The following is a 114,626-nucleotide window of genomic DNA, read 5'->3' as shown; positions in this document are numbered from 1 at the left end:
GTCGCGGGCGCGGTCGGCCAGGGGGCCCACCACGGCAATATTTACCGTGTTTTTGAGCGGCAGCGTCTGGCGCTCATTCTTGAGCAGTACCAGCGTGCGGCGCGTAATATCGCGGGCATCGGCCAGGAAGGCGGGCTTCATCAGGGTGGCTTTGGCGCGGGCCTCGGTCACGCCCCGGTAGGGGTCTTGGAAGAGGCCTAGCCGGTACTTGGCTTCGAGCACGCGGCGGCAGGCCTGGTCGATATCGGCCTGGCTCACGGTGCCTTCCTTGAGGTTGGTAGCGAGTTGCTTCAGGAAAACTTCGCCCACCATATCCATGTCCACGCCGGCCTTAAGGGCTAGCTCCGACACCTTTTTCTCGTCGCCCATGCCGTGGGCTTCCATCTCATTGATGGCCGTGTAGTCGGTAGCTACAAAACCTGTAAAGCCCCACTGGTTGCGCAGCAGGTCCGTCAGCAGCCACTTATTGGCCGTGGCCGGGATGCCGTTTATCTCATTGAACGACGACATAACCGAGCCCACGCCGGCTGCCACCGCCGCCTTGTAGGGCGGCAGGTATTCGTTGTACATGCGCTGGCGGCTCATGTCGGTGGTGTTGTAGTCGCGCCCGGCCTCGGCGGCGCCGTAGAGGGCGAAGTGCTTGAGGCAGGCCATCACGTTTTCGGGCCGGGTCATGTCGTTGGTGGGGCCCTGGTAGCCGCGCACCATGGCCTCGGCAATGCGTGAGCCCAAGTAGGGGTCTTCGCCGGCGCCCTCGGCCACGCGGCCCCAGCGCGGGTCGCGGGCAATGTCCACCATCGGCGAATACACCCAGTTGATGCCATCGGCCGACGACTCCTCGGCCGCGATGCGGGCGCTACGCTCCATCGCGTCGAGGTCCCAGCTGGCGGCTAGCCCCAGCGGAATGGGGAAAATGGTGCGGTGCCCGTGAATAACGTCGTAGCCCAAAATAAGCGGAATGTGCAGCCGCGATTCTTTAATAGCCAAGGCTTGCAGCTTGCGGGCCGCCACTGGCGTGTAGGTGTTCAGCACACCGCCCACCAGGCCCTTCTTGATGTTCGCGTCCACGTCCTTGCTCACCACCGGCCCGGTCACGTCGAAGCCGACCGACACTAGGTTAAGCTGCCCGATTTTTTCTTCGAGCGTCATCTTTTGCATCAGGCTGGCCACAAACTGCTGCATAGCATCGGTAGTGGCTGGCGCGGCGGCCGGCGTAGCGGCTTTAGGCTTATTCTTAGCTTTAACCTGAGCCTGTGCGCGCGGGGCAGCTAGCCCCAAGGCCAGCAATAAGGCGGCCTGAAAGAGCGATTTCGGGTGTTTCATGGAAGGATGGGGAGAAATAGTAAGCGGAAAGGTAAAGCGCGCCCGGGCTTGGTGAAAACCCGGTGCACGTAGTCAGGCAGGGTACCAGGGCGTGCGTAAGGGCCAGGGGGTAGCGCCCCGGTGTGTAGTAACTGCTAAACTAAATCGTTTGCTTACGCCGGCCTGTCGCCCCGTGCGGCCTCGCGTGTGCCCTAGCTGTACATGCTGCCCGGGCTACACAAGTTGGCGAGCCTCCGAAAAAAAATAATGCCCTAGCACAGGCCTGCTACCTGGTTAAACCTCAATCGGACGGATATGCTCAATCGGCCCGGCTCACCGGCGTACGCACCGACACGCCGTTTTCATTAATGGCTTCGATGGTGAAATAGTAGGGCAGGTCCTTATCCATGCCTTTGAAATAATACTCATTGGCCTCGTGCACCATAAGGCAGCTATACAGCTTGTCGGGGGCTAGCCCGGTGTAGATGTTGTAGGCGTAGGCGCCATCTACCGGGGCCCAGCGCAGCCAGGCGCTGCGCTTGTCGGCGGCCGTGCGCAGCACCACAAAGTCCTTCACGGCCGCCGGCCGGGCGCCGCTGCCCAGCCCGAACACCCGCAGCCCGCTAAGGGCAAACTTGCCGGTGGGCATGTGCACGTTTTCGAGCTTGAGGTAGCGCGTGCGCAGCGGGGTTTTCAGGGCCAGGTAGTCGTGCGGCACGTCGGTTTTGTTGCGGCTTTTATCCACGAGCAGCAGCCAGGTTTTGCCATCCAGCGAGTGGTAGAGCCTGTACTGATGATATAGCCCCGGCTGCCGGCCCAGAAACTGCGGGTTGACATCCTGGTCGGCGTAGTTGATTTGCACCGCGCGCACGGTGCTCACGCTGCCCAGGTCGGTTTGGAAATATTCGCCGGGGCTAGCCGTGGCAGCGCTCCAATAGGTCTTGATGCTTTCATCCACGGCCAGGTTGGGCACGTGGCCGCCGAGCGTGCTCGATGCCTGCACCGGCCGGCCGTAGTTGAGCAGCATCCAACCCGTAAACTGACTCTGCTGGTGGTCGGCCGGGCCGGTGGGCAGGTAGTGCGGGTAGTCGCCCCAGGCCGTGGTGGTGTAGAGGGTGCCCTGGGCGTCGAAGCCGGCCGGCCATAGCCCTAGCCGCCGCTCAAAATTATTTTTTACGTTGATGACCATCGTGGACGTGTGCCACCAGTTGCCCCACTTGTCCTGAAACGTATTGCCGTGGCCCGCCCCCCGCACGAAGCCGCCCGGCTTGTACGAAAACGGATTGTGCGGCTGCGGCATCCAGGGCCCTAGCGGCCCGGTGCTTACCTGCACGCCATCGGCATAGCCGCTAAATTCGGTGCCCGGCGCGCCGTATTGCAAGTAGTATTTTCCCTGGTACTTGGTCATCCAGGCGCCTTCCATAAACGGGCCCAGAAAGGTATTGTCGAGGTACTCGCCAAAGCGCTGCCAGCCAAAGCGCGTGTCGTCGAGCTTGAACATGGCCTGCGGCTGGCCGATGGGCTGAAACGTCTTGCGGCTCAGCTGCTGGCCGTAGAGCGGGTACTCGTTCGAGCTGCCCCAGTAGAGGTAAAGCTTGCCATCGGTGTCGAGGAACAAATCAGGGTCCCAGGCGGCAACAGGGAAGTTTTCAACGGCTTTCGTCCACTGATTAGCCTGCGGACTGGTGCTCATCCAGAGCGCAAAATTGGGCGCGTGGCTGGAGCCTAGCACGAGCAATGTATCGTGCAGCGCCACCACAGCGGGCGCGCACAAGTCGTCGAGCACTTTGTTCTCGGGTTTCAAAAACGTGCGCTCCAGAAAGTGCCAGCCAGCCAGGTCGCTGCTCCACCAATAGCCCCGCTGGTTGGTCGAAAACAAATAGTACTTGCCCTGGAAAAGCGTAATTACCGGGTCGGCTGTAGCGCGGTGCCGCCCGGCCGTCGAAAACTCCGGAAAAGGGGTGTAGCCATAGTCCAGGTTAAGCGGGTTGCAGTAGGTGGGCCGGGGCAGCAGCGACGCTTGCTGCGCGAGCGCCAGCACCGGCAAAAAAAGAAAGAAAAGAAAACGGCGCATGGATGGGAAAGTGATAAAATAGTGCGGGCAAGCGATACGCATATTGCTGAGCTACAGCATGAAATACGAGCCAGAAGATGTATTTTAGTGACGGAGCCGGCGGGCTGTCTGGGCCGCCAGGTGCCTTTGCCAGGAAAACCTTCTTACCTAACTGCCCTGCTTATGCAACCAGCTCGCCGCCGGAAAATAGCCTACTATACAATCAACGACCCGCTGGATAAAAGGTCCTGGTCGGGCATCACCTACTACCTGGGCAAAACGCTGCAGCAACACGTAGGCGACGTTGATTTCCTGGGGCCGGTGCCCATTCCGTGGCTGCTCGATAAAACCTGTCGGGCTCTGCAAAAAACGTCGCGGGTATTATTTAAATCGGAGTGGATACCCAAATACAGCCTGCTCAAAAATATGTACGCCGCCTGGTATTTGGGCCGCAAAATGAAAGGCAAGCAGTATGATTTCATAATGGCTCCTTCGGCCGCGCCCGAGTTGGCTTATTTACGCACGCGCGTACCCATTATTTATTTTGGCGACGCTACGTATAAAATATACAGTGAAACGTACGCCAAGGAATTTGCAAACCTGGGAGTCATCTCGCGTTGGGAAGGTAATCATTTGGAGGGCAAGTCATTGAATAAAAGTTTGCTGGCTATTCTAACGTCTCAATGGGCAGCCAGCTCAGCGCTTCGGGATTATCATCTGCCCGCTGATAAAGTAGAAATAATGCTACTAGGGGCCAATATTGAGCAGGTGCCCGAGCGAGCGGTTATTTTTAAAAAACAGGAAAATAAAACCCTGACGCTGCTTTTTCTGGCCGTCGACTGGGACCGAAAGGGCGGTAGCCTGGCCTACGATGCGCTGCTGAGTTTACACAAGCAAGGCCTTGACGCCAAGCTGATTGTGTGCGGTTGCACGCCGCCGCCTCAGTATGAGCACCCTAGCGTGCAAGTGATTTCATTTATTAATAAAAACCTGCCCAATGATTACGAATTATTCGTGCAAATATTATCGTCCTCGCATTTCCTGATTTTGCCCACCCGGGCCGACTGTTCCCTACTCGTGGCCATGGAAGCTAACTCATACGGCATGCCCGCCATTACCACCAAAGTGGGCGGTGTGCCCGACGTGGTTATTGATGGCATAAATGGTTATTGCCTGCCGTTAGCTGCTGAAGGTAAGGCATATGCTGATGTTATTGCCAGTATTTACACCGACCCCGCGCGCTACGAGCAATTAGTAGAATCAAGCCGCACACGATTCGAGGAAGAACTTAGCTGGACTAAATGGACGGAGCTATTTGAGGCAGCGTTGCAAAAGCGAAAATTGTAGCGGCGTGCGCAAATAAGTAAGTGAGTTATTTTAAATAAGGGCTTTCAAAGCCGAGCTTTTTCAGGCCGCGCTGCGCCTCGGGGCTGCTCATAAATAATTTCCAGAGTAGCCCCGAGCGCTGGTTTTCCATCATCACTACTATCGGCCCCTGGTCGATGGCCAGGTGCGACTTGGCCACCCAGTCGTGCTGCTCGCTAAAGCCGTCCACGAAGCCGTACTCACTCCATATTTTGTCGCCCAGGTCGTCGTAGAAGTGGCGCATGGCCAGCATCGACTCGGCCGGCGCGTAGGGCAGGGCCGCCAGGGCCGCCGTGGGCGAAATTACGCCCAGGTCTTCGGTAGGGGAGTGGGCCGCGTAGCCCTGCCAGCTGTCGGAGGCGGTAAGGCCCCAGCAATTGGGGCCGTAGCCCTTCTGCTTCTTGGGGTTGGCCACGCAATAGTCGTGGTTGATGCGCGTGTGAGCCTGGTTTTGCTGCCAGTAGTCGGCGTGCGCGTCTTTGAGGCCGTGCGGGTCGAGGCCCATAAACGAGTAGTGCGTAAAAAACAGCGGCCCGCCCAGCTCGGGGCCTAGCGGCAGGGTGGTGCCGTAGTAAGTTTTGCCGTTCACGTACTCGGGGCCGGTGGCCCAGCCCTGGTCATATGCTTGCTTATCAATGGCATAGCGCGGCGAGGCGGCGGCCAGCACGTAGGTAATAAGGCACTCGTTCCAGCCGTGAATCTGGTGGTTCATGCTCCAGCCGTTGTTGGGGCTCCAGTGCCAGTACAGCACGTTCTGGCCCTGCGTAAACCAGCTCCACTCCACGCCTTCCCACATCCAGAGAATTTTATTGCGCAGATTCTGCTCGTCGGGCGTGTTTTGGGTAAAGTATTGCCGGGCGCAAATCAGGCCTTCGTAGAGAAAAGAAGTCTCGACAATATCGGCCCCGTCATCCTTGATGCCGAAGCGGATGGTGTGGCCCGTATCGCCATTTAGCCAGTGCGGAAAGGCGCCGTGGTACATGTCGGCTTTCCACAGAAAATTGACGATTTTATTGATGCGCGCCGCCGCCTGGGGCCGGGTTATCCAGCCGCGCTCGGCGGCCACAATAATGGCCATGATGCCGAAACCCGTGCCGCCAGTGGTCACCACCTCATTGCCGTAGTCGAAGGCCACGTTGCTACGCTCGCGCGCCATGCCACTCACCGGGTGGCCAAAGCTCCAGAAATATTGAAATGTCTGGCGCTGCACCTGGTCCATAAGCTGTTCGTCGGTGAGGTGGCGCGGGCGCTGGCGCGGGTCGAACTTGACCACCGCGGCCGGGCGCGGCGCGGGCTTGCGGGCCACCTGGGCCTGGCTTAAAGTAGGCAAGAGCAACAAGCTGCTGACAAGCAAACAGGATAGCTTCATAAGGGGAGGGTGGGGAAGGAAGGCCGGGGAGGTAGCTTTACAGCTGCAAGCTTAGTTACTTTTGTAGCTGAATTGTGCCAATTTATCCGCGAATAAAATAAAAAAGCGGCCGCGCTGCCAGCAAGCCTGTTGCAAAGTAGGTAGTAGCCTGCGCTCATTGGCTTGCTGCCTCGGGTGGGGCTAAACTTGTATAATGCAAATAAGTTTCTGTTTTTTTTGCCCTTTATTTAACTAACTTACTGAACTTTAGCGGCTGCCCTACCAGCCTGGGCACCGCAAGCGGCGGCCCGGCAGCGCCGGGCCGCCGCCTACTCAACTCAGCCGATGCCAGTTTTTGCTGGCTAGGGCATCGGCGGTGGTTGTGCTTTCACATTCTGTTTACCTTATTTCCCACCCTTCCTAACGTATGAAAATCAAAGATTTACTCTTTGTGAGGCGCCACTTCCAGCCCGCTGGCAAAGTGGCCGCCCTCGGCCTGACTGCCACCCTGGGCCTGGGCTTGCTGCCGGCGGCGCACGTGCAGGCAGCCAGCTTGCAGCAGGCGCCCGCCCAAACCGGCACCCCCATCACCGGCCGGGTAGTTGATGAGAAGGGCGACCCGCTGCCCGGGGCCAACGTAGTGGTAAAAGGCTCCAGCGTGGGCACGGCCACCAATGCCGATGGGCAATACACCATCAACGCGCCGGCCGGTGCTACGCTGGTGTTTTCGTTTGTGGGCTACTCGGCCCAAGAAGTGCCGCTGAGCGGCCGCACGACGATAGACATCAAGTTTTCGGCCCCCGCTAGCCAGGCGCTCAACGATGTAGTAGTGGTAGGCTACGGCACCCAGGCCAAGCGCGAAGTAACCGGCGCCATTGCCTCGGTAAAGGGCGATGACCTGGTGAACCAGGCTTCGCAAAACCCCATCAGCTCCATCCAGGGCAAGGTAGCCGGGGTGCAGATTACCAACTCCGGCACGCCGGGCGGCGCGCCGCAGATTACGATTCGGGGCACGGGCTCCATCAGCGGGGCCTCGCCGCTCTACGTGGTCGATGGCACCATGCTGCCCGCCGGGGCCGACCTGAGCTTCCTCAACCAGGCCGACATTGCCTCGCTCGAAGTGCTGAAAGATGCCGCTAGCGCCTCCATCTACGGGGTGCAGGCCGCCAACGGCGTAGTGATAGTAACCACCAAGCGCGGGCTGGCGGGCACGCCGCGCATCACCTACAACGGCTTTGTGGGGGTGCAAACCACTACCAACAAGGTGAAGATGGCCAACGGCGCCGAATACACGACGCTCTACAACGAAAAGAACATCTTGCAGGGCAATACGGCGGCCACCAACCTGCCCACCACCGGCTTGGCCTCGACCGACTGGTACGACCAGATTTCGCGCAACGCGCTGACCCAGAACCACCAGCTGAGCGTGTCGGGCGGCAGCGAGAAGATTTCCTACTCGTTCAGCGGCTCGTACCTCAAGCAGCAGGGCCTCATCAAGACCAACGACTACGAGCGCATCACGGCCCGGCTCCAGACGGATTTCAGCCTGACCGACCACATCAAGGTGGGCTACAACGCGCTGCTGGCCAACACGAAGTCGAACGACATTCCGGGCAATATCTTCCAGCAGGCCTACGTGGCCCCGCCCGTGCTGCCCGTGTACCAGGCCAATGGCAACTACGGCGACCCTAGCCGCATTGGTCCGGGTGGCCTGGGCAGCTTTGCCAACCCGCAGGCTACGCTCGATTATTACCACCAGCAAAGCCGGGGGCAGTCGCTGATTGCCAATGCCTTTGCGTCGGTCAATTTCCTGAAGTACTTCACCGTGCGCAGCAGCGTGGGCGTCAACTACCTCAGCAGCAAGTACTACAACTACCAGCCTAAGGATTCACTCACGGCGGTGCAGTACACGCGCACCAGCCTGCTTACCCGGGGCAACCAACTCACCAGCCAGCTGACCTGGGAAAACACCCTGACCTACGACCGCACGTTTGACGACCACCACCTCACGCTGCTAGCCGGTACTACGGCGCTGAACTATCAGGTAGATAACGTAGTAGGCTCCATCAATGGGGTGACGGCGGCCAACAGCGACAACTATTATTTCAGCCTGGGCACGCCGGGCACGGCTACCCTCACCAACCCCGGGCTGGATACTTACCGGGTATTCTCGCTCTTCGGCCGCGTCAACTACGCGTATAAGGGCCGCTACCTGCTCACGGCCAGCATCCGGCGCGACGGGGCTAGCCAGTTCTCGGAGCGCTACGGCAACTTCCCCTCGGTAGGGGCGGGCTGGGTTATCTCCGACGAGCCCTTCATGCAGGGCAACACCGTGTTTTCCTTCCTGAAGCTGCGTGGCAGCTACGGGGTGCTGGGCAACAACCGGGTGGCTAACAACCGCACCATCTCGACCGTCACGATTGCGCCGGGCTATGGCGCGCCCATCGGGGGCACCTTCCAAACGGGCGGCAACCTAGTGACCCAAACCGCGCCCACGCTGCGCTGGGAAACCGCGCACGAGGCCGACGCCGGCCTGGAAATGCGTTTCCTCAACAACCGCCTGACGGCCGAGCTGGACTACTACAACCGCCGCACCATCGATGCCGTGTTCCCGGTGCCGGTGCTGGCCGGCCCAGGCTATGCCAACAACACGGGCTACTTTGCCAACAACGCCAACTTCCAGAACCAGGGTGTGGAAGCCGCGCTGCGCTGGAACTCGCAGGGTACCGGCGATTTCTCCTACAACATCGGGGTAACCGGGGCTTACAACCAGAATAAGGTGCTGGCCACGGCTGGCGGGGCGCCGCTGTCGGCGGGCGCGCTGCCGGTAGCCGGCTACCTGTCTACCATTACGCAAGTGGGCTCGCCGCTGGGAGCCTTCTATGGCTATCAAGTGGCCGGGGTGTTTCAGAGCGATAACGAAGCGGCCTCGTCGGCCCAGCCGGGCGCCCACGCCGGCGACCTGCGCTACCAGGACGTGAACGGCGACGGCGTAATCGACAACCGCGACTACGTGATGCTGGGCAATCCCAACCCCCGCCTAACCTACGGCCTGAATACGTATTTCCGCTACAAGGGCTTCGACTTGCAGGTTGATTTTCAGGGCGTAGCGGGCGTAGAAATCCTCAACGCGCTGCGCGAAGTGCGCTACGGCAACGAAAACTACACCCAGGACTTCTACAACAGCCGCTGGCACGGCGCGGGCACGTCGAACACCACGCCCTCGGCCAACCTGACGGGCCGCAACCTGGACGTAAGCTCGTACTACGTGGAGAGCGGCGACTACCTGCGGCTACGCAACGTGCAGCTAGGGTATAATTTGTCTAAGTCGCTGGCCAGCAATCTGCGCGTGCAGGGCGTGCGTATCTACGTGAACGCCCAGAACCCCGTAACCTGGACCAAGTACAAGGGCTTTACGCCCGAAGTGGGCGGCACGCCCACCAACGCCGGCATCGACCTGAACGTGTACCCGATTGCCGCGACCTACAACTTCGGCATCAACGTTAACTTCTAAGCGCTTAGCTATTCCCACCCATGAAAAATTACGCATTTTTGAACCCGCTCCGGGGCCGGGCGGTGCCGGTGCTGGCGGCGGCCGTGCTGGCGCTAGCCTCCTCGTGCACCAAGTACCTGGACGTGGCCCCGCTGGCCCAGCCAGTGGCAACCGGCTTCTTCCAGAACGCCAACGACGCGGCCGTGGCCAGCATTTCGACCTACGGCAAGCTGCGCGAATGGAACCTGGTGGCTTTTAACTGGCTATCGGTCACGACGCTTACCTCGGACGATGCCGAAAAGGGCAGCGTATCGGGTGATGCCGAGTTTTTGAACAACTTCACCTTCTTCCGGATGACGCCCACCGATGGGCCGCTGGATGGTTTCTGGACCGGGCAGTACCAGGAGATTCTGCTCTGCAACCAGGTAATTCAGAATGTGCCGGGCATCAACATGGATGCCACGCTGAAAGCCCGCTACGTGGCCGAAGCCCAGTTTTTGCGTTCGCTGATGTACTTCAACCTGGTGCGCACTTTTGGCGATGTGCCGCTCTACACCAAGCCGCCGGTAACGCCCGATGAGCTTAACCTGGCGCGCACGCCCAAGGACCAAGTGTATGCGCAGATAGTAACCGACCTGACGGCCGCCGCCGCCGTGCTGCCGGCCACCTACACCAGCGCCGACGTGGGCCGGGCTACCAAGGGCGCTGCCCTTGCCCTGCTGGCCAAGGTGCAGATGTACCAGAAAAACTGGGCGGCTTCGCTCAGCGCCTCCGACCAGGTAATTGGGCTAGGCTACTCGCTGGCGCCCGACTATTACAAGATGTTCCGCATCGCCGGCGAAAACGGGCCGGAGTCCATCTTTGAGATTCAGTGCTCGGCCGTGCCCGGCAACTGCGATGCCTCCAACTCGCAGTGGGCGCAGGTGCAGGGCGTGCGCAATCAGTTTGGCTGGGGCTTCTTTATCCCGTCGCCCAGCCTGGATGCCGCCTTTGAAACCGGCGACAAGCGCAAGATGGCCACCATCCTGTACCCCGGCACCACCACGCCCGAGGGCGACCTGATTACGACCAGCGCGCCCAATCCCCGCTACAACGACAAGGCCTACGTGCCCAACGCAGTGCCCTACACCTGCAACTATGGCGACTCGCAAAACCTGCGGGTGCTACGCCTGGGTGAGGTGCTGCTCATCAACGCCGAAGCCGCTAACGAGCTGGGCCAGACGAGCAAAGCCCTCACAGATGTGAACCTGGTGCGCGTGCGCGCCGGCCTGGCGCCACTAGCCAGCGGGCTGTCGCAGGATGCTCTGCGGCAGGCCATCTGGAAGGAGCGCCGCGTGGAGTTGGCCCTCGAATACGGCGACCGGTACTTTGACCTGGTGCGCCAGGGCCGGGCCGCCCAGGTGCTGGCCTTCAAAGGCTTTGTAGCCAATAAAAATGAAGTGATGCCCATTCCGCTCAACCAGATTACCCTGAGCGGGGGCAAGCTGACCCAAAACCCCGGTTACTAACCTGCTAGCCACGTAAAAGCCTGGGACTCGGCCCGAGTCCCAGGCTTTTCTATTCCCACCCATGCTGATGCCCAATTTCCGTTTTCTGCGCCTGGCCTGGCTCGGGGCTAGCCTGCTGCTAGCCACCACGGCCTGCCAAAAGTCGGTGGAGCCCCCTGCGGCTACTACCACTCCGACCACCCCAACCCCCGCTGCCCCGACCGTGGCCGACCCCACCGCCGACCGGGCCTTGCTCGACAAAGTGCAGCAGGCTACGCTGCGCTACTTCTATGATTTTGGGCACCCAGCCAGCGGCATGGCCCGCGAGCGCAGCACCTCGGGCGATGTGGTGACGACCGGCGGCACGGGCTTTGGGGTGCAGGCCCTGGTAGTGGGCGCCAGCCGGGGCTGGCTCACGCGCGACCAGGCGGTGGCCCGCACCCAGAAAATCTGCGATTTCCTCAAGCAAGCCAACCGTTTCCACGGCGCCTGGCCCCATTGGTTGAACGGCAGCAGCGGCGCGGTAATCCCCTTCAGCGCGCAGGATAACGGTGGCGACCTGGTCGAAACCTCCTACCTCGTGAATGGCCTGCTGGTGGCGCGCGCCTACTACGACGGCAGCAGCGCGGCCGAAACGACCCTGCGGCAGTCCATTACTCAGCTTTGGGAGGGGGTGGAGTGGGACTGGTACGCCAGCCGCGGCGATGGCCTGCTGTACTGGCACTGGAGCCCGCAGTACCAATGGGCCATGAATATGCCCATCCGGGGCTGGAACGAGGCCCTGGTTACCTACGTGCTGGCGCTGGGCTCGCCCACCCACCCCATTGCGCCGGCCGTGTATAAGAGCACCTGGGTGGGCAATGGCTTCGGCACACCGCTCGCTTATGAAGGCTACCTGCTGCCGCTGGGCCCCGCCTACGGCGGACCGCTGTTTTTTGCGCACTACTCGTTTCTCAGCCTCGACCCGCGCCGGATGCAGGACCAGTACGCCAACTACTGGCAGCAGAACGTAGACCACACGCTCATCAACCGCAGCTACTGCCTCTACACCGCCCCCAAGGCCTACGGCTACTACACCAGCTTGTGGGGCCTCACTGCCTCCGACGACCCCGACGGCTACAAGGCCCACCAGCCCACGGCCGACAATGGCACGGTGTCGCCCACGGCGGCGCTGTCGTCGTTTCCCTATGCGCCGTTCTATTCCATGCAGGCCCTGCGTAATTATTACGGGGCGCTGGGCGCGCAGCTGATTGGTGACTACGGCCCGCGCGATGCCTACAACCCCTCGCGCAACTGGGTGGGGCAGGATTTTCTGGCCATCGACCAGGGGCCGATTATCGACATGATTGAGAACTACCGCAGCGGCCTGCTGTGGCAGCTAGGGGCCAAGGTGCCCGAGCTACAGGCAGGCCTGCGCCAGGCAGGCATTAGCGCCCCGACCTATGCCACCGGCTTTGCCCTAGCCGTGCCCGAGGCCAAAACCAATCGCTATGACATGCTGAAACACCCCGACCGCAACAGCTACCAGCTCGACGTAGCGCTGGCCACGGCCGGCAGCTATACCCTGACGCTGGAAACCACCACGGGCACCGTCGTAGACACTCCCTGGAACAACCAGGCGCAGGCGGCAGGAGTAACTACCGTGAGCCTGGGCGCCACCACCCCAACCGGCGACTACACTGTGCGCCTGACCGGCCCCGCGGGGCTGGCGCCCATCACGCTGGCAGTCACCTTGCGCTGAGTATTTGCATTGAGCGGCGAGCTTAATTAATAGCCAGGCGCCGCACCGCCGTGGCCGCCCCAACCTGCACCCGCAGCAGATAAAGCCCCGGCGCTATACCGCCTAGCGGTAGCTCGCAGGCCAGCCCCGCCGGCGAAAGCGCCACGGTGTGCGTGCGCACTACCCGGCCCAGGGCATCGGTGAGGGTGAGGCTGGCTTGCGCGGCGCCGGGGGCGCTGGCCCACAGCACGCGCGTGCTGGCGTGGGCCGGGTTAGGCGCTACAAGTAGGCTAGCCAAGGGGCTGGCCGCCGGGCTAGCCAGCGCGCTGGCATCGGGCAGCACCGCCAGAAAGGCCGTAATGCTGCCGCCGGGGGTACGAATCGTCTGGCTGCTGAAAGCGGCCACGGTGCTCAGAAAATCACCGCCTACATATACGCTGGCGCCGCCCACGGCCAGGGCCCCGGCACGGTCGAGGCTGAGGCCGCCCGCCCGCTGGGCCCAGGCAAAGCCGCCCGCACTGGTAAGCTTGGCCACGTATATATCGAGGCTATTGGCGCTGGTGAGCTGGGTATTGCCAAAGCTGGCCGTGGTGGTGCCGGGCACGTTGCCGCCAAACGCCCCCGCCACGTACACGCCCGCACTGCTCACGGCCAGGGCCGTGCCGTAGTCGTCGCCCGGGCCGCCCGCCCGCCGCGCCCAGCTAAAGCTGCCCGCGCCGCCCGCATCAGTAAGCTGGGTCACAAACACGTCGTAGTACAAGCCACTGGTGCCAGCATTGGCGAGCGTAGCCGGGCCGAAGCCGGCCGTAGTGCTCTGAAACTCGCCGGCTACGTACACGCTAGCCCCGTCGGTGGCTACCACATTGGCCCGGTCGTCGCCGGCGCCGCCTGCCCGCTGCGCCCAGGCAAAAATTCCGCTTGCCGCGGCCAGCTTAGCCACAAACACATCGAAGCTGCCGTCGGGGTTGGCGTTGGCCAGGCGCGCCGGCCCAAAGCTGGCGGTGGCGCTGGCAAAATTACCTGTGGCATATACTGCCTGGCCGCTGCTAGCCAGGCCGTTGGCGTAGTCTTCGGCGGGCCCGCCGGCGCGCTGCGCCCAGGCAAAGTCCAGGGAGCCGCCGCCAGGGGCTAGCGCGGCCACAAAGGCATCGGTACTGCCTGCGCTGGCTAGGCTAATGTTGCCAAAGCTTGCCGTTTCGGCAAAGCCCCCCGCCAGGTAAAGGCTGGGGCCACTCGCGGCCAGGCCCGTGGCGTAGTCGTCGGCCGGGCCGCCCGCCCGCTGGGCGCCGGTAAACGTACTGGTAGCGCCCGCATCCGTCAGGCTGGCTACAAAAATGTCGCGGCTGCCGGCCAGGCTGGTGCTGTCGGCGTTGCGCAGTACGCTAGCCCCAAAGCTGGCCTTACGGCTTGTAAACCAGCCGGCTACGTACACGTTCGGGCCGCTCAGCGCGATGGCCGTAGCTACGTCGGCGCCGGTGCCGCCGGCTTGCTGCACCCAAACAAAAGCCTGCGCGCTGCTGCTCCATTTGGCAATAAACACATCGCGCAGGCCGTCGGCGGTGGTATTAAGCAGAGTGGTGCCGCCCAGGCTGACCGTGCCGGCGAAGCTGCCCGCCACGTAGACATTCCCTTGATTATCAGCAATGCAGGCTGTAATCGATGAATAAGACCCGCTAGTTGCGCCCGCCGCCACGGCCTGCTGCCAAGCCGGGGCCTGCGCCCTGCCAGCTAGCGAGTTAAAAGAGAAAAGCAGAAGAATAAGCAATGCAAAGCGCATAGTTTTTAACGCAATAGCTCCTCAAGATATAAAGGACGATTTCTGGGGAGAAAGCCACCGGCCAGATAGCTTTGAATAAGTTGGTTAGGCTTGAAAAGCAAGCAATTACGGCGTAATAGCAGGCTTTTTATTACCGTCAGCCATAATTCTGCGTAAAGGAGGCTACTACGAGGCTAACAACCCACCTTTTTAACCATTCTTTTTAATATGAGCGAAATCTCTTGTACTCTTCGGAGGTTGCTGCCGGGCGCGCTGCTAGTAGCAGCAGGCCTGAGCGCCACATCGGCGCAGGCCCAAACGCCCGACCGCAAAACGGCCATCGGGGCCAATGTCAGCTACCTGCAATACCAGGGCAACCTGGGCGGCGATTTTGGCGTGATGCACTTTCCCTTGCAAGTAGGGGTCGGCGCTCACATCACCCGCTACCTGTCGCCCACGTTTGACATCAGCCTGCTGGGCAACTACCAGAAATACCGCTTCACGGCCGACGCAGCCCCGCGCAACGAGTTCAACGCCAAAATTGCCATGTTTGACCTCGGCTTGAAGCTGAAGTTCAACAATGGCAAGTTCATCAAGGAAGATGCTTTCATTCAGCCTTACCTGATGGGCGGTGGCGGCTTTTTTGTGGCTAACAGCACCGGCAACTATCTCACCTTCAACCCGAACCTGACGGCTACGCCCGGCCGTTTCTTCAACCAGGTGCGTCGGCCCGAGGTGTTTGGCCAGGCTGGCCTGCGCTTTCGCCTAGCCCCGGCCGTAGCGCTGGATATTACGGCTAGCCAGCACTACGCCTTCACCGGCGACGGCATCGACATCGACAACTCGAGCAGCGGCAAATACTACGACCGCTTCTTGGTGTACGGCGCTGGGCTCACGGTAGCCTTCGGCAAAGCCAAGGACACCGACGGCGACGGCGTGCCCGACCGCAAGGATAAGTGCCCCGACACGCCGGCTGGCGTGAAGGTTGACATGAATGGCTGCCCGCTTGACACCGACGGCGATGGCGTGCCCGACTACCAGGATAAGTGCCCCGACGTGAAAGGCCTGGCCGCGCTGCAAGGCTGCCCCGACGCCGACGGTGATGGCGTGGCCGATGCCGACGACAAGTGCCCCAACACCCCGGCCGGCGTGCGCGTCGATGCCTCGGGCTGCCCGCTTGATGCCGACGGCGACGGCGTGCCCGACTACCTCGACAAGTGCCCCAACACGCCCAGCGGCGTGAAAGTGGACGCCAACGGCTGCCCGCTCGACCGCGACGGCGACGGCGTGCCCGACTACCAGGACCGCTGCCCCGACCGCGCCGGCCCGGCCAGCAACAAAGGCTGCCCCGAGATTCCGGCCGAGAAGAAGAAAATCCTCAACGAGGCCACCAAGTACATCAACTTCGACTTCAACAAGGCCACGCTCAAAGCCAGCTCGTATCCGCGCCTCGAGCAGATGGTGCAGATTATGAACGACTACCCGGACTACTCGCTCAGCATTGCCGGCCACACCGACAGCAAGGGCGACGACGACTACAACCTGCGCCTGAGCTACGAGCGCGCCGCCTCGGCCCGCAAGTACATGGTCGACCACGGTGTGCCGGCCGAGCGCATCGAGAGCCGCGGCTACGGCGAAACCAAGCCCATTGCCGACAACAAGACGGCCGCCGGCCAGGCCCTGAACCGGCGCGTGGACTTCGACCCCTACCTGACGGGCGAAACCAACGCCGCCGAAGCCAAGTACGGCCCCGCCCCGAGCATCAAGGAACTGCGTGCTACGGGCCAGAAGCTGCCCGGCAAAAAGACCACCGGCACCGGCGCCCGCTCCAGCCGCAAGGCCCCGGCAAAAAAGGCGCCCGCTCGCAAGTAGCGCACGCTGAGCGAGATTACTAGCCCGGCTGGTAGTCAGGAATCAAAAAAGGCAGGCTCCGGATGGAGCCTGCCTTTTTTGATTCCTGCGCTTTAGCGCTTAATCGGCATCGGTGCAGCCCGCATCATCATATCGGCTGGCTTGCTCTTCTGCACCATTTTGCGGCCTAGCGCTTTGGTATCTTTAAGTACTTTGGGCCCTTGGTAGGTAGCGGCCCGCTGGTCGGCCGTTTTGGTGGGCTTGGCGAGGGCGGGGCTGTTGTGGGGCATTGCGGGCGCTTGGGCCTGGGCTAGGGGCAGCGAAGCGGCTAGGGCGCAGAAACTGGCAACAGAACGAAGCGTTTTCATGGAGTTAAACAGGTGTAGGTGAAGAAGTGACAGTTTTTTCGGTGCCTGAAATGCAAAGGTTACAGCAGCTTGGCAGGCGACGTGGCCATGCGGCTGGGTTTGGTCCGTGGGGCTGTCCTCCAGCCGCACAAATAGAGTGCTCAGGTTGCAAAGCCTGCGGGTGCCCTGAGTCTGTGTGATGTTTCGTGTGGCGTTAAATACCCTCCTAAAATAGTAAATACCTTCGGAAAAGCCGGGGCGCAGTGGCTGGGGGGATGGTGCCGGCACGGCTTCGCCGATGGCGGCCGCACGCCGGCTAGCTCCGGCGCCACGCTGCGGGTGGCCGCGGCCTCGACCGATGGTGAGAAAGCTTACACCGTGCTCACCCGGGTGCTCGCTGCCAATCTGGCGCTGGCGCAGAAGCTAGCGGAGGTAGGGCAGCGGCAGCGTGAGCTGCAGGTGCGCTTTGACCTGCGGGCTACTCAAACTGGCATCGATGAGTATAAGCAGGCGCAGCACAAAGCGGCTAGTCAGAGCAAGCGTTGATGCGGCGGATGAGATTTCTGAGTTAAGTATTTTAAGAAGGTTAATCAGCTGATAATTTGAGGATTAGATTGTGTAGCTGCGATGAACTTATTTCTTTTCAAGAAGTCAGTCGAACCCTAGAAACTTTCTGAAGTTGACTTGAGTAATGCAGACTTCAAATACAATTTCTTGAACTCCAGACGTGCATTCTTTTCCTATTTTATTATTGGTTACGGCCATCGGTTCTCCCGTGCTTTTGGGACATTTTTTACTGAAATTTTACCTTCAAAAAGAACGCCGAATCATGGCTGCCAACAGTGACCCTTGTGTTTCTGAGGAGGTCTTTCGCACCCTTCCACCGGAAATTCAACTATGCGTTATCCGGGATGAAGGCACTTTCCTGGCCCAGCATCAGCAGCAAGGAGGCAATGTAATGCTTTACCACATGCAAGGCCGCTTTTTCTGCGAGTTGCAGCAACAGGCAGAAACCCAGGAATTGCTGTTTGGTCAAACCTTTACCGATTCAGCCCCGCTAGAGAGTTATCTTACTGACATCCTGATTAGTGAGCCATTAGAAAAATAGGCATTTCCCTATCCTGTTTGCAGTCATTTATCCAAGTAAAACCCCAGTATATTAGCCTGCCAAAAAACGGCCGTATTCGGGATGAATTTCTAAGACGTGCAAACGACCCGAAAACGCAGGTTTTCGGGCCGTTTATTTGATGTCGTTTTTTGGCGGTCAAAAACCGTCTGTCAAAAGGAAGTAGCGTAGCTATCTCCTTAATGAGCGGTTGAGCTTACTGGCTCATGCGTCATACAAGGCATAGTGGATAAGGCGATTGGCTTTGTCAAGCTTGGTCACAACACCTGCCTCTTGAGTTGTAACCAAGTCGCTGGCGAGTTCCACTTCCAGCACATAGGTGTACGCAATACCATCCAGCTGAACCTCGGTGCGCCCGTGAGTTTCTCTAAAACTTAGTAAGCGAATGTTGGCGTTTATTTCAATGGTAGAACCCACCATATAGATAGCGATGCCATACTCGTCTACGAGTTCGGGAGATAAACCTAAGTCGTGGTAAAAGCCAGTTAGCTTTGTACGCTTCCCCGTTCGATAAGCCAGTGATAGGCAGAGGTTAAGCCGCTTGTTTAAATTCGATAGGAGTCATAAAATTCAAGGCCTGGTGAGGCCGTTGCGTGTTATAGTCGTGCCGCCACTCCTCCACGAGTTGGCGCACATGGGCCAGCGAGCGAAACAGGTGGGCGTCGAGCAGTTCACGGCGAAACGAGCCGTTGAAGCGTTCGATGTACGCATTCTGCGTCGGCTTGCCGGGTTGAATCCAGTGTAGGATAATGCCTTGCTGCTCACACCACTCGCTCAATTTGGCGCTGATAAATTCAGGACCGTTGTCGGTGCGCAGCTGCGCGGGGCGGCCATAGCACTCGACTAAGCGCGTCAGCACCTGCACGACACGACTGGCAGGCAAGGAGAAGTCAATTTCCACGCCCAGTAGTTCGCGATTGTAATCGTCGAGCACGTTGAGGGTGCGGAACCGGCGGCCATCGGTCAACACGTCGCTCGTAAAGTCGAGCGACCAGCACTTGTTGACGGCCTCGGGCACGGCTAAGGGCTGCTTCACGCGGGCTGGCACGCGCTTTTTCAGGCGCCGAGGCAGATGGAGTGCCACTGCCCGATAGATGCGTAACGTGCGCTTATGGTTGATTACCAGTCCGTTTTTGCGTAAGCGGTGGTGCAGCTTCCAGAAGCCCCAGCCCGGATACCGTCCACTTAACGCCCGCAGTGCCTGCTGCACCGGCTCGTCCTGGCGCCCGTGCGCTACCGGGTGATAGCTGCCACGCGCCAGCCCCACTAGGGCACACGCCCGGCGCTGGCTCCAGCCCTTACTTACCAAGCCCTGCGCTGCTTGGCGCCGCGCCGCAGGGCTACTTACTTTTTTCGCAGTATCTCCTTGATGGCCTGGTTCTCTAGACTCAGGTCGGCGAACAGCTGCTTAAGCTTACGATTCTCCTCTTCCAGGTGCTTGAGCCGAGTGAGTTCCGCGACGCTGGCCCCGGCGTATTTGCTTTTCCAAGCATAAAACGTGGCCTCGCTCAAGCCGTGCTCGCGCACAATCTGGGCCACCGTCTGCCCGCTGGCTTGCTGTTGAAGAATGGCCACAATCTGGGCCTCGCTGAATCGTCCCTTTTTCATTTCTCAGTCGTCAGGTAGTGAAAGTTACGCCTTTCTCTGCTCACTACTGGCGCTCGATTCGGGGAAGCGTACAACGGGTCCTTTTCATCGGGTCGCCAAACTACGGCGGCTTGGCTACCAGGCTTCTCTCACGCGTGGGCGGCCGCCTCGGCGTTGACCCCGATGGCTGCCAGGACCTGCCGGAACTGGGCCACGGCCTGGGCCAGCAGCGTTTCCTCGGCCAGGGGGCGGGGCAGCTGGGTGTGGCCGCCCGCGTAGGCGGGGTTGGTTTGCTGAAGCCAGATGGTGGCCTCCTCCATGTCGGCAAAGAGGCCAACGTGCAGGTGGGGCAGCTGCTGGAGCACCTGCGTGGCGTGGCCGAGCCCGCGCACGTGCGGGGCGTGCACCCAGGCCAGCTGCTCGATGCCAGCGAGCCTAAGGTTCGGAAAGAAGTGCTGGGCCAGCCAGGGGGCCACTTCCCAGGGCAGACTCGTAATCTGGACGTCGTTGTTGAGTACGCGCGGGTAGGCGTGCTTGACGAAGCACTCGGCCACTTCCAGGCAGGCGTACTGCACGGCCGTCAGCGTCAGGGCGCCCTCCCACTCAATGTAGAGCCAGTTATTCCAGGAATCGAAATAAACGGTGACGTGGGGAGCAGAGCATAAATGTATCAGATTCATAGGCAGCAGGCGCTAGAAAACACAAAAGTCCCCGGGCCAGCGCAGTAATAAAAAAGCGGATAAATGCAAAAAGCCCCTGCGGAGACGGCAGGGGCTTTTTGGAGAGTAAATAAAGTGAAAACTCAGCAAAAATTCATTGTTTGCGAGGTTGTTAGCCTACTTGGCGAGCGGTTGCCCTTGCAGGTAAGGGTAAGGTGGTTACGGGCGGTGCTGTCCGCAGCCAAGGCTCCCAGGTGCAGCTAGCAGGTTATTTTCATAACTAAATAATTCCTTCAAAAAGATTGATTTTTACAGGTCCGTCTTTCATTTCAGCCGGAAGATGATAATCAATTGCACTCAGAATCTTCTCAGCGTTGCCTGTTTTGAGCAAATGTTCATAAAAAGTAGGAGATAGGCACCAAGTTTCAAGTTTAGTAAGTATAATATCACTTAGTAACTTAAATTTTGCCTCTTGTGAAAGCATCTCTATGGCATTGATTGGAGTTCCCATGATATGAGTGGAACCCCTGCCGTAGCCGAATACAACTGTTAAGTCATTGTCACCTGGTATCAAATGCAAGAAGCAAATATTTTCTTCAAGCTGACTGACATCTGCTGGGTTAACTTGTCTGTAATCAGGCCGAAATGCTAATAATTTGTTGATATCTACCGTAGCTCCGGAGAGCTTGTTTGAAAATACTGATGAGGTAGCAATACCTACTTTAGGCAGGGTAAAATGAACGAAGCTAATCGGAGAGTTAATTCCATGGCGTTTGAGCGCTTGTTCTATAGAGGACTTTATTTTATAGCCCTCTAAGGCCAAGCTTGCCTGATGTACTTGCCTTGGCATGTATGCATTATCCTTTATGTGCTGAGGAAAGCCTGCTTCAGCTCTTATTGCTGCGTGAAATAAGACATTATATTCTTGTTTGTACAACTCGTTTAAATGCGCTCTGTATGAAAGGAGCAACTGATTCTTGCTGTCAGTGTAATCACGCGAACCTATCTCCAAATTGTGAAATAGCTTTGCGTCACACTCTTTGCAAAATCCCCAGAATGTTAATTCGCTGTCGCTTCCAATACCATTAAGATAGAATCCATAGCGATGGCCTGTTTTGCTCTCTTGAAAATTATTGTTAAGTTTCAACTCAACAATCTTGAGTCCTCCGGGTCTGCTTTCCGCAATCTTGTTCAATATTCCATTTTCTTGTAAAACATGCGATTTTATAGCATGTTTACCTGATTTACAATCGGGGTTATAGCATAGGTGACTATCTATCCTGACTTTATTGCGAATCCTAAAATTGACGCGATAAATTTCTTCTTGAGTCATAGCATTAACAGATGAATCAACCCAATCGGCGAGTTCTCCAAATCCTTCTTGTGGATTCTCAATTGCAGCAGTTAAGTCTTTTTTCAAGCCGTTGCCACAGTTCATATATTCTATTTTCCACCCGCTGCCTTTTTCAGTGTAGATAACCGACAGTATTAAAATGGATAAATTTGAGTTTTTGCCCTCTTTTAAATAAGAGTCTAAGAGATGGGCTAAGTCATTGCTAACTTGTTGTAAAGTATCAAGTTTAAAGACCAGTAAATGAGACTCACTATTCTTGTAGTCACCTTCTGTTGTGATAGACTTCAGACGGTCGAATAGTCTGTAGTTATTTTTGTTGTTAGAAAATTCAGCTAACCCCAGCGAAGTGATGATTACATCTATACTCCCTTTGCCTGTATAAATTGTATCGATTCCATTATTGCCTGCTATTGATTGAGTAGTGTAAAAATTGAAAAATGCTGTCAAAAAGTGCTTAATTATTATCTCGTCAGCTACTTCAGCTGCTGCCGTAGAGGTGCTGGTTAGTAATCGGTTTATTTCAGCTTGATTTACAGTGCTGTTTTCCCTGTTTTTTATATGTTTGATGGCTTCAAAAATAGATATCAGTTTTGTTATTGCATACTTTGTGGTCATAGCTGTTGGTTTACCGTTAGCTATGAAAGGGGTTTTATCTTTTTTGAAAATATCGTTCACTATCCTTGCTATTTCACGCGCAGAGATACTGCCCTTGCGGACAAGGTCTTGAATGCGCTTTTTATCGTCAGGCGTACCAACAGCTAAAATCTCTGGGAAAGTCATAATAATATTACTTACACATTTTGCAAAGTTTTATATGTCCGTATGCCTGACTCCAGTCCATCGGCTTTGCGGTGGTTGAGCAGGGCTCTACGCCTAGGCCCCAGGGCGCGTAATGTAGTACTTCACACGCCAGCCACTGGCGCAATAATATGCCGGCTTTTGCGGCGGTGGGGCCGTGCCGGCGAGCAGGAGCAGGCTGGGAAGAAGCAGTTGGTGCAGTAGAAATCGCTAGGGTCTTTCGCACTTTTCAATAGCAGCGAGGCTGGCAAATCAGCCACTAAATCTCGGGCATCCTGGTCGGCTTGCGCCTTCGCATCGGTCCAGGATTGCCCCAAACGATACTTACGGGCTTCGTAACGTGTAGGCGCTGCCGGGCAAAAGAAGTGAACCGCCCCCTGGATGGGCGCTTCCTGCTGCTCAGCAACACCTTTTACCGCGAGGCCTGCCCGCAGGCTATTACGGCCGACACGCTGCTGCCTGCTCACGCTCACCCCACTACCCGGCCCTGGCCTTCGACCTTGCCAGTAGCCAGGAAATCGCCGCCCTGGAAGCTGGCGCTGCGCTACGACGAATTGACGACGCTCAGGCTCATTCGGCCCACTGCCCCGCTGGCTGGCCAAGCCTGGGACGAAAGCTTTCGGGCTAGTCTAAACTTAATGCCCTACATTGATTTTCGTCCGCTTGCTTAGGCTGCCTGCCCCGCACTAGTATTATTCCACCGTCAGGGGGCGCGTCGTCAGCATTTGGCCCCACGCCACCTCCACTTGGTAGACCCCAGCCGACAGCGAGCCGAGCGGCAATTCCACGCGCAGGCCAGCCGCTGGCAAGCTCAGGGGCCGCTCGACCACGACCCGGCCCAGCGCGTCGCGCACCCGCAGCTGCGCGGCCCCCGTGCCCCCGGTTGGGGCTAGTTCCACGGTTACTGCGTGCTGGGCCGGGTTGGGGTAGAGTTGGAGCAGGGGTGCCGCCTGGCCCGAGGCGCGGGTAGCCAGCAGGGTACGGTCGTAGGTAGCCAGCTTGGCCAAGGGTTTGCTGTTGTCGCCGGTAGCCGTGAAGAAGCCACCTGCGTAGAGGCGGCCGGTAGTGGCCAGGGCCAGGCCGTAGGCCGCAGCGTTGAGGCCGGTGCCCAGGCTAACCCAGCTCGTGCCGTTCCAGCGGGCCACATTATTGATGGCGTTGCCGCCGGCCCTGTTTACATCCCCGCTCGCATATACTTCTCCCGTGGGGGACACGGCTATTGCGTAGACGTAGGTGCCCACGCCCGCCCCGAGGGCGTTCCACTTCGTGCCATCCCAGCGGGCTACGCCAACGGCCGGCGTGGGGCCAGTGGTAGTGATGTCGCCGCCCACGTAGAGGTCGCCGTTGCTGGCTACTGCCACCGACGAGAGGTGCTCGTAAATATAAAAGTCACTGTTGCCCACGCCGCTCCAGCTCGTGCCATTCCACTGGGCCAGGCTCACGATACGCACATTGTTGACATAGTTGAACGAGCCGGCCATGTAGAGCCGGCCCGCCGGCGTGACGGCCAGGCCGTAGACAAGCGGATAGGTGCCCGTCGTGAACTTGCTGATGCCCGTTCCCAGGTTGCTCCAGGCTGTGCCGTTCCAGCGGGCAATGCCACCGGCTGCCTGCGAGCCGGCCGTGGCGAAGCCCCCGCCCACGTACACCTCGCCCGTGGGGGCGACGGCTAGGGCAAATACGCCACCCCGCGGGACTTTCGAGGTCGATAGGGTGCCCGCTACCCCGTTTTCGGTTCCCGCACCCAGGCTGCTCCAGGCCGTGCCGTCCCACTTGGCCACTTGGTTGGCGGGCTGCCCACCGGCCTGCGTGAAGTAGCCGCCCGCGTATACCACCCCGTTGGGGGCCAGGGCCAGGGCAAAAACCACGTCGTTGAGACCAGTGCCGAGACTCGTCCAGGTGCTGCCGTTCCAGCGGGCAATATTGCTAACGCTCACGCCGCCGATTTGCGCGAAGTTGCCCGCCACGTACACGTCGCCGTTGGCGGCAATGGCCACGGCCCACACGCCATTGTTTGCGTAGCCTTGCACGTTACCGTCCTGCCAGGCCTGGTCGCCCGCGCCGAGCGGCCGGGCGGCCGGCCGAAAGCTGGGGCGGCCGCCCGCAAGCAGTTGCAGTTGGCAGGCGGCCGTGGTAAAAGTGCCGCGGGCGTCTGGGCGCAGCGTGCCGTCGCCACGCAGGGCGGTGGCCAGCAGGCGCGGCTCCCCGTTGCCGGCCGGCCGGGCCTGCGTGTTCAGGGCCCACAAGCTAAGCAGCCAGCAGCCCAGCACGGGCAGCCAATTGATGAGGCGGGTGGCGGGGTAATTGTTCAAAAGCATAGGCGTCGGATAGGGCTGCGAAATGGCAGCAGTTGTCTCAAAAAAAGTATTGCTCAAAATTAATCTCACAATAGCCTACTTAAGCTGTTTTTGTCTACCTATTTATGTCTTCCAAAAACCACCTGCTTATTATGACATAACGCCGTGCCTTGGTGATGCCGATGCCGCGGCTGGCACTCCAGACGCCGGAGCGGCTGCCGTGCCCGCACTGCGATGACCCAGCCCCGCTCTGGGCGAACTTTGGCGGGGTTGTGCCCTTACATGCACAACCCCGCCGGATATTTTGATGGGCTAGCTAACCGAAAAGCTAAAGCAGACAAGCCCCCGTACCCGTCGTGCGCTTTGCCCGCGTCAGTACTGAGGCCCAGGACTTCAGCCGGCAGCTGCGCGACCTGAAGCGTCATACCGAGCGCGCCGGCGGCCAGGTGGTAGCCGAGATTGCCGAGAGGCTATCGGCTACTTCGAGGACGGGGGCACGTTTGCCACTAGCCCGGCCCCGACTACCGTAGCCAGGCCGCTACCAGCAACCCGGAGCTGGTGCAGGCGGTGCGGTGGGTCGAGAGCGCCACGGGCCCTGCCCAGCCGGGTAAAGGCCGTTATCGACTGGAACCAGGGCGATACGCTGGCGCTCGAGCAGGAGCTATACGCGATGCAGCCAGCCTGCAAGCAAGGGGCTATTTTCTAATAACCGCCACTAATAAATTAAAAAAAAGCCTCCCTGATGTCAGGAAGGCCTTTTTTGTGGTCTCGTTAGGAATCGAACCTAAATCTAGAGCTTCGGAGGCTCCTATACTATCCGTTGTACTACGAGACCTGGTGCGGGGTGCAAAAGTAGCGATAAAAGCCGGCGCGGCCAAACTCAGCGCAGGCATTTTGGTGGAAACAGCCCGCCCAGGCACAACCCTGAAGCGAAAAAATCGGTTAGCTAACCCTGAACCTGACAATTTTCATTTCCACATGGAATCTACCAAAAAAACTCTCTATACCGCCGACGCCACGGCTGTAGGCGGCCGCAGCGGCCACGTGCGCTCTGCCACTGGTATTATCGACCTCGATATGTCGGTGCCCGAGGGGCTAGGCGGTAAAAAAGGCGCTACCAACCCCGAAGAGCTGTTTGCGGCGGGCTACTCGTCGTGCTTTCAGCAGGCGCTGCTCGTTATTGCGCAGCGCGCCGGCGATAAGCTCGACCCCGGTACCGAGGTAAAATGCTCAGTAACCCTGTTTCAGGAAGGCGAAGGCTACGGCCTGAGTGCCGTGCTCGACATCGACCTGAAGTCGTTTGACCGTACTAAAACAATTGAGATGGTGCGCCAGGCTCACAAAATATGCCCCTACTCGGTAGGTACCCGGGGCAATATGGAGGTCGAGCTGAAAGTGCAAGGCGAGCCAGTGCCCGTGCAAGCCGAAGAAAATGCCGGCGTAGCCGAAGGCAAATAACAGGCCCCCGGCGGCACCCCGCGCACCCCTGAAAGCCTACCTGCTGCGCAGGTAGGCCTTTTTGGCAAGAGCCGTGCCGGCTGCCTGGCCAGCCAGCCCTGATTGCACCTTTTAGGGAGGCCATGCGTAAGAGGTCCGCTACCTTTGGGAAGCCGGCTACCGAAAGCCGCTTAGTGCTAGTGCGTATGATTATGAAAAAAATACTCTTCACCCTGGGCGCTGCGGCTGCCCTCGCCTCTTGCCGCGAGGCCAGTACTGCGGTGCAAAGCAACCCTTCTGCTACGGCAGAGGCTAAAGTGCTGCGTTTCGACACTACTTTCCTGAAGGTGAGCGGTGCGCGCGCCTACTCCCACACCTACACCGGCAATATGCTGGTGGGCCAGACCAAAAAAGTAGTGGTGCCCGTGCAAATAAACTGGACGACGGTGGAGCAGGCCGGCTGCCCGCAAGTAGCCGCCGTGCAGGTATACCAGCTCAACGGCAACGACCGGCGTACCAGCCTCACGGCCAAGGCCATGCGCGATGCCGTGTGCAAGCCTGGCACCCAGCCCGCCGACAGCCCGCGCCCCGCTAGCGGGGCTACCGCCTACACCGGCGCGGCCTACCTGAAGCTGACCGGCGAGGCCCGCGAGATTCACCGCACCACCTCTGTTACGTTTACGCTCAATGGCCTGGGCTATCACGATACCCTCGATGGCGACTCGGTAGCTACCAGCAGCGTGCAGTAGCGCCCGGCGCCAGGGTACTGTAAAAAGCATAAGCCCCGGCTGAAACCAGCCGGGGCTTATGCTTTTTACGCAAAATCAAGAACGCGGACTAGTTCAGGTAAATGCGGTGCGTAAGCTCGAAGCGGTGCGGCGCAAAGGCGTTGTAATAGGGCGCCGGGCCATCAAAGGTGAGCACGTGCACCAGCGGAATGCCTTCGAGGCGGCTTTCTACCACGCGCACAGGGTACACCTCGCCTACGGTGGGCCAGTCGCCGCCGTGGTTGGCGGGCCGGTTGTCGGCATCCACGCAGCGGGCATAATCGAGGTAAGGGGCCGCCGTAGTGGCTTCGGCCAGGGTGTAGCTAGCAACTTCCATAGGGCAAAGATATGAGGAGCAAATAAATACGAAGTAACGCCGCAAATGTTGGCCCGCGGCGAATAGCAGCCTTAACACCCGCGCCCGGCCAGAAGTTTAGGCTAGCCGCGCTTTTGCCGGCCGCGGGGCCAGCGGCGGTGCTACTGGGCGGGCTGGGGCAGGGCATACTGCTTGCGGTCGAGCAGCACGTAGCCGCTTTGCCAGTACTTGCCCAGGTGGCGCGGCGTGAGGCTGCCCGAGCCCGGCACCTGGCTAAGAATGACTAGCCGCAGCGTGTGGCCGTTGAGCCGATGCTCATCCATAATCAGCTTGCTGCTTGTCTTAACGAGAAAGTGTTCCTGCACCCGGCCATTGCGGCGGTAGCGCGTTACCTGCCGCCACCGCAGCTGGGTGGTAGTGGCGGTGCCAGCCCCGGCGGTCAACTTCACGATGCCACGCACTACCTGCCGGCGCAGGTGCGGCGTGTGCCCGTTGGCCGTGAAAAAAGCGCTCTGGGCCTGCACCTGCTGGCGCAGCTGCGTGGCTTGCTGCAAGAGGGTGTCGCGCGCGGCGAGTGCCCGGGCAGGGTTGGCAATAAGCTGGGCTTTGGCAGCGGTGGTGGTCAGGAAGGCGGCTAGCAGCGCCAGTCGGTAATGCATTCGAGCGAGGCAGGGGTGAGGCGCGAAGATATCGGCCCGGCTGCCCTAGCCAGCAGAAGAAATAAAAAGATAATCGGTTCTTTCTCTGCTAGCCTAAGAGAAAGAACCGACTACGTAGTGGCCTGCCTTAGCTAAAGCCCAGTACCGGGTGCGGCTGGTAGGGCTCCTCCAAACGCTTTACCTCATCGGCCGAGAGCTTGACGGCCACGGCCGCCACGGCGTCTTCGAGGTGGCCGGGCTTGCTGGCCCCCACAATGGGCGCCGTGATAACGGGCTTGCTCAGCATCCAGGCCAGGGCAATCTGGGCGTTGGGCAGGCCGCGCTCCCGGGCAATTTCCGTTACGCGGTCGGCCACCGCAAAGTCGTCGTCGCGGCCGTAGAGGCTTTTGCCGAAAGCGTCGGTTTTGGCGCGCTCAGTCTCATTTCGTTCCTTCGAGCGGCCACCCGTAAGCAGGCCCCTGGCCAGCGGCGACCACGGAATGACGCCAATGCCCTGGTCCTGGCACAGCGGCAGCATCTCGCGCTCCTCCTCGCGGTACACGAGGTTGTAGTGCGGCTGCATACTCACGAAGCGCGTCCAGTTGTGCTTGTCGGCCAGGTACAGCGCCTGCGCAAACTGCCAGCTAAACATGCTGCTAGCCCCGATGTAGCGGGCCTTGCCGGCCTTCACCACGTCGTGCAGCGCCTCCAGCGTTTCCTCGATGGGCGTGTGGTAGTCCCAGCGGTGAATCTGATACAAGTCCACGTAATCAGTGCCCAGCCGCTTGAGGCTGGCGTCGATGGCGCTCATAATGTGCTTGCGCGACAGGCCCTTGTCATTCGGCCCCGGCCCCATGGGGTTGAATACTTTGGTAGCCAGCACGACTTCGTCGCGCTGGGCAAAGTCGCGCAGGGCGCGGCCCACCACTTCCTCGCTAGCCCCGTTGGAGTACACGTCGGCGGTATCGAAGAAGTTGATGCCCAGCTCCAAAGCCTTCTGAATGAAAGGCCGGCTAGCCTCCTCATTCAAGGCCCAGGGCCAGCGCTCGGTAGGCGTGCCATAGGTCATGGTGCCGAGGCAAATTTTTGAAACCTGTAAGCCAGTGTTTCCTAAGCGGGTGAATTCCATTGTGGAAAAGGGATAGGGAGAAAGGGAAAGGGATTGAAACGTTCAGCAACGCTGGTCATGCAGAGCGCAGCGAAGCATCTCGCGTGGCGCAGTAATTTCTCACGCCAACAACGAAGCGAGCGAGATGCTTCGCTGCGCTCTGCATGACCAACGACAAAGGATAGTAATAACCAAAAAAGCCCGCCTGGGTTACCAGGCGGGCTTTTAAAGCTACTCGTGGCCAGGGTGCCTTACGACATCGCCAGCACTTCTTTCACGCGGGCGGCGGCGTCCTTCAGCAGGGTAGCCGAGTACACTTTCAGGCCGCTTTCATCGATGATGCGGGCGCCTTCCTCGGCGTTGGTGCCTTGCAGGCGCACGATGATGGGCACGCGGATATCACCGATTTTCTTGTAGGCTTCTACCACACCATTGGCTACGCGGTCGCAACGCACGATGCCGCCGAAGATGTTGATGAGGATGGCCTTCACGTTCGGGTCCTTCAGGATGATGCGGAAGCCCGCCTCCACCGTCTGGGCGTTGGCTCCGCCGCCTACGTCGAGGAAGTTGGCGGGCTCGCCGCCGCTCAGCTTGATGATGTCCATGGTGGCCATGGCCAGGCCGGCGCCGTTTACCATGCAGCCCACGTTGCCGTCGAGCTTCACGTAGTTGAGGTTGCTTTCGCTAGCCTCTACTTCCAGCGGGTCTTCCTCGTTGAGGTCGCGCAGAGCCACGAAATCCTTGTGGCGATACAGGGCGTTGTCGTCGAGGGTCACCTTGGCGTCAACGGCCAGGATTTTATTGTCCGACGTTTTCAGCACCGGGTTAATCTCGAACATGGCCGAGTCGGTTTCGTCGTAGGCCTTGTACAGGGCCGTTACGAACTTCACCATTTCCTTGAAGGCATCGCCCGAAAGGCCGAGGCCGAAGGCGATTTTGCGGGCCTGGAAGCCTTGCAGGCCCACGGCGGGGTCCACAAACTCCTTGTGAATTTTCTCGGGGTGCGACTCGGCTACCTCCTCGATGTCCATGCCACCCTCGGTGGTGTAGATAATCACGTTTTTGCCGCTCGTGCGGTCGAGCAGCACGCTCATGTAGTACTCCTTGGTGGGGCTTTCGCCGGGGTAGTACACGTCCTGGGCAATGAGCACTTTGTGCACCTTGCGGCCTTCGGCGCCGGTTTGCTTGGTCACGAGCTGCATGCCGATAATCTGGCCGGCAATATCTTTTACCTGCTCCAGGTTCTTGGCGAGCTTCACCCCGCCGCCCTTGCCCCGGCCGCCGGCATGAATTTGGGCCTTGATAACGTACCAGCTGGTGCCGGTTTGCTCGGTGAGCTTTTTGGCGGCTTCTACGGCTTCTTCGGCGGTGTCGGCGGTGAGGCCTTCCTGCACGCGCACGCCGTATTTTTTCAGGATTTCCTTGCCTTGATACTCGTGAATATTCATCGGAGGGGGTAGGGGTGGAGTTTTTTGCTGGCGCGAAGGTAGGGCCAACGACTGTCATTGCGCGCGTAGCGCGGCAATCGCACCAGCACACTACCCGAAGGACTCGCTCTGATACGATTGCCGCGCCGCGCGCGCAATGACGGAACCAGCCAACGCCCGGGCGCCTTTGCGCGTAGCTTTGCCCTAGTACTGTCTGTTTTCCTACGTTCGCTTTGCTACAAGCCATTAACCTCCGTAAAAGCTACAACTCGCTGGAAGTGCTCAAGGGCATCGACCTCACCATTCAGCGGGCCGAAATCGTGAGCATCGTGGGGTCGTCGGGGGCGGGCAAAAGCACGCTGCTGCACATTCTGGGCACCCTCGACAATCCCGACTCGGGCGAGGTGCTCTTCGATGGGCAGTCCGTTACGAGCCTGGGGCGCACCTCGCTGGCTAAGTTTCGCAACCGCCACATCGGCTTCGTGTTTCAGTTTCACAACCTGCTGCCCGAGTTCACGGCCATCGAAAACGTGTGCCTGCCCGCCTACCTGGCCGACCGCTCGGAAAAGGAAGTGCGGGTGCGCGCCCGCGAACTGCTCGGCCTGCTCAACCTCGACCACCGCGTCGACCACAAGCCCAGCGAGATGAGCGGCGGCGAGCAGCAGCGCGTGTCGGTGGCGCGCGCCCTCATCAACTCGCCCGAAATCATCTTCGCCGACGAGCCCAGCGGCAACCTCGACTCGAAGAACGCGCAAGAGCTGCACGAGCTGTTTTTCTGGCTGCGCAAGGAGTTCGGCCAAACCTTCGTCATCGTAACCCACAACGATACCCTGGCCCAGATGGCCGACCGCACCATCGTGATGCGCGACGGGCACATTCTGGAAGAGTAGGCGAAAGCAAACAACTGCACAAGACCATAAGGTCGTCATACTGAACGCAGTGAAGCATCTCGTCCGAATCGTTGGATTACTAATCAAACGATTCGGACGAGATGCTTCACTGCGTTCAGCATGATGACCTCTTTTTGGCGTTTGCCACCTGGTTTTCTGTTTCGCATCCTGGCTAAGCCCTTTGGAAAATCGCCTTGCTGAAAACTAATTTTTCACGCTTCCTAAACTACTTGATAATCAGAACTAAATTTTGCTAAAAAAATTGGCTTTCGGGGCACTAACTTTGGCCTGAGTTAGTTTGATATTCGTACTACAGAACGATAACCGGCCGCTGGCCACCTCACACCATGACCGAAGTCACCAAAGCCCCGAAAGAAGCTGCCGCCAAAAAAGCCGCTCCCCGCGCGGAGAGCTATGACATTGCGAAGTCGGACGAGACGTTCGACCTGGCAAAGGACCTGGCTAAGTTTATTAAAGAAAACAAGCTCAGCACCCAGGTGCAGGGCAAGGAGTTTGTGAACGTGGAGGGCTGGCAGTACGCCGGCTCGCGCCTGGGCATCGTGCCCATCGTGGAGCACGTCATCAACCTCAGCACCGACCAGGAGTTGAAGTACCAGGCCAAGGTCACGCTCTTCGACCTGCGCCACCAGACTACCGTGGGCGCCGGCTTCGCCGTGTGCTCGAACAAGGAGGGTGGCAAGAAATTCTACCAGGAGTTTGCCATCGCCAGCATGGCCCAGACCCGGGCCATTGGCAAGGCCTACCGCAACATCCTGGCCTGGATTATCCGCGCTGCTGGCTACGAGCCCACCCCGGCCGAAGAAATGGAGTATAGCGGCAACGTGCCCGCGCCCGCCGTGGCCCCGGCCGTAGTGGCCGAGCCTGCCCCCGTGATGCGCGCCGTAACCACGGCTCCCGCCGCGCCGGCCGAAGCCCCCGCTGCCGAGGCGCCCGCCGCTCCGGTGCAGTACGCCACGGCTAGCCAGAAGGAGGAGATTATCCGCCTGCTGAACCACCCGCTCATCACGCGCCAGGAGAAGACCAAGATGCTGCTCAACATCAACCGCCTCGATGAGGAGCGCGCCACCCAGGCCATTGCCAAGCTCCGCAAGGCCATTGAGGACCGCGAGGGCACGACGGCCGTAGCCGCGTAAGTGCGCTAGCCTACAGTTTTTGAGAAAAGCCCGGTGCCGCAAGGTGCCGGGTTTTTTTGTGGGCGCCCGTTATCTTGAGGCGCGTTATGGCCCCTCAGTATTATGCAACACTACTTCTTGCTCAATATCAACATTTCGCTGGTCACCAACAATAAGATAAATTATGGCGACGTAGCGATAGGGGAGGGCCTGCTTACGCTGATTGGTATCGGGCTGTGGGTGCTGGGCACTGACGTGTGGCGCGGCCAGAGCCGGGCCCGCAAAATCGGCGGCGCGTTTCTGTTGCTGGTGGCTGCCGGTTATAGCGTGGCCTGGGCAGGAATTAACTATTGGGGGTACAATTACTTGAAGGAATACTTTTAGGTCCTTCGCTGCTGCGGGGGCTAGTCAGCTGCTGGCGGCGCGTAATTTTGGGCTATGCCGCCCGCCTTGCCCGCTAACACTTCTGCCGAACCGCTAGCCCTGCTGCGCCAGTACTGGGGCCACCAGCAGTTTCGGCCGGGCCAGCAGGAGATTATCGAAGCGGTGCTAGCTGGGCGCGATGCGCTGGCGCTGCTGCCCACCGGCGGCGGCAAAAGCGTGTGTTTCCAGGTGCCCGCGCTGGCTAGGCCGGGTTTGTGCGTGGTGGTCACGCCGCTCATCGCCCTGATGCGCGACCAGGTGGAGAACCTGCGCAAGCGCGGCCTCAAGGCCGAGGCCGTGTACGCGGGCATGAGCCACCAGGAAATAGACCAGGCGCTGGACAACTGCGTGTACGGCCGCGAGGTCAAGTTCTTGTACGTCAGCCCCGAGCGGCTGCTCACCGACCTTTTTCGGGCTAGGGTAGCCCGCATGAATGTGGGGCTGCTGGCCATTGACGAGGCGCACTGCCTCTCGCAGTGGGGCTACGATTTTCGGCCGCCCTACCTGCGCATTGCCGAGCTGCGGGCGCTGCTGCCGCCCGAGGTACCGTGCATCGCCCTCACGGCCACCGCCACCGGCCAGGTGCGGCAGGATATTGTGGAGAAGCTCCAGTTTCGGCCCGGCTACGGTGTTTTTACCCAGAGCTTTGCGCGGCCCAAGCTCTCGTATTCCGTCCTGCCAACCGAGGACAAGCAGCGCCGCCTGCTGGAAGTGTTGCGTGGCGTAGGCCCCGGCAAAACGGGTATCGTGTACGCCCGCACCCGCCGCCAGGCCGAGGATACCGCCACCTGGCTCAGCCAGCAAAAGCTGCCCGCTGCCGCCTACCACGCCGGCCTGCCCGCCGAGCAGCGTACCCGTATTCAGCAAGACTGGCTAGCCGACAAAACGCGCATCATCGTGGCTACCAATGCCTTTGGCATGGGTATCGACAAGCCCGACGTGCGCGTGGTGGCCCACCTCGACGCGCCCGCCACCCTCGAAGCCTACTACCAGGAGGCCGGCCGCGCCGGGCGCGACGGCCTCTACGCCTTCGCCGTGCTGCTGAGCGGCCCCGCCGATGCCGACAGTTTGCGCCGCCAGGCCACCCTAGCCCACCCGCCGCCCGATGTGGTGCGCCGCGTGTACCAGGCGCTGGCCAACTACTCGCGCACGGCCGTGGGCGGCGGCGAGTTGGTGGCCTTCGACTTCGACCTCGGCGCGTTTGCCGAAACCTACCGCCTCAAGGCCGTCGATGCCCACCACGCGCTCAAAATGCTGGAGCAGCAGGGCTTTGTGCAGCTCACCGAGGCCGTGAACCAGCCGGCCAGGGTGCAGCTCATTAGCAATCAGCAGGATTTGTACCATTTCCAAGTGGCCAATGCTCAGCACGACCAGCTTATTAAGGCGCTGCTGCGGCTGTATGGCGGCGAGCTGTTCGTGGCCTTCCAGGCCATTGCCGAGAGCGCGCTAGCCCGGCACCTGCGCCAAAGCACCACCGATGTAACGCGCCAGCTGCGCTACCTGCACAGCACCGGCGTGCTGCACTACCAGCCCCGGCGCGAGCTGCCGCAGGCGCTCTTCCTCACGCCGCGCTACGACGCCGCCCAGCTGCCCCTGGATGAGCGCCGCCTGCGCGCCGCCAGGCAGCTCACCGAGCACCAGACCACAGCCGTAATCGACTACGCGGCCAGCACCACGCACTGCCGCCAGCAGCTGCTGCTCGAGTACTTTGCCGAGCCCGACGCACCGGCATGCGGCGTGTGCGACGTGTGCCTGGCCCGCAAAAAGGCCGCGCAGGCGCCCGCCAGCACGGCCGGGCTACAAGCCAGCCTGCTAGAGCTACTGGGCGCTGCGCCGCTGCTACCGCGCCAGGTGGTAGCCCGCTACCCTGCCGCTGAAGCGGCGGCCATTACAGCGGCTCTGCGCCAGCTGGTGGAGCTGGGTCGGCTGGCCTACGCGGCCGATGGCCGGCTAGGCACTGCCAGTTGATTGGGAGCTTGTCAAGAAGCTGCTTGAATTAATAAACCGCCTGTCATTGCTTCGTCGTGCCTCCTCGCAATGACAGGCGGTTTTGGTCTTCAGCCAGTCAATGTAGATATCTTCTTAACTGAAACAAGAAACTCAAAAGTCGAATCGCGTATGCAGCTAGGTGTTGATTTTTAGTGAGATAAGATGCTGACTGTAGTAAAATGAAAGTCTGAGGCCTGGGAAAAATACGTTGCGGCCGCGTAGGCTAGCCGCCCACATTTGCTGGCGTTAACGCGCTGCTTTGGCGCGGCCCCAACGTTCAGCTCCATGCTTACCCAACCCCGAACCACTACCCAGCGCCTGCATCTTGGCGAAGGCTTTATCAGCGGCTACACCTCCATTTTTCTGGCGCTGCTGGCCGTGGGCGCCGTGTGCTGCTTTCGCTTTCCCGAGTACCTCACCACCCCCGAGTTTCGGGAAGTGTACAGCGGCGAGCTGATGAAGACGCTGTTGCTCGGCGGCATCGTTGCGTCCTTCTTTTTTGCTACCGTCAGCTTCATGCTCAGCCAGCGCAAGCGGCTAGCCCTGCTGGGCATCGGCTTGTCGCTGGCCGCCGTGGCGGTGGGGGGCTTGCAGGTGCGGGCGCGCGCCGTGGCGCCCACCACCTGGCACCTGGGCCTCGACTGGCTGGTAATTGACCTGCTGCTGATGAGCGTCATTTTCGTGCCCATCGAAATGCTGTTTCCCAAGCGCCTGCGGCAGTCGCGCTTCCACGAAGAGTGGCGCACCGACCTGGTGTATTTCGCAGTGAGCCACTTGTTTGTGCAGTTTTTTGGGGTCATTACCCAGGCTCCGGCCAGGCTGCTGTTTGGCGGGCTGGGCCTGGCGCCGCTGCAACACTGGGTGCACGGCCTGCCGCTAGTGGCCGCGCTGCCGCTAGCCCTCTTTCTCACCGATTTATTTCAGTACGCCACGCACCGGCTGTTTCATGCGCACGTGTACCTGTGGCGGTTTCACTCGGTGCACCACTCTACGCAGGCTATGGACTGGCTGGCCGGCTCGCGCACGCACTTTGTCGATGTGTTTGCCACGCGCGCCATCTCGTTTATTCCGCTCTACATCTGCGGGTTTTCGGGGCTGGCCTTCAACAGCTACATCCTGTTCGTGTCCATCCATGCGGTGCTGATTCATGCCAACACCCGGCTCAATTTCGGCTTCCTGAAATACGTGTTCGTGACGCCCCAGTACCACCACTGGCACCACGGCGACGACCCCGCGCACTACGGCATCAACTTCGCCATCCACTTCCCGCTCATCGATAAAGTGTTCGGTACCTACTACCTGCCTGGCCACGAGTGGCCCGCCGCCACCGGCGTGCACGAGGCCGCCTACCCCAAAGGCTACCTGCCGCAGCTGGTGTACCCGTTCACCAAAAGCCCATTCGACCACGACCTGCACCTGGAGGAGCAAAGCAGCCGCTAGCCTATATAAACAAGGCCCTGGCAAGCAATTGCCAGGGCCTTGTTCGCCGGAGCCGCTTTTCAGGGCCTAGCTGCCCTGGAAGGCCGTGATGCCGCCCTCCAGGTTGCGCACGTTGGTGAAGCCCTGCTGAATGAGGAAGGCCTTAGCCGTGGCTGAGCGCCCTCCGCTTTTGCAGTGCACGATAACCTCTTGGTCTTTAAGGTCTTCCAGGTCGTCAAGCTTGGTGGGCAGGGTACCGAGCGGAATGTTTTGGCTGCCGCTGATGCGGCTTTCCTCAAACTCCCAAGGCTCGCGCACATCGAGGATGGTGGGGGTTTCGCCGGCTTGCTGGCGCTGTTTCAACTCGGCAGAAGTGATGTCGGGCATGGGGATAAGGGCTAAAAGATAAGGCAGCTTACTCCACTGCCAGGCGGCGGGTGGCCACGCTGCCATCGGGCAAAGTTAGCTGCACCAGGTACACGCCGGCGGCCAGGCTGGCCGGCAGTTGCAGGGTGGGCCGGCCGGCCTCGGCGGCGGGCTGCTGCCACACCGGGCGCCCTAGCACATCGAGCACAGCCGCCCGGCGGAAGGCCGGCCCGCTTACCACCACCGCCGTGCCGCGCGGGCTGGGGTTGGGGTAGAGGCTGAACTGCGTGCTGATGCTTTGCTGGGCCTGGGTGGCCAGCACGAGGTTGTTGGTCATCACGGCGCGCATCATGATGGTGCCGGGCGTTGAGAGCGTAGGTTTCGACCAAGTGCCCTGGTTGTTATAAAACAGGACGGGGGCCGTCGAGCCGTTGTTCAGGTCGAAGCCATAGGGCAGAAACTGCCCGCCCGATGCCTGCCCGTAGCCGATGTAAAAGCGGCCCGATACCGACACCGGGTTGGCGAAGCTGACCTCAAAAAATACCTGGCCGGTGGTGGGCAAGGGGTTCGGAATAACCACGGCCTGGGTGGCAAGTGGCGTGTTGGCCGGCTGGCCATTGTTGTCGGCCCACACGGCCACGGTCACCGAGCGGTTCTGAAAGTTTTCGCCCCCCTGCGCCAGCGGAATGTTATTGAAAATAGGGGCTAGCCGAATGGATTTCACCTGGTCGGCCTTGGCCGCCGTGATGGGGTAGGCGTAGTACGTGAACGGCCCCGTGCTCACGGCGGGCAGGGTCAGAAACGATTCGGCCGTGCCATCGTCAAAGGCGTAATAGTCAGTTAGCTCCAGGTCGCGGTAGGTGGTGTCGTTGGGTAGCGTAAGCGGGTTGGTTTCGTTGGTTTGCAGGGCCAGCGCGTAGCGGTAGCGACCCGGGATGCCGGTGGCCGGCAGCGCTGCCGTGCGCGCATCGCCGCTGATAGCCACCTGGCGCGCCCCAGCCAGCAGCGGCTGGTTGCCGCTTACCCAGGTTGCCGGCCCAAAGCCGCCGCTCGTAAGCTCGCGCACCGTGCCCTGCCAGCTGATGGGTGTAGGGTTGCCGCTGGGCAGCAGGTTGTTGACGGTGGTCGTCATGGTCGGGTTGAGGGGGCTGGCGCTGCTGGCCGCGTATTGCCAGGTCGGCATGGCGGTGTAGCTCTGGAGCGGGCTGCTCAGGCCCCGGCTGGTGGCAATATCCTGGAAGATAGTGTCATTGGCCGCCCGGTTATTGTTGAGGTAAACGTAGTCGACCCCGAAGGCATCGCGGCTGGAAGCCTGGTTGCCCGAGGCCCGAAACCGGAACCGGAAGTTGGCGTGGAAGTAGCTGGCCTGGCTAATCGGAAAAATCTGCTGCCGGAAGCGGGTGGTTTTGCCCTCCGCATTGTAGGTCCAGATGGTGTTCCAGCGCCCCACGTTATCCAGAAACTCCAGCGTCAAAAACACGGGGGCACCGCTGCTGGTGGCCACCGGCGCGCCCACCAGCGAGCCCGCCTGCCAGGCGTAGCTGAGGTACAGGTTGGCCGCGGCCGAGTAGCTACTCAGGTCGATGGGCTGCGAGGTGAGCGTATCGGTGGCGCTGTAGAGCGAGGCCGAGCCCGGCGTGTAGGGGCGGCCGTTGGCGCGCAGGCCATCAAGGGTGGCCGTGCCGCGCGTGAGCGGCTCGCTAGCCAGCCGGTTGCTCACGTAGGCTCCGCCGCCGGCGTAGTGCAGCTCGTTCAGGCCCCCGTTGGGGTAGGTGGTAGTGGCCGGTTGCCAGCGCAGCGGGCTGGGCTGCCCATCGCGCGGCAGCGTAAAATCCTCGAAAAAAGGCAGCGCCAGGGCCGCCGTGCGCTGGGTGGCGCCCCCGCTAAGGGCAGGCACGTAGGCCCGGCTGGGGTCGCTGGTCAGCGGCTGGGGCGTGAGCACGGGGGGCGCGGTCTGGGCCCGGGCCAGCAGGCTCAGCAGCACTGCCGGCAGCCCTAGTAAGCGGAGAAGTAAACGCATAGAAGCTAAGACTAAGTAGTCAGTTGTATGTAGAAAGGTAACGTTATAAAAACGTCTGTCATTGCGAGGAGGCACGACGAAGCAATCGCACCCGAACGGTGGCGCTCAACAGGTGAGATTGCTTCGTCGTGCCTCCTCGCAATGACAGACGAAAAATAACAGTTCAGTAGGCTACTCGGCTATCCACAAGTCTACCAGCTGGCCCATGCGAATGGTGGCGCCCGGCGTGGCGGCCGGCCGCTGGCGCACTACCGTGCCGGGCGCCTGCCCGGTTTCAGCGGCTTGCTTGAAGACTTCGCCCACCTCCAGGTGCTGGCCGGCGAGCAGGGTACGGGCCTCATCCTCGGGCATGTTCACGAGGTTGGGTACTTCAAACTCGGTGTTGCCCAGGCCGTCGCCCACTTCCAAATCCACCTTGGTGCCCTTGGCAATGGGCGCGCCGGCCGCAATTTCGCGGCCGCCCACCAGCTGTTTCAGCACGGCATCCTTGGCCACGTTGGGTACCAGCTTTATCTGGCCGATTATCAGGTCGTAGCTGGCCAGGATGAGCTGGGCGTTCTTCACCGAGCCATCGGTCAGCTTGGGCATCTTGATGACCGGCGGGTGGCGCATGGCCACCGAAATGTAGATTTTGCGGTCCTGCTTCACCTTTTCGCCGGGCGCGGGCTCCTGCGTCAGCACCGTCATGGGCCGGGTGCCAGGCGCGTAGCTGCTGTCATCCACGAAGTAGGCGAGGTTGTGCTCGTCGAGGTAGTTTTCCAGGTCGGCCAGGTTCATGCCCGTTATTTTGGGCACCACAATGGTTTCGCCGTGGTGCGTGGTAATGGGCAGGTACACGTAAAAAAAGCCTAGCACCAGCGCCGCGCCCAGCGCCACAATCAGCGCCAGGTGCTTGAAGACGTCGAACCAAGTATCGGATTTAAAAAAAGACATAAGAGGGTAAACGTTGCAGTGAACGTCCGTCCTGCTGAGCTTGCCGAAGCATCTCTACCGCACCGCTAGGGAGCCACTCGGTAAAGATGCTTCGGCAAGCTCAGCAGGACATTCAATTAATTAATTGCTGGTAGCTGTTGCCCGCTCGGCCCGCGCCTTGCCAAAATCCAGAATCCGGTCGATAAACTGGTAGGGCGTGTAGCCCGCCAGCGCCGTTTGGTGGAAAATGCAGGTCGCGGGCGTCATGCCGGGCAAGGAATTAACTTCAATAATAAGCACCTCAATGGCGCCCGCCGGCCGCACGCGTACAAAGGCGTCGATGCGGGCGTAGCCCTCAATGTGCAAAATCTCGGCCACCTGGCGCAGTACCCGCTTTACCTCCTCCGAGATGCGCTGGCGCTCGGCCGGGTCCTGGGCGTAGCGAGCCGGGGTAATGTTCTGCCCTTCGCCGGCCAGAAATTTCTCCTCTAAACTCAGCACCTCGCCCGTGGCCAGGGCCTCGCTAGCCTCGAAAACCTCGATTTGCAGCTGGCCTTGCGCATCATATGAAGTCAGCAGCCCGCCCGTGATTTCCAAGAACTTCGCCGCGCCATTGGGGCCGATGAGCGTTTCCACCAGAAAGGCATCTTTCTGCGGAAACTCCTCCTTGAAGCCCAGGTGCAGCACCTCGGCCGGGCCCACGAGCAGCGGCTCCTCGCGCCGGAAAATCTGCTCGCTGAAGGCAGCCAGCTCGGCGCGGTTCTTAATCTTTTTCACCGCCGACGAACAGCCGTCATCGGCCGGCTTGGCAATGAATGGGTAGCCAAACTGGCTTTCGAGGCTGCGGTAAAAGGCCTCCGGGTCGGCGGCCCACTCCAGGCGCTGGGCCAGGCGGTGGTCGGCCACGCGCAGGCCGGCCTCGCGCAGGCGGCGGTTGGTTTCAAACTTATTGATGGTCACGGCCGAGCTGGCCGCGCCCGAGCCGTTGTAGGGCAGGCCAAATTTCTCCAGCTCCTGCTGCAAGGCGCCATCCTCGCCGGGCCGGCCGTGCAGGGCAATAAACACCTCATCGACCTTTTCGGCCAGCTCCGCAAACGAAATACGGCGCGGCGCGGCCACCGGCTGCCCGGCGTAGGTACCCGTGATGCCGCTCGCCTCCTGCCGGATGCGCGCCAGCACCGGGTGGCTAGCCTCGCCCGCCTCGGCGTGCTCGATTTTCTCGCGAATATCGTCGGCGTTGTCTTTGAGCATCACGTTGATGGGCAGCTCGTAGAGGCGAAACTCTTCGCTGTTGCCGGCCAGGAAAACCGGCACCGGCCGGTACTTCACGCTCGACGACAGCTTCTCATAAATATTGCGCCCGCTCTCCACCGAAATGTGCCGCTCCGAGGAGTAGCCACCCATAATCACGGCCACCCGGATGCGGTCGTCGGCCACCTGCTGGCGCGACTGAATGTCAGCGTCCAACTTCGCTAGGGCCGCTCCGAGCTGTACCGGCTTCATCCCACCGCGCCGCCGCGCATTCAGCGACGTGCGAATGATGTATGTCAGGAACTGGCTGGGATTCAGCCCAATCTCGGCCGCCTGGTGGAAGAAGAACGACGCTGGCAGCATGCCGCTCGTAGTGTTTGGGTCGTTGAGGAAGATAGTGCCATCTTCCTGAATGAAGCCATCCAGCCGGGCGTACACCTCGAAGCCGAAGGTGGCGAACATCTTCTGCGCCTCCTGCCGGATGCGCTCAATATCGGCCTCAGGCAGGTCGATGGGCGTCACCTTGCGGGCCAGCCCCGGCAGGTACTTGGCGCGGTAGTCGAAGACTTCGGTGCCTTTGACAATCTCGGTGGGCGGGAGGGCTAGCGGCTGGCCGTTGGCGTCTTCCACCACGATACAACTGAACTCGCGGCCGGCCACAAATTGCTCGACTAGAACCTGCGATTCGCCGGTCAGGCTTTGTAGCTCTATGGCGTTATCTCCAATAAAGCTATTTGGTTGGGCGAAATGGCGGTTGATAAAATCGTAAAGCGCCTCTGGATGCTCAAGCAACTCCGGCATCGCATTGCCGCTGTTCTGGTTCCACATCAGCGCGTTGGCCTTCACTGGTAGCCCGATGCCCTCTCGAATATCAGCTAGTTGACGTACCCAAGTTAGTCGGGCAGCCTCATCCAGTTCATTCCAATCAGCTTGCAATAGCGTGCGGCGGAACAAGGCCCGGTCAACCGCTTTATGAAACTCGGCTTTGTCGTCGTTCCGCACAATACTAACCCCGATACTGCTACCCTGGCGCGGTGCCTTTACTACTAATGGCAAGCCAAGTGAGTGTCTGAGCGTCATCAGCGTATGGGATTCACTAGCCTCCTTCTCTGACAACACCCGAAACTTCGGCGTCGGCAGCCCCGCTGCCTGCATTAACTTCTTCTGCGCGATTTTATCAATGCCGATGGCCGAAGGCAATATCCCCGAGCCCGAGTACGGAATGCCTACCCACTCCAGCAGGCCCTGAATGGCGCCGTCCTCGCCGCCCGGGCCGTGCAGGGCCAGGAAGGCAAAATCCATGAACTGGGGCAGCTCGCTAGCCTCCACCTGGCGGCCGACGTGGCTGATAAGCTCCGTGAGGGCCGCGGGGCTCAGCTCGCCCAGGCTTTCGATGTAGACCTGCCAGGGGTGGCGCGTGTCGGACAGGGCGGCCACGGGCGGGTAAAAATCGCGGATGGTGCCCTTGTAGAGGTACTGCCAGTCGAGCAGAATGAAGTGCCCCTGGCTGTCCACAAAAATGGGGACGGGCTGAAACAGGCCCTTATCCAGATTATCAAAAACGGTGCGCCCGCCGGCGAAGGAAATCTCGCGCTCGCGCGAGGTGCCACCAAAGAAAATGCCGATTCTCATCATACTAGGTGCAAAGGTACGGTGAGTGCCAACGAGGTGCTAAGCGCGTTTGTCATTGCGAGCGCAACGAAGTGGAGCGCGGCAATCTTTCCTTTGCATTTGCGACCCAGCTACCTTGTGGGCCGCAAAGCGCGTAGTAGCTGGTACTGGCCGTTTGTCCGCAAAGGAAAGATTGCCGCGCTCCACTTCGTTGCGCTCGCAATGACAAACGTTTTTCTCACCATTCACTCATTTCACCACTCGTGAACACCCTCGCCAACTACAACTTCGCCGGCCGCCGCGCCGTGACGCGCGTCGATTTCAACGTGCCGCTCGACAAGGACCTGCACATCACCGACGACACCCGCATCCGGGCGGCCACGCCCACTATTCAGAAGATTCTCAGCGATGGCGGCTCGGTGGTACTGCTTTCGCACCTGGGCCGGCCCAAGGGCGGCTACGAAAAGAAATACTCGCTTGAAAGCCTGCGCCAGCGCTTGCAGCAGGAGTACGGCCGCGACGTACTCTGGGGCGGCGATGTGCTGAGCAACGAGGCCCTGGCCGCCGCGCAGGCCCTTCAGCCCGGCCAGGTGCTGCTGCTCGATAACGTGCGCTTTCACCCTGAGGAAGAAGCTGGCGATGAAGAATTTGCCAAGCGCCTGGCTAGCCTCGGCGATGTGTACGTGAACGACGCTTTTGGCGCCGCGCACCGCCGCCACGCCTCCACGGCCGTGATGGCCCACTACTTTGCGCCCCAGGACCGCGTGGGCGGCCTGCTGCTGCAAGGCGAATTGGACAACGCCCAAAAGGTGCTCGACAACCCCATCCGGCCGTTCACGGCCATCATGGGCGGGGCCAAGATTTCTGATAAAATCCTCATCATCGAGCAGTTGCTGGATAAGGTAGACAACCTGCTCATCGGGGGCGGCATGGCCTACACTTTTGCCGTGGCCGAGGGCGGCACGGTGGGCAGCTCGCTGCTTGAGGCCGACAAGGTGGACCTAGCCAAGAGCCTCATCGCCAAGGCCAAGGAAAAAGGCGTGAACCTGATTTTGCCCGGCGACAGCCTCATTGCTGATAAGTTTGCCAACGACGCCAATGTGGACGTGGCGCCCAACCACAGCATTCCGGTGGGCTGGATGGGCCTCGACCTGGGCCCCGATGCCCGCGAGCAGTTTGCCGGCATCATCCAGGATTCGAAAACCATTCTCTGGAACGGCCCGATGGGCGTGTTTGAGATGAGCAACTTCTCGCTCGGCACCGAGTACGTGGCCCGCGCCATTGCCGAGGCTACCGAGGCGGGCGCCTACTCGCTCATCGGGGGCGGCGACTCGGCGGCGGCCGTGCAGCAGCTCGGCTACGGCGACCGCGTGAGCTACATCAGCACCGGCGGCGGCGCGCTGCTGGAATTTATGGAAGGCAAGGAGCTGCCCGGCGTGGCGGCGCTGGGCTAGGGCCCGGCCCACCTACTGGCCCCCAAGCCTAAAGACAAAAAACCTGACCGCTAGCCGGTCAGGTTTTTTTGTGCTAGGGCAACGGCCGGGTGCTTTCGGCAGTATAGCCAGTACTTATCCGCCAGTTTCTTTTCCTTTTCCCAATGACCAGCCACGAAGTAGAATACGCCAAAATGGCCCGCCTCGCCTACCGCGAGCTTACCGACCAGCGCCCCCAGTGGGAGCAGCGCAGCCCCGCTATGGTGGCCGATTTTGAGCAGCTCAATAATTTTTTGCAAGCCGTAGATGAGGTGGCCAGCCGCACCGGCGGCCAGGCCGGCCAGGGCGAGCCCAACGCCCGCGACGAGGCCGAGCACGCCGCCGAGGCAGCCGCCGGCCGCATTGTGCGCGGCCTGCGCGTGCTGCAGCTCAGCGTGCCTAACCCGGCCCTGGCCACGGCGGCCGGCTACACCCCTAGCAGCCTCAATCCGCTGCACGGCGAAGAGCTGCTGAATGCCCTCAATACCATTGCCGGGGCGGGCGCCAGCGCCGCCGCGCTGCTCGCCAACGAAGGCGTCAGCGCCGACCACCTGCAAGCCCTCGACGATGCCATTGCCCGCTACACGCCCCTGGCCAGCCTCAACAATAGCAACGTGAAGCACGGCGCCGCCCTCGGCGACACGGCTCGCCAGGTAATCAAAGGCTTACGGGCGGTGCTGCACCGCCTCGATGCCCGCGTTGACAACCTGCGCGACGAAATTCCGGGCCTGGCCCAGCGCTACGATGAGGCCCGCCGCACCGATAGCACCTACGTAGCCCAAAGCAGCGGGCCCGGCCCCCTCGAAGGCGGCGACGGCTCGGAGGGCGGCATTGGCCGCGCAGCGGCCGGCAATGCTTTCGGCCCCGAAGCGCAGCCATTCCAGTAAGACGGTGAGCTTGCCGGTAGCCCGATAGGAGGTCATAACGTAGGCTCTATGCAACTGCCGCAGACTAATTAATCATTCATAGTCAGTAAGATATCGAAAAAAGACTGCCCCAATGGGCAGTCTTTTTTTTGTTGATAATCACCTCTGCGTTTGGAATGGTGACCCCGCCCGGCGGCGGGTAGCGGGAGTATAAATTACTGATTTTTAAGTATTGCGTCCTGGTAGAGCAGCTGCTGAATTTTACGCAGTCGCTAGGCCGCCTCACTCTGGCAATTCACCAGGAGGGTGGGGCGGGCTAGCAAGGCAGCGCTGCTTAAGAAATCAGCTGCGTAGTCTATTCCCTATCCGCGCTTGCTATGCACAAACTTACCTACAACCCTGGGCCCATCGGGCCGCTAGCATTGCTGCCTGCGCTATGCCAGGGGGGGGCTTTGCCCGCAGCATCTAGTAGTGCCGGTCGGCGTGCCGTGCCTTCAGCAAAACCCGCTTTGGGCGACTACAAGCCAGTGGTTGCCGGCCCGCTAGCCTTGCCAGCGCTGGCACTAGCCCCAATCCGGAATACCGGCCTGCATACTCCGGCCACACTGCTAGGCTACCCGCTAGTGGCGGCCGAAGGCTAAGGGACTTGCTGATAACCACTACGATTCACCCGTTGATTTTTTCACTGCCAAACCCTGCCCACTTATGAGCAAACTTTCTACGCTGCTTGCTTTAGCGCTGCTAAGCACTGGGCCGGTGGCAATGGCCCAGGCGCCCGTCATTACGTCGCAGGTGCCGGCTGCTAACGCGGTAGCTGCCGCCCGCAGCAGCAACGTTGCGGTTACCTTCGACCGGGCGCTAAATGCCGGCTCGGCCTCAGCCCTTAAGGTCTTCAGTGCCCAGCGCGGTGGCCTGCGCTCGGTGAGCAGTGGCACTACCACGGCCAGCGGCAGCACGGTCAGCTTCGCGTCGACCTATGCGTTTCGGCCGGGCGAAACGGTGCAGGCCACCGTGACCACGGCGGCTACGGCAGCAGCAGGCGGTAGCCTGGCCACGCCGCGGGTGTGGCAGTTTACGACGGCGGCCGGGGCCGGGCCGGGCACGTTTAGCAGTGGGTCGGACCCGGCCGTGGGCACTACGCCCTTCAGCGTGGCTGCGGCCGACGTGAACAACGACGGCTATCCCGACCTCCTGGCGGCCAATGCCTACAGCAGTACCGTGAGCGTGCGCCTCAACAGCGGCAGCGGCACCTTTGGGGGCAGCCTCAACGTGCCGGTGGGTAGCTTTCCCTTCGGCGTGGTGGCGGCCGATGTGAACGGCGACGGTAACCTGGACCTGCTCACGGCCAACAACGTCAGCGGTACGGCCAGCGTGTGCTTGGGCACCGGCAACGGGACGTTTGGAGCGGCTAGTAGCGTGGGGGCGGGGGCGGGGGCCTGGACCGTGGCCACCGCCGACCTCGACGGCGATGGCGACTTGGATATGCTGGTGGCTAACCACAGCACCAATACCGTGAGTGTACGGCTCAACAGCGGCAGCGGCGGCTTTGCGGGCACCGCGAACGTAGTGGTGGGTAATAATCCGTTCTGGGTAACGCCGGCCGACGTGGACGGCGACGGCGACCTGGATTTTGTAACCGCCAACGAGGGCAGCAGTACCGTGAGTGTGCGCCTGAACGACGGGCACGGCAATTTTTCGGGTACTACCGAATTGCCGGTAGGCGCGGCTCCGCAGTGCGTAGCGGCTGCCGACCTGAATGGCGACGGGGCCGTAGACCTGGTCAGCGCCAATCACAATGGGAACAATCTAAGTGTATTGCTCAACGCTGGTAATGGCACGTTTGGCGCGGCTACCTCGGTCGCGGCCAGCGCTGGGGGCTACACCTGCGGGGTAACCGCAGCCGATATTGATGGCGACGGCGACCTGGATTTGTTGGGCGTCAATAATAGCACGAGTACCGTGAGCGTGCGGCTTAATAACGGCAGCGGCAGCTTTTCAGGCACTACCAATGTGAGCGTGGGCGTCAACCCCATTGTGGTGGTGGCGGCCGACGTAGACCAGGATGGTGACCTGGATTTTCTCACGGCCAATCAAACGGGCAACAGCGTGAGCGTGCGCCTCAATCAAAGTGCAGCCCCGATACTCACCAGCCTGAGCCCGGCTAGCGGCGCGGTTGGCAGCGCCTTGACCATTAACGGCAGCAACCTGACAGGCGCCACGGCTATCACTTTTGCCGGCAGCAGTGGCAATATTGTCACGACGGGCTTCACCGTGAACGCGGCCGGCACGCAGATAACCGGCGTGGTAGTGCCTGGTGGAGCCACAACGGGCAACGTAACCGTAACCACTCCCGGCGGCCCTAGCAACGGTATGTTGTTCAGTGTATCGGGCTCATTGGTCATCACGAGCGTCAGCCCGGCGAATGGTGCCCGCGCGGCTTCGGCGGCCGGCCCCGTGTCGGCCACCTTCAGCCAGGCTGTCACCAGCGGCAGCACGGCGGCGCTGAAGGTATTCAGCGCGCAGCGGGGCGGGCTGCGCTCGGCCGGCAGCGGCACTACCACGGCCAGCGCCAACACGGTGAGCTTTGCCCCGACCTATGCGTTTCGGCCGGGCGAAACGGTGCAGGCTACCCTAACGACGGCGGCAGTTGCAACGGCGGGCGGCAACTTGGCCACGCCGCGCGTGTGGCAGTTTACGGCGGCGGCCGGGGCGGCGCGCGGCGCGTTTACGGGCGGCTCCGACGTGGCCGTGGGCAGCGGCCCTAGCAGCACAGTGGTAGGCGACCTCGACGGCGACGGCGACCTAGACCTGCTCACGACCGACTATAGCAACGGCACCGGCAGCACGGTGAGCGTGCGGTTCAACACGGGCAATGGTACGTTCAGCGGGGGGGCTAGCTACGCCGTTGGCGCTGGCCCATTTGGTGCGGCGCTGGGCGACGTGGACGGCGACGGCGACCTGGACCTGCTGACTACCAGCTACAATACCAACACCGTGAGCGTGCGGCTTAACACGGGCAGCGGCACCTTCTCGGGCGGCTCCGACCTTGTCGTGGGGGCTAATCCTTATAGTGTGGCGGTGGGCGACGTGGACGGCGACGGCGACCTAGACCTGCTCAGCGCCCACCCCATCAGCAACACCGTGAGTGTGCGCTTCAACAATGGCAGCGGCGGCTTCTCGGGCAGCGCCACGGTGAGCATGAACGGGTCGCCAACCAGCATAGTAGTAGGCGATGTGGACGGTGATGGCGACCTAGACCTGCTCACGGCCAACACTACTAGTAGCAGCGTGAATATACGCCTCAACGATGGCAGCGGCAGTTTCAGCGGTGGGTCGGACCTGGCGTTGGGTGCGCTGCCCTTTAGACTTGTGCTGGGCGACGTGGATGGCGACGGCGACCTGGACCTGCTCACGGCTAATACAAATGCCAGTACGGTGAGCGTGCGGCTTAACACGGGCAGCGGCACCTTCTCGGGCGGCTCCGATGTGGCTGTGAGTGGAGGCCCCACCAATATTGCCTTAGGCGACGTGGACGGTGATGGCGACCTGGACCTGCTCGCGGCCAACCAGACCATCAGCACAGTGAGCGTGCGGCTCAACACGGGTAGCGGCAGCTTCACGGCCGGGGCCGACCCTGGCGTGAGCGCTAATTCCTACGGGGTAGCCCTAGGCGACGTAGATGGGGATGGAGACCTGGACCTGATAGCCACCTGCTACAGTGCCAACAGTATAAGTATTCGCTTCAATCAACCCGCCAGCCTCCCCAGCCTGACCATCAGCACTGGTACACTGGCTAACCCCACTCTCATTCCGCCCGGCACCTACAATTCCATCACCATTATCGGCAACGGCGTGGCCCAGCTCACGGGCAGCACCACGGTGAACAGCGCCGTGACGGTGAGCGGCACGCTGCTCACCAACTGCCAGCCGCTGACGGGCGCGGCCAGCTTTACGGTAGCGGCCGGGGCCACGCTGGGCATCTGCGACCCGGCCGGGCTCAGCAGCGCGGCCGGTACCGGGGCGGTGCAAACCACCGGCCCCCGCAGTTTCTCGGCGGCGGCCAGCTACCTCTACAATGGCACGGCTGCGCAGGCAACCGGCAACGCCTTGCCTGGCCAGGTCCTAAACCTGACGATTAGTAGCCCCCAGACCGTAACGCTGACCCAGCCCGTGCAGGTGAAGCAGGTATTGACCCTAGCCGGGGCGGGCAACCTCGACCTCAACGGCCAGGCTCTCACGCTGCTTTCCGATGCCAGCGGCACGGCCCTGGTGGTGAACAGCGGCACTGGCGTAGTGCAGGGCCGCACCGGCACCATGCAGCGCTACATCGACGCCAGCGGCAATCTCAGCATTAGCGGTTACCGCCACTACAGCGCCCCGGTAACGGGCAGCACGGTGGGCGACCTCGCCACCGGCACATTCACGCCCACGCTCAACACGCAGTATAATACTAGCACAACGCCCACGGCCGTGACGCCCTTCCCCACGGTGTTTGGCTACGATGAAACCCGGCTGGCTAGTTCGCCGGCTACCACCCTGAGCGCCTTCGACCGGGGTTGGTATTCGCCAGCTAGCCTGAGCGATGCGCTGGCCGTGGGCCGAGGGTACACCGTGGAGCTGGGCAACAACGAGCTAGTCGATTTTACGGGCACTTTCACCACCGGCCCGCAAACGCTCGGCGGCCTCACGCGGGGCACGGATGCCGACGCGGGCTGGCACCTGGTGGGCAACCCGTACCCGGCGCCGCTCGACTGGGGTACGGTGGCGGAGAGCCAGCTCACGGGGGTGCTGCCCGCCATCTACCTCTATCAAAGCACCGGGCCCTACGTGGGGCGGTACCGCTCGCTGGTCAACGGCATCGGGGCGGGCACGGGGCTGATTCCGGCCGGGCAGGGCTTCTTTGTGCGGGCCAGCACGGCGGGCGCTACGGGTAGCGTCGCGCTCACCAACGCCAACCGCGCCATCACCTTTGCCGGCCAGCCGGCCCTGCAGCGCACCGCCGCCGACCTGCGCCCCCGCCTGCGCCTGAGCCTGGGGGCCGGCAGCCTGCCCGCTAGCCCGGCCTCTGCCCTCGACGAAACCTTCGTGTACCTCGAAGTCGGGGCCACGGCCGCCTTCGACGGGGCCTTCGATGCCTGCAAGCTGGCTAACCCCAGCGGCTACTACCTGGCCAGCGCCAGCACCGACGCCCCGGCCCAGCCCCTGAGCATCAATGGCCGCGCTCCGCTAGGCCCGGCCGAGGAGGTAGTGCCGCTGTGGCTAAGCGTGCCGACCGGCGGCACCTACACGCTTACCGCTACCGAGCTGGCCAACTTCACGACTTCGGCCGGCGCCGCTACGCCCTACCTGCGCGATGCCCTTACCGGCACGCTCACTAATCTCAGCCAGCAGGCCAGCTACTCGTTTGCGGTGGCGGCGGGCGCACCTGCCGCTGGGCGCTTCGCGCTGCTGCTGCGGCCAGCCGGGCCCCTGGCCACGGCCCCGGCGCTGGCCGGCGCGCTGGTTAGCCTCTATCCCAATCCGGCCGCTGCCGAAACCACGCTCAGCGCCACGGGCCTGCCTGGGCTAGCCACTACGCTCGACGCGGTGCTGCTCGATGCGGTGGGGCGGCAGGTGGGGCACTATACGCTGCCCGTGCGCCAGGGGGCCGCCAGCCAGCCGCTGCCCACGGCCGGCCTGGCCAGTGGAATCTACCTGCTGCGTGTGAGTGTGCGCGATGCGCGTGCCCAGCCCCTGGCCCAGCTGCCTACCCAGCGTCTGACCATACGCTAGGGAACATTATTCTCATTCAAAAAACTGTTTATGAGCAAGATAAGTGTTGCGATGGCTAGCCGCTGGGTGCTGCTGGCTACGCTGGCCCTGGCTGGCGCGGGCCGGGCGGTCGCCCAGGCCCCCGGCACGGGCGGCCCCACCCCACAAGCTCCCGACGCTCCTACCGCGGTGCCGCTCGATGGCGGCACCAGCCTGCTGCTGGCCAGCGGCTTGGCATATGGCCTGCGCCGCCTGCGCCGCCGCCGCGCGGCGGCTTCTGAGCGGCCCAGCCAGCCGCTTCGCCAGGCTAGGCCCTCCCTGTGAGGCAACTAAGTTTACCCTACTGTGCAGATGCATTTAGGTCATTGTCTTAGCTGTTTAGGATATGAGCCAGCGTTCCAGACTACAACTGGGGCCCGGGTGCCTGGTGGTGCTTGGGCTGCTGATGGGGCTAGCGGCCTGTAAAAAAGACACTGAAACGCCATCATCCCCTCCGGCTGGCCGCAAGCCCAGCGCCGATTTCTCGTTTGCCATCCGCAACCCGGGGGTGCTGCCGGCTACAGTGGCTTTTCACTGACCACTTTATTTCAGTCGTGGCGCTTTCCGGTAGCGCCGTGGCCGAGGCCGCGCGCTACCCTTAAAGCCAGTGCCAACGGCAGGCCATTTGCCCTTAATCGGAGAAGGAGCCGGGGGGTGAGGCGCCTCGCCCGCGCATGGTGTTAACCAACCTGTAATTTCATTCGCTGCTAGTTCTTTTGCCTAGCAGTTGTCCGCGCTTTTTAGGAAGCCTCGCAAGCTGTTTGAGCTAGCCAAGTATCAGCTCAAACTACTCAAACGAAGCGGTAAAGACGCTTCGATAAGCTTAGCCTGACCATTCTGATAAACTCAGCCACCCACCCACCAGCCAGTACGAAACCATGCGCACCTCCGTCACTTCGAAAAACGATATTATCAGTGCCATTGGGAATACGCCGATGGTAAAATTAGAAAAAATAGTGCCCGATGATTGTGCGGATATTTACGTAAAATTGGAATACCTGAATCCTACCGGTTCCTATAAAGACCGCATGGTGTTGGCAATTATTGAGGAGGCAGAAAAGAGAGGAGTCCTGAAGCCGGGAATGACCGTTGTGGAATGTACGGCGGGCAATACCGGTACTTCTCTGGCTTTTGTATGCAGTGCGAAAGGATACCGTTTCAAAGCCATTTCGTCGGATGCCTTTGCGAAAGAGAAACTGCAAGCCATGCGCTTGTTTGGTGCGGAAGTAGAATTGTTATCCAACGAAGGAAGAGGAATTACGCCCGATTTAATTCCTAGAATGATTAAGCATGTGCAAAAATTAAGTACGCAGGAAGGCTTCTATTGGACAAAGCAATTTGAAAATACGGATGCCTTAGCAGGTTTTAGGGAAATGGGAAAAGAAATCCTTGCTCAAATTAACCAACCTATAAATGTGTTTTGCGCGGGCGTCGGAACGGCGGGTATGCTGACGGGCGTATCCCAGGAGTTAAAGCAAGCTAATCCTGCCACGCAAGTAGTTGTGCTGGAACCGGCTTCGGCAGCGTTGCTAGCCCAAGGAATACCGGGCAGCCATAAAGTGGACGGCATTGGGGTAGGGTTTGTGCCGCCTCTGTTAAAGCAGGCAGCCTACGATGCCGTGCGAGTAGTAGAGGAGGCGGAGGCCCGCCGGCTAGCTAAATTATTAGCCTCGGAGGAAGGAATACTAGCCGGAACGTCGAGCGGGCTGAACGTGTCAGCGGCCATCGCGCTCGGCAAAGAACTAGGTCCCGGCCATGCAGTAGTCACCGTGGCCTGTGACTCAGGATTAAAATACCTATCAAGCGGCTTGTTTGATTGAACCCGCGCTAATTACGTATTTTGCAAAGCGTAGATTGAAGTTTTGGTCGCGTTATTTAGTTCAGTATCGGATGCCGGAGCGGCGTTGAGCCAACTGGATAGTACAAATTCATCAGTTAGCAAAATTGTGACAATAGCAGGACTATAGGTGGGGGAGCGGAGAGTGGTTAAGAGTTGCCAGATTTGACGATTCACAAATAATGCTCATGCCACAAAGCACTCCCCTTACTCCCGAGCTTACTGGTGTACGCCGTGTGTGGCGCACCATTTATCCTGACGGCGACGCCGCGGCGCCGGTGCAGGTGACCGCCGAGGCCGTGCGCGATTTAGCGCGCCAGATGCTGCTCAATCAGTTCGTTTTCATCTATGACGTGCGTGCTCAGCAGCCCGTGTTCGTGAGTGCGGGCATCGAGCGGGTACTTGGCTACCCCGCTGATGAGTTCAACCTGGAGCACTTTTACAAGCAGATTCACCCCGCCGACGCCGCGCTGGTAGGCCGGGCCACTATGCTCTCGGCCGAGTACGCGGGGCGCTATAAGGCCGAAACGCTGGGGCAGGTATTCAGCACAGCCTACCGCCTGCGCCACCAGCGCGGGCACTACATACGCATCCTGCGCCAGAACTACGGTCTTTACGCCGATGAAAAGGGCAACGTGCTGGTGATTGCCAGTATCTACACTGACATCACGGCCCATAAGCACACCGACGAAGTAACTTTTCACTGTACCGACGAGCGCCTGCAGCGCCGCCTGGAGCAGGAACTGTGCCCGCCCGGCGAAACCCTGAGCCGCCGCGAGCAAGCTGTGCTGAAGCGCGTGCTAGCCGGCCGCAGCAGCCAGCAGATTGCCGACGAGCTCTTTGTGAGCGTGCATACCGTGAATACGCACCGCCGCAACATAAAACGCAAAGCTAACAGCCGCGACTTACCCGAGCTACTGCGGCTGCTATAGGGCAGAGCGCGGCGGCGTAGCTGCCACAAAGCGCAGCAGCAGGTCGTTGAACGCGGCTGAATTTTCTAGGAAGGGCGTGTGACCCGCGGCCGGCACCAGGTGCAAGGGCACCCCCCAGCGGCTGGGAGCGGCTAGGGTATCAAAATAATTGAAGTGCAGTAGCTGGTCGGCCTCTCCCGCCGCAAAAGCCAGCAGCACTGGCGTATCCCGAATAATAGCCAACTCGTCTGGAATCTCGCCGCCGGCGGCCAGCGCCGCCCCTAGCGCGGCGCGAAACCGGCCATCTGCTTGATGCAGGGCTGCGGATACTACCGCCCGTGCCCCAGCCGTGGCCTGTGGCCCCAAGCAGTGGGTACACATAATAGTTAAGTCGGTTTCACTCACTTCCTGTTGGTAAAATAACAGCCCGCGCTCGTCAAAAGCAAAGGCGGCGCTCAGGCTGTCGGGTACTTTTACTGGTGGCGTACCCACGGCCAGCACTCCGCGCAGCCCCGGCAGTTGGGGCATGGCATCAAGGGCCAGGTGGCCGCCGTAGGAATGGCCCACCAGCACGGGTGCTGCCGCACTCAGTGCTCGTGTGGCCTCGCATAGTACCGCTTGCAACTGCCGGGGGTAGTAGTGGGCTGGTGCCCACGGCGAGGCGCCGCAGCCTGGTAGGTCCAAGGCCAGCAGCCGCAAGTGCTGTAGCTCAGGAGCCTCAAATTGGCGAATGAATATGCTGGCCGCCAGTGAGTTGCCGTGCACGAAAATGACTGGCGTGCCGGCCGGGTCGCCGGCCTCATAGGTAGCTAGCGTAACGCCCGAGGGTAGGGAGAGGAAAGTAGGCTGCATAGGCGGCTAGGGGTAAAGTGGCTGGGCTAAAATAATAGCCGTGAAGCTAGCCGCCAACCATGCCTAGTCCTTCTCCCACAGGTTGTTAAGCAGCCTTCTTTTCTAAAACCCCTAACAGCTCGTCGGCGGCTTTTTCGATATCGTGGTAGCCTTGCTGGGCGGCGCGCTCCTTGGCCGCGATGAGCCCGTCGCGGTGTACCGTTTTGAAGTCGCCGTAGGGAAATTTATAACGGCCTTTGTTGTCCTCGCCCTGGCTTTTGTCCTCGCCGAGGTGCCACTTGGCATATTCGTCGATTTCGTGCTTTTGCAGGTAAGCGTTTTCCTCAGTCGAGCCAGGATTGTGCTGGCCCCAGTGGCCCTGGTCGTTCTTGATTTTGCCGCTTTCAATGAGGTCTTTGGCAAACGTAACGGCGGCTTTATTCAGCGTAATGCGCATGGCTAGGGTGGAAAAAGTGCCCTAGTAATACGCGTAAGCCAACCCGCCGGGTTATGGCCGGGCTTATGAATTGAAGGAGGAATTAAGCAGTGAAAACGACTGATTTTATACTCCTCCTTCTAACTTCCTAATTCACATAAGGCGCCTCCAGCTTCTGGCCCATGCTTTTGAAGCCCCGGCCGGGCAGGCGGCCGGTGAGGCGCGTGGCCAGCGCCTGGGCCTCGGGCGTGTCGAGCACGGCCAGCTCGTGCAGCCAGGCCAGGCGGCGCAGCTGCGGCTCGATGAGGCCTAGCGGGTTAATGGGCGCGTACTCGCGGCGCAGGTAGGTTTTGGTATGCTTCTCCAGCTGTTTGAGGAAGGCGCGCAGCTGGCGGCGGTCGCGGGGGTGGTCGGCAAGCACCACGCGCAAATGGGCCATGTGCAAAATAGTCTGGTGCCACCAGTTTTGCCAGGCGTAGAGTAGCACCAGGCCCAGCCCGGCCAGCGCGCTGCCCACGTAGACCCAGAAATTCTCGGGCAGGCCCCGGCCGCCCTGGTAGCCAACATCATACTGCAGGCGAGCGGCATTGCCCACCAGCCACAGCAGGCACACTGCCAGCCAGCGCAGGCGCTTGCCCGGCAGGTGGGTGCGGTATTCTATCTGAATGGGCAATACTTCCTCGTAGGGAATCTCAACGGCGATATCGACCGCCCCCCGGCCATCGCGCTGGCTCACGAAGAAGCCGTCTTTGCGCAGCGCAAACTGGGTAGAGCGGGTAAGTTGACTTTGCTTGAACTCCATAAATAACCTTCCTGTTCTCTAGCGTAGCAGTTCGAGCGGCGACGACGAGAAGCACAAAATAAACAGCCCCACCATCACCCAGCCCAGCACGCGGCGGCCGGGGCTCAGGGGCCGGTCGTCGGGCGCGGCCGGGTGGTAGATGCCCGAGAGCCGCCCCAGCAACAGCCCAAACACCAGCCAGCCCGGCTGGCCCAGCGTGCCCGGCCAGGCCGTGGCCACGGCCAGCTGGGCCAGCCACACTACGGCGCCTACGGCCAGCCCCCACTGCCAGCGGGGCAAGATTTTCCAGAAAACAACCCCTAGGTACAGCGCGTAGGGCACGCCGCCATAGAGCCAGGTTTCCCAGCCGCTGCGTAGCGAAAACAACCCTAGCCCGGCATAAAAAATAAACGCCACAAACAGCGCCGCCGACAGCCTCCCCGCCCGGCGCGGCCCCAGCAGCCCGTACAAAATGTGCCCGCCATCGAGCTGGCCGATGGGCAGCAGGTTGAGGGAGGTAAAAAACAAGCTGAATTCGCCGGCCACCAGCAGCGGGTAGCGCAGCAGCAGGTTGGGGGGCGGCAGGCGGTGCGGGTCGGCGAAGAGGTGCTCGAGCCAACGGTAGAGCAGCGGCTGGGCCAGCGTAAACTCGGGCGCCGGGTAGCGGGCCAGGCTGCGGGTGGTCACGAGCAGGTACTCGGCTTGGTCGGGCAGGGTGCGAAAGCCATAAATGAGCAGCGGCACCGCCACCACTAGCCCCGCCAGCGGCCCGGCCAGGCCGATATCAAAAAACTCGCGCCGCGAAAATATCCGCTCCTTTATCCGGATAACTGCCCCAAACGTGCCTAACCCAAACGGCATGGGCAAAAAATAGGGCAGCGACGTGCGCACCTTATTGTAGCGCGCCACAAAGTAGTGCCCAAACTCGTGCACCGCCAGCACCCCCACAAACGGCCCCGCATACAGCGCGCCCCAGCCCAATTGGGCCAGCCGCTCGGCGGCGGGCAGGCCCAGCACATCGAGCGCCAGCCAGTCAACCGGCCCACTGCGCACCAGCTGCACACCGGCCAGGGTAGTGGTAATAAGGGTGGCCAAGAACAGGCCCAGGTGCAGCGCGTAGCGGTAGGCCGGCCGCATGGGCGGCCGCTCGTAGCGCCGAAACAGGCGCTGCGCCCAGGCCCGGCGGGTGGGCGCGGGCTCGGCTGCGGCATCGGCGGGCCAGCTCAGCAGCGGCTCCTCGGCGCTGGGCTCAGGTGGTGGGAGTGGGGGCGAGGGGTTCAGGGTATTCGCGGGGAAAAATGCGCAGTGCCTCGGGCAGCGCGGTAGTGAGGGTGAGGGGCGGGGCCAGGTGCAGCACCCGCAGCCCCAGCCGGCGGGCCGTCGCAATGTGCTGCGGGCTGTCTTCAATAAACAACGTGTCGGCGGGCTGCCAGTTCATTTCGCGCAGCGCATGGAGAAATATCTCTTCGCCGGGCTTGCGATGGCCCACTTCCTGCGAATAAAACACGCGGTCGAGGCAGTCGGCAATGCCCTGCTTAAAGCCGTACTGCCGGGCTAGCCGACGGTTTATTTCGGCAATGTGCAGCGCGTTGGTATTTGAGAGCAGCGCCGTGGCGTGCCCCCGGCGGCGCAGCTCGCCGATGAGGGCCAGCCGCTCGGCCGGCACGTCGAGCAGCAGCGCGTTCCAGGCCGCGTCAATTTCCGCGTCGCTGGCGTCCAGCTCATACGCTGCCCGCAGGCCATCGCGAAACTCGGCCGGCGAAATATGGCCCGTTTCGAACTGGTCGAATAACTCAGCCTGGCTGGCTTGTGTGTAGTGGGCCGCCTGCCCCGCCCGGCTCAGGCGCCGGAAAGCCTCGGGAGTACGGGCGTAGTCGATGTCGATAATGACTCCGCCAAAATCAAAAAGTAGATTAGGAAGCATACTGCGAAAGCAAGGGAAGGCTAGCAACCCGCCCGCCGCCCGCAAAGGTCGGGCGCAGCTGCTGCCACGAAAGCCGGCCCCAACCCAAGCCATCTGGGTTGGAACCGCCGCGGGGAGGATAAGAGAAAATCAATTGGCTGGGATGCATAAGCTGCCTTTGCTTGCGCCGGGAGAAAGCAGTTGCCAGGCGCTTTTTTCCAAGCCGGGCACTGCCATGCAGCGCGCTTCCGCAGCTCATGCCCGAAATGTAAGGCCAAGCCATCACCCTCACGGTGGGGACCCGGCTGATGCACTGCCCTAACGGCGGAGCAGGTAGGCCCGCCGCCGGCGCTGTAGCGGGCGGTGACAGCAGCAAAAAGCAAGCCTGCGAAGGCGCCGCGGGGCTAGCGGCTTTTTCGCAGCGGCTCCCTGGTTGGCCGGGCGCTCTGGGCTCGCGCTGCCTGCTGCCCGCAAAGATTGCCGGCCAAAGGCTGCGCTATTTCTAGCCAGGCAGTAAACTGGTCGATTTTCACGCGTAGCTCACCAGGTCGGTAAATACTTTCATGCTGGTGTTAGCCGCCTGCCCCGGCTCGCCTGTCCGCTGTTTTGCTGCCTTAGCTTATGCCCCAAACTTTACTTCGACGCCTGGCTGCCTGGCCCCTGCTCCTCGGCCTGCTGGCCGTATTACTAGCCGCTCATGCTGCCCAGGCCACGCACCTGCTGGGCGGGGAGATGACCTACCGCTACCTCGATGCCAGTGGGCCGGCTGCGGCCCCCTATCGCTACGAGCTGACGGTAACCATCTACAACAACTGCAATGCCGGGGCTGCCGCCCCTAATACCAACGCCGTAATCGGCTTTTACGACCAGGCGACGGGCGCCAAGCTGGCGCTGACCACGGCCAACTACGCCACCACCACGGTGGCCGGCACCAACGGCACAGCGGCCCAAACCGGGATAATGAACATCACGACCTATACCATTTCGGACTGCATTTCGCCGCACGTGCCGGCGGGCTGCACGGTTACCGGGCCTTCGCAGCCATTCAGGCTGCAAAAGTTTGTGGGGATAGTCAATCTGCCCGCTTCCACCAGCGGCTTCTACGCCGTGTTTACGCGCAGCGCCCGCAATACGGATATTACCAACATTGTGAGTGCCAACAACCAGGCGGCGCTTACGCTCTACGCCACCATCGCGCCCCAGGTGCGCATCAACCACTCGCCGGTATTTGCCGATACGGCCGTGGCCATCATTTGCCAGGGCGATACCACCATCACGCTCAACAATGCCTCGGACGCCGACGGCGACCGGCTGGTGTACGCTTTTGGCACGCCCTACACGGCGTTTGCAACGGGCAACGGGGTGGTGCCGACGGGGTCGTTTACGCCCCCGCCCCCCGCGGTAACGTACAATACCGGCTACTCGATGGCCAACCCGTTTGGCGCCGGGGCGGGCAATTTTGCGCTGCTCAATGCCAGCACGGGCGTGGCCCGCTACGGCGCCCTGACCCAGGGCAAATACGTGGTGGCGGTGGACGTGAGCGAGTACCGCACCGTTGATGGACGGGAGGTGCTCATCGGCACCACCCGCCGCGACCTGCAGCTCGTGGTAGTGTCGTGCCCGGCTACTAAGGCGCCCGTGCTGCCCACCGTGGCGGTGCTGCCGCGCAGCTACACCATCGAGGAAGGCCAGACGCTGACCATTCCACTCTCGGCCACGCAGGCCGATGCGCACCCGCTGCTGCTCACCGTAAACAGCGCGCTGCTCGACGGGGCCGGCGGCTACAACGCCACGTTTAACAACAGCGCGGGCACCGTGGCGGCGGGCGCGCTCACGGGCACCGCCACGGCCACGGGCACGGGCGCCGTGGCCGCCAACTTCGTGTTCACCCCGGCCTGCGGCTCGGCCCGCACTGCGCCGTTCGACGTGGCCTTTACCGTGCGCGACCTGGGCTGCGCCGGCAAAACGGTGGCCGACGTTATCCGCATCACCGTGACGCGGGCTAGCGGGCCCACCGCCATCAGCGGCGACCTAGTGGTGTGCGACCCTACCACCAACCACACCTACACGGCCACCGGGGGCACGCCCGCCAGCGTGCGCTGGCGCATAACCAATGGCGGCATTGTGGGCAGCGCTACCGGCAGCTCGGTGCAGGTGAAGTGGAATGCAACCGGCACGGGCACGCTCGTTGCCCGCGGGGTTTCAACCTACGGCTGCCTGCTCGATTCCGTCTCGCAGTCGGTTTTAATTGCCCCGGCCCCGGTGCTCACCATCACCGGCAACCGCAGTATCTGCGCCGGCAGCAGCACCACGCTGAGCGTGACGGGCTCGGGCACGCTATATACCCTAGTGGGCGGCGGCACTACCCAAACCGGCCCCGGCCCCTTTACCGTGGCGCCGACCCAGACCACTACCTACACCTTCACCAGCAGCACCCTTACCAGTGGCTGCGCCAGCGTGGGGCAGGCCACCGTAACGGTGCTGCCCACCCCGGCCGCCGACTCCATCAGCGGGCCGGCATCGGTGTGCCCCACCGTTACGGGCGTGGCCTATTCGGTGCGGAACCCGCACGCTACCGTGTATAATTGGGTGGTAGTGGGCGGTACCATTGCGGGCGGCCAGGGCACCACGGCCATTACGGTCGACTGGGGCGCGACGGGCGCGGGCTCGGTCAGCCTGACGGCTACCAACGCGCAGGGCTGCACGTCGGGCGCGTTTACGCTGCCGGTTATCATCAACCGGGTGCTGAAAACTGCCACGCCCACCGGCCCCACCCCCGTGTGCCAGGCCGATGGGCCGTATACCTACCAAACCATCCTCACCAATGGCTCGTCCTACTCCTGGCAGCTGTCGGGCACGGCCCAGGGCACGTTGGTTAATATGTTGAACACGACTAGTATTACCTTCACCCGGGCGGGGCTAGCTAAGCTGGTCGTAACCGAAACGAGCAATCCCGCCGGCGGCATCTGCCGGGGCGTCAGCGACACGCTCTACATCACGGTGAAGCCCTCGCCGGCGCCAAACCTGGCTATTCAGGGGCCCGACCGGTTCTGCGTCAACAGCGGGGCCGTTACTTATACCTTGCCCGGCCTGGCGGGCTCTACCTACGTGTTTCAGCTGAACGGCGCCACCGTGGCCAGCACCGGCAACAGCGTGGTGATACCGGCCACCACGGCCGTGGGTACCTACACGCTAACGGTGCGCGAAACCACCGCCGGCAGCTGCGCGGGCCCACTGTATACCAAGCAGTTCACCGTAGACCCGCGCCCGGGGGCCGTGGTCATCAATGGCCCCCGCTTCGTATGCCCCGCCAGTGGCAGCTTCACGTATGTGGTACCCAATGCCGCGGCTACGTCGACCTTCCAGTGGGCCGTAACGGATGGCACGATTACCGCGGGCCAGGGCACGGCCAGCATTACCGTGAGCTTCCCGACCAGCACCACAACCACCAAAACCGTCAGCGTGACGGAAACCTCGGTTTACGGCTGCGCGGGGGCGCCCGTCACGATTACGGTAGTGCCCGACAATGCCGCGGCGCCCGTTCTCACCGTGGCTTCGGTCGATGCGCAGAGCAATGCCAGGGTCAACCTCACCTTTGCCGTGGCCAATGCCCAGGCCACGCCCAACCCGGTGCGCGTGCTGCGCCGGCCCGCTGGCAGCGCGGGGGCCTTCCAGCAGGTGGGCACCGTGGCGGCCACCGCCACTACCTATGCCGATGCCACCGCCCAGGCCGCCCAAACGGCCTACGAGTACCGCCTGGAACTTACCAATGGCTGCGGTGATGTGCTGGCTAACCCCCTCAATGCCACTACCATCCTGCTCACTGCCACGGCCACGCCCGGCCGCGGGGGCTACAGCCAGGGCGCGGTGCAGCTGAGCTGGACGGCCTACCAGGGCTTCGCTGTAAGCAGCTACCAGGTGTATCAGCAGAATGATAACGCGGGCTACAAGCTCGTCGCTACCGTGGGCGGCACCACCCTGCAAGCATCCGTGCTCAACGGCGCGGCCAACTCGGCCGTCGGGGCCGGCTTCAACCAGTGCTTTCGGGTGGTAGCAACCAGTGCGGCGGGCGCCGCGGGCACCGTGTTGGCGTCCAATTCCAATACGGCCTGCGTGGATTTTGCCAATAAGCTGGCGTTCTACAACATCATCACGCCCAACGGCGACGGCCAGAACGACGCCTTCGTCATCGACAACATCACGCTGTATCCCGGCAACTCGCTCAGCATCTTCAACCGCTGGGGCCGCCAGGTTTTCACCACTACCAACTACCAGAACAACTGGGGCACCGAAGCGGGCACCGCGCCCGGCATGTACTACTACCTCTTCAAGCTAGCCGATGGCACCACCACGAAAGGGTGGGTGGAGGTAGTGAAATAAGCCGGCCCGCATGGTTGATTCAGCTTAACTCCTTCCAGCGCGGCCAGCCCCGGCAGGGTAAGCTGCCAGGCTAAAAACACTACTTCCGTGCCCGGTTTACACCCAATTTCACCGCGCTGGCGTAGCTTTGCTGCGTCGGCCACCTTCGGGCAGCGGCACCGGGCCTATAGCTCAATCGGTTAGAGCAGCTGACTCATAATCAGCAGGTCCTTGGTTCGATTCCAAGTGGGCCCACAAAAAACCCCGTTTCTAAGCTGGAAACGGGGTTTTTATTTTGTTAGGGTACGTGTAGGGGTACAGCTGCTGAGTAGATCAAAAAAAAGTTAGCCGCGTGGAATTGGTGCTGCGCGTTCAAGTCTAAAATTATTGCACGCAATCTAGCAAACGGAAAGTCTACGAAGAACAAGCCTAATTCAGTAGTTTAGTAATGCCTCCGAAGGCTTCGTTACGTATAAAAGGGAGGCCCCCACAACTTAGTGGCGCGCTACCAAAGAGTATGGCTTTCCATTCAGCCTTGCGCAAAGCAAAATGCCAGTGGGTAGCATGCCGGTTCCCGTTCGTCAGGTCAGCCTCAATCGTTGCCGACTAAAGAGGTAACCAGTGCAGGGGAGTCCTAGACTGTGCAGTTAGGTACTTTAATAGCGATACTGCTGGGGTATACTGCGATGAGTAGCTTTCTAGTGGGTAGCAATGCGCGGAATAGTGCAAATAGATTAGGAAGAAAGGGCTTTAAGGAGAGGCAAATTCGCGTTACGGTAAGTATGTTGATACTAGACGCAAAAAACACGCTAATTAGGGCTGATGCCTACGCGGAAATTGCGAAGTCGCATCCCATAATCACGCTTTTTTAGCGTGTTTTTTTCGGCAACAAGTTGCTAATTAGCGAGCTTGTAATTGTGCAATTAAGCTGCGAGCTTTTTCTCCTCATAGAGTCAGCTGCTAGCTACCCTGTGTGGTGGCTTTCCCCTCACTTTGCTGCATCTAGTCTCCGGGCTTACTAGTATATAGGTGCTACGCGCTACCGTAACACACTACCATTGCGTGAACCTTACATTGGTGCGCCTGTGCTGCAGGTGCTGTATGCGGAGACTGAGGCTATGCGTCAACGCCCCGGCAAAAAACGCCGGGGACTAGATGGATATAGGCAGCTACCCTTGTTCAACCTGTTTCGCTACCTATTCCCTATGCTGCCTACCCCGGGTGAGCATTCCCTTGCCACCATTCTCAAGCACGATAGCAAAACCACTAGCTATAAAATAGCCTTGCTGCGTGCGCTCAACGACCTTGTTCTCTCGTACCCCGGCCTGGCGCAACTCGAGCAGCCCGTGGCAGTTCCTCTGATGCGCATTGCCGAATTATGGGCTGCTTACTACTGGCCCTTTATGGGCCCGCAGCCTATCTACCAGGGCCCGCGCGCGCTGCTGCGCAACGATGTCAGCTTTCGCCCTGCCCTCACGCAACTCCGAGCTGAGTGGCAGCGCACCCTGCTCACCCCCGCCGAGCCCGCCGACGGCTTCTTTCTTTTTACCGAGATGCGTACCCCCCGGCGGCGCGCTACCTACCCAGTACCGCTGGTTCGTGCCTATGAGCAGGCCCTCACGGCTATCACGGCCGCCATCCGCAAACCCATCCAGTACGCTGGCCCCGAGCAGTGGGTCCTGTTTCCCCAGCCCGCGCGTTTTAGCCACCTAGCTGGCCGCGCTCTGCCGCTTCCCGGTACTACTCCCACCGATGTGTGCGTGGTAGTCGCCGCCCCGCTGTGGCAGGCCTTCCACCGACTTTCTCTCTACGTCGAAGCCCTCTGCATTCATGAGTGGTGCCTTTTCACAGAGGGCGTTACTCAGGACGCCACTACTCCTTCACTCACGCGCGGGCACATCTACACCTTACTCACCGCCCGACCTGACAACCGGCGCCCGCTTTCTTGGGAGCGTAATCAGGTCGATATTCTCCTGCACGAGCAAGTTTCCTTCACCTGCCCCTGGACCCAAAAAATTATTGCCCACTCCACCCCCTACGACCTCGACCACCTGCTCCCGCTGGCCATCTATCCCCTTAACGAGCTCTGGAATCTGCTGCCCGTCGACCCTGAGTTCAATCAACGCACCAAGCGCGACCGCGTACCATCCATGCAGCGCCTAGCCGCTGCCGAGCCTTTGTTTGCCGCCGCCTATGCCAGCTACGGCCAGTCTGCTACCCTTAGCCAGGCCATGCACACCGACGCGGCCTTGCGCTTTACTGGCCTGACCAACACCCCCAGCTTTGCCCGTGACCTGGCGCGTCATACCGTAAGCTTTATCAACAACGTGTCGGACGCCCGCTACGTCACCCGGTTTTGAGCTTAGACAGGCTACCTAAACGAGGCGCGTGTCCGGCCTTACCGCTAAACGGCGACCGGTTTTGTAGCTTGGTCTAGTGAAAGCCTGCCTCCCTATCTTTCTGTTGCTCGCTAGCCCAGCTGTCGCCCAGCGCCCCACTGCCGAAGCCTTGCGACCAACTGCATCCTTCTGGCCTATCAATTACCCCACAGCTACAGTCGTATTCACGGCTCCCACAGCACGCCCACTAGCCTCCGCCATTATTCAGGCTGAGCATTTACGAGCTTGGCTCACTAGCACCTGCTCGGTGTGGACAGAACTGCAAACGCAGGCCGACTCTACGCAGCTTTACCAAGGCCAACTGCGCGGCGTACACGTAGGCGTGGCGCTACGGTTTGCCGTGCAGGTGCGTCGGGAGCGAGCGGGCTGGCAATATGTACTCCTCGCTTTTCGGGTCCGCTCGCCCACGGGTAACCCCGACTTGGTGCATTGGTTACCGCTGGAGCGCTTGCTCAATGACCGGGACTTTGGCCCCGATCTCGTCAGCTTTCAACAACAGCTACAGCAAGCGCTCCCGAGACTCTAGCTAGTACTTGGGCGCCCCACCGGCATGGGAAGCCGGCTTGGGCTGAGGTCCCAGAACAAGCGCCCTATTCCACAACAAGCTTGGCGGCCTGATTAGCGGTGCGGACTACGTATACCCCAGGCGGCAGGCCCGTTAGGTCGAGGGCGACTGCGCCCAGGCTGGCTGGTACTGTGCGCACCGTCCGCCCCACAGCATCAACTACCGTCAGGATCGAGGAGCTGTAGCCCTGCCGCGTTACCAGGGTCTTGGCACGTGCCGGGTTAGGGGCCAGCGTAAAGCTAGGGTTGGGCAAGCCGGGGGTAGTAGCCAGCAAGGGGGCGTCGGATAGCGAAGCCAGGAAGCCAATTTGCAGGCCGGCCGAAGCGGGAATGAGGATAGTGTCGAAGGAGGCGGCTGGGGAAATATACCCCGCACCAAAAAGAGTCAGGCCGCTGAGCGCTACGGCGTAAATACCATCATTACCCTGGCCGCCCATTGCCTTAGCCCAGGTGAAGGACGGGCTAGCTCCGGCATCCGTGAGGTGAGCGATGAAGCCATCCCGACTGAAATAATTATTGGTGGCGTGGGTTAAGCTCGCCGTCCCAAAAGTGGCAACCGGACTGCCAATGGCGCCGCAAACGTAAACGTCCGAGCCGGCCAGGGTAAGGCCATAGGCCTCGTCGATGTCCGCCCCGCCCCCCGCCGCGGACCAGTTGAAGGCCGCGTCGGTGCCCGAATCCGTAAGCTTCGCGACAAAGACATCGCTACCACCAGCGCTGCTAACGGAAGTGAGGCCAAAGCTGGCAGTGGCATAGAAGTAGCCCGTCAGGTAGATACTCGGGCCACTTACTGCGATAGCCGTGGCCTGTGTAGAGCCCGGACTGCCGGCTTGTTTTGCCCAGGTCCACGTACTGGAAGCACCCTGATCAGCTAATTTAACCACGAACACATCATAGTAGGCCGCCGCTGTCAGCTTCGTGTTGCCCGCCCGAAGGGTGCCGCCAAAATAGCCTGTAACATACACGTTCGCCCCTTGGACGGCTAGCGCGGTAGGATAACTACTACCAATAAAGGGCTGGGTCCAGCCGAACGTACAGAAGCTGCCCTCATCCGTTAGCTTACATATAAAGCCGTTTGTGGTCAGCGGCTCAGCAGGACCGGAATTGGGTAGGGTAGTCGCGCCAATGGTAAGGGTGGGACTGGTGAAGATTCCCGTTATATAGACGTTCGCCCCACTCACCGCGATAGCATAGCCACTCTCATAACCGGAGCTGCCTACCTGTCGAGCCCAGGAAAAGGTAGCGTCGAGCCCAGTATCGGTCAGCTTTGCTACGAAGAGGTCATTGGTAGAGGAGGTGAGGTTATGCAGGGTAGTAACCCCAAAATCGGCGTTGAGGGCGCTAAACCAACCCGTTACGTAGATGTCAGCCCCGTTGCGGGCGATGGCCGTCCCAATATCGGTTCCACTACCCCCAGCCTGCTTGGCCCAGGCAAAGCGATTGCTTTCGCGGTCCCATTTGGCAACAAATATGTCGCTGCCGCTGCCAGGGCTGGTGAGCGTAGTGTTTCCAAAGTTTGCCGTGCCGGTAAACTGCCCCGTCAGGTAGATGTTGCCCGCACCGTCTACCACCGAAGCGTTGACATAGGATTGGGTGCCACTAAAAGCTACTGCGCTCTGCCAACTGGGAGCTTGCGCCCAAGCTCTCGGTCCTGCCAACAGGAGGAGCCCTACGACCCAAACGAGCCAACTGTTCCGGAAAGCGAAAAAGTGCTTCATGGATAATGCTAAAGCGCGCCATTAGCAGCGCACCAAGGTAAAGATATGACCTTAAAAAATTCTATCTCTACTAATTTGTTACTCCGGTTGTATCCAACACCACGCCGCGTCGGATGCGAGCAAAAAAGCTAGGGGTGCGTCTCGACTGGAGACTCCTTACGTACCTTCCCATAGCAGCCGCACATAGTGGCAGTAATCTTCCAGCGGCACACTGCTCACGAAGCTCCGCAGCACTATCGGCTGTTCCTGGCCATAATCCACCCCGACCTCGACAAAGAAGCCGCGGCCCTCATCGGCGCAGTGGTAGAGGTTGACCCCATCGTCATCGGCTTCCCAGCGCTGGGCTAGGTAAGTGCCGTGCTGGAGCACCCAGTAGAGTTGCATGACGGAAGAGAGCTGGCGAAAGGCGTAGAAGGTCATGCTTATTGGGGCTGCAGGGCGTAGAACTGGCGGCGGCCGTAGTGAAAGCTAACGAGCACATCTTGACTAAGAAAAGAGAAGCCCAGTACCCCCTGGTAAGGAAGTGCCCGGCCACTGCTGGGGCGGGCCAGCGCGGCGAGCACCACTGGCAAGTCATGCCAGTCGGTTCTTCCCACGGTCAAGATGGGTAGCAGGGCCCGCTGCGCCGCATGCTGGCCAGCCGCGCCAATCACCACCTCGGACCCGAGCACGCGCGGCCGCAGGGGGGCCGGCAGGCGCTGGCTAAAGACGGCGTCGAGGTTGTTGGCCATGGCACCCTTATCGAGCAGCAGCCGGACCGGTACCTGGCCGATCGTGCCCACCACCACGGGCCAGCCCTTTTCCAGCGTGAAGGCCACGGAGTCGCGCCGCGTAAACGGGCGGGGTCCTGGTCGGTTCAGCGGGTAGCACGTCAGCTGCCGGTGGGCGTAATCAAGGACGACTTCGTAGTCACGCAGCAGTCCGTAGCCTACCAGCCCCAGCAGGCGAGGCCCTACCGCCCGGCGGATGGGCGCCAGAGAGGTAGCGATTGCCGTCAGGTTGGCGTAGTGGGCGCTGCCGAGCTGAAAGTGGCGGACCGGCACCTGCTGCTGGGCCACGACGCCCGTGGCGCTTAACCCGCGGGTTGGGGCGGGCTGCACGTGAGTGCTGAACGCGGTTTGGTCCAGCAGCAGGCCGTATTGGCAGCCCGTATCGAGCACGAAGTCCCCCCGCTGGTCATTGAGCGGCAGGTTACGCAGCACAATCAAACCACCCACTAGGTCAAACGGCAGGCGGACAACGGCCACCGGCCCCGCCGATTGGGCGTAGCTGGGCGCTGCCAGCGAGAGCAGGAGGGCGAGCACGAAAAGCCGCGGCGTCGAGGTAAGCATAAGGACAAAGAAAAGCCCCGCCCTGGGGAGGGCGGGGCTTTTACTCAGCTGTACCCAATAAGGCTACCGCGGCGCAATGACCAGGCGGGTGGTCCAGAGCTGCCCGCTCGCGCGCAGCGTTACGCTGTAGACGCCCGGCGCCAGACTGGTAGGTAGGGTCAGGGGCACGTCGGCCTGGTAGCCGATGGGAATCACGCGCTGGGTGCTAACCACGCGCCCCAGCATATCGGTTACGCGCACGTCCAGCACCTGATTGGTCAGCCCGCGCAGGGCCAGCCGGGTGACGGCCGTGCCCACGCTCGGATTGGGATACACGTGCGCCTCGGCCGCCTCGCGGGCCGTGGGCTGCAGCGTCACGACTGGACTGTAGCTCGTCGCCTGGTCCGTATCAACCTGCCGCAGGCGGTAGTAGGTGAGACCCGTCAAGGCCTGGCGGTCGCGCAGCTCGTAGCTGTGCGCGACCAGGCTGGAGCCCGCGCCCGACAGGCGGCCGACCTCGGTGAAGTGCACCCCGTCGGCGGAGCGCTCCACGGCGAAGTAAGCGCTGTGCAGCTCCGAGGACGTGGCCCAGCGCAGCACCGCTTCCTGCTCGTTCTGCAGCACGGCCTGGAAGCGTACCAGCTGCACGGGCAGCGGTCCACTGAGCGCGTCGTTGCGCGTGTACCAGATGGGAGCGGTCCAGATCTTGTCGCCATCGGCCTGCGTGATGACGGCGTAGTAATAGTAGGTGGCCTGGTCGGGAATCGGGTCCGAATACGAGAGCGTGGCGCTGCCCGTGCTGCTGGCCACCTGTTGGGCTTCCACGCCCGAGCCGGGGATGCCGTTGAACAGGGTAATGGAGGCGACTGCGTCGTTGGGGTCCGGGTCGTTGACGCTCACCGCCAGCGTGGGCGGGCCAGCCTGGGTGGTAATGCTGCCCATCACCTGGGTGCCGGCCGTCAGCAGTACTTCCGTGTTAAAGTCGTCGGAGGCGTAGAAGCGCCGTTGCTGCAGCGCGTCCAGCAGGGCAGCCCGGCTCAGCGTCGTCGCCAGCACGACCAGCCGGCCGGGGGTTGAGCGGCCGAAAACGGAGTAGTGGGTGTCGTGATCCACCGTGGGGGCCACGTGGTAGCCCAGGCGCAGCGCGTCTTTAAAGCGCGCCTCGTACGTGCTGGAGGGCGGGTTGCTGTAGGTCGTGTTCTGCGAGAAGGCGGGCCCGGTACGCATGGCCGAGCCCACCAGCACATCGGCCACCGTGGCGTTGAGCGAGCTGTTGAACAGCCCGTTGTAGTCCGTGGAGGCGGGGTGGGCCAGGTAGGTAAACGTGCCGGGCTGCTGGGCCACGGTGGCAAACAAGCCGTTGGGGCCGGTGTAGTCCCCCTTGGCCACGTACACGTCGTAGAAAGTCGGCTCCCAGCCGATGAGTTTGGGATAGCCATACACCACGACGTGGCCGCCCCCGCTGATGGTGCCCCACTCCATGCCGTAGAGGGTAACGAAGTTGCCCTCGTCGTTGGCCCTATCCGCCTGTTGCAAGCCCTTGGCATAGTTGGCAAGTTCCATGCCCGCCTGGCTGTGGTTGTGCTCCGAAATGCCCATGAAGTCAAACTGCTGGGCCAGCCGGCCCAAGGCGTAGTCGTCGGCGGGCGTGTAGGCCCCCGACGTGCCGGAGTCCTTGTTGCCGTCGGAGTAGCTGCTGTGCCCGTGCAGGTTGCCGCGGTAGAAGTGGTAGCTGCCCGCGGTGACGGGGGGCGGGGTTGCGGTGGTCGCCGACACCGCGGCCAAGTCGCTGGTCAGGTAGGCGGCCGAGCAGCCGGTCCCGTTAAACTCGTACACGATGGCGTAGTATGTCGTATTGGGCGTGAGGCCCGCGACGGTGGTACTGCTGCCCGCGCCGCTGTACACGACGAAGCCCCCACCCAGGGCGCTGCCGGCGCCCAGGCGCGCCGAGGCCGTGTAGGCCGTGGCATCCTGCGGACCGGCGGTCGGGGCCTGCCCGGCGGCCACGACGACCAGCCGCTGCGCGCCGTTGCCGTTCTGCCAGCCCAGGGTTAGGCTATACGTGGCGGGCGTAGCCTGCACGGCGCTGGCCGCCACGGTGGGCGTGGCCGCCGCGATGCAGGGGGCCGTGGTGAAGGTGCCCGTGGCGGGGCTGGCCTGCAGGTAGTTGAGCGAGCAGCCGGCCCCGGCGGCCTCGTACACCTGGTAGGCGTAGGTGGTGTTGGGCTGTAGGTTGGTCACGCTGACGCTGGTACCCGCGCCGGTGTAGACCACGTAGCTGCTGGTGCCCACCAGCGCCCCGCGGCCGTACTGCGCCGTGGTGGCGTAGGCCGCGCCGTCCGTCGGGGCATCGGCCCCCGCCGAGGCCGGGCGCACGAGCACCAGGCGCGAGGAGCCCGCGCCGGCCGTCCAGCTCAGCGTGGCGCTGCTGCTAGTCAGGCTGCTGGCCACCGGGCCGGTGGGGCCGGCCGTGGGCTCGGCGTCCAGCGTGCAGGGCGCCGTCACGTAGAGGTTGTCGAAGAGGGCGTAGTCGGTGGCCGAGGTGGCGTGGTTCCACAGGCAGCCGGTGTAGGGCAGCGCGGTGGTGGTGTAGGTGCCGTCGCTGGCCGAGCCCAGCGTGGCGTAGGTCGCCGTGGTCGGGTCCTGGAAGGCCGTGGTAGCCGTCGCCGCCTCCAGCGTCCACAAGTCCTCGTCGGGCAGGTAGGTGACGCGAATCGTCTGGAATTTATTGGCCGCGTCCACGTCGCCCACCACGATGGGGGTGAGGGTCGAGGCAATGCCGTTGGCGTAGCGCACGAGCTTGATGGGGTCGGGCGTGCCGCTGTTGCCCACGACCACGGCGTAGCCGGTGCCGCTGAGCAGGTTGTCGCTGCTGCCGGCCAGCACGTAGGCCACGGCGTAGGAGCTGGCATCGAAGCTGGTGGGATTGGTGCGCGTCTGCTGCATGTTCCAGGCCCAGGTCAGCACGCGGCCATTGTTGGTGAGCACCGGGTCGTAGTTGGCAGCCAGGCTGCGCGTGACGAATTCGCGACCGCTGGCCGTGCCGGCTAGCTTGAGCTGGTTGCTGACGAGGCTAGCCCCCGTGGTCGTCGTTTCGGTTTCCGTCCAGCCGTTGCCGACCGTGGGGCTATCCGAGCGGTTGAAGTCGTCGAGCAGCACGAGCGTGCGGGTGGTGGCCGTGAAGCTGGCCGTGCTCGTGGCCGTGCCGCCGGCCGTGGTCACGCTGATGGGGCCGGTGGTCACGCCCGTGGGCGCCGTCGCCCGGATGGTGGTGGCCGAAACCACCGTGACCTGGGGGGAGGGCGTGCCGTTGAAGCTCACCGTGGCCCCGCTGCTAAAATTGGTGCCGGTAAGCGTGACGCTGGTGCCGGCCGGGCCGCTCGTGGGGGTGAAGCTGGTGAGGGTGGGTGCCTGAGCGACCGTTACGTTTACTACTACCTCGTTGCTCACTTGCTGGCCGCAGGCGAACGTGGAGCGGGCGACTACGTAGTAAGTGCCGGCGGTCGAGAAAGCGGGGGTATAACTGGTGGCAGTCTGGTTAGGGAGGTCCGTGTAAGGCCCCCCGCTGGTCGTGGCATAGGCCCACTGGCGGGCCGTGGGCGTGCTCGTTTCCGTCACCGTCAGGGCCGGGCCGTTGGTCGTCGTGTAAATGTTCTGCGCGGTCGTGGGCGCAATGCGCACGGTGCTGACCGTAAAGGCCGCCGAGGCGTTGCTGGTGGTGGCCGGGTTGCTGGCCGTCACGCGCACTTTGTAGCCGGTACCACCTGCCGTGGCGGCCGGAATGGTCGTCGTAATTGTCTGGCTGGCCGAGCTGGCGCTGGTGAGCGAGCCCACGACGGTGGGCGAGGCCGGAAAGGTGCCCGCGGCGTCGGAGAGCTCCACGCGGAAGACATTGCCGGCAGCGAACGTGCCGTTGCCGCTGAAGGTGACGTCCAGCGAGCCGCCCGGGCAGGCGCTCGTGGCCCCCAGCCCGCTCACGGTCAGGCTCGCCGACGTGACGGTGAAGGTGCCCGGGGCCGTGTACGAGGTCGTGCCGTCGGAGAGGACGACCGTAGCCGCCCCCAGGGGCGTGCCGGCGGCTACCGTGGCCGTGACGGTGTTCGGCGAAGCCGACACGTTAGTTGCGTTCACGCCCGCAAACTTGACGCTGGTAATGCCGCTGAGCAGGCCGCCGCTAATGGTCACGACCTGGCCCGCCTGGCCGGAAGTAGGCGTAAAGCTCGTTGCCGCCGTGACGCAGAATGTGGAGGAGGTGCCGTTGCGGGGGGTAGGGCTGCCAGTGACAAAGTCCGTACTGTTCTGGTCGGTATCGGTGCAGCCCCCGGCTCTGCGCAGCACGGCCAGCGTGTTGCTGGGGGCGGGAGTGGGGCCCGTACCTTCGAAGCAGGTCGTGCTGCCGTAGCCGACCAGGTCGACGACCGTACCGGCCGCTGGGCAGGTTCCCGTCAAGGCCGTAGTCGAGGCCACGAGGGCCACCTTGGCCCCTGAGGTGGTCAGGGGAATGGTACCCGTGGCGTTGGGCGTAGGCAAAGCCATCGTGCCCCCGCTCCCCGCGGCCTCCTGAATCAGGTAGTACCCACCCGCCGCGATCGTACCGGAAAGCGTCGTGACGCTCCAGGTGCCTGTGCCACTCGTGTACTGCACGGAGTAGTTGGCCAGCGACACGTCGGCCCCCGACACGTTGTGCAGTTCAATAAAGTCGTTGGTGTAGGTGGCGCCGCTGTTGCCACCCCCGCCATAGACCTGGCTGATGACTACAGTGGTACTCCCGGCAGCGGCGGCGGTGAGTGAGCCGCACAAGCTGAGTAGCAGTAAAAAAGAGGTGAACCACTTGGCAGTAGGGTTACTACTACTGGCTTTCACCCGACTACCGGAAGGATGCGACGAGAAAGAAGGTAATGAATATTTCATCAATAAATAGGAGCTTTTGGAGCAGAGCTTTGACAATGTAAAGCTACTGCCTTGATTCCTAATTGCTTCGCTTTCTGGGCATACTTAAAAGTTTGATAACGTTGAGTCCAGGCTCCCGACCTTAGAAAAGGCCAACACTAGCGACCTTTGGCCCCTACTTGCCCTCTTGATGAAGCCCCTGATTTTCCGCGCAGCTACGCTGGCGCTCCTCGCGCTGGTGGCCGTTTCCTGTACCAAAACCGATGACGCCACGCCCACGACGGCAGCGGGCCGTGACGACAACCTGGCGCTGGGCAATCCCAGCGGCGCCGTGGCGAGCCTTTCGTCACCGACCAACTACCTGCTGGTTAAGGACCAGTACACGCTCTCCTATAACCGGGACCAGGGCAAGCCGAACTGGGTGAGCTGGCACTTGAGTAGCGCCTGGCTAGGCAGCGCGCCCCGGCAGGATGACTTTCGCGCCGATGCTGACCTGCCCAGTGGATGGTACCAGGTAAAGGCCACCGACTACTCGGGTTCTGGCTTTGACCGCGGGCACAACTGCCCCAGCGCCGACCGCACGAGCACGGTAGCCGATAACTCAGCCACGTTCCTGATGAGTAACATGATGCCCCAGGCGCCGCAGAATAATCAGCAGACCTGGGCGAACCTCGAGAACTACGCCCGCACGCTCGTCGATGCCGGCAACGAGCTCTACATTGTCTGCGGGTCGTATGGCCGGGGCGGCACTGGTAGCGCCGGCTACGAGACGACGCTTGCCGGCGGCAAGGTGACCGTGCCCGCTCGCTGCTGGAAGGTGCTGGTGGTGCTGCCGGTGGGTAGTAATGACGTAAGCCGCATCACGTCCAGCACCCGTGTGATTGCTGTCAACACGCCCAATGACAATTCGTTGAGCAGTAGCTGGGGCAGCTACCGCACCAGCGTTGATGCCATCGAGGCCGCCACTGGGTATGACCTGCTTTCCGCCCTGCCATCCAGCCTGCAGAATACACTGGAGGCTAGGGCTGACACGGGCCCCACGAACTAAGTAGTAAAAGGAATGCTCGCTGCTGCCGATCTATTACCCGCACCTGACGGCGGCGCTGGCCCGGCCGCTGGTCCTGCGGCCCTACGTGCGGCTGAGCGCGGCTGAGGTGGTTGCGTTTGACCAACTGGTACCAGTGTGGCTGGAGGATGAGCAAGCTTGGTTTTACGTCAACAAGGTCGATGGCTGGGAGGATGGCCAGCCCAGCACGCCGGAGGAGTTGGTGCGCATGTCGTAAGTTGGTGGCATGAAAACGCTGCTACTTGTCATAGGGCTGCTAGCTACCCTTCGCACTCAGGCGCAGACAATACCTGGCAACGCCGTGCGAGCAGTTGAGCAGCAAGTGAAAGGCTACAATGCCCATGATGTCAACGCCTTTTTGGCTCCTTACGCGGACAGCATCGCGTTATATTCTTTTCCCGACAAGCTACTTAGCAAGGGCAAAGCTGCCATGCGGCAGCGCTATGCTAGTCTTTTCAGCAAGACGCCAAAGCTACATTGCGCGGTTACTAGCCGACTTGTCGAGCTGTTATAATAATACTATCGGGATTACTTGGCTGCCCATGAATTTTATAAAGAGCAACTTCTTTGTTACCGATTTGTGGTATTTGGCTAGCCTGCTCTACCACCTGTATTCTACTAGGGCGATAAGCTAGCTCGAAAAGGGGGTCATAATTAGTTGTAACAATGTGATTAATGAATGTTAAGCGTGCTAACTTTTCGTGTACATCAATTCTTGTAGGCTCGGCTGAAAATATATTATCAAGTATCTCAATTAGACGAGTGCGGTTACCATGATGTAGGTCAACAAAATATTGAGCAAACTTAGGAAGTGTCCAATCCGGGCACTTAGGCTTTTTTTGCTGGAGTGAAGCCGCCAACTCTTCACGCTGGGCTTTTGATAACTCTTCATATAGCTTCTCTACTACGCCTGGACCCATCGGGTAGCCAGCGTATCGAGAGAAGCCTGCGCCTGCCCATAATAAAGTGCGGCCTTGGCGTATTTCTTTGAATAATGTTTCCTTATCCATAATGCCCCCAAGCTACGAAAAAGCCCTGACTGTTGGGCCAGGGCTTTGTGTTTGATAGAAAAAACAGAGGTTTACAACTGAGCAGCTATGCGGATGCATCGGCCTTCACGCGGCCGGGACGCTTTTTCGGGGTGCCATCAGCTTTTCTGCCGAATGGGGCCTCTGAATCGGCGTTGCTAGCTCGACGCTCTTTTTTCGCAGGTGCAGCCCCATCAAGCAGTATGTAAACCTTTTCTACTTCTTGGCCGATAGTAGCGAGCAGGTTTTCGATACGGGTAAGACCCTTGCGAATTTCTTTTTCGTTCGCAGTATTAGTTTCTGCTTTAGTGAGCAGGTTTTGTAATTCGTTTAGGTTGATGGCCATGTTGATTATAATGTTGATTTTACAATAGTACGAGGGGCTTGGGTAAATGAGTTTGTGATAATAGTTGATAGAGTGTGAAAAGCCCCACTTGGTGGAGCATTAAACTATAGGTAGAACGTATAAATAATGTAAGAAACAGGCTTCAATTACCATCCTCGCCGGCCTCTACCACTTCATAATATTCTACTGCATCACATCTACAGCTAATAAGCTGTCCGCTACATTTAGGGCACTGCTCGTGGTCGCATCCGTAGGTATGATACATTCCCGCTTTTACCCCACAATCCCCACATGTTATTTGATTAAAAGGGTCATCTTCGTCGCCAGATGCAACCCTTTTAAATACTTGGCCATCTATTTTATACGCATTAAAAAGTTGAGATTCTACTATTGACAAGGGATGCTCTTTTGCTACTTCTTCACCATGATAGATAACGAACTGTTTTTTGAACTTGCTGAGCAATTCGGCTTCAGTATGCCATAGCTCCCTGTCAATAATATCTTGCAAGTCAGCCTTGATATGCTTTCTGTAAAAGAAATGCATAAATTCAAAAAGCTCGCAATAAATGACTTCTGCTTGTTTTTCGTTTAAATTGTATTCATAATGAACAATATTATTTCTAAATTTGACCGCACTTATAATAGCAGCTCTTTCCTTTTCATCAATATTTACGGAATCAAGGGAGATTAGCCTGTCTAGTCCTTGCTGCAATGAGACTGTATTTTTGGGGTTGTCAATGTTTTCATAAACAAGTATCTTATGGTGAGATGCTAGTAGGTGCTTAATGAGCAATTCCAGCCCCTGTATCAGATGAAGAATGGCGAAGGGCCACTTGCTAGGTTTATCCCTAGCCCATGCAACACTGTAAATAGATTCCTCAATGAAATTCTGAGCGTTTTCCAACAGGCTAAATTTCTTTTCAAACACGCTCATTAGTAAAAGAATAAATGAATAAGAGATGCCCTAATCTACGAAAAAGCTCCGACTGTTGGGCCGGGGCTATGAGGTTAGCAGAAGCGGGGAAGGGATTGGCTAGGGCGTGGGCGGGGTGACGGCTAGCATGAACTGTCCACCATAGGCGCTGAATAAAAATCGTTGCTTCACGTTGAGGGTATTATCAGCATTGTATAAACTGCCACTTGCAAAGTCAAATAGACGTAGTCGCGACAAGTTGCCTAATGAAGTTTCGGTAATAATAGCTTGCCAGTCAAAATTGCCGAGTGCATCTTCCACTGTCGGGTAGTGGCAAAATAGGTCGCCCTCTTGTGGCGGATGCTCTGCATAAATGAATTCTAGCACCTGCGCGTCTGTAGGCGTAAGCTGGCGCAGTACATCAGCAAAGCTCGGCTGCACCGCCACCCGCTGCGCTGGGTCGGCTGCATTAGCCAGTAGCGCGGCCCACTTGTCAGCTAGCGTTGGTTCCTCTTGAAGAGATGCTCCCTCTAGCAACGGCACAGCTATATTGAATGGCACTCGCTGCGCCTCTCGCCTCACCACAGCCAGCAGCTTATCCGCATCGGTCAGTGTACGTTCGGCATTCTTGGTCCGCTGACCCTTGATGTAGTCTCTGCCAATTTCACCTATTTCCTCAGCAGCCAGACCCAAAACTTTTGTGAGAAAGGGCTTGGCAACTCCGTAGATAGAGGCTACAGCAGCAGCAACCTGGGGATGCTCAGTAATCGCAGTGACTACAGTAGATATGGGCTCAGGCATAACTTTTTAAACTAAGGCTTTAGTCTTTTTTCTGAAAAACCGAGGAACATTATGCAGGTCGCTGATATCTTCTCTTACATACTGTTCTAATCTCTGACGTAAATCAAATATTGTATCAAAATTGTCTTTACCTATGCGCTTTAATATTTTAGCATTTTTCGTATCATGCTTTTGAATTAAGTCAAATAAATGCTTATTTATAGTATAAGCAATTAGTAACGTTTCTTGATTCAGCCATAATCCTGCCTGCAAGGCGTCTTGAAGTTTGCCGCCAGCTTCTTCAAAACGTTTTGTGTCACCAAAAATGGTTAAATAAGGGCGACTATCTCCTTCATCCATTGTTCTAGAATTCAAATCAATTAAGGCAGCTTCTAATAACTCATAAACTTTGAGTCGCTTGTCAATCACCTTTTTATAGTAATCGTTTTTGTATTCTTTATCTTTAATAAAAAATGATATTAAACTTGTTATTAGTGTGGAAATCACAGTTGCAATAGCTGCGCTTGCTAACCAAGAAGTAGAGGAAAGGTGAGCATCTGAGCAGCTTGTTAGGAGGCAGCAGATAAAAAAAAGTACTAGTGCTTTCATACCCGCGAAGGTATATAGTTAGCGCTACCCTACCTACACCCAGACGTCGGGCTTCATCAAGGATAGAGCTAATGAGCATTAGGGGTAGTTATAGGCTGCGCCTCATCAAGCTTATAGAATAGGGCACTGAGGAACGCTAGCCACTCCAAGGCGCGAGCAGGGTCGGTAAGCTCAGTAAGGTTATGCGCAAAATGATTACGTAGTGCCATTATGGCCCCTTGGTAAAGAGCCATGAAACCAAACTGCTCGTTTGGGTCGTCGGCCATATGTATAAGCGGGCTATTTTTGGAGAAAGCAGTTGTCATAACTGACACGCCCGTTGTCGTTGTGGATAGGCTGGCTTTCACCTGCACGGCTTTTTCTAAGGCAGTACAAGCTTTCTGAATCGCATCGGAGTAATGTGCGCTGGTGAAGCGTGAACTGGCTGCCTGTTGGACAGTGGGGTGAAGGTGGCTGAGGATATCAATGTTTGCTTTATTCTCTAAATCATCAGCAAGCTCTCCGGGTAAAGCAAATGGACCATATTCTCTTTTTATCCAAGCTAACCAATTACCTAAACTGCGCATTACACTATCCCAATCCGTTACTAGTTGCTTAACAGGTAAGTCTGGCCTAGTCGAATAAGGAATTAAGTCGGGGAAATGCTCAATAGAAAAGGCTAAATAGAGGTTTGCAAGATTCTTTACAGCATCAGTAACAGTTGCTACAGCAACTCTAGGTATCTTAACTCTCTGATTGATTAAAAAATAAATATTATTTTCTAAATACTCAATTCTTAATCCTTTTTCAGTTTTATTTAGCTTAAAGCTCCGTTTCATAAGTCCATGCCCTTGTATGGCAACATGGATTAAATTTATCTGCCTAGGCGTAATCATTAGTACTGGCACTTGTGCTACTTGTCAAGTCGCAATTTATTCGCTACGCCCCAGCCGTCCGGCTATGGCTAGCTCGCCTAGCTTCTCATATTCGGCATCGGTGAAGGAGGGGGTGCGCACGGGGGCTAGGGGTTTACGGTAATTGAGTTGAGAAATAGGCGCTGTTGTCTGTCCCCTATAAAGTCTGGAATAACTTCTCGGTTTGTGGGTAGAAACAGGAAGACGTAACTAACAGAATCCAATACCAGACTGCGCATGCACCTCGGCTCCAGCTTACCTGTACTATGCTGAAAGCTATTATAAGTGAACTCCCTTCCCTCAATTCCGCCTACGGTGAAGGGACGCGCTACTACGTTCTGCGCATGCTCTGCTTTTAAGGTTGCTTCCACGCGGGCGTATCCACGTGCTCTGCTCGTTGTGTCCTGCGCCGCGATATGCACAGCGGGATTGACTGAGCGCAGGAGTTGATACGTGCCGCCCAGGGTGCGTAGCACCCATATCTTCATGCGTTCGGGATGTTTAACAGTCCTAACCTTATAAGGATTTAAAGCGTGGGGCTGGTTGGGTAGCTCTACCGTCACGCGCGCATCTAGTGCGAACTGCTGGCGATGAGGCAGTTTGCAGGCAGTTAAGGAAAGCAGCGCGAGAAGATAGAGGTGTTTCACGCTCCTAAACTATGGTGTAGAGCCGAGGTAGCTAAGTGGTGCTACTCGACACCCAGGCGGCGGGCTTCGTCGAGGGCTAGCGAGCGCAGTAGGGCCGACACGCTAAGGCCGCGCTTTTCGGCTACTCGCTCAATCAAGGCTAAGGTTTGCGTCGACGGAATAAGTATTCGTGGCTTGAACTAACTGCCTCAGAAGAAACATGTACCAACTCCCATCCGGCTACTGTGAGTGCTTCTAACTGGCTATTTACAACTTCTAAGTTCTTGCCGAGCGTAATAGGGAATTTTTCAGAGTTAGAACTGGGTAAGCTCTCTAGTCCCAACTCTGATTTACCCTGAAAAGCTGGCGCAAACACAATTTTTGCTCTCTTATAATACTGCGTCTCGTGCTCTACGACCGTTAGGAACTCATATGCCGTGGGCTGAGCTGTTTGGCTGTGGGAAGAGAAAGCAACGGTTAGTAGCGGTAGGGCAAGTAGTAGGCGTTTCATGCCCACGAAGGTATAGGGGCAGGGGCTATTTCAAGCCCAAGCGGCGGGGTAACAAAGGGGGTAGTGAGACAATCTACTGATTACCCCACCAGAGTAGCACGAATAAGGCTAGAATCAAAACAATGAGCCACGGTGGGGCCACGCGGACGCGGTACCGTAGGCGACGACGAAACGGCGGCATGGAGGCTATTCTACCCCTAAGTGGCGGGCTTCGTCGAGGGCAAGCGAGCGAAGCAACTAATGTAGACCTACCCAATACCGTTTCACCTTACCTGTGCCATCAAACTCTACCCGCATCGAAGTGGGGTCTATCATATCCCAGCCTACCCAATAGTGCATTAGCGTATCAGGCTGGGCATTGAGACGATGCCATTCGTTAAAACCAGCGATGTTGAGATGCCCATTCTCACCACCTAGCGAGTCAGGTAGGCTAACGTTACTAGGTACTACCATTTCTATTCCGTCCCGGTCGGGTGAGCCAAGTAAGGCCACCACTTCTGCCCGCGTCATGCCTGGCTTGAGATAATGAGCCATCACATCATCTGCCATACTCGCGCGCGGGTTGTTGATGCCAAATGTGCCTGTTCTGCCTCCGGTGAGCCATCGTTGCCTGTTAAAGCCAAAATGATATTCGTAGGCGCCTACCATTGACAGCCCCAGCCCCAGTAGTAGCCCCATCGCTACAAAGCCACCTAGTGCGATAAAGAAAAGTCGTATGCCGCTGAGTAAGGTACTTCGCACAATAGGTAGTAGAAGTGCTGGGCAAGGCTATTTATCTAGCCCTAGCTGGTCAATGATATATTCCGACCTGCCCAGCTGGGCGGCAGTGGCTAGGGCGCCTAACTTCTCGTACTCGGCATCGGTAAAGGAGAGGGTGCGGGTTAGCGGATTGTGTAAGTGAGCGTTTTGCTTTGGCCAGGGTAAGCTTTCGCTATTTGCTCAAGCTGCCTGAACATAGCTTTATCGCTGCCAAAGGCGCCACTTTTCCAAGCAACTTGCCGGGTCATCTCGTTGTGGCCACGCGTTGTAGGCACAACTAGGATGTAGGAGCCAGATAGCGAAACAACCACTCCACCCGCTTCCCCTTTAGATACAAATCCGGTTACTGTCAGTGTTTTGCCAGCGCTTAGTGCTTTTGGGGTAGTGACAAAGGAATGCATCTCGGCATCGCTCTGCGCTAACCCATACCCTTGGCCCAGAAGTGCTTCACGAATTCTGCGCCAAGCCAGCCCCACGCTATCCGTAGTGGTAACCAAGACCGCGTTTGACCCTTTAGGGGGCTCTGCTTCTGGTGTCTGTGCCAAGAGTGGCGTAAGGGTAGTGAAAAAGAAAAGGGCGAATAGCAGGTGTTTCATACTTGCGAAGGTATGCTGGTAGACTATTCTACACCTAGGCGGCGGGGTAACAAAAAGAAGCCCCGGCTCCTATGGGGAGCGCGGGGCTAGTACAACAAGTGTCACGAAATGTCAACCAGTCGTAGGAGTTAGTGTCAGAGCAAAGCTCCAGAGCAGTTGTGCGCCCCACGACCCGCCCCTGCGCGGGCGTGCTGCTACGTGAAGGTAATGGGTCGGGTATTATCGAGGCTGTCTGCGCTCCCTTTCTACGGAGGTAGGTGCCGAGCCTGCGACATAGAACAAACGGCCCACGGCGTATAGGCCGACGCATGATGCGGTAACTAGTAGCAGGTGGTTGATTATTTGCAGCATGGTTCTGGTGGCTTTTTTTAAAAAAACACACTCCCCCGTCCCGGTTGTGGCGGGTGGGGTTTGGGTTGGGCGGGTGGAGTTGCTAGGTTACTCAGCCGTAAATACGCACCTGAACTCGGTGCCTCGGGCTAGACTAAGCGTGCGCTCCCCTTGCCGGTCAGTAGAAACAGCTAGCTGGTAGGTGCCGTTGGCTAAGGCGAGATATGTACCCTGGGGAGCGCGTACTAGTAGAGTCCCACCTTTCTGTTGCCAAGCAAAGGATACTAGCTGTCCGTTCGTCAGGTGCATCTTGCCGGTACCATTTGGCCGGAAGGTGATGGTGGGGCACTCGTAGCAGTGCATCGTAGAATTGCCTTTCTCGTAGTGGTCAACCCGCCAGTGGCCCACAGGACTGGGGGGCTGTCCATGAGCGGCGAAGCACAGGGCGGCTAGTAGGGCGGCGGGCTTCATCGAAACGACAAGAGCCGCCGACCCCGCTCGAATGCTGCCATATTTTGTCGCCAGCCTTTTCGGGCGAGCAAAAATTTAATAGCCTGTTGTCGCTGCCCCAGCATCAACTGCTCGTAGCGCGCGTGTTCCTTCGCCGATGAGGGCAATGCTAACTGCGCCCTTAACCAAGTGGTATCCTTACGCAGCTTTACTGCGGTGGCATTCAAGGCTATCCTCTGTTTATTAAGCTGTTTGATTAATTGGGCACGCTCACTGGCACGTAGGGGGCGGGTAGCTGTATCGGCCACTGTGACAGTTTTGCTAACTGTATCGGCTGTTGCTTCATCGTGCGTTGCACTGGAGTGGTAATTATTCGAGCTGTCTGCTACCACTGGCTGTCGACCTCGCAGCCGGACCTTATACAAGCCGTTCATAGCAGAATCGGTAGCGGTGGGCTGATTGTTGGTGTCACCCCCACCGCAGCCCGCCAGCCCCACCAGCAGTCCAGCGGCAAGTAGTACTTTTTTCATGTCTGCGAAGGTAGTGTAGGCTATTACTCTATGCCCAGGCGGCGGGGTAACAACGGGGGGGAGGGGTGGGGAGCCGTACCGTAGATTATTGCATCGCACTAGCCAAAGCGGCCATAAACAAGAACGCAACTAGGGCCAACTGAGCATATTTGCTACGAAGATTCAATTCTTGAGCCAATAGAAATATGGCAGGATGGTTAGGATCATAGAACACAATTACTTCATCGCCATCAAAGAACTCCAAGTTATTGGATTGTCCTGCGCTTTCAGCTTCAATAAGTTGCCCAAGCCAGGTAGTGAAGCGAATAGTTGGGATGAAGTAGGGGCCACTACGACTGCTTACCTCTCGCTGGCGAACTACCTGGCCCAGAACTTCAACGCCGGTGCGCTGCAATCGACGTGCAAATATTATCCGGCGTAGGGTGATTACGCCCATAATTATACCGAGTGCAAAGGGGAAAAGAGCAGAGTGAATCAAAGTAGCGGGTTTGGAACTAGGGGGCTTTAGCTCTATCACTTATCGCTCTTGAATGCACAAGCATTACAGAGCTAGTGGTGAACCACCCTACGCCTAGGCGGTGGGCTTCATCGAGTGATATCTAGGGAGTAGTTGGCGCCACCGTGGGCTGGGCCTCGTCCAGTTTGTAGAACAGGGCGCTAATAAAGCCAAGCTACTCTAGGGCGCGGGCAGCGGGTATCTCGGTCAGGTTATGGGCGTAGTAATTGCGGATAGCTTGCAGCAACCCACGATATAGAAAGCCATAGCCTTCCCGTTCGCCCTGGTCGTCGGAGAGACTGATTATCGGATTATCTTTTGGAAAAACCTTTCCTATTAGTGCTGTGCCCGTCACGCTAGCCGACTGGCCGCCCTTTGCTTGGATGACCTTCTCTAATGCGATGCAAGCCACATGAATAGCTTGAGAGTAATGGTTGGTGGTGTAGAGGGAGTTAGCTGCTTTTTAGATAGTTGGGTGCAGATGGGCAAGTGGCTCATCAGGTTCATCATGCACTGAATTTACCGCGTCCCAAATATCACGTTCTTCCTCGATTGCTGCTTGTTCGTATCTCGTTTGCTCGTGATACTCCTCTTTTATCCAAGTAAGCCAGCTTTCAAAAGCCGCCTCTGCATCATCCCAGCTTTCCGCAATAAGATAGACTTCCTTTGTAGGAACTACTGTGAGCGTACTTTTATCGGGTGTTGAATAAATATATAAGATAGAAGTTGAAGCTGGGGGCCGAGATGGTACCAATCGAAAATAGAAGCCTTCTGGCTTGTATATGATTTGCATCTGCCCTTCACCTAGTGCAAAGTGAAATTTCTCTTCACTCATCCCGTAGCGCTTTATTGCCTCACGCAAGACTCTATCTCGTTTAGGAGTAAGCATAACTAAGAAAACTACTTGCCTAGTCCCAGCTTCACAATAATGTACTCGCTCCGCCCCAGCCGGACGGCGCTGGCGAGTTGGCCTAACTTCTACTTTAAATCGTAAGCGGCCGTATTTACCAGCTTTTCCATCACTGGCGCAATTTCCGCCGGCTCATCTTCTTTCCATTTATCACTAGTTATAACTGCTAAGGGTTGACCCTGCGCATCTACCTTCACGAAGGCCGGTATAGCCGTTAAATGATAGTAAGCGACCAAGTCCTGGCAGCTATCCACATTGACTTTAATTATGGCGGCTTGCTGTAATGCGTCGTCCACTTGCTCACTAGGCAGTGTTGCCCGAAAGCGACGGCATGGCCCGCACCAGTCGGCATAGAAATACACTATCGGTACGCGATGGGCGGGGGTAGCACTGCGTATGAATTGAGCGAGCGCCTGCGGATTGTCTTCCTTTTTGTAGTCGATAACGACTGCTTTGGTAGGAGCCGAACTGCCGCAGCCGCTGAGGCCCACGGCTAACAATCCCGCGAGTAGTAGATGTTTCATGCCCGCTAAGATATATGGCTGGGGCTATTCGACACCCCAGCGGCAGGTTATGGCTTTACCGTGATGGAGTTAAAAAAACGGTGGCGCTGCTCAGTGGCACTAGCAGCATTGTCGTCACGAGCTAAAAAGGAAAAAGTATAAGAAGCCCGACCCACTAGCACTGTGCGGAGGTGCTGAATAAAGACCTGATTCGTTGAACTAGACTTATTACTGAAAGTAACTTCAACCCCCTTGCCTGCGCGTGTGAAAAAGGTTGAGCGAGCTAGCAAAGCGTTATGCTCCCGCTCAAGTACATTCTGAATACCGTTAGTATAAAACAAATCGCGCTCAAACGGCTGCCTTGGAACGGCAGGTAGGGCATTGCTATTCACAATAATACCGTAAACGCACGAGTTACCTTTAGCAGAAAAAACGCGCACACTTGGGCTAGTAGCTATTTGCCGTGTGGCAGATGAAGGGAAGGGCATACCACTCACATCGACAAGCTTAGGTTGCTCAGGCAGCTGCACTGTTACGTGCTTGTCTACGGCAAACGTCTGCCAGTCAGATAGCGCACAGGAAGCTAAAAATAGCAGCGCCAGCATGTATGCTTTTTTCATGTGGCTAAGCTACTGCAAGTGGTCCAAGGAGCAGGCCTAAAGTATTGCTACGCTCGTTTCTGTATGCGCCGTCGCTGCGCCTGCGCCTGCAAGTCGCCCCAGCCGCTAATCATCGCATCAAAGGTTTCTTTCTTTAGTACTAACACCCAGTACCGTACCCGGTCCCGCAAAATGTAGTCTATTACCGAATCTACATGCCCCTCCCGCCGCAGTTCATCCGCTTCGCCAGGTTGCAGCGCCACCGCGAAATGCGTGTAGCAGTCCCCGTTAGGCAGCACTACCATTGTAATGCGCCTGTTATGCATTCGCCTTACTACGCCGCGGTTACAAATCGGGTAGTCAGGCTTGGCCCCAGGCAGATGGGCCGGTGGTATCGGAAAGGCCATGTTGTACTAGATAAGGTCATTTAATAGTCAGCTCACCGTCAGCAGGTCTTCCAGGCGGGTCGTATAGGCTGGCGTGCGCCACGCCGCCTGCCCTTGCCAGGGCGCCGGCCCGCCTCCGTTCGGCCCTAGCGCTGCCGCCAGCCGCACCGTGCCGCGCCCAAACCGTTCGTTCAGTCCGTCCAGCGTCGCCATTAGCTGTGCCCCGCGCGGCTCCACCGCCGCGGGCTTCGCGGCTACCGTCGCTTCAAACAGCCCGAGCTGCTGCCCGCCCGGCGGCTCCAGGCCCGCCAGTACCACACCCGCTTTTACGTAGCTCACCCCCGGCTCCCACAGCCGCGCCAGCAGCTGCCCGGCCCGCGCCGTCAGCTCCCGCGTGTCGCTCGTGGGCACCGGCAGCGTCAGCACCGCCGAGCGCGAGTGCCCACCTGCTGCATCAGCGTCCGGCCCGAAGCGGTTCTTGCTGATAAACACCGTCAGCATGTGCGCCAGCTCACCCTGCCGCCGTAGCTTCTCGGCCGCCCGCGCCACAAACGAGGCCACTGCCCCCAGCACCAATTCCCGCTCCCGCAACGGCCGCCCGAATGTGCGCGAGCAGCTGATGCTCTGCCGGTGCAGCGTCCCGTCCTCACTCGGGGCCAGCCCCGCGCACGGAAACCCTTGCAGCTCGCGCACCAACCGGGCCCCCACCACGCCGCCCAGGTGCTTGCGCGCCCAGGCCTCGCTCACCCGCGCCAGGTCGGCCGCCGAGTCCACGCCCGCCGCCGTCAGCTTCTGGGCGTACTGCCGCCCCACGCCCCACACATCGCCCACCGCCACCTGACCCAGCGCCCAGGCCCGCCGCTCCGCCGAGTCCAGGTATAGCACCCCGGCCAGGCCTGGGTCTTTCTTGGCCAGCCGGTTCGCCAGCTTGGCCAGCGTCTTGGTCGGGGCCACCCCCACGCAGGTCGGAATCCCCGTGCGCGCCTTCACGCCTGCCCGCAGCCGCCGGGCCAGCGCGTCCAGATCGCCTAGGTAGGGCGTCAGGTGCCGCTGCAGGCCACCCAAATCCAGAAAGGCCTCGTCAATGGAGTAGATTTCCACGCCCGGCACCGATGCTCCCAGGTAGTGCATCACGCGCCGGCTCATGTCCCCGTAGAGCGTGTAGTTACTGGAAAACACCTGCACTTGCTGCTGACGCAACTGCTCCTTCACCTGAAAATAGGGGTCGCCCATCTTCAGCCCCAGCGACTTCGCCTCGGCCGAGCGCGAGATGATGCACCCGTCATTGTTGCTCAACACAACTACGGGCTGCCCTTCCAGCCGCGGCTGAAAAACCCGCTCGCAGCTCACGTAGAAGTTGTTGCAGTCGACTAGCCCGAACATACTTAATTAACAGGTAGTGGGTAATAGGCAAGCGCAAGCAGCTTGTTAATTGATTCAGTTACACGCCTGTGTTAGGCTCCCTTCGATTGGGCGCCGCTCGACTCTCAGGTGCGCAGCGCGCCCAGGTAGCGGTACCGGTTGAGAAGTACGCCCGTGGGGGTCACCTGGGTGCTGACGAGTGCCAGCGCGCGCGGGTCGGCCTCAGCCGAGAAAAACCGTTTGCCCTGCCCCAGCAACACCGGGTAAACCAGCAGTATCACCTCGTCTACAAGCCCCTCGCCGAGCAAGACGCAGGTCAGGGTTGTGCTTCCCCAGACAATCAGGTCCGGGCCAGCCGTTGCTTTGAGGCGATGAATACCCGCCAGCACGTCCGGGCCTAAGTGCTCGACCGGCCCCCAGTCGAGGCTTTCCGGCCGGTGGGTGGCAACGTGTTTTGTCGCCGCATTCAGCCCCTTCGCTACGGCACTGTCCCCGGCTGTGGGCCAATAGCTGGCCCAGGCATCGTAGGTGCGGCGTCCCAGTAGCAGCTCAAACGGCGCGCCCTGGGCTTCGACAACGGCTGCTAGCCCCGCCGGCGAGCGGTAGGGAGTCGTCCAGTCGCCATGCGCGAAGCCGTCCGCCGCATCATGCTGAATGACTCCGTCTAGGGAAATGTGGGCGATGATTCGGAGCTTTCTCATGCTTTTGGTTGGGAATAGGGGTGAAACTGGTACTCGCTTGTCAGTCGCGGCTGTGCAGCAGCGCCGTTAGCCGGCCCGGTAGCAGCTCATGCACCACGTGCGTCACCACGCCCCAGATGTGCAGCTCCTCACCCGTCTGTATTTGATAGGGTCGGAAAGCGGGGTTGGCCGGCATCAGCCACCACGTGTCGCCCTTGCGCTCTAGGCGCTTCACCGTGCAGTCGCCTTCTACTACCGCCACCACAATATGGCCGTGGTCGGCTTCTAAGTGCTTGTCCACCGCCAGCAGGTCGCCGGCATGAATCTCGGCCCCGCTCATGCTCTCGCCCGTCACCCGCACCAGATACGTCGCGTCCGGGTGCCGAAACAGCAGCCGGTTCAGGTCAAACAAGCCCTCCACCTCATCGGTGGCAGGGGAGGGAAAGCCCGCCGGCACCCGGCAGCTGAATACGGGTAGGTAGGCGGGTAGCGGGGCTTCCTGCACCGGAATAAGCAGCACGTCGAACATAAGGTGAAAGGCTAGGGCGGAACGTCAAAGTAAACGCCTGCTAACCTATTTAGTCTATTGGGTCGCTAGTTTGGTTAGTATTACGGACTGAGGATCAAGGTAAAAAATCTTTCTAGTGTTTAGTGTAGTCGAGTTAGGTTGTCGGTTGTCTGCTACTTAGCCTGCCAGTCGGCGCAATTCTGTCTGGCTTGCTAGTAAGCTTAGTGCTGCCTAAATAAAGTGCTGGTATTGCCTTGCTAGCTGGCTGACTCCGATGAGTGACTGACGAACCGAGCCGAAAGCCGAGGCTTCTTCCTATTCCGACGAGGGCGAAGGGTTTACCAATGAGGGGACCGACAGCTGCCCCGTCTGCGGCTACTTGCTGGCCTGGCACAAGCAAGGCTGCCTGTTTGCTGGCGCTCCCGCGCCAGTTGCCGTCCTCCCCGGCGAAGAGCCTGTCGCGGAGGTGCGCCCCGCAGCCACCACCTTCGCTTACGAGGTAGGTCACCGCGTGCAGCCCACGCCCGCCATCACGGCCTAAGTCATTTGGCGCGGCCAGCTCAAGGAGCGTCCCCCCGCCACTGGCCTTATTCACCGCCTCCGCGACGGCTATTGGGATTGCTACCGCGAAGAAGAGTTACAGGTGGCCTAGGCAGCAAGCTGAACCTAGCTAGGTCTTAGCTCTACTATTTGCGGTCAGGTAAATGGATTTCCGGAGTGAACACGGCTTCAAGCATAAGGTTGGGGGTGGGATAAGTAGCTCCGCGGAGCGGTGCGCTGGCCGGCCACCTTTATTAGTGTAGGTAGGGCGCATAGGGCAAGCGAGAAGGCGTCCTATGGGATGCGGATAACCTTAAAGCGGTAGGATAATAGGCGGTTTACTGGGATAAAAAGCCTTGCGTGTTACGCTTGTTCTTAATGGGGATAGAATTGCATTATCTATGTAAAAAATTAATTGATAGCATAATCTGCCAAAAACCTTCTATCTTGAGCCCCTCTATTCTACAACAACTTATGGAAGACAACTTTGACCAATTTGAACAGGGCATGAAAAGCCTGTTTACGAAGACGATGCTCGTGCTCTACACGGGCATACTTGCGTTTGCTGGTGGAAAATCCCACGCTGCTACGCCTGCTGCTAGTACTTCGCTTCCGCTAGACGAAGACTTCGTAACGCGGCTGCGTCGGATGAAGCACAAGCCGCAGTTAGTGTTGAGATTGAACATGTCAAATTTGGCAGCGAGCAAGGCAAGCATGCACACTTCGCACAGCTCCCACAGCTCCCACAGTTCGCATAGCTCCCACAGCTCCCATTACTCCTCCTCTTCAAGCTATACCCCTTCCTCGAGAAGTACGAGTACCCCTTCTTATTCCACTCCGTCTTCCTCGCCTTCCACGCCCGCCTATTCGTCCCCGCGTTCTTCTAGTAGTTCAAGCGGCAGTACGTCCTACTCCCAGCCGCTGACCTCGTCCTATGCGCTGGGCGATCGGCTACTTAAACTAGGTGACCAAGGTACTGATGTAGTGGCGCTGCAGCAATTGCTTCTCGTCGTGGGTTATGAAGTAACTGCTACGGGAAAATTTGGCTTAGGCACTAGCGCTGCTGTGAAGGATTTTCAGACCAAGCATCTGCTGCCAGCCGACGGCATAGTAGATACTAAAACGGTACGTGCCCTGCGGCAATAAAAGACCCTTATGCAGGTACACCTACAAAATGGGCGAGTAGAGGTGCGGGTAGCAAACGCGCACTACAGTACGACTACGCTCCATAAATGCTTCTACTGGTATACCCGCGACTACCGGGTGGAAATTACCTCGCTAGATCAGGACCAGACGCAGGTGCTACTAACTCCCAAGGAGGCGGGGCAAGTCATTGATTTTTCTGTCTTGCAAAGCCAGGTGCACAATGACTTGCTCGACTTTCGCCTGCGCGAGCTGATTGCGGAGGAAACACGCACTGTGCGGGAATTACTCATAGCCAAAGCTTTTGCCCACTATGCGCCGCAGCAGCCGTTAGAGGCTCCTATTTCGGACCCGGTGGGCTTTCACCCCCTACAGCAAGCCTAGTAATGCAGCCAGGTTTGGAGCGCACCACGCGCAAATTCAAAGGCCTGGAAGCCTATACTCCATCCACCAACTACTCCCTGTTGCCCTTCCGCTTTCACGTGCTCACGCCGGAAAAGGAAGTCTTAGTAAGTGAGGTAGGGGACTACTTAATTGTTCCCCGGGGTACAGTTAGGAGGGTAGTAGCCCGGGAGTTGACGTATGCCAACGACCCGGATCTGTATGCCGATTTACTAGCCGGCTTTTTCATCGCCGATACTCCTTCCTTGCCTTTACTAGATGTGCTGGCCACGCGCTACCGCACGAAGAAGGCCTTTTTAGATAACTTCACCGCCCTGCACATTTTTGTGGTGACGCTGCGCTGCGAGCATACCTGTCACTACTGCCAAGTCTCGCGCGTCACCGCTGATAAAAACGCCTTCAACATGGCTAGGCGGCACCTGGATGAGGGGATTGCGCTCATGATGCGCTCGCCGAATCCCCACGTGACCATGGAGTTTCAGGGTGGGGAGGCCTTCTTAGCCTTCGAGTCCATTCAGTACGGGGTAGAACAGGCGGAGCTGTTGGCCAAGGCGTGTGGGAAGCAAATTACGTTTGTCGTCTGCACCAACTTGGCTATCGTGACGGAGGAGATGCTGGCCTATTGCCAGGCGCACGACATCCTGGTGTCTACTTCCCTGGATGGGCCCGAGTTTTTGCATAATGCTAATCGGCACCGGCCTAAACGGAATAGTTATGCCTTAACGGTGCAGGGGATAGCGCGGGCGCGGGAGGTAGTTGGCTACGACCGGGTGTCGGCGCTCATGACTACTTCCACCTTGTCGCTCGAGCATCCGTTAGCCATTGTCGACGAGTACGTAGCTCAGGGCTTTGCGAGTATTTTTTTGCGACCCATCTCCCCGTACGGGTTTGCCCTGCGGCATGACCGGAAGAACAAGTACGCGACGGATACCTTTTTGGCGTTCTATAAAACGGCCCTCGCCCATATTCTCGATTACAACTTCCGGGGCCACTTTCTGCGCGAGGACTACGCCACGATTATTTTACGCAAAATCCTAACCCCCTTCTCCGTGGGCTACGTCGATTTGCAGTCGCCGGCAGGGTTAATCAATAGCGTGGTGGTGTTTAACTACGACGGGGCCGTGTACGCTTCCGATGAGGCGCGCATGCTGGCGGAAATGGGGGATATCACCTTCCAACTGGGCCACCTCGACACCCACACCTACGAGCAGCTTTTCTACGGCGCCAAGGCGCAGGAAATTGCCGGGGCGTGGGCCAATGAAGCACTAGCCGGCTGCTCGGAATGCGCCTTCCAACCCTACTGCGGGGCCGACCCCGTGTTGCACTACGCCACGCAGGGAGATATGTATGGGCACCGGCCGACGAGCGTGTTCTGCCAAAAGAACATGGAAATTATCCGCTACCTCTTCGAACTCATGGAAGCAGATCCGCGCATCGAAACCATCTTCCGCCGCTGGGTTGCGGATTTTTCTTAAGCAACGTATGCTACGACTTCGTGGAATAGTAGCCCAGGGGCTGCAGCAGTCCTTGGTAGGGCGGGTGACCCGGGAAAAAAACGGGGATGGGACGCGGTTTCTCGTGCTGGATGCGGGCCAGGAAGTGGAGGAGGTAACGGGCTACGGGGCCATCCTTACGGCAGCCCCTGCTTTACCCCTCACTTGGCAAGGCCCCGGGCTTACCCACCTGCTACACTCCGAGCAGTTGGAAGAAGGAGATGTGGTGTCGGTGAATACAGCCGGGCAACTCATGCGGCAGTACCGGGCGAATTCTATGCAGAATTTTTTGCTAGCTACCGAGCGCTGCAACAGCAACTGCCTCATGTGCTCGCAGCCTCCCAAGGACCGCGACGATACGGGCTATCTACTGGACTTATACCGGCAGGTTATTCCTCTTATCCCTGCCTCCTGCCCGGAGCTAGGGATTACCGGCGGCGAACCGACCCTACTAGGAGAAGGGTTTTTTGAATTGCTGAGTCTGTGTAAGCACTACCTGCCAGCCACCGAGCTACACTGCCTAACGAACGGGCGCAGCTTTGCTTGGCGCGAGTTTACTGAGCGACTCGGCGAGCTAGCCGTGCCGCAGCTCATGCTGGGCATTCCTCTCTACGCCGACCATGCCCCGCTCCACGACTACGTGGTACAGGCAAGGGGAGCGTTTGATCAAACAGTACGGGGGCTGCACGAGCTAGCCGCCATTAACCAGCGCGTGGAAATTCGGGTAGTTGTTCATCAACTCACGGTGCCTCGGCTGGGTAAGCTGGCGCGGTTCATTTACCGCAATTTTCCCTTTGTCGAGCACGTCACGTTCATGGGGCTGGAAAACACGGGTTACACGCCCCATAACCGTGACAAGCTCTGGCTTGATCCCGTGGACTACATGGAGGAACTAGGGGAGGCGGTCGAGTTTTTGGCGGCCCACCGGCTGCACGTGTCTATCTATAACCACCAGCTGTGTCTACTGCCGGAGCGGCTGTGGGGCTTTGCCCGGCGTTCTATCTCTGACTGGAAGAATGTGTATTTGCCGGGCTGCGATGGGTGCGGGGTCAAGGAGCAGTGCGGGGGATTTTTTGCATCTAGTACCACGCTTCACAGCGCGCATATTCGGCCGCTAGCAAGCCTTACCTAACTTTTTATGCTTAAACAACTACTTTTTTCGGGGGGAATGCTGGCTGCTTTTCCAGCGCTGGCCCAGCAGCCAATCCTCTCTCTCCCAGATACCGTTTATTTCGACCAGAACTGGGACCGGACGGCCGTGCCCGAAGACCGCGTGTTCGCCCGCATCACGCGCCGGGGCCCGGATGGCAAATCGATGAGCACGGTGCGCGACTACTACCTGCCGTCCTGGCAAAAGCAGTGGGAAGGCAAACTGGTGCGCGAGCAGCCGGACGTGGCCCAGGGGGTGTGTACGAGTTGGTATGCTACTGGTAAGCTGCAGTCGCGCGGTACGTACCTGCAGGGAAAACCCCAGGCTGACTTGCAACGCTGGGCGGAAGATGGGCATCTGATAGCCTGCCGGTTCAAATACCAGGACGCGTTACCCCTGAGTACGGGGAAAATGGGGGAGCAGCTTAGCACGACCCGCAGCCGGCAGGTATTTATTGTGGATTTGCCAGCCGAAACGGTTGGGATAGTCTACCGGCTCGATATCCGCGATGATGGCACCCCACCCATCTCCTGGAACAGTGCTGTGGCCCTGGGAGCGGCCTACTTCAACCCCACCGCTACGCTGGCCAGTATGCTAGCCACTGGCACCCGCACGCTTAGTAGCGCGTCGACGGCCCCGACTGCCACCACCAAGTGCCACTGGTATATCGTGCCCGATTTGGCGGCGGCCGAAGAGTTTCTGCAGCGGAAGGGGCTTATTTCCAACAAGCCCGTGTATCGGCAAGCAAGTAACGTCTGCGCGGAAACCCGGGAGTTGGTGTTAGCACCAGGTACGCGCCGACTTTACCTCTGCGTCAATAACGACAATGACCTGACGGCGGCTACTGCTACCGTCAGCGTCTCTGCTTTGGTTAAGGGCTGCGAGTAAGCCAACGGGTGAGTAATGGGAGATTTATTTGATGAATATGTGGTAGAGGTGCGCAATGCCTATGCCCTTCTACTTGCTGCTCCGCTCGTGATTACTGCGCAGGCAGAAGCTCCACCTAGGCCAGGTATCTATGTCTTTTACGAAGCACCCGATCGGCCGCTCTACGTTGGGCGCACCCGAAACCTGCGTCGACGGCTTCGTCAGCATGCCCATCCTGAGGCGACGCACTACAGCGCCAGCTTCGCCTTTGCTTGGGCGCGACGGGAGGGTGGGGCAGGGGCTGAACTGCCTGAAAATCTCACTCGGGCGGCCTTGGCTGCCGACCCCATCTTTGCGCCGCTTTTCGCGCAGTACCGGCAGCGCGTTGGGCAAATGCAGGTGCGCTGGGTAGAGCAAGCCGATGACGTGGTGCAGACGCTGCTGGAAGTGTATGCGGCCGTGACGCTGGGGACGGTGCCCCACTACAATTCATTTCGCACGAGTTAAGATGCCGACGCTTGCTCGCTACCAGGCCCTGCGCCAGCACAGCTTTGCGCGCTCCTCTAAAAACCACCTGACGTAGGTAGCAAGGGGGACTGCAGCAATATCAGCGCTTGGAAAGAGGTTGGGCATCTAGCTTGCATCTTAAAATAGGTAACAAGGTAGTCCAAGAGGGTATAGGTATTCCTGTAATTATTGTTTTTAGCACATGCGGAAGAAAAAACTCTCTATTCTACCTACATTTGTCGCACCCTGCCAATTGGGCGCAGGTGGCACTAAGTTTTGGCCCCATGATTAGTTGCGCGCCACAGGCTGTACGCGCGTACAGCCAGCGTCGCACACCTAACCACGGTGAGCACGGACTGAAGAACGGCGGCGATTTCGGCGATTTGCTGGACTATTTGCTGCATGTTTGATTAACGTTATACCAGGCCATGGGAAGAATGCATGCTTCCCAAGACATCAAAATGTGTGCTGAGACACCGCGAGTAGCCTATCTCCGTCTCAGCCTATGATTTTATCTGACTTCCTCTTTCCTGCACATCTATGGCAGACGAGACCCTGTTTGCGCGGTGGGGCAAGCAGATGCGCCGCCGACAGCAGACACAAGCTGTCTATGCTCCTAAGGGAGGGGGCGATGTGACTTTGGCAGGCAAGTCCTACCTGCACTTTGACTTTGCAGTATCCGATGCGGAGCTAGCGGAGTGGAAGCCGAAACTGCTAGACCCCGAACAGGTGCGACAGCGGTCGTTTTACCCCTTTTTAAAGATGGTAAAGCTGCGGAAGCGCTTTAAAAAAGGGGAGGATGGGGTGCGACGGCCAGCGTCCCCCAAGCCACGGGATATTTGCTACGCCGCCCATCACGATGCGCTTTTCTATTCCTGGTATGGGTTTCAACTCGAGCAATTGCTAGAGTTACGTCTGCAAGCGATGGGGGTAGAGGAGTGCGTACTAGCTTACCGGGCCACCGGCCGTAATAACCTGCACTTTGCTAAAGAAGTGTTTGACTACATAGCCGACCAGTCCAGCTGCGTAGCCCTAGCCTTTGACGTGACCAAATTTTTTGATACGCTTGACCATGGGCATCTGAAGCGGTCGTGGGTAGACTTATTAGCGGAGCGAGAATTGCCTCGTGACCACTACACAATTTTTAAAGCCATGACGCGCTTCCGCTTTGTGCTCGTGGAGCAGTTGCAGGAGGCGTTAGGAGCGGAAGGCTTTGCGCGCTGTAAGCGCCGCAGGCGCCTAGTATACCCGCATCAATTTCGCGCGCAGCTGCTTCCCTTACAGCAAACAAATCTGGAGAAGAGGGGTATTCCTCAAGGAGCCCCCTTGAGCGCAGTGCTCTCCAACCTCTACATGCTACCGGTCGACATCGTTCTGCACCAGTTTGCCGAGGCTAATCAAGGTATTTATCGCCGTTACTGTGACGACTTGCTGCTGGTCCTGCCCATCGGCACGGAGCACGCGGCTGAAGCGCTGGTGCGTGCGCAGTTGAGCGGGTTATGCCTGGAATTAAACGAAGGCAAGACAGAGCGCCGCTTCTTTACCCGAACGGAAGCGGGTGAGCTGGAATGCCGAGATGAGAAATGTGCCTTTCTGCCTCTTCAGTATTTAGGACTGGAGTACTGTGGGAGGCAGGTGCTACTGCGGGGCTCTAGCCTAGCTAAGTATCACCAGCGGTTGCGGAGCGGGGTGCGCAAGGCCGTATGGAAGGCGAAAAAGGCCGGTGGGGAAAAGACATACCGCCGGAAATTATACACCCGCTTTACCCGCCTGGGAGAGTCAAACTTCATTACGTATGCGGAGCGGGCTTACCAGGTGACGGGGTCGGAGGCGCTGCGGCGGCAGGTGAGTGGGAGCGTGGAGCGGGTGCAGCGGGTGCTTCGGCAGGAGGAAGGGCGTTACAGAGGGCGCGGTGGGGTAATAGGTGGGGTCGGGCACCGGCGGGTGGGATTTTAAGGTAGCTACTTCTGCTTGCCAGGCCTAAACGTATTTAACCGGTTGCAAAGGAGACTGGGCGGCCAACGCATCGACAATTTTCATGGTCTCAACGCTTACTGTGCAAACACGGGCCAGCAAGTCGGCCACTTGCTCGGCATGGTCGGCAAAACGATAGGTATCAAACTGTGCTCGGATGGTTGGGTCTTTGGGAGCCCGCTCTTTATACTGGTCGAGCACCCATTCTAGGGCTGAGCGATTGCCAAGGCGGTAGTGCCAGGCTTCAGCTGGAATGCCACCGAGCAGTACCTGCTCATTGTAGTAGATAACACCAGCCTCGGGGTCTGCTTTGAGACGGGTTTTTGGCCGCGCGGTGGGCGTGTGGGCGTGTGGGCGTGTGGGCGTGTGGGCGTGTGGGCGTGTGGGCGTGTGGGCGTGTGGGCGTGTACGGTTCTAGACCGGGTAAAAGTTGCGTTTTTTCGTAATTTAAATGCAGCGTCAGTAGCTGTTTTCCGGCTGTGGCCCAGGCCTCAAAATTGGGGTAAAAGGGTAAGCGTGGGAAATCCTGCTTTAGGTTTTGGGCGTAGGCGGCGCGGTAGGCCGGGTCGTGCAGCACGGCGTAGGCGTAGTGAAAAATGTCCTCCCCGCTGATGCTCACCGCGCTGTAGTGCGTGCGGAATTGGGCTAGCCCCCAGGCCGTGATATTTTCAATTTTGTTCCCTGCTTTATCATAGCGATGCAATGGAAAAGACTGACAACCAGAAGCAGTACTAAGGAAATTCAATCCAACAAGCCTGTCATGTGCTAAGACACTAAAAGGTCTTGGCGTGTCTTTGCCAATAAAACCTATGGCGACATTGGGTAACTTGCCATCAATGCCGAACACACTTTCGTTTTGGTAGAAACGATGCGTAATGATTTTGTCGAAATAGAAATACTCTTTGATAAACGGCCGATAAATGGACTCGATTATTTTTTCTTCATTGAAGTTCAGTGGCGTTCCCTTCTGTAAATAAGCCTCCAGCTCAGAGGTCCACTTGATAGTACGGTCAACGAAATTATTTACTTTGACTTTATCCGACGTTTGCCAACGCTCCATTTCTGATTGGTAGAATTTGCAAAAGAATTCGACTTTTTTAGCAAGTTCTTGTTTGTCAAAGCTGTAAACCCATTCGTCTCTGTTGGTTACTACGCCAAGCGAATACAGTTTGAATAATGCTTGGTCACTACGTCCCAGCTTAACATCGTTGCTTACCAACGGCACTAGGCTCTCCCAGTCGTTATCCGTTTGCCCGAGCCAGTTACCTTTCGCATCGGGCTTGATGCGGTCAAAATCTAGGTTCTTGAACTTGGTTTCGTGGAGGAAGGTGAGCTTATCGGCAGCTGTTTCTAACGCAGGGCGGCCGGCGTAGTGAATTCTGGCGAGCTGACCTTTACGCTTAGGCTGCTTGATGAAAAAGGCCATCGCCACACCCGTCTGAATGCCGAATACATTGTGCTTGGTGCCCGAAAGTTTGGGGTTGGCGCGCACGTCGCCACCCAGGTCCACGAGGTAGATGTCAGAAAACTCGTCGGCTACCGATTTGCGAAAGCCGTCGAAGGTGCGCGAATGAATGAAGCTACTGTTCGTAATGAACGTGAGTACACCTTTGTCAGCAAGTCGGTCCGAGGCCCAGCGAAAAAACCGGGCGTACATATCGTAGAGCTTGGTTTTTTGCGCTGTACTGCGGGCAATGTAGGTATCCTTGACGCGCTTATCTACCTCCTTATAGGTGCGATTCTTATTGTTGTCGTTCTCGTTTTGCTGGTTGGCGTTATAAGGCGGGTTGCCGATAATTACCGATAATTCGCGCTCATTCTGGCGCTTGATGCGCTGGGCATTTTCAAGACCTAGTCCGAAGCTGAGGCCTAGCTGCCCGCGTCGCGTCTTCTGGAAGCCTACGTTATCGAGCGTATCTACGAAGCAGATGTTGTGAAACTCGGCGTACTCGCCCATCTTCTGCTTGTAGGTGTACTCGATGTTGAGATTGGCGATGTAGTAGGGCAGGATGGCTACCTCGTTGGCGTAAAGCTCGTGCTGGTACTTGTGGGCTAGTGTTTTTTTAGGGAGGTATTCAAGTAGTTCTGTGATGAATGTGCCCGTGCCGGTAGCCGGATCGAGTATCTCCACACCCTTATCGCCAAGCAGCTTGTCGAAGTGGGTTAAGGTGAGGTATTCGGTGCTTTCGATCATGAAGCGCACCACCTCGTTGGGGGTGTACACAATGCCTAAGCGGTCGGCGCCCTTGGGATTATAGGCGCGGTAGAAGTTTTCGTATACCACTTTCAAAAACTTCTGCTTTTCCTTGTGACTGGCAATGCCTGAGGCCTGGGCGTTGATGACGTCGAAAAACGGCCGGATGCGCTCCAGGGTATCGCGTCGGGTGGGACCGATAAAAAAGGTGTTAATAACTTGCTCCAGTTCGTGGGCAATGTTGTTTTCGCGGTGAAACTGGGTCTCGTCAAAAACTCGGTTGAAGATGTCCTCGGTGAGAATGTGCTGAATCATCATTTCCCGTGCCTCGGCTGCCCCAAAGTCGGGATTGATGCTGTCCTGGCCCAGCGCCACAAAATCGGCGAGTCTTGCCTTGAATTTGGCGTTGGTTTTTTCGGCCTTTTCGATGGCTTCGCGCAGCTTCTCGACCACGCCCGGCAAGTCGTGCCGAAACTGTTCAATAGCCCGCCGAAAGGTGCGTACCTCGGGCCGCTCGTAATGCAGAAACTGGCCCAGTAAGCGGTCGGTGGCCGCGTCATCGTCTAGCAATACCCGCCCTGTCTCACTGCCCGCCTGAATGAGTACCAGCGTGCGCGAATCTTCAAATAAGATATTGTCCTGCGGGTAGCCCTTGGCAAATTTCTTCTGGATTTCCTCGTCAATGTCGTCGCTGGTGTCTTTGCTTTCCCAGTAGCCCCAGCTCAAGCGCAAGGCATCTTTTACGGTGCCGTCGGGGCGCACTGTGTTGCCTTTGGGGGCGCGGTAATCCAGTTCGGGCACCAGCAGGAAGTCCTTCTGCCGGCAATACTCATTGAGTAGATTCTGGAACGCGCCTCGAATAGCCGTTTCTTTGGTACTGCCGCCGTAGTGAATAAGCTGGGCAATTTCGTGTTGGTAGCGTTGAACAGCTTGGCGGGACATAGGTGGATAGAAGTAGAAAAATGAGGGCTGGAAGATACGAGCTAAGGCTTTTCTGCAAACCAGCCCTTGGTTGGTCGGGTGAATCAAGGATGGCTCGGAAAAGCTTATAGCTGCTCTATAGGCCTAGCTATGCTACCTAGCGAGGTAGAGATACAAATCCTCAGTAAGTTTTCGTATGATGGCTATGCGGCTAAGTAATTTCCGATGCAACCGCTGCTCTAGCGAGATTGACGAACTGGCTTGCGTTGCGGGCTTGTACCACAGCGCCCAAACTGGGACTAGGGTGAAAACGTGCGTGTTTAGTGCGGCCTGCGGCGCGCTATCGGCTGAACACGGCTTGCATAGGCCGTAGCAGGCGGCCTCGCGTCGAGCTAGTTCAGCGGTACAGTCTGGAGCTAGGTATGCAGGCACTGCACCTGCTGGCAGTCAGGGATGTGATGGGTTGGCTAGCAGATTCTCGGCGGCGTTGAGGCAGGGCAACTAGAATGCGCGTATGACCAGCGGAATCTGCGTGGCCTGCTAGTAGCTGGTCAGCCGACAGGTACATGCTTTGAAACGGACAGGGCCGCGCGCCGAAGCTGAGCTACCGTGGTGCTAGGGGTGGGGCATACGGCTACCCCTAGGAATTCACAGTGACTGAGGCTTTGGCGCGGGCGTGGCAGGGGTAAGTTAGCAGAATAGGAGCTGCTTGTCTGCTGTCTCAAGTTATACGTGGTAGCGCTTGTTACTGGCGTTGTAGATGGGGGAGTGTTATAATGGCTAATGGTGACATGGCCTCCTACTAGGTATTTTCTAGTAATCAACATATTCTCGGAAAAACCTGCTCGAAAAACCGCGTTTTGAGATTGCTGAGTAAGGTAGCGCAAGAGTTCAAAAAAGAACTCTATTTTGAACGGTAGCTTTGATGAAAGTAATCGTGTATGCCAATAGAAACCATAAAAATTGAGCGGCTGAAGCATCTTGCAACAGCGGTCGCCACAGACGGAGGTAGGCCTAGCCCGCAGGAAGAAGCTGAGTATACTCAAATTCGGTGGGAGTTAATGGACAGCCAAGAACTGAGTGGACAGTTACCCAACTTTGTTCGCGCGTGCAGCAATCTGATGGAAGTGCGACGCGATATACAGCCTCTTGGTGGTTATAAAGAGCGGCGGGACTATATACGCCAAGAATTGGCTTCCCTTCTCACAGGGGCGGCACCTCGTGACCCATTCCAAGAGGTTGTTGCTGCTACGGACTTGTCAAACTTGGCGACGTTGCCAGCTGATATTCAAAAAAAGGGTAAAGAGGGGGCTGATTGCTTCGTTTACCTTTTCTGCATTGAAAACTCAATAAGGGAGTTTATCATTCAGGTAATGGCTGGGCGGTCTATGGCTATGCCACGGGCTGTCGAAGTGAAAATTGCAACTCGTAAGCAAAGCGAAGCCACACGCAAGTATCTCCCAGTTAGGGGCACTTCGGATGTATACTACTGTGACTTTATCGAACTAGCTGATATTGTAGCCGCGAACTGGAATGTATTCTCGGTATATTTCCCCGGTCGGGATGAACACTGGTTCAAAAACATGATGAGAGAACTTTATGCTGTGCGCCTTCTCATAGGTCACAACAGCACAGTCGGAGATGTAGAACTGAGGCAGTTAGATGTATTTTATCGTCTAATTATGTCTTATCTGAAACTGGATAAATGAGAGTAGCCCTGTACGCCCGCGTATCGACCCGCGACAAAGACCAGAACCCCAAAACCAGCTGGTGCTGCTGCGCCGCGAAGCTGAGCATGCTGGCGACACTATCGTGAAGGAGTACATCAACGAGGAATCTGGTGGCAAAGCCACTCGAAAGCAATTCCAGCAGATGATGCGCGATGCGGAAAAGCGCCGCTTCGACCTGGTGCGCGTCTTCGCGCTCGACCGCTTCATCAGCCAGGGTATCGAGGCGGCATTCGAGTACACAGGTTGACTGGCCAAGGCTTGAGCCAATGCAAAAGTGCAGTCGAGTTAAAGCTTTCAGTGGGATAGTAAATAACTGCCTGAATGCAGCATAGCTGTCAATATGCTGTTTTAATTAAAAAACATCCTAAAATTATGGCTCTAGAACAAACGCACTTGCTTGACAGTATGAAAAGTAAATTAAAAGTTCTTGCTAATGCTTGCTTAGCTTTTGATAAAGGAGAGGAGCATTTTGGGCCGGAAATAGCCCATGATATAAGGGTTATAGCTCATAATACCAATCAATCCCACGCTCTTTTACATCAATTAGGTTGGGATAAAGAGTCTTTTGTTTCAACTAAAAAGAACACAGCCGTCTTTGAATTTCAAGTTCTTGATGATGACGAAAAAGTTGTAAAAAATAATCTACCTTTTTTCTATTTGACTACTCCGCACTTAGAATATAAGCAGGATTTTCAAACATACTTTCCATCTCTAGATAGAAATGGCATTATGGGAAGCATCCAGTTCTCTGCTTGGTGGAGTGGTGAAGATGTATGTGTGTATGATGAAAAATTCACATTTAATAGAAAAGAGCTTGTTTTAGCATTTGCTAATAAGCTCGGTGGCAGTCACATCGATCCGAACCCTAGTCAGCTTTTGCAGAGTATACGCGATAAAGAAGATGGCATTATGGGCTATCATATGTATTCTACTAATAATGAAACAGGGGAATCTACAAAAATACCTCATTCGGTTTCGCCATTTTTATCTTCTGTCCGACAAATTGCGCATGAGTTGTTTTTGACAGTTAAAAACATAGGGGTAATTTCGGTTGATGATATCTACTTCAATAATATTTCTGAGTATAGGTTGCTAGGTCATAACTTGGATAAATGGGATAAAGGTATGAAATGTCAGCAGCTACTAGCAAGCGTAGATGACTGTAGCAGGATTCTGGTTGGCCAAAATGATAAAGCAATTGCTTTTGGACTAAGCCAAGTAGAGCCTGATAACCTCGGTAGTTATCTTGAGTACGACTATGCTATTATGGCTAATAGTGATGGAAAGTTCTCGGCGTTGGAAAGAGGGAAAGCAATGGTTAGTGGTTTGTTTTACGAAGCTAATGATTCATTTCATTTATGCATTATAAAAAGAGAGCAAGGAATTAAAGTGGCTTTCTTACATAGAGGACGTGTTTTTTACATAAGTAAGTATTCACCTCATTTGCCTCTGTATAATCTCGTAGCCTTTAAGCATCCCGGCGCAGAAATCAAGGAGCCACAAATAATTAACCAGACAGTGATTTATAATTGGGGAGATTTTACTCCATAGTAGAAAATTCTACATAAATTTAGAAAATCCCTAGCCTACCGATAAGTCCTTGTTGAAAACCACGAATTTGAGTCGATAGGGCCAGCAGGGTACCATAAAGCAGTACGATCTTGTAAGTGGTACTTACTTGCATCTATGAAAGCACTGCTACTCGCCTGTTTGCAAGCCTGGGGCCAGCACCCCCCTGGCCGCGCCTCCGTGCCCGGCTGCTCCAGTATTGATGCCCCCGGCCACCGTATGCATGAGCCCCACCTCCTACGCCTACCACAGCAGCGATGGCTGCTCGGGCCTTAATCGCTGCTCGCACCCGCTTAAGGCCATGCCCACGGCCGACGCCGAGAAGCTGGGGAAGCGGGCGTGTCAGAAATAAAAGCTTAGAGCATAGTTTACTGTCTGGTTTATCTACTATTGATGTCCAAGAGCAAGTCAAGGAATTACTATCCACAATACAGCAAAACACACCTGGGCTTATTGCTGGAGTTGCAGTTCAGATTGAAAGTGCAGGGTATGGACTATTAGCTGCCCCAGCATTTGAGTGGCTCAAGCAGTAGGCGCAGTAACAAGTCATTAATAAACAGAAAAGCCTGACCATTCGGCCGGGCTTTTTCATGTGCAGTAAGGGAGATTAAAAGATGCATAAGCGACGTGCTTCGTCGAGCAGCAGTAATTAAGTGCGCCTAACCAGCCTACCAGTTGCGTCGATTTGCCGGGCAGCTGGGCCGTTAAGTTCACCGCTTTAGAGATGGTTTATAAAAAAGATAGCAACTTTACAGAAAACTTGGCGGTTTTTTCGCAAAATTGTCACCTTTCTACGGAAAGATGGCATCTTTCTACGTAAGGATGGCACCATGCTAATCCATTTAGTGTTATCTTCGCAACCCCTTCCACCTATTTTAGCACTACGTCAATGACAGCACGCGATGTAGCGGAGTACCTGCTCCGCCTCTCTGATGAAGAGGCCAATGACATCACGAATCTGAAGCTTCAGAAGCTTGTGTACTATGTACAAGGATTCAGCTTGGCTGCTTACGACGAAAAATTGTTCGACGAACCTATCCAGGCGTGGCGTTATGGCCCAGTAGTGGCTGACCTCTACCACTATTATAAAGACAACGGCAGCCAGGTCATTTTTCCAGACCCTAGCTACGAATTCACTCAAGACTTCACTCCAGAGCAGGAAGAATTGATGAAGGAAGTGAACAACATCTACGGCCAATATTCCGGCGTCAAACTCATGCACCTCACGCATGAGGAGCGCCCCTGGATGGAGGCCCAAGAAAAAGGCGCGTCCATTATCAACACCCAGACCATGCAGGACTACTTTAAAGAGCAGTTGATTGAGGAGTAGGGATGGGGGCGAAAATTAAGAAGCCAGCAGCTAATAAGTCTCAGACTATAAAAGAGCCAGTGGTTAAAGAAGCAACACCGGATATGAACTATCCGGTGTTTTGCTTTCGGTACCTAGTTAAAGGTTACATGATAGAAGATTGTGATAAAGACAATCAAGCCGCTTTTATCAAAAAACTGACAATGTATAGCCGTATGACTTGGGATGAAATTCGGGTAGCTCCTAGGCATGGTTTAGGTGCTGAGAAAATCAAGCGCGATGCCATCAATGCTTCAATACCTTCTTGGGCCACTGCTGATGTAAGTTTCTTTCTGTCGTTTCGTTATAATGGTAAAAAACCCTTTGTGGGACACCAGCGCGACCAAGTATTTCATGTCTTTTGGATTGACCATGACTTCTCTGTTTATGACCATGGTGGCTCCTAGTTTCATAAAAAAGCCCGATCAACCGGTCGGGCTTTTTTTATGTGCAGTAGGGGAGGCTAGGCGACGCCCAGGCGGCGAGCTTCGTCGAGAATGAGCATACTCACTAACCCTGAGATTTTGAGTCCGCGTGCCTTCGCAACCCTCTCAGCTAATTCTTTCTCTTCAGCGCTCACTTTGGCATTCAGTTGCGGAGGGCAGCAGCGTAAGCAAACTGCCTTCGAGTTTTGCTCTGAGCGTGCAGGAGCCGGAAGCCACCGAGCCAACCACCGAATAACCAAGTAGAAACCCCTGTTTTTCAAAACAGGGGTTTCTACGCTTTCGACCCGCTTCGCCCGGTAAGTCCTTTGTAATGTACTCTTTTCCACTTGCAATGGCAACCACTCTTATCTCCCTTTACTGTAGCGTCACCCTATACACTGGGGGCCAAAGCGTCATCAGTGACCTCCAATCTTCGGGCTTCAATACGGTTGTCGCCTGGGCACTGCACGTTGCGGCCAATGGCGATTTATACTTCAACGATACGCCCATCGTGCAGGCGGGAAATTATACGGGCGACGCGGCCTGGCCGAACTTGCTAGCTAGCCTCAAGCAGGGTACGACTTCCGTTACCAGCCTGGGCTTCAGCGTCGGGGGCTGGGGAGTGGGTGATTTTAACAACATCAAGGACCTCATTGACCAGCATGGCACCGGTAGCAGCAGCCCCCTCTATCAGAGCTTTCAAGCCCTGACGCAGGCCATCCCCGCCATCGACTTCATCGACCTGGACGACGAGACGACCTACGACCAAGCCTCCACGGTTGCCTTTTGCCAGATGCTTTATGACTCATTCAACCTGCACGTCACCTTCTGCCCCTACAGCAGCACGTCGTACTGGATGGATTGCTTCCAGGCGCTCAATACCCCGACGCCCGGCTTGGTGCTAGGTCTGAACCTGCAATGCTATGCTGGGGGCGGGGGCAACGACCCCCAAACCTGGATTCAGGCCCTCAACCAGGAAATGGGCAGCGGCTTCGACGGGGCCTCCCTCGTGTGGCCGGGCCTGTGGTGCATCAACGGCACGGGTTGCGACCAGGGCACCGCGCCGGCCGCTATGCAAACCCAGTTTCAGCAGTGGCACCAAAGCGAAAGCGTCGTGGGCGGCTTCGTCTGGCTCTACAACGATATTCAACACTGCCAGCCAAGCAGTGGCTATACGACGGCCGACTACGCTCAGGCTTTGAGTGGGGGGCTTAGCTAAGGCGTATGCCCACCCGCCTCCTGCGCGATGGCCGTCCGCTTTATGTCGGCATCGACGTGCACGTACTCCACGGTAGTGCTGATTCTGACGTGGTCCATCAGCTTTTGCAGCACCGTGATGTTGCCGCCTTAGCGCGTGAACTCGGTGCCGAACGTCTCGCGGCCGAAGTGCTAATGGATGCGCGACGCGATGCTGAGCTGCTGACTTATGGCCGTGAACACCTAATTAGAGTACTGGCAGGTATAGTTGTAGAAGCCGGGTTAAGCATAAGTGCCGAAAGTCGACCTTGCCAGGGATGCTGGAAAGGTCGACTTTCGGCTAATTTGCCCATCGGAGGGGTTGCAAAAAGGTTGTCTAGTACTTAGTGCTAGAGTCAAACTAGGGTAATCCTACTAGTCACTCAAATATCCACCCCACCTTTTAAAAAGAACGTCCCTGGTGGTAATGCCGCCAGGATAGGGGTGGCGTCACAATAACACTCTGTAAAACCCGAGAAGGAAGCCGTAGGGATATAAGACAAGCCCGCAAACTCCCGATGCAACCGCTGCTCTAAGTCATAGACGGCTCCCGCGTGATAGCTGCTGTAGCGGGCTAAGGTGCGGAAGCGATATGCCGTTTTGAGCCGAGAAAAGCGGGAGGAAAAGCAGAAGGTAATCCCCACCTTATAGAAGGCCTCCCCCTGCTTGTTGTACACACGTATTACGTACAGCACGGCTTTGCGCCCACGCTGTTGTGCTAGCCACGCCACCCGCTTCATCTGGGTAGATTGTTTTTGGCGGCCTTCAGCAACGCCTTGTCCGTTGCCCGTAACTCTTGGCTTTCTCGCTGGTCGTTTGTCAACTGCGCGGCTTCCTTTTTCAACTGCGCCCGCCGTTCGCGGAGGGCTTCGCGTAGCACGTCGGCTAGCTGCGAGGCCACATCCCGAGGAACAGATAGGGAGAGCATGCTTGTGAGGGTGTGTAGCTGGACGGCCACTATACCTTCCAGTTCCAGGATGAGTAATTGCTCCTGCTGGTGCTTGACCATCTTGCGGGCTTGGCGAACCCGCTTGCGTTGCTGCTTATACCACATCGCTCTTAGGAGTAGAGAGCAGGGGTGTTCAGCGCGTAGTGCCGCGCGCAGTCGACTGAACACGGCTCCTCTTGGCCATAGTAGGCGGTCTCGCGCCAAGCTAGTTCGGCGGGTATGGTTTGGAGCCATAGCTCCAATTGTGCCACCAGCTCACACTCGTGGATGCAGTGGTTGGCGTGCAGTTTCTCGGCTTCGCTGAGGTAGGGGGAGTGGAAGGTGAGGGTGGTTAGGTGGGTGCGGAGGGTGGCTAGGCTGACCCGAGTAGAGCAGTTCGTCCGACTTGCGGGCAGGGCCAGTTGCTGAGATGCAGACTTGGATGCGTTCATTTGTGTTGCAGTTGTTAGTACACTGCAAACATACAAAATGTATTAACATTTGCAACACGTTTTTGCCTCTCGTATGTGATTCATGTGTTGCAGTTGTTAATATCTTACCTTTGCGTTCGCATAAAACAAGTACTATGTCAGCACCAGAGCAAGAGGCGAAGCCAGAAGAGAAGGGAAAGCAGGGGATTCTCCATATAAGGCTTGACCAGAAACTACTCGATGATTCTCAGACCCTAGCTAAAGAGTTAGGTTTCAATCTATCTACTCATGTGCGCGTACTCTTGCGAAAGGCATTAGATGAAAGAAAGAAACGTTGATTTGTGTTGCATTTGTTAATACATAGGCTATCTTTGCTTTGTATTAACAAATGCAACATGAGGTTCTTGATACCTACTCCCTCCGCCGCTAGTCCCGGCATCTACGCCATCCGCAGCAGCGTTGACAAGCGTCTCTACATTGGCAGCGCGCAGAACTTCAAGGCCCGCTACAGACAGCATAAGTCCCAACTCAAGCAGGGCACCCACCACGCCGGCCGTCTGCAAGTATTGGTGAATGAGCACGGGCTTGACTCCCTTTCCTTCAACCTACTCCAACTCGCCACCCCCGGCCAGGACCTGCGGGTACTTGAGCAGCAGTGGTTCGACTCTCACCGCCCCTTTGAGCCGGAAAAGGGCTTTAACAATGCCCCCACCGCCATTGGCAGTCGTTTGGCTGACACGGACCAAAAGCTGACCCTGTCCCTGTCCCTCTCCTCAGAACTTGCCCAGCAAGTGGAAGCCCTACTGGCCGGCTCGGGCATCAGCCGCCGCCTCACGTTTCTGCGCACGCTGCTCGTAGATGCCGTGTCGCAGGCGCAGGCGCGGCGTGACGGGAAGTTAATGAGTGTGCAACTGCAAGCGGGGGAAGCGGACCGTTTTGCAGACTTAGCCCAGGAGCGGAAAATGAAGTTGCCCGACCTAGTGCGCCAGCTACTGCTGCAGGAGTACTACCGGGGCCAGCGATTGGCGCCGGGCGGGGATGATAAGGCGCTGGCGCAGGCAGTCGCCCAGGCCCGGGGGATGCGCCACACGAGCACTCTACTGCGGACTCTGCTTTATGATGAGGCCTGGCGCTTGGGTATTGGGGCGAAGGGCTAGCACACTGGCTTGTTTAGTAGGGTAGGATACGTGGCAGTCGACTGCATAGACTGAGGATAAGCTTACCCAGTAGCTTCCTGGCACGCAGATATCGACAATTGCCCTACTTTCTTGCGCATGCCATGCAGCAATCTTAGGTACGCCGCAATGGGGCCGAGTAAATGTGAAACTGTAAGTTTGGGAAGCAGTTCGACCTGAGTAAAAAACTCCACGCCCACGTAGCTGAGAGCCAAGCGCAGGGTCTTGCCAAACCGGGGCGGCACGGGCATGTCTTGGACCTAGGCCTAGAAGAGATAAAGAGCGCAGGAGCTTAACGTAGGTATTGAAGGTGCGTAGGCCACGCCCAGCATGTAGTTGCGCAAGTTGTCGTAGAAACCCTTGTTCAGACCCTCGAAGCTTACTTCCAGCTTGTAGTGGGCCACCATGGCTTCGAGCTCGCGGCCCACGGCCTCGTGGGTCCAGATGATGTCGCGGCTGAGTAGGCGCCCGGTGCGCACCGAAACCTTCTGCATTTCTTCCGCCACCCAGCGGGCGTAGTGGGCAAAGAAGTCTAGCGGCGCCGCGGTCGGCGGGGCGGGTAGGGGCACCCCGCCGGCGCGAGTAGCGAGCAGAGCCTGGTAGCGGCGCTCGAGCTCATCACGCAGGGTGTCCTTGGGGAGGGGCAGGCCCAGGCGCGCGGCCTCGTGGTGCAGGGCCTGGGCCAGGTCCGTATAGTCATCGAGCACTTGGTTGATGTCCTCAGCGTAGGTGTCGGGCTTGTTTTTGACCCGGCTGCGGCGGGCATCCCGGTCCTTGGGGTGGCACTTTTGGCCCGTGCGTAGGCGCTGGCCGGCCCAGCAGAGGGTGAGCTGGATGCGGGCCAGGCCTCTTTGACTGGCCCGCTCAGATAGGAGTTACCGGGTTACTTCCATAAAGGCGCAGAATAAAACGGTAGCTTGGAATTAAGTAATTCACAAGCTACCGTTTTTTGTAACCATAATATCAAGTGCAACCAGATAGAAATTTTAATCTAAAGTCCTGGTCTTCTGTCGTATTGCGCCATAGAGGGGTCATGAGACCATATTCTTACTCGAGCACTTAGGTGTAAAGCACACCGCCCTTTATAAAGTTCAATATTTGCTAACGCTCGCATTCCTAACCCACTAATCAATGGTGAAGGAGCCTGTTCCAACCGTTCAATGATAATCTGCGAATCGGGTAATGGGGATAATATCCAGGGTGGAGATTCCCTAAAAGCACCATTAATAAACGCATTGAATCGCTGGCTGGCATTATTTTGTCCAATTCCTGGAGCAACTTGGGCTATATAGTTACCTGTTTCGTATACTGTTGCTGCTGGCAAAAGTAAAGTCGTATTCTGCTGGTTTAATAGAGCTTCAAACTGCTGAAAGGTAGCCTCACTGTCAGTGCATTTGTCGGGTACATTAACAAGGTCGCAAAATATGCTTGTGTCTATTATATGTATTTCTTGCATAAAATTATTCTACAGAATAGATTTTAATTCTTTCAACCATGCTCTGCTTTGTGCAACTTTCTCTGTAGCGGTGCGCTGGTTTTTAAGATAACGCTCAATAAGTCCTTGAGTCATGAGCTGGCCAAGAGGGCCTCTTGCCACTAAATCAGGATAATCCGTAATTGTGGATAATCGCACTAAGCGGCTATCTCCCTGCTTGGGATCGCGATAGCAACAAACAACATCTGCGATTGCGGCTTTGGGCAATGTATCTAATAGAGCCGGATTATGAGTAGTTACAAGAACGCGTAAATTACGACGTTTGGACGCCTGTAAAATTCCATCAAGTAGTAATTGAGCTCGGCTTGGGTGGACACCATTATCAATTTCTTCAATAACTACTAGGCTACCTTTAGGAGCAGAAAGTAGTGCTGCTGCAATAGCTAGTACTCGTAGAGTACCATCAGAAAGCAAAGGAGCATCTCGTGGAGTATCTCTATTGCCAAAGGACTCCACTAACTGAACCATTACTTCATTTCGTGGAGTTTCTAGGAAAGCAATATCAATAATATCTTGCTCAGGTAAAGCGCGAATAAAATCAAGAATTTCTTGCTTTCTTCCTTGAGTTTCAGATATATCAAATAAAGTGCTTGACAAGTTAGATCCATCAGGCCTTAATGCTTTATCAACAATAAAACTGTAATCAGTCATTGCTCTTGGATTTGTATCAAGAAAGATTACTTCCTTTAACACGTGTTGCAAAGCTGTTACTACTGGAGAAATTTGCTCTTGAGATTTCTTATTTGCAAAACGTGATGGAATATCAAGTTGTGTAAAAATTGCTTGTCTATTAGAGCAGCCAATTAAGGGCTTAGCCCCGCCCCGTGCGAAATTATTATAGGCTACTTGCACATCGTGACTGTAATCATCAGCAGTAGATTTTATCTCATAAAGAGGTACGGTACTATAATCACTGCGTAAAGATTCATTTTCGACACGCATTCCGCCTGATTCGCTCTGCATTCGAAGTTGGATATTAAAATGTCTCCATTCGGAATTCTTATCTAAATTACATCCAAAGGATAATGACCGACTTCTAGCACGGTCATAAACAACGCTACTAACAGTGCCGCGAATTGCCAAGTCATTCTGTCTCACGCTCTCGAGAATGTCTTCTAGGCGACGGCCGTGAGAAAGCCAAGTTAAAAACCTTATTGCTTCAATAGCATTCGTCTTGCCTGATGCATTAGCACCTATAAGTAGTGTGAGAGGTGCTAGTGGCAGTATTGCTTCTTTATAGCTTTTGAAATTTGAGAATTGGATGGAGTCAATCATAAAGAAATATTTTAAAACTTAATACCTTATTGTTCGTTTTGTGTTTTCTAAATAAAATAGTTATTCTAAGCGTGGCCTATTCCCAGTTTATCAAAGAGAATTTGATTGCGTTGTTTAGAATCCTTAACAAGCTTAGCGAATGAAATAAGCTCGAAGTAAGCATGGTAGTTAGGATTATACCAGAAGTAACCTTCTCCATCGCGGGACTCTGTAAAGCCGCGGTCTTTCGCAAAGTTGCGTATCTTCTTGGTTAAGTCGCAGATGATATAGCAGTAAAACTTTGCGCCTGTTGGATTGATAGGGCGGTCGTCATTTGTTGTTGCCTCACCAGTCTGGATATAAGCTAAATAGCGTTGCACTTGAGCGATAGGGTCATCTTCTTTTCCATAGTCATCACGCATAGGGCGCTTAAACTCAATGATGGTAAAAGAGTCGTAAGGCGCTTCTTCTCGATCGGTGTAAAGCAAGTTGCGCTCGAAGCCAACTACTATATCAGGGCGGGGAGAATTTTTATCGTTGGTGGTAAGTGGCTGGTCGGAGCGCAGAAAATTGTGATAAGCAAGTCGCTCATCAATAAGCCATAAGTTATGGTCCTTATACTGGACTTGGTCTGAGTCCTTATCCATTGGGAATATAATGTTATGGATGCGCTCTTCATATTCATGCGCATTGTTTGCACCAATCTTCAGCACGCGCTCAAATAGCATCAAAATCATCTTACGCTGCACTACGTAGTCCACCAAATTAGTCTGGTTGACATCGTTGATGCGTCCCATGAGCTTATTTAGGTCACGGGTGAAATCTTCCGTGTTGGGAGCCAGTGCATCGCTGGCATCTAATATGCGACCTAACTCTTGCTTAGTTTCTACTACAAGTTCATTACGTATCTTATGTAACTCTATGTCAAGCTTATCGCCAGTCAGACCAGGTTTTATTTTGTCGAGGCGGTCGGTATAATTAAGTAGGCTGCGGTATTGCGGAGCAGAATCGACAACAAATTGCCGAATCTGAGCGTGCTTTTCCTGGCGGATATCTACCAGAAATTCAGCTAGATGCTCATTAGTTTGCTGCACTACTTCCTCCTCAATTTCATCTAGGGTCAGGGCTGGGCGACCGAGTTTAGTAGTTGCCTTCTTAACAGGAATATTAAGGCGTGTGCGCTCACCATTAACGTGCTGGTCAAGGTAGCTGCCGCTCACCAGAACTAATACGTCAAACATAGGGCCATTGATTAGCTGTAAAGGCTTTATGAGGTCAGGAATGAGCGGCCCAAGGGGGTGTGACAAGACAACACGCCGGTTGGCACTGTAAAGTATAGCGTGACGTGTTTTGCGGCCTTCATTTTTTATTTTTAGAAAAGCTAGCTCAAAGATGTAAGCATGATGCCCAGAGCCTAATGCAATAGAGTTGGCATCCCTATCAAGCAGAAATTCATTCCAGAAGCGATTGTTGAGATTATACTGATGCGTGGAGCTGTCAGTATCAGCTTCACGCAGTATAATCGTAGGGCAATTACCATCCACTAGAAAGTGGATGTGATGCTCAATAATAGCATCAGCCAGCTCTTCCAAAGAGCTGGTGAAGGGGTCTGCGTATTCGGGGCGTAGGTTGCAGAGTTTAATACTGGACCCGGTAGGCCGCGCGTCGCCATTGATCAGTGGCACCCTCCGTTTATCAGCTATAGGATCTTTGTCGTTGAGATTGAATGAGAAAGAGCGATTATATAACTGCTGGTCTTTTAAGTCTTTGAATACCGAACGTATTTCAGCGTGTTCAAATACTTTAAGCCAGAGGAAGCGCCCAATACCTTTGCCTCCTAGATTCTGTTTATAAGTAGAGTCAGCTGTTTGAAAGGATTCATAATTTTTTACAGTAAATCCGATACCATTATCAGTAATTACCACATCGCGGATAGGCTTCAGCCCATCTACATTGAGCGGGGCCAACTCGTCACGACGCACTTCAATCAAAATTTCTCCTTTTAAAGTCGTTTCGCGCTTTTGGCCTGCTTCAATAGCCTGTAGCGAATTAACAATAGCCTCATGCAAGGCCATCAGGCCGCTTTCGTGAGCTAAGGAGATGTTACTCACCTTACCTACGACGTTGCTTATCATCTTAGGCATGATCTAGTAAATTTAAGTAAATTAATAGAAAGAGAAAGCGCATTAGAAAGTCTAGTTCGTCCGATTAAAAGCGACTTTGAGCAGCTCAATAGTCTCCTCCTTCGAGGCAATGAGCGCATCCTTGGTAGCAAGCTGGGCTTGTAGGTGCGCTACCTGCTGGCGGGCTTGCTCACAGTGCAAGCAGGGTGTAGTAGCTTCTCCTTCATGCTCCTCCTGGATGTGCTCACTAAATCCTGAGGCCAAGATACCGGTAGGAATAGCAAACAGGCCTAGACCTAGTACGGCAATCACGCTACTGAGCACTTTGCCCGCCGGCGTAATCGGAAACACATCTCCATACCCAACCGTGGTGAGGGTGGCCACGCCCCACCACATCGTATCGGGGATGCTACCAAACTTATCGGGCTGGGCCTCGCTCTCAACGGTGTACATCAGGGTGGAGACTAGCAGGAGCATCAGGCCAATGACGCCCAGGGCCACAAGGAGTTCAGCCCGCTTGCGGCGCACAACGTGCCCGATGACGTGCAGGGCGCGCACGTAGCGAGCTACTTTGAACAGGCGAAACAGGCGCACCATCCGCAGTATCCTTAAGTCGAGCAGGCCAAATGTCAGATAGAAAGGCAGGATGGCTAGTAGGTCGATGAGAGCCAGGGGACTGACTACAAAGCTGAGCCGGCCCCGCCACGGCCGTTGGTAGTTCGGAGCCTCGATGCTGGACCACACCCGCAGCACATACTCCAGGGTGAAGATGTAGACTGATACGAGCTCAACACCTACAAAAAAGGGGTGGTAGTGCGCATCAAGGCTTTTAACGGATTCGAGCACGACTGCTACCGTATTCAGTAGTACCAGCCCAATGAGTCCCCAATCCGTTACGCGTTCAATCGTAGTCTGGCCGCCATCGCTGGCGTTCAGAATGCGGTGGACATGCGCCCGAAGTAGGGGTAGGCGGTACATAGTAATTCGGGCGGTTAAAAGCGGCCTTGAGTAATCCGATGGTCTCCTCCTTAGAGGCAACGAGCGCATTCTGGGTGGCGAGCAGGGGCCTGCAGGGAATCCACACGCTCTACTGTTAAAATCAATCAGCGGGAGGGGCCTTTGCCAAGGCGGGCTGAAGGGGGATTGTGGGTAGGTAAGGTAGGCAGCAAGGTTACTTGCCCCCTGCTAGCCTAGCTTCGAAACAACGAAAAGGAAGCCGATGAAGATAGCGTAGCCATTGCGCTTTATGAGTATTAGAAGCAGCACCAGCGGAATGGGGTATAGGTAGCTGATACAGGCGCATAAAAGGGCAGCGTCGTTTTGTAAAGCAGGCGGAAGATGCGCAAAAGCGGGCGCGTAGTAGGTAAGAACCCACAGGCCAGCCCAGAGCAGCAGCGAGCAAAGAAGCAGCGGATTCTTGGCCTTCTCCGGTAGTAGCCTCGTGAGGCCCTGCACCAACTTGCCGACTAGCCACGCAAGGGGAACGACCAGCAGGAGGATGGCTATAAGAGGCAGGGTGTAGAGTAGGACAAAGCAGACCAGGCAAAGTAAAAAAAGGGCTAGTAGGTAGAGGATAGCCATGCGGAAAACAGAGGAAGGGGATGGTGCGCAGTAGGCTAAGGGGGACGCGGTAGCAGGTGTGCTTATTTCGCTTCCGTAAAGGCCCCTGCCGTAATGACGCTGCTAGCGCGAGCGGAGGTAGCGGGAGCCGTGCCGGCGAACGTGCCCGAATACGTGACGGAGTCAAGCACGGTAATAGAGCCGCTCAAGTTGTCGGTATACGTGAGGTACTCGTTCGTCTTGGCAACTGCGCGTGCCAGTTTAACCAGCGTATAGGTAGGGGCGCTGTTAGGTTTATAGTACGTGAGGGTTAACGTCTCGCGCCAGCCATCGGGGAAGCTGGTAATTTGTATGTCTAAGTCGATACCGCGGGAGGTGGATTGGGCATCGCCAGTAGTGAGGCGGCCATCAACGGTATGGATGCCCTGACCGGGTCTGGGAGAGGAGGGAGCAGGTTCAGCCTTGGTAGAGCAGGCGCTCACGCCAGTGACCAGCAAGCCGACAGCTAGCAAATAGGCAAGAGGTAGCCTCATAAGGGGAGAGTAAGTAGGTAGGGGCTAGCTACTCCAAGTTGGCTTTTAGTATAGCCTCAAGCGTAGGGATGCCTGATGTGAAGTAAAGGGCAAGCATTACCAGCCAGAGAATCAGCGCAAACTTAAAGGCAGTGAGCAACAGCCGAGGTAAGGACTGCATGGGTTTTAGTTGGGGCAGGTGTAGCTGGCGCGTAGCCAGTTGTCGAGCTACTTCTTTACCGGTAGTTCTCGAACCGACGTCCGTATCGCATCGGCGGGCTTGCTTTTTTGCACCATTTTCCGGCCCAGGGCTTTGCTGTCATTCGCCACTTGGGGCCCCTGATAGGTGGCGGCGCGTTAGGCAGCCTGGCTAGCTGTAGAAAGAGGCGTAGTTTGGGCGTGCGCAGCGCTTAGCAGAGAGACGAAGGCTGGCAAAAGAAGAGCAGTTTTC

General features: G+C 58.0%; 98 protein-coding genes, 2 tRNA genes and 3 pseudogenes (1 of these 103 only partly in view). 45 read left to right on the top strand and 58 right to left on the bottom strand.

The genetic code is table 11. The annotated features are described in order from the left end of the window. Together bglX and Q5H89_RS03185 are read right to left on the bottom strand one after the other, a co-directional pair. Positions 1-1,323, bottom strand: partial view of a beta-glucosidase BglX gene (gene bglX, locus Q5H89_RS03190; RefSeq protein WP_305017845.1) — the 5' portion only. 1,026 nt of this gene lie to the left of the window's left edge; only the first 1,323 of its 2,349 coding nucleotides appear in the window; it begins with the start codon at positions 1,321-1,323; its stop codon lies off the left edge, out of view. Positions 1,324-1,621: 298 nt separating this feature from the next. After that, the gene (locus tag Q5H89_RS03185; RefSeq protein WP_305017844.1) at positions 1,622-3,376 is read right to left on the bottom strand and encodes a family 43 glycosylhydrolase; all 1,755 of its coding nucleotides are present in this window, start codon (positions 3,374-3,376) and stop codon (positions 1,622-1,624) included. Between the two features lie 162 nt (positions 3,377-3,538). Between Q5H89_RS03185 and Q5H89_RS03180 the strand changes: the two genes are divergently transcribed. Further along, positions 3,539-4,702, top strand: a complete 1,164-nt coding sequence (locus Q5H89_RS03180; protein WP_305017843.1) for a glycosyltransferase family 4 protein — start codon at positions 3,539-3,541, stop codon at positions 4,700-4,702. A gap of 25 nt (positions 4,703-4,727) precedes the next feature. Here Q5H89_RS03180 and Q5H89_RS03175 read toward each other — a convergent pair whose 3' ends face one another. Further along, positions 4,728-6,089 (bottom strand): glucoamylase family protein, encoded by a 1,362-nt coding sequence (locus Q5H89_RS03175; RefSeq protein WP_305017842.1) that lies wholly within the window; start codon positions 6,087-6,089, stop codon positions 4,728-4,730. 406 nt (positions 6,090-6,495) lie between these two features. On the opposite strand from Q5H89_RS03175, the gene Q5H89_RS03170 reads away from it, so the two are divergent. The 3 genes from Q5H89_RS03170 to Q5H89_RS03160 all read left to right on the top strand — a co-directional run bounded on the left by Q5H89_RS03170 (position 6,496) and on the right by Q5H89_RS03160 (position 12,789). Beyond that, entirely contained in the window at positions 6,496-9,582 is a 3,087-nt protein-coding gene (locus tag Q5H89_RS03170) for a SusC/RagA family TonB-linked outer membrane protein (protein ID WP_305017841.1), read from the top strand. Positions 9,583-9,602: 20 nt separating this feature from the next. Beyond that, complete coding sequence (locus Q5H89_RS03165) at positions 9,603-11,069, top strand: RagB/SusD family nutrient uptake outer membrane protein (RefSeq protein ID WP_305017840.1); 1,467 nt, start codon at positions 9,603-9,605, stop codon at positions 11,067-11,069. 67 nt (positions 11,070-11,136) lie between these two features. Then, a complete protein-coding gene (locus Q5H89_RS03160; protein WP_305017839.1) occupies positions 11,137-12,789 on the top strand; it encodes a glucoamylase family protein in 1,653 nt (550 codons plus the stop codon). A gap of 22 nt (positions 12,790-12,811) precedes the next feature. Here the strand turns inward: Q5H89_RS03160 and Q5H89_RS03155 are convergent, their stop codons facing one another. After that, positions 12,812-14,545 carry a T9SS type A sorting domain-containing protein gene (locus Q5H89_RS03155; RefSeq protein ID WP_305017838.1) on the bottom strand — a complete coding sequence of 578 codons (1,734 nt, stop codon included), beginning with the start codon at positions 14,543-14,545 and terminating at the stop codon, positions 12,812-12,814. A gap of 207 nt (positions 14,546-14,752) precedes the next feature. On the opposite strand from Q5H89_RS03155, the gene Q5H89_RS03150 reads away from it, so the two are divergent. Continuing rightward, complete coding sequence (locus Q5H89_RS03150; protein ID WP_305017837.1) at positions 14,753-16,396, top strand: OmpA family protein; 1,644 nt, start codon at positions 14,753-14,755, stop codon at positions 16,394-16,396. A gap of 92 nt (positions 16,397-16,488) precedes the next feature. Here the strand turns inward: Q5H89_RS03150 and Q5H89_RS03145 are convergent, their stop codons facing one another. Further along, positions 16,489-16,743, bottom strand: coding sequence for a hypothetical protein (locus Q5H89_RS03145; protein ID WP_305017836.1), 255 nt, complete (start codon positions 16,741-16,743; stop codon positions 16,489-16,491). 318 nt (positions 16,744-17,061) lie between these two features. Between Q5H89_RS03145 and Q5H89_RS03140 the strand changes: the two genes are divergently transcribed. Further along, the gene (locus tag Q5H89_RS03140; RefSeq protein ID WP_305017835.1) at positions 17,062-17,268 is read left to right on the top strand and encodes a hypothetical protein; all 207 of its coding nucleotides are present in this window, start codon (positions 17,062-17,064) and stop codon (positions 17,266-17,268) included. Between the two features lie 181 nt (positions 17,269-17,449). Then, the gene (locus Q5H89_RS03135; protein ID WP_305017834.1) at positions 17,450-17,830 is read left to right on the top strand and encodes a hypothetical protein; all 381 of its coding nucleotides are present in this window, start codon (positions 17,450-17,452) and stop codon (positions 17,828-17,830) included. A gap of 222 nt (positions 17,831-18,052) precedes the next feature. Here Q5H89_RS03135 and Q5H89_RS03130 read toward each other — a convergent pair whose 3' ends face one another. From Q5H89_RS03130 to Q5H89_RS03115, 4 genes are all read right to left on the bottom strand, one after another. Then, positions 18,053-18,268 carry a hypothetical protein gene (locus tag Q5H89_RS03130; RefSeq protein WP_305017833.1) on the bottom strand — a complete coding sequence of 72 codons (216 nt, stop codon included), beginning with the start codon at positions 18,266-18,268 and terminating at the stop codon, positions 18,053-18,055. Positions 18,269-18,380: 112 nt separating this feature from the next. After that, a protein-coding gene (locus tag Q5H89_RS03125; protein ID WP_305017832.1) for an IS3 family transposase occupies positions 18,381-19,456 on the bottom strand; the annotation gives its coding sequence in 2 pieces (ribosomal slippage) (positions 18,381-19,204 and positions 19,204-19,456; 1,077 coding nt in all). Positions 19,457-19,584: 128 nt separating this feature from the next. Beyond that, positions 19,585-20,115, bottom strand: a complete 531-nt coding sequence (locus tag Q5H89_RS03120; RefSeq protein ID WP_305017831.1) for a hypothetical protein — start codon at positions 20,113-20,115, stop codon at positions 19,585-19,587. A 259-nt stretch (positions 20,116-20,374) separates the two neighbouring features. Beyond that, a complete protein-coding gene (locus Q5H89_RS03115) occupies positions 20,375-22,228 on the bottom strand; it encodes a hypothetical protein (RefSeq protein ID WP_305017830.1) in 1,854 nt (617 codons plus the stop codon). 383 nt (positions 22,229-22,611) lie between these two features. Between Q5H89_RS03115 and Q5H89_RS03110 the strand changes: the two genes are divergently transcribed. Continuing rightward, entirely contained in the window at positions 22,612-22,917 is a 306-nt protein-coding gene (locus tag Q5H89_RS03110) for a hypothetical protein (protein ID WP_305017829.1), read from the top strand. 21 nt (positions 22,918-22,938) lie between these two features. Here the strand turns inward: Q5H89_RS03110 and Q5H89_RS03105 are convergent, their stop codons facing one another. Next, on the bottom strand, positions 22,939-24,564 hold the full coding sequence (locus tag Q5H89_RS03105; RefSeq protein ID WP_305017828.1) for a hypothetical protein: 1,626 nt from the start codon (positions 24,562-24,564) through the stop codon (positions 22,939-22,941). 335 nt (positions 24,565-24,899) lie between these two features. Between Q5H89_RS03105 and Q5H89_RS23215 the strand changes: the two genes are divergently transcribed. Continuing rightward, the gene (locus Q5H89_RS23215; RefSeq protein ID WP_369810633.1) at positions 24,900-25,073 is read left to right on the top strand and encodes a recombinase family protein; all 174 of its coding nucleotides are present in this window, start codon (positions 24,900-24,902) and stop codon (positions 25,071-25,073) included. Positions 25,074-25,306: 233 nt separating this feature from the next. Here the strand turns inward: Q5H89_RS23215 and Q5H89_RS03100 are convergent. Beyond that, positions 25,307-25,378 (bottom strand) — tRNA-Arg (locus Q5H89_RS03100). 143 nt (positions 25,379-25,521) lie between these two features. Here Q5H89_RS03100 and Q5H89_RS03095 point away from each other — a divergent pair. After that, on the top strand, positions 25,522-26,001 hold the full coding sequence (locus tag Q5H89_RS03095) for an organic hydroperoxide resistance protein (protein ID WP_305017827.1): 480 nt from the start codon (positions 25,522-25,524) through the stop codon (positions 25,999-26,001). A 191-nt stretch (positions 26,002-26,192) separates the two neighbouring features. Continuing rightward, positions 26,193-26,729 (top strand): membrane lipoprotein lipid attachment site-containing protein, encoded by a 537-nt coding sequence (locus Q5H89_RS03090; protein ID WP_305017826.1) that lies wholly within the window; start codon positions 26,193-26,195, stop codon positions 26,727-26,729. Between the two features lie 88 nt (positions 26,730-26,817). Here Q5H89_RS03090 and Q5H89_RS03085 read toward each other — a convergent pair whose 3' ends face one another. The 4 genes from Q5H89_RS03085 to sucC all read right to left on the bottom strand — a co-directional run bounded on the left by Q5H89_RS03085 (position 26,818) and on the right by sucC (position 30,257). Next, entirely contained in the window at positions 26,818-27,084 is a 267-nt protein-coding gene (locus tag Q5H89_RS03085; protein WP_208132246.1) for a hypothetical protein, read from the bottom strand. Positions 27,085-27,224: 140 nt separating this feature from the next. Then, positions 27,225-27,722 (bottom strand): hypothetical protein, encoded by a 498-nt coding sequence (locus tag Q5H89_RS03080; RefSeq protein WP_305017825.1) that lies wholly within the window; start codon positions 27,720-27,722, stop codon positions 27,225-27,227. Between the two features lie 127 nt (positions 27,723-27,849). Further along, positions 27,850-28,830, bottom strand: coding sequence for an aldo/keto reductase (locus Q5H89_RS03075; protein ID WP_305017824.1), 981 nt, complete (start codon positions 28,828-28,830; stop codon positions 27,850-27,852). Between the two features lie 230 nt (positions 28,831-29,060). Next, positions 29,061-30,257, bottom strand: coding sequence for an ADP-forming succinate--CoA ligase subunit beta (gene sucC / locus Q5H89_RS03070; RefSeq protein ID WP_305017823.1), 1,197 nt, complete (start codon positions 30,255-30,257; stop codon positions 29,061-29,063). Positions 30,258-30,469: 212 nt separating this feature from the next. On the opposite strand from sucC, the gene Q5H89_RS03065 reads away from it, so the two are divergent. From Q5H89_RS03065 to Q5H89_RS03045, 5 genes are all read left to right on the top strand, one after another. Then, positions 30,470-31,126: an ABC transporter ATP-binding protein gene (locus tag Q5H89_RS03065; protein WP_173110825.1), complete on the top strand. Its 657-nt coding sequence runs from the start codon at positions 30,470-30,472 to the stop codon at positions 31,124-31,126. Between the two features lie 347 nt (positions 31,127-31,473). Then, the gene (locus tag Q5H89_RS03060; protein WP_305017822.1) at positions 31,474-32,280 is read left to right on the top strand and encodes a hypothetical protein; all 807 of its coding nucleotides are present in this window, start codon (positions 31,474-31,476) and stop codon (positions 32,278-32,280) included. 102 nt (positions 32,281-32,382) lie between these two features. After that, a complete protein-coding gene (locus Q5H89_RS03055) occupies positions 32,383-32,643 on the top strand; it encodes a hypothetical protein (protein ID WP_305017821.1) in 261 nt (86 codons plus the stop codon). Positions 32,644-32,697: 54 nt separating this feature from the next. After that, positions 32,698-34,650, top strand: a complete 1,953-nt coding sequence (locus Q5H89_RS03050) for a RecQ family ATP-dependent DNA helicase (protein ID WP_305017820.1) — start codon at positions 32,698-32,700, stop codon at positions 34,648-34,650. A 306-nt stretch (positions 34,651-34,956) separates the two neighbouring features. Further along, positions 34,957-36,111, top strand: a complete 1,155-nt coding sequence (locus tag Q5H89_RS03045) for a sterol desaturase family protein (RefSeq protein ID WP_305017819.1) — start codon at positions 34,957-34,959, stop codon at positions 36,109-36,111. A gap of 66 nt (positions 36,112-36,177) precedes the next feature. Here the strand turns inward: Q5H89_RS03045 and Q5H89_RS03040 are convergent, their stop codons facing one another. From Q5H89_RS03040 to Q5H89_RS03025, 4 genes are all read right to left on the bottom strand, one after another. After that, a complete protein-coding gene (locus tag Q5H89_RS03040) occupies positions 36,178-36,477 on the bottom strand; it encodes a rhodanese-like domain-containing protein (protein ID WP_305017818.1) in 300 nt (99 codons plus the stop codon). A 28-nt stretch (positions 36,478-36,505) separates the two neighbouring features. Then, positions 36,506-38,476, bottom strand: a complete 1,971-nt coding sequence (locus tag Q5H89_RS03035) for a T9SS type A sorting domain-containing protein (protein ID WP_305017817.1) — start codon at positions 38,474-38,476, stop codon at positions 36,506-36,508. 171 nt (positions 38,477-38,647) lie between these two features. Then, a complete protein-coding gene (locus Q5H89_RS03030) occupies positions 38,648-39,409 on the bottom strand; it encodes a PASTA domain-containing protein (RefSeq protein WP_305017816.1) in 762 nt (253 codons plus the stop codon). A 120-nt stretch (positions 39,410-39,529) separates the two neighbouring features. Continuing rightward, positions 39,530-42,271 carry a D-alanine--D-alanine ligase family protein gene (locus Q5H89_RS03025; RefSeq protein ID WP_305017815.1) on the bottom strand — a complete coding sequence of 914 codons (2,742 nt, stop codon included), beginning with the start codon at positions 42,269-42,271 and terminating at the stop codon, positions 39,530-39,532. A gap of 242 nt (positions 42,272-42,513) precedes the next feature. On the opposite strand from Q5H89_RS03025, the gene Q5H89_RS03020 reads away from it, so the two are divergent. From Q5H89_RS03020 to Q5H89_RS02990, 7 genes are all read left to right on the top strand, one after another. Then, positions 42,514-43,704: a phosphoglycerate kinase gene (locus Q5H89_RS03020; protein WP_305017814.1), complete on the top strand. Its 1,191-nt coding sequence runs from the start codon at positions 42,514-42,516 to the stop codon at positions 43,702-43,704. A 143-nt stretch (positions 43,705-43,847) separates the two neighbouring features. Next, positions 43,848-44,609: a hypothetical protein gene (locus Q5H89_RS03015; RefSeq protein WP_305017813.1), complete on the top strand. Its 762-nt coding sequence runs from the start codon at positions 43,848-43,850 to the stop codon at positions 44,607-44,609. A 684-nt stretch (positions 44,610-45,293) separates the two neighbouring features. Then, entirely contained in the window at positions 45,294-50,360 is a 5,067-nt protein-coding gene (locus Q5H89_RS03010; protein WP_305017812.1) for a T9SS type A sorting domain-containing protein, read from the top strand. 30 nt (positions 50,361-50,390) lie between these two features. Then, complete coding sequence (locus tag Q5H89_RS03005) at positions 50,391-50,663, top strand: PID-CTERM protein-sorting domain-containing protein (protein WP_305017811.1); 273 nt, start codon at positions 50,391-50,393, stop codon at positions 50,661-50,663. A gap of 61 nt (positions 50,664-50,724) precedes the next feature. Next, positions 50,725-50,916: a hypothetical protein gene (locus Q5H89_RS03000; protein ID WP_305017810.1), complete on the top strand. Its 192-nt coding sequence runs from the start codon at positions 50,725-50,727 to the stop codon at positions 50,914-50,916. A gap of 340 nt (positions 50,917-51,256) precedes the next feature. Then, positions 51,257-52,198 (top strand): PLP-dependent cysteine synthase family protein, encoded by a 942-nt coding sequence (locus Q5H89_RS02995; RefSeq protein ID WP_305017809.1) that lies wholly within the window; start codon positions 51,257-51,259, stop codon positions 52,196-52,198. A gap of 205 nt (positions 52,199-52,403) precedes the next feature. Further along, positions 52,404-53,147 carry a LuxR C-terminal-related transcriptional regulator gene (locus tag Q5H89_RS02990; protein ID WP_305017808.1) on the top strand — a complete coding sequence of 248 codons (744 nt, stop codon included), beginning with the start codon at positions 52,404-52,406 and terminating at the stop codon, positions 53,145-53,147. On the opposite strand, the gene Q5H89_RS02985 is transcribed toward Q5H89_RS02990, so the two are convergent. The 5 genes from Q5H89_RS02985 to Q5H89_RS02965 all read right to left on the bottom strand — a co-directional run bounded on the left by Q5H89_RS02985 (position 53,142) and on the right by Q5H89_RS02965 (position 57,098). Further along, positions 53,142-53,978: an alpha/beta fold hydrolase gene (locus Q5H89_RS02985; RefSeq protein WP_305017807.1), complete on the bottom strand. Its 837-nt coding sequence runs from the start codon at positions 53,976-53,978 to the stop codon at positions 53,142-53,144. The two genes, Q5H89_RS02990 and Q5H89_RS02985, sit on opposite strands and share 6 nt — an antisense overlap. 85 nt (positions 53,979-54,063) lie before the next feature. Further along, positions 54,064-54,414 (bottom strand): hypothetical protein, encoded by a 351-nt coding sequence (locus Q5H89_RS02980; RefSeq protein ID WP_305017806.1) that lies wholly within the window; start codon positions 54,412-54,414, stop codon positions 54,064-54,066. A gap of 127 nt (positions 54,415-54,541) precedes the next feature. Next, positions 54,542-55,195 carry a hypothetical protein gene (locus tag Q5H89_RS02975; RefSeq protein ID WP_305017805.1) on the bottom strand — a complete coding sequence of 218 codons (654 nt, stop codon included), beginning with the start codon at positions 55,193-55,195 and terminating at the stop codon, positions 54,542-54,544. A gap of 18 nt (positions 55,196-55,213) precedes the next feature. Beyond that, positions 55,214-56,311, bottom strand: a complete 1,098-nt coding sequence (locus Q5H89_RS02970) for a site-2 protease family protein (RefSeq protein ID WP_305017804.1) — start codon at positions 56,309-56,311, stop codon at positions 55,214-55,216. A gap of 112 nt (positions 56,312-56,423) precedes the next feature. Continuing rightward, a complete protein-coding gene (locus Q5H89_RS02965; RefSeq protein ID WP_305017803.1) occupies positions 56,424-57,098 on the bottom strand; it encodes an HAD family hydrolase in 675 nt (224 codons plus the stop codon). Positions 57,099-57,698: 600 nt separating this feature from the next. Between Q5H89_RS02965 and Q5H89_RS02960 the strand changes: the two genes are divergently transcribed. From Q5H89_RS02960 to Q5H89_RS02950, 3 genes are all read left to right on the top strand, one after another. Beyond that, positions 57,699-61,457, top strand: a complete 3,759-nt coding sequence (locus Q5H89_RS02960) for a T9SS type B sorting domain-containing protein (RefSeq protein ID WP_305017802.1) — start codon at positions 57,699-57,701, stop codon at positions 61,455-61,457. Between the two features lie 160 nt (positions 61,458-61,617). Further along, positions 61,618-61,691 (top strand) — tRNA-Ile (locus Q5H89_RS02955). A 950-nt stretch (positions 61,692-62,641) separates the two neighbouring features. Beyond that, on the top strand, positions 62,642-63,796 hold the full coding sequence (locus tag Q5H89_RS02950; protein WP_305017801.1) for an HNH endonuclease domain-containing protein: 1,155 nt from the start codon (positions 62,642-62,644) through the stop codon (positions 63,794-63,796). Between the two features lie 629 nt (positions 63,797-64,425). Here Q5H89_RS02950 and Q5H89_RS02945 read toward each other — a convergent pair. The 4 genes from Q5H89_RS02945 to Q5H89_RS02930 all read right to left on the bottom strand — a co-directional run bounded on the left by Q5H89_RS02945 (position 64,426) and on the right by Q5H89_RS02930 (position 72,338). Further along, complete coding sequence (locus Q5H89_RS02945; RefSeq protein WP_305017800.1) at positions 64,426-66,117, bottom strand: T9SS type A sorting domain-containing protein; 1,692 nt, start codon at positions 66,115-66,117, stop codon at positions 64,426-64,428. 156 nt (positions 66,118-66,273) lie between these two features. Then, positions 66,274-66,501 (bottom strand): hypothetical protein, encoded by a 228-nt coding sequence (locus Q5H89_RS02940; protein WP_305017799.1) that lies wholly within the window; start codon positions 66,499-66,501, stop codon positions 66,274-66,276. Between the two features lie 38 nt (positions 66,502-66,539). Beyond that, entirely contained in the window at positions 66,540-67,448 is a 909-nt protein-coding gene (locus tag Q5H89_RS02935) for an aspartyl protease family protein (protein ID WP_305017798.1), read from the bottom strand. Positions 67,449-67,511: 63 nt separating this feature from the next. Further along, on the bottom strand, positions 67,512-72,338 hold the full coding sequence (locus Q5H89_RS02930; RefSeq protein ID WP_305017797.1) for a CehA/McbA family metallohydrolase: 4,827 nt from the start codon (positions 72,336-72,338) through the stop codon (positions 67,512-67,514). Between the two features lie 169 nt (positions 72,339-72,507). Between Q5H89_RS02930 and Q5H89_RS02925 the strand changes: the two genes are divergently transcribed. The 3 genes from Q5H89_RS02925 (at position 72,508) to Q5H89_RS02915 (ending at position 73,897) form a co-directional block, all read left to right on the top strand. Further along, entirely contained in the window at positions 72,508-73,365 is an 858-nt protein-coding gene (locus tag Q5H89_RS02925; RefSeq protein WP_305017796.1) for a DNA/RNA non-specific endonuclease, read from the top strand. Positions 73,366-73,450: 85 nt separating this feature from the next. After that, positions 73,451-73,600, top strand: coding sequence for a hypothetical protein (locus Q5H89_RS02920; RefSeq protein ID WP_305017795.1), 150 nt, complete (start codon positions 73,451-73,453; stop codon positions 73,598-73,600). A 9-nt stretch (positions 73,601-73,609) separates the two neighbouring features. Then, complete coding sequence (locus Q5H89_RS02915; protein ID WP_305017794.1) at positions 73,610-73,897, top strand: nuclear transport factor 2 family protein; 288 nt, start codon at positions 73,610-73,612, stop codon at positions 73,895-73,897. Here Q5H89_RS02915 and Q5H89_RS02910 read toward each other — a convergent pair. The 19 genes and pseudogenes from Q5H89_RS02910 to Q5H89_RS02825 form a co-directional block, all read right to left on the bottom strand. After that, positions 73,872-74,393: an SIR2 family protein gene (locus Q5H89_RS02910; RefSeq protein WP_305017793.1), complete on the bottom strand. Its 522-nt coding sequence runs from the start codon at positions 74,391-74,393 to the stop codon at positions 73,872-73,874. The genes Q5H89_RS02915 and Q5H89_RS02910 overlap by 26 nt on opposite strands. Positions 74,394-74,478: 85 nt before the next feature. Then, positions 74,479-74,757 (bottom strand): hypothetical protein, encoded by a 279-nt coding sequence (locus Q5H89_RS02905; RefSeq protein WP_305017792.1) that lies wholly within the window; start codon positions 74,755-74,757, stop codon positions 74,479-74,481. Between the two features lie 142 nt (positions 74,758-74,899). Then, on the bottom strand, positions 74,900-75,691 hold the full coding sequence (locus Q5H89_RS02900; protein ID WP_305017791.1) for a hypothetical protein: 792 nt from the start codon (positions 75,689-75,691) through the stop codon (positions 74,900-74,902). 99 nt (positions 75,692-75,790) lie between these two features. Then, entirely contained in the window at positions 75,791-76,471 is a 681-nt protein-coding gene (locus Q5H89_RS02895) for an Abi-alpha family protein (protein WP_305017790.1), read from the bottom strand. Positions 76,472-76,477: 6 nt separating this feature from the next. After that, the gene (locus tag Q5H89_RS02890; RefSeq protein WP_305017789.1) at positions 76,478-77,059 is read right to left on the bottom strand and encodes a hypothetical protein; all 582 of its coding nucleotides are present in this window, start codon (positions 77,057-77,059) and stop codon (positions 76,478-76,480) included. Between the two features lie 68 nt (positions 77,060-77,127). Further along, positions 77,128-77,877 (bottom strand): TIGR02391 family protein, encoded by a 750-nt coding sequence (locus Q5H89_RS02885; protein ID WP_305017788.1) that lies wholly within the window; start codon positions 77,875-77,877, stop codon positions 77,128-77,130. 182 nt (positions 77,878-78,059) lie between these two features. Then, a complete protein-coding gene (locus tag Q5H89_RS02880) occupies positions 78,060-78,599 on the bottom strand; it encodes a hypothetical protein (RefSeq protein WP_305017787.1) in 540 nt (179 codons plus the stop codon). A gap of 139 nt (positions 78,600-78,738) precedes the next feature. Continuing rightward, the gene (locus Q5H89_RS02875) at positions 78,739-79,089 is read right to left on the bottom strand and encodes a hypothetical protein (protein ID WP_305017785.1); all 351 of its coding nucleotides are present in this window, start codon (positions 79,087-79,089) and stop codon (positions 78,739-78,741) included. 237 nt (positions 79,090-79,326) lie between these two features. Beyond that, complete coding sequence (locus Q5H89_RS02870) at positions 79,327-79,830, bottom strand: hypothetical protein (protein ID WP_305017784.1); 504 nt, start codon at positions 79,828-79,830, stop codon at positions 79,327-79,329. Positions 79,831-79,970: 140 nt separating this feature from the next. Beyond that, on the bottom strand, positions 79,971-80,444 hold the full coding sequence (locus Q5H89_RS02865; RefSeq protein ID WP_305017783.1) for a hypothetical protein: 474 nt from the start codon (positions 80,442-80,444) through the stop codon (positions 79,971-79,973). Positions 80,445-81,241: 797 nt separating this feature from the next. After that, complete coding sequence (locus tag Q5H89_RS02860; RefSeq protein ID WP_305017782.1) at positions 81,242-81,754, bottom strand: hypothetical protein; 513 nt, start codon at positions 81,752-81,754, stop codon at positions 81,242-81,244. Between the two features lie 85 nt (positions 81,755-81,839). Further along, positions 81,840-82,232, bottom strand: a complete 393-nt coding sequence (locus tag Q5H89_RS02855; protein WP_305017781.1) for a DUF3592 domain-containing protein — start codon at positions 82,230-82,232, stop codon at positions 81,840-81,842. Positions 82,233-82,425: 193 nt separating this feature from the next. Next, positions 82,426-82,698 (bottom strand): annotated as a pseudogene (locus Q5H89_RS23210) (TIGR02391 family protein); the annotation flags it as partial. A gap of 15 nt (positions 82,699-82,713) precedes the next feature. Then, on the bottom strand, positions 82,714-83,139 hold the full coding sequence (locus Q5H89_RS02850; RefSeq protein WP_305017780.1) for a hypothetical protein: 426 nt from the start codon (positions 83,137-83,139) through the stop codon (positions 82,714-82,716). Positions 83,140-83,228: 89 nt separating this feature from the next. Then, positions 83,229-83,684, bottom strand: coding sequence for a thioredoxin family protein (locus Q5H89_RS02845; RefSeq protein ID WP_305017779.1), 456 nt, complete (start codon positions 83,682-83,684; stop codon positions 83,229-83,231). Between the two features lie 47 nt (positions 83,685-83,731). Further along, positions 83,732-84,283 carry a hypothetical protein gene (locus Q5H89_RS02840; RefSeq protein WP_305017778.1) on the bottom strand — a complete coding sequence of 184 codons (552 nt, stop codon included), beginning with the start codon at positions 84,281-84,283 and terminating at the stop codon, positions 83,732-83,734. A 413-nt stretch (positions 84,284-84,696) separates the two neighbouring features. Next, positions 84,697-86,031, bottom strand: coding sequence for a Y-family DNA polymerase (locus Q5H89_RS02835; protein WP_305017777.1), 1,335 nt, complete (start codon positions 86,029-86,031; stop codon positions 84,697-84,699). A gap of 104 nt (positions 86,032-86,135) precedes the next feature. After that, the gene (locus Q5H89_RS02830) at positions 86,136-86,711 is read right to left on the bottom strand and encodes a dihydrofolate reductase family protein (RefSeq protein WP_305017776.1); all 576 of its coding nucleotides are present in this window, start codon (positions 86,709-86,711) and stop codon (positions 86,136-86,138) included. Positions 86,712-86,751: 40 nt separating this feature from the next. After that, complete coding sequence (locus tag Q5H89_RS02825) at positions 86,752-87,219, bottom strand: LexA family protein (protein WP_305017775.1); 468 nt, start codon at positions 87,217-87,219, stop codon at positions 86,752-86,754. Between the two features lie 993 nt (positions 87,220-88,212). Between Q5H89_RS02825 and Q5H89_RS02820 the strand changes: the two genes are divergently transcribed. The 8 genes and pseudogenes from Q5H89_RS02820 to drt2 all read left to right on the top strand — a co-directional run bounded on the left by Q5H89_RS02820 (position 88,213) and on the right by drt2 (position 95,256). Beyond that, positions 88,213-88,884: a peptidoglycan-binding domain-containing protein gene (locus Q5H89_RS02820; protein ID WP_305017774.1), complete on the top strand. Its 672-nt coding sequence runs from the start codon at positions 88,213-88,215 to the stop codon at positions 88,882-88,884. Positions 88,885-88,893: 9 nt separating this feature from the next. Then, entirely contained in the window at positions 88,894-89,265 is a 372-nt protein-coding gene (hxsD, locus tag Q5H89_RS02815; RefSeq protein ID WP_305017773.1) for a His-Xaa-Ser system protein HxsD, read from the top strand. A gap of 14 nt (positions 89,266-89,279) precedes the next feature. Continuing rightward, the gene (gene hxsB, locus Q5H89_RS02810) at positions 89,280-90,758 is read left to right on the top strand and encodes a His-Xaa-Ser system radical SAM maturase HxsB (protein WP_305017772.1); all 1,479 of its coding nucleotides are present in this window, start codon (positions 89,280-89,282) and stop codon (positions 90,756-90,758) included. 7 nt (positions 90,759-90,765) lie between these two features. Continuing rightward, entirely contained in the window at positions 90,766-91,908 is a 1,143-nt protein-coding gene (gene hxsC / locus Q5H89_RS02805) for a His-Xaa-Ser system radical SAM maturase HxsC (RefSeq protein ID WP_305017771.1), read from the top strand. Between the two features lie 6 nt (positions 91,909-91,914). Then, complete coding sequence (locus Q5H89_RS02800; protein WP_305017770.1) at positions 91,915-92,814, top strand: toxin-antitoxin system YwqK family antitoxin; 900 nt, start codon at positions 91,915-91,917, stop codon at positions 92,812-92,814. Between the two features lie 15 nt (positions 92,815-92,829). After that, a pseudogene (locus tag Q5H89_RS23205) lies at positions 92,830-93,036 on the top strand (GIY-YIG nuclease family protein); the annotation flags it as partial. Positions 93,037-93,126: 90 nt separating this feature from the next. Then, positions 93,127-93,300, top strand: a complete 174-nt coding sequence (locus Q5H89_RS02795; protein ID WP_305017769.1) for a hypothetical protein — start codon at positions 93,127-93,129, stop codon at positions 93,298-93,300. A gap of 540 nt (positions 93,301-93,840) precedes the next feature. Beyond that, positions 93,841-95,256, top strand: coding sequence for an antiviral reverse transcriptase Drt2 (gene drt2 / locus Q5H89_RS02790; protein WP_305017768.1), 1,416 nt, complete (start codon positions 93,841-93,843; stop codon positions 95,254-95,256). A gap of 24 nt (positions 95,257-95,280) precedes the next feature. Here drt2 and Q5H89_RS02785 read toward each other — a convergent pair. Continuing rightward, a pseudogene (locus Q5H89_RS02785) lies at positions 95,281-95,592 on the bottom strand (type ISP restriction/modification enzyme); the annotation flags it as partial. Beyond that, positions 95,549-98,410: a type ISP restriction/modification enzyme gene (locus Q5H89_RS02780; protein ID WP_449271977.1), complete on the bottom strand. Its 2,862-nt coding sequence runs from the start codon at positions 98,408-98,410 to the stop codon at positions 95,549-95,551. The gene Q5H89_RS02780 and the pseudogene Q5H89_RS02785, both read right to left, overlap by 44 nt. A 920-nt stretch (positions 98,411-99,330) precedes the next feature. Between Q5H89_RS02780 and Q5H89_RS02775 the strand changes: the two genes are divergently transcribed. The 7 genes from Q5H89_RS02775 (at position 99,331) to Q5H89_RS02745 (ending at position 104,680) form a co-directional block, all read left to right on the top strand. Then, positions 99,331-100,098, top strand: coding sequence for a hypothetical protein (locus Q5H89_RS02775; protein ID WP_305017767.1), 768 nt, complete (start codon positions 99,331-99,333; stop codon positions 100,096-100,098). Beyond that, complete coding sequence (locus tag Q5H89_RS02770; RefSeq protein ID WP_369810636.1) at positions 100,091-100,366, top strand: recombinase family protein; 276 nt, start codon at positions 100,091-100,093, stop codon at positions 100,364-100,366. The genes Q5H89_RS02775 and Q5H89_RS02770 overlap by 8 nt, the downstream gene beginning before the upstream one ends. A gap of 158 nt (positions 100,367-100,524) precedes the next feature. Next, positions 100,525-101,670 carry a hypothetical protein gene (locus Q5H89_RS02765; RefSeq protein ID WP_305017766.1) on the top strand — a complete coding sequence of 382 codons (1,146 nt, stop codon included), beginning with the start codon at positions 100,525-100,527 and terminating at the stop codon, positions 101,668-101,670. Between the two features lie 241 nt (positions 101,671-101,911). Then, positions 101,912-102,040 (top strand): hypothetical protein, encoded by a 129-nt coding sequence (locus Q5H89_RS02760; protein ID WP_305017765.1) that lies wholly within the window; start codon positions 101,912-101,914, stop codon positions 102,038-102,040. 537 nt (positions 102,041-102,577) lie between these two features. After that, the gene (locus Q5H89_RS02755; protein WP_305017764.1) at positions 102,578-103,018 is read left to right on the top strand and encodes a Panacea domain-containing protein; all 441 of its coding nucleotides are present in this window, start codon (positions 102,578-102,580) and stop codon (positions 103,016-103,018) included. Between the two features lie 128 nt (positions 103,019-103,146). After that, a complete protein-coding gene (locus Q5H89_RS02750; protein WP_305017763.1) occupies positions 103,147-103,443 on the top strand; it encodes a hypothetical protein in 297 nt (98 codons plus the stop codon). A 370-nt stretch (positions 103,444-103,813) separates the two neighbouring features. Further along, complete coding sequence (locus tag Q5H89_RS02745) at positions 103,814-104,680, top strand: hypothetical protein (protein ID WP_305017762.1); 867 nt, start codon at positions 103,814-103,816, stop codon at positions 104,678-104,680. 400 nt (positions 104,681-105,080) lie between these two features. Here Q5H89_RS02745 and Q5H89_RS02740 read toward each other — a convergent pair whose 3' ends face one another. Together Q5H89_RS02740 and Q5H89_RS02735 are read right to left on the bottom strand one after the other, a co-directional pair. Next, entirely contained in the window at positions 105,081-105,437 is a 357-nt protein-coding gene (locus Q5H89_RS02740) for a GIY-YIG nuclease family protein (protein ID WP_305017761.1), read from the bottom strand. Continuing rightward, complete coding sequence (locus Q5H89_RS02735; RefSeq protein WP_305017760.1) at positions 105,434-105,751, bottom strand: hypothetical protein; 318 nt, start codon at positions 105,749-105,751, stop codon at positions 105,434-105,436. The genes Q5H89_RS02740 and Q5H89_RS02735 overlap by 4 nt, the downstream gene beginning before the upstream one ends. Before the next feature lie 700 nt (positions 105,752-106,451). Here Q5H89_RS02735 and Q5H89_RS02730 point away from each other — a divergent pair. Further along, on the top strand, positions 106,452-107,213 hold the full coding sequence (locus Q5H89_RS02730; RefSeq protein ID WP_305017759.1) for a GIY-YIG nuclease family protein: 762 nt from the start codon (positions 106,452-106,454) through the stop codon (positions 107,211-107,213). A gap of 284 nt (positions 107,214-107,497) precedes the next feature. Here the strand turns inward: Q5H89_RS02730 and Q5H89_RS02725 are convergent, their stop codons facing one another. The 7 genes from Q5H89_RS02725 to Q5H89_RS02695 form a co-directional block, all read right to left on the bottom strand. Next, entirely contained in the window at positions 107,498-107,938 is a 441-nt protein-coding gene (locus tag Q5H89_RS02725) for a hypothetical protein (protein ID WP_305017758.1), read from the bottom strand. A gap of 284 nt (positions 107,939-108,222) precedes the next feature. Further along, complete coding sequence (locus tag Q5H89_RS02720; protein ID WP_305017757.1) at positions 108,223-108,687, bottom strand: hypothetical protein; 465 nt, start codon at positions 108,685-108,687, stop codon at positions 108,223-108,225. A gap of 9 nt (positions 108,688-108,696) precedes the next feature. Continuing rightward, positions 108,697-110,001, bottom strand: a complete 1,305-nt coding sequence (locus tag Q5H89_RS02715; protein WP_305017756.1) for an AAA family ATPase — start codon at positions 109,999-110,001, stop codon at positions 108,697-108,699. 65 nt (positions 110,002-110,066) lie between these two features. Further along, positions 110,067-112,124, bottom strand: a complete 2,058-nt coding sequence (locus Q5H89_RS02710) for an ATP-binding protein (RefSeq protein WP_305017755.1) — start codon at positions 112,122-112,124, stop codon at positions 110,067-110,069. A gap of 51 nt (positions 112,125-112,175) precedes the next feature. Then, positions 112,176-113,081, bottom strand: coding sequence for an ion transporter (locus tag Q5H89_RS02705; protein WP_305017754.1), 906 nt, complete (start codon positions 113,079-113,081; stop codon positions 112,176-112,178). Positions 113,082-113,288: 207 nt separating this feature from the next. Next, the gene (locus Q5H89_RS02700) at positions 113,289-113,684 is read right to left on the bottom strand and encodes a hypothetical protein (RefSeq protein WP_305017753.1); all 396 of its coding nucleotides are present in this window, start codon (positions 113,682-113,684) and stop codon (positions 113,289-113,291) included. A gap of 62 nt (positions 113,685-113,746) precedes the next feature. Continuing rightward, complete coding sequence (locus tag Q5H89_RS02695) at positions 113,747-114,196, bottom strand: hypothetical protein (RefSeq protein ID WP_305017752.1); 450 nt, start codon at positions 114,194-114,196, stop codon at positions 113,747-113,749. Positions 114,197-114,626: the final 430 nt, after the last annotated feature.

The sequence above is a fragment of the Hymenobacter cheonanensis genome (assembly GCF_030581075.1).
Taxonomy (GTDB): Bacteria; Bacteroidota; Bacteroidia; order Cytophagales; family Hymenobacteraceae; genus Hymenobacter.
The sequence above is the reverse complement of the archived record's forward strand: the minus strand, read 5'-3'. Positions and strand labels throughout refer to the sequence as shown.

What these genes read in the sequence shown, in the direction of transcription:
- Q5H89_RS03060 (WP_305017822.1), top strand. Translation starts at nt 31,474, where the DNA reads ATGACCGAAGTCACCAAAGCCCCGAAAGAAGCTGCCGCCAAAAAAGCC.
- Q5H89_RS02735 (WP_305017760.1), bottom strand. Translation starts at nt 105,751, where the DNA reads ATGTGGTATAAGCAGCAACGCAAGCGGGTTCGCCAAGCCCGCAAGATG.
- Q5H89_RS02890 (WP_305017789.1), bottom strand. Translation starts at nt 77,059, where the DNA reads ATGAAAGCACTAGTACTTTTTTTTATCTGCTGCCTCCTAACAAGCTGC.
- Q5H89_RS02710 (WP_305017755.1), bottom strand. Translation starts at nt 112,124, where the DNA reads ATGCCTAAGATGATAAGCAACGTCGTAGGTAAGGTGAGTAACATCTCC.
- Q5H89_RS03010 (WP_305017812.1), top strand. Translation starts at nt 45,294, where the DNA reads ATGAGCAAACTTTCTACGCTGCTTGCTTTAGCGCTGCTAAGCACTGGG.
- Q5H89_RS03050 (WP_305017820.1), top strand. Translation starts at nt 32,698, where the DNA reads ATGCCGCCCGCCTTGCCCGCTAACACTTCTGCCGAACCGCTAGCCCTG.
- Q5H89_RS02875 (WP_305017785.1), bottom strand. Translation starts at nt 79,089, where the DNA reads ATGAAACGCCTACTACTTGCCCTACCGCTACTAACCGTTGCTTTCTCT.
- hxsC (WP_305017771.1), top strand. Translation starts at nt 90,766, where the DNA reads ATGCTACGACTTCGTGGAATAGTAGCCCAGGGGCTGCAGCAGTCCTTG.
- Q5H89_RS03175 (WP_305017842.1), bottom strand. Translation starts at nt 6,089, where the DNA reads ATGAAGCTATCCTGTTTGCTTGTCAGCAGCTTGTTGCTCTTGCCTACT.
- Q5H89_RS03080 (WP_305017825.1), bottom strand. Translation starts at nt 27,722, where the DNA reads ATGCATTACCGACTGGCGCTGCTAGCCGCCTTCCTGACCACCACCGCT.
- Q5H89_RS02960 (WP_305017802.1), top strand. Translation starts at nt 57,699, where the DNA reads ATGCCCCAAACTTTACTTCGACGCCTGGCTGCCTGGCCCCTGCTCCTC.
- Q5H89_RS02915 (WP_305017794.1), top strand. Translation starts at nt 73,610, where the DNA reads ATGAAAACGCTGCTACTTGTCATAGGGCTGCTAGCTACCCTTCGCACT.
- Q5H89_RS02765 (WP_305017766.1), top strand. Translation starts at nt 100,525, where the DNA reads ATGAAAAGTAAATTAAAAGTTCTTGCTAATGCTTGCTTAGCTTTTGAT.
- Q5H89_RS02885 (WP_305017788.1), bottom strand. Translation starts at nt 77,877, where the DNA reads ATGAAACGGAGCTTTAAGCTAAATAAAACTGAAAAAGGATTAAGAATT.
- drt2 (WP_305017768.1), top strand. Translation starts at nt 93,841, where the DNA reads ATGGCAGACGAGACCCTGTTTGCGCGGTGGGGCAAGCAGATGCGCCGC.
- Q5H89_RS02905 (WP_305017792.1), bottom strand. Translation starts at nt 74,757, where the DNA reads ATGGCCATCAACCTAAACGAATTACAAAACCTGCTCACTAAAGCAGAA.
- Q5H89_RS03160 (WP_305017839.1), top strand. Translation starts at nt 11,137, where the DNA reads ATGCCCAATTTCCGTTTTCTGCGCCTGGCCTGGCTCGGGGCTAGCCTG.
- Q5H89_RS02705 (WP_305017754.1), bottom strand. Translation starts at nt 113,081, where the DNA reads ATGTACCGCCTACCCCTACTTCGGGCGCATGTCCACCGCATTCTGAAC.
- Q5H89_RS03170 (WP_305017841.1), top strand. Translation starts at nt 6,496, where the DNA reads ATGAAAATCAAAGATTTACTCTTTGTGAGGCGCCACTTCCAGCCCGCT.
- Q5H89_RS02730 (WP_305017759.1), top strand. Translation starts at nt 106,452, where the DNA reads ATGAGGTTCTTGATACCTACTCCCTCCGCCGCTAGTCCCGGCATCTAC.
- Q5H89_RS03105 (WP_305017828.1), bottom strand. Translation starts at nt 24,564, where the DNA reads ATGCTTTTGAACAATTACCCCGCCACCCGCCTCATCAATTGGCTGCCC.
- Q5H89_RS03085 (WP_208132246.1), bottom strand. Translation starts at nt 27,084, where the DNA reads ATGGAAGTTGCTAGCTACACCCTGGCCGAAGCCACTACGGCGGCCCCT.
- Q5H89_RS02830 (WP_305017776.1), bottom strand. Translation starts at nt 86,711, where the DNA reads ATGAGAAAGCTCCGAATCATCGCCCACATTTCCCTAGACGGAGTCATT.
- Q5H89_RS02935 (WP_305017798.1), bottom strand. Translation starts at nt 67,448, where the DNA reads ATGCTTACCTCGACGCCGCGGCTTTTCGTGCTCGCCCTCCTGCTCTCG.
- Q5H89_RS03145 (WP_305017836.1), bottom strand. Translation starts at nt 16,743, where the DNA reads ATGAAAACGCTTCGTTCTGTTGCCAGTTTCTGCGCCCTAGCCGCTTCG.
- Q5H89_RS02945 (WP_305017800.1), bottom strand. Translation starts at nt 66,117, where the DNA reads ATGAAGCACTTTTTCGCTTTCCGGAACAGTTGGCTCGTTTGGGTCGTA.
- Q5H89_RS03015 (WP_305017813.1), top strand. Translation starts at nt 43,848, where the DNA reads ATGACCAGCCACGAAGTAGAATACGCCAAAATGGCCCGCCTCGCCTAC.
- Q5H89_RS02780 (WP_449271977.1), bottom strand. Translation starts at nt 98,410, where the DNA reads ATGTCCCGCCAAGCTGTTCAACGCTACCAACACGAAATTGCCCAGCTT.
- Q5H89_RS02755 (WP_305017764.1), top strand. Translation starts at nt 102,578, where the DNA reads ATGACAGCACGCGATGTAGCGGAGTACCTGCTCCGCCTCTCTGATGAA.
- Q5H89_RS03130 (WP_305017833.1), bottom strand. Translation starts at nt 18,268, where the DNA reads ATGGTGGGTTCTACCATTGAAATAAACGCCAACATTCGCTTACTAAGT.
- Q5H89_RS02900 (WP_305017791.1), bottom strand. Translation starts at nt 75,691, where the DNA reads ATGAGCGTGTTTGAAAAGAAATTTAGCCTGTTGGAAAACGCTCAGAAT.
- Q5H89_RS03045 (WP_305017819.1), top strand. Translation starts at nt 34,957, where the DNA reads ATGCTTACCCAACCCCGAACCACTACCCAGCGCCTGCATCTTGGCGAA.
- Q5H89_RS02965 (WP_305017803.1), bottom strand. Translation starts at nt 57,098, where the DNA reads ATGCTTCCTAATCTACTTTTTGATTTTGGCGGAGTCATTATCGACATC.
- Q5H89_RS03005 (WP_305017811.1), top strand. Translation starts at nt 50,391, where the DNA reads ATGAGCAAGATAAGTGTTGCGATGGCTAGCCGCTGGGTGCTGCTGGCT.
- Q5H89_RS02990 (WP_305017808.1), top strand. Translation starts at nt 52,404, where the DNA reads ATGCCACAAAGCACTCCCCTTACTCCCGAGCTTACTGGTGTACGCCGT.
- Q5H89_RS03120 (WP_305017831.1), bottom strand. Translation starts at nt 20,115, where the DNA reads ATGAATCTGATACATTTATGCTCTGCTCCCCACGTCACCGTTTATTTC.
- Q5H89_RS02980 (WP_305017806.1), bottom strand. Translation starts at nt 54,414, where the DNA reads ATGCGCATTACGCTGAATAAAGCCGCCGTTACGTTTGCCAAAGACCTC.
- Q5H89_RS02860 (WP_305017782.1), bottom strand. Translation starts at nt 81,754, where the DNA reads ATGAAAAAAGTACTACTTGCCGCTGGACTGCTGGTGGGGCTGGCGGGC.
- sucC (WP_305017823.1), bottom strand. Translation starts at nt 30,257, where the DNA reads ATGAATATTCACGAGTATCAAGGCAAGGAAATCCTGAAAAAATACGGC.
- Q5H89_RS02835 (WP_305017777.1), bottom strand. Translation starts at nt 86,031, where the DNA reads ATGTTCGGGCTAGTCGACTGCAACAACTTCTACGTGAGCTGCGAGCGG.
- Q5H89_RS03075 (WP_305017824.1), bottom strand. Translation starts at nt 28,830, where the DNA reads ATGGAATTCACCCGCTTAGGAAACACTGGCTTACAGGTTTCAAAAATT.
- Q5H89_RS03185 (WP_305017844.1), bottom strand. Translation starts at nt 3,376, where the DNA reads ATGCGCCGTTTTCTTTTCTTTCTTTTTTTGCCGGTGCTGGCGCTCGCG.
- Q5H89_RS03095 (WP_305017827.1), top strand. Translation starts at nt 25,522, where the DNA reads ATGGAATCTACCAAAAAAACTCTCTATACCGCCGACGCCACGGCTGTA.
- Q5H89_RS02850 (WP_305017780.1), bottom strand. Translation starts at nt 83,139, where the DNA reads ATGCTTACTCCTAAACGAGATAGAGTCTTGCGTGAGGCAATAAAGCGC.
- Q5H89_RS03035 (WP_305017817.1), bottom strand. Translation starts at nt 38,476, where the DNA reads ATGCGTTTACTTCTCCGCTTACTAGGGCTGCCGGCAGTGCTGCTGAGC.
- Q5H89_RS02925 (WP_305017796.1), top strand. Translation starts at nt 72,508, where the DNA reads ATGAAGCCCCTGATTTTCCGCGCAGCTACGCTGGCGCTCCTCGCGCTG.
- Q5H89_RS02700 (WP_305017753.1), bottom strand. Translation starts at nt 113,684, where the DNA reads ATGGCTATCCTCTACCTACTAGCCCTTTTTTTACTTTGCCTGGTCTGC.
- Q5H89_RS02715 (WP_305017756.1), bottom strand. Translation starts at nt 110,001, where the DNA reads ATGATTGACTCCATCCAATTCTCAAATTTCAAAAGCTATAAAGAAGCA.
- Q5H89_RS03030 (WP_305017816.1), bottom strand. Translation starts at nt 39,409, where the DNA reads ATGTCTTTTTTTAAATCCGATACTTGGTTCGACGTCTTCAAGCACCTG.
- Q5H89_RS03055 (WP_305017821.1), top strand. Translation starts at nt 32,383, where the DNA reads ATGCAACACTACTTCTTGCTCAATATCAACATTTCGCTGGTCACCAAC.
- Q5H89_RS02720 (WP_305017757.1), bottom strand. Translation starts at nt 108,687, where the DNA reads ATGCAAGAAATACATATAATAGACACAAGCATATTTTGCGACCTTGTT.
- Q5H89_RS03165 (WP_305017840.1), top strand. Translation starts at nt 9,603, where the DNA reads ATGAAAAATTACGCATTTTTGAACCCGCTCCGGGGCCGGGCGGTGCCG.
- Q5H89_RS02910 (WP_305017793.1), bottom strand. Translation starts at nt 74,393, where the DNA reads ATGGATAAGGAAACATTATTCAAAGAAATACGCCAAGGCCGCACTTTA.
- Q5H89_RS02985 (WP_305017807.1), bottom strand. Translation starts at nt 53,978, where the DNA reads ATGCAGCCTACTTTCCTCTCCCTACCCTCGGGCGTTACGCTAGCTACC.
- Q5H89_RS03115 (WP_305017830.1), bottom strand. Translation starts at nt 22,228, where the DNA reads ATGACTTTCCCAGAGATTTTAGCTGTTGGTACGCCTGACGATAAAAAG.
- Q5H89_RS02840 (WP_305017778.1), bottom strand. Translation starts at nt 84,283, where the DNA reads ATGAAAAAAGCATACATGCTGGCGCTGCTATTTTTAGCTTCCTGTGCG.
- Q5H89_RS03150 (WP_305017837.1), top strand. Translation starts at nt 14,753, where the DNA reads ATGAGCGAAATCTCTTGTACTCTTCGGAGGTTGCTGCCGGGCGCGCTG.
- Q5H89_RS02995 (WP_305017809.1), top strand. Translation starts at nt 51,257, where the DNA reads ATGCGCACCTCCGTCACTTCGAAAAACGATATTATCAGTGCCATTGGG.
- Q5H89_RS02775 (WP_305017767.1), top strand. Translation starts at nt 99,331, where the DNA reads ATGCCAATAGAAACCATAAAAATTGAGCGGCTGAAGCATCTTGCAACA.
- Q5H89_RS02940 (WP_305017799.1), bottom strand. Translation starts at nt 66,501, where the DNA reads ATGCAACTCTACTGGGTGCTCCAGCACGGCACTTACCTAGCCCAGCGC.
- Q5H89_RS02845 (WP_305017779.1), bottom strand. Translation starts at nt 83,684, where the DNA reads ATGAAACATCTACTACTCGCGGGATTGTTAGCCGTGGGCCTCAGCGGC.
- Q5H89_RS02745 (WP_305017762.1), top strand. Translation starts at nt 103,814, where the DNA reads ATGGCAACCACTCTTATCTCCCTTTACTGTAGCGTCACCCTATACACT.
- Q5H89_RS03155 (WP_305017838.1), bottom strand. Translation starts at nt 14,545, where the DNA reads ATGCGCTTTGCATTGCTTATTCTTCTGCTTTTCTCTTTTAACTCGCTA.
- Q5H89_RS02820 (WP_305017774.1), top strand. Translation starts at nt 88,213, where the DNA reads ATGGAAGACAACTTTGACCAATTTGAACAGGGCATGAAAAGCCTGTTT.
- Q5H89_RS02970 (WP_305017804.1), bottom strand. Translation starts at nt 56,311, where the DNA reads ATGCGGCCGGCCTACCGCTACGCGCTGCACCTGGGCCTGTTCTTGGCC.
- Q5H89_RS03180 (WP_305017843.1), top strand. Translation starts at nt 3,539, where the DNA reads ATGCAACCAGCTCGCCGCCGGAAAATAGCCTACTATACAATCAACGAC.
- Q5H89_RS02800 (WP_305017770.1), top strand. Translation starts at nt 91,915, where the DNA reads ATGCTTAAACAACTACTTTTTTCGGGGGGAATGCTGGCTGCTTTTCCA.
- Q5H89_RS02695 (WP_305017752.1), bottom strand. Translation starts at nt 114,196, where the DNA reads ATGAGGCTACCTCTTGCCTATTTGCTAGCTGTCGGCTTGCTGGTCACT.
- Q5H89_RS03000 (WP_305017810.1), top strand. Translation starts at nt 50,725, where the DNA reads ATGAGCCAGCGTTCCAGACTACAACTGGGGCCCGGGTGCCTGGTGGTG.
- Q5H89_RS03040 (WP_305017818.1), bottom strand. Translation starts at nt 36,477, where the DNA reads ATGCCCGACATCACTTCTGCCGAGTTGAAACAGCGCCAGCAAGCCGGC.
- Q5H89_RS02975 (WP_305017805.1), bottom strand. Translation starts at nt 55,195, where the DNA reads ATGGAGTTCAAGCAAAGTCAACTTACCCGCTCTACCCAGTTTGCGCTG.
- Q5H89_RS02825 (WP_305017775.1), bottom strand. Translation starts at nt 87,219, where the DNA reads ATGTTCGACGTGCTGCTTATTCCGGTGCAGGAAGCCCCGCTACCCGCC.
- Q5H89_RS02740 (WP_305017761.1), bottom strand. Translation starts at nt 105,437, where the DNA reads ATGAAGCGGGTGGCGTGGCTAGCACAACAGCGTGGGCGCAAAGCCGTG.
- Q5H89_RS03090 (WP_305017826.1), top strand. Translation starts at nt 26,193, where the DNA reads ATGAAAAAAATACTCTTCACCCTGGGCGCTGCGGCTGCCCTCGCCTCT.
- hxsD (WP_305017773.1), top strand. Translation starts at nt 88,894, where the DNA reads ATGCAGGTACACCTACAAAATGGGCGAGTAGAGGTGCGGGTAGCAAAC.
- Q5H89_RS02950 (WP_305017801.1), top strand. Translation starts at nt 62,642, where the DNA reads ATGCTGCCTACCCCGGGTGAGCATTCCCTTGCCACCATTCTCAAGCAC.
- Q5H89_RS02760 (WP_305017765.1), top strand. Translation starts at nt 101,912, where the DNA reads ATGAGCCCCACCTCCTACGCCTACCACAGCAGCGATGGCTGCTCGGGC.
- Q5H89_RS02750 (WP_305017763.1), top strand. Translation starts at nt 103,147, where the DNA reads ATGATAGAAGATTGTGATAAAGACAATCAAGCCGCTTTTATCAAAAAA.
- Q5H89_RS02930 (WP_305017797.1), bottom strand. Translation starts at nt 72,338, where the DNA reads ATGAAATATTCATTACCTTCTTTCTCGTCGCATCCTTCCGGTAGTCGG.
- Q5H89_RS02865 (WP_305017783.1), bottom strand. Translation starts at nt 80,444, where the DNA reads ATGAAACACCTGCTATTCGCCCTTTTCTTTTTCACTACCCTTACGCCA.
- Q5H89_RS03025 (WP_305017815.1), bottom strand. Translation starts at nt 42,271, where the DNA reads ATGAGAATCGGCATTTTCTTTGGTGGCACCTCGCGCGAGCGCGAGATT.
- Q5H89_RS02895 (WP_305017790.1), bottom strand. Translation starts at nt 76,471, where the DNA reads ATGCCTGAGCCCATATCTACTGTAGTCACTGCGATTACTGAGCATCCC.